Annotated in this window: 91 protein-coding genes and 1 pseudogene; 49 read left to right on the top strand and 43 right to left on the bottom strand. The window is 63.1% G+C overall.

Annotated features, from left to right (window positions below; translation table 11 throughout):
• From NKH35_RS17380 to NKH35_RS17365, 4 genes are all read right to left on the bottom strand, one after another.
• Window positions 1–581: ABC transporter permease (locus NKH35_RS17380; protein WP_502906985.1), on the bottom strand; the 581-nt coding region annotated here is incomplete at its 3' end.
• Window positions 582–741: 160 nt separating this feature from the next.
• Window positions 742–1,782 (bottom strand): sugar ABC transporter substrate-binding protein, encoded by a 1,041-nt coding sequence (locus NKH35_RS17375; RefSeq protein ID WP_023684845.1) that lies wholly within the window; start codon window positions 1,780–1,782, stop codon window positions 742–744.
• A gap of 41 nt (window positions 1,783–1,823) precedes the next feature.
• Entirely contained in the window at window positions 1,824–2,588 is a 765-nt protein-coding gene (locus tag NKH35_RS17370) for an ATP-binding cassette domain-containing protein (protein ID WP_352518852.1), read from the bottom strand.
• Window positions 2,585–3,751 (bottom strand): ROK family transcriptional regulator, encoded by a 1,167-nt coding sequence (locus NKH35_RS17365; RefSeq protein ID WP_023754365.1) that lies wholly within the window; start codon window positions 3,749–3,751, stop codon window positions 2,585–2,587. The genes NKH35_RS17370 and NKH35_RS17365 overlap by 4 nt, the downstream gene beginning before the upstream one ends.
• Before the next feature lie 209 nt (window positions 3,752–3,960).
• Here NKH35_RS17365 and NKH35_RS17360 point away from each other — a divergent pair, with 209 nt between their 5' ends.
• Window positions 3,961–5,142 carry a M24 family metallopeptidase gene (locus NKH35_RS17360; RefSeq protein ID WP_352915511.1) on the top strand — a complete coding sequence of 394 codons (1,182 nt, stop codon included), beginning with the start codon at window positions 3,961–3,963 and terminating at the stop codon, window positions 5,140–5,142.
• Between the two features lie 47 nt (window positions 5,143–5,189).
• Here NKH35_RS17360 and NKH35_RS17355 read toward each other — a convergent pair.
• From NKH35_RS17355 to NKH35_RS17345, 3 genes and pseudogenes are all read right to left on the bottom strand, one after another.
• A pseudogene (locus tag NKH35_RS17355) lies at window positions 5,190–5,447 on the bottom strand (ABC transporter permease); the annotation flags it as partial.
• Between the two features lie 93 nt (window positions 5,448–5,540).
• Entirely contained in the window at window positions 5,541–6,824 is a 1,284-nt protein-coding gene (locus tag NKH35_RS17350) for a M23 family metallopeptidase (protein ID WP_023734514.1), read from the bottom strand.
• A 164-nt stretch (window positions 6,825–6,988) separates the two neighbouring features.
• Entirely contained in the window at window positions 6,989–7,456 is a 468-nt protein-coding gene (locus NKH35_RS17345) for a peroxiredoxin (protein ID WP_023697549.1), read from the bottom strand.
• Between the two features lie 184 nt (window positions 7,457–7,640).
• Between NKH35_RS17345 and NKH35_RS17340 the strand changes: the two genes are divergently transcribed.
• Window positions 7,641–11,027: a YhdP family protein gene (locus tag NKH35_RS17340; RefSeq protein WP_023734515.1), complete on the top strand. Its 3,387-nt coding sequence runs from the start codon at window positions 7,641–7,643 to the stop codon at window positions 11,025–11,027.
• A 17-nt stretch (window positions 11,028–11,044) separates the two neighbouring features.
• On the opposite strand, the gene tyrS is transcribed toward NKH35_RS17340, so the two are convergent.
• Window positions 11,045–12,298 carry a tyrosine--tRNA ligase gene (tyrS, locus tag NKH35_RS17335; RefSeq protein WP_352915507.1) on the bottom strand — a complete coding sequence of 418 codons (1,254 nt, stop codon included), beginning with the start codon at window positions 12,296–12,298 and terminating at the stop codon, window positions 11,045–11,047.
• A 254-nt stretch (window positions 12,299–12,552) separates the two neighbouring features.
• Between tyrS and NKH35_RS17330 the strand changes: the two genes are divergently transcribed.
• The 4 genes from NKH35_RS17330 (at window position 12,553) to NKH35_RS17315 (ending at window position 16,241) form a co-directional block, all read left to right on the top strand.
• Window positions 12,553–13,287 (top strand): glycosyltransferase family 2 protein, encoded by a 735-nt coding sequence (locus tag NKH35_RS17330; protein WP_023734516.1) that lies wholly within the window; start codon window positions 12,553–12,555, stop codon window positions 13,285–13,287.
• A complete protein-coding gene (locus NKH35_RS17325; protein ID WP_023669132.1) occupies window positions 13,280–13,612 on the top strand; it encodes a lipid-A-disaccharide synthase N-terminal domain-containing protein in 333 nt (110 codons plus the stop codon). Before NKH35_RS17330 ends, NKH35_RS17325 begins: the two co-directional genes overlap by 8 nt.
• Window positions 13,613–13,670: 58 nt before the next feature.
• On the top strand, window positions 13,671–15,314 hold the full coding sequence (locus NKH35_RS17320) for an ArnT family glycosyltransferase (RefSeq protein ID WP_352915504.1): 1,644 nt from the start codon (window positions 13,671–13,673) through the stop codon (window positions 15,312–15,314).
• A 66-nt stretch (window positions 15,315–15,380) separates the two neighbouring features.
• Window positions 15,381–16,241 carry a phosphatase PAP2 family protein gene (locus NKH35_RS17315; protein WP_245263520.1) on the top strand — a complete coding sequence of 287 codons (861 nt, stop codon included), beginning with the start codon at window positions 15,381–15,383 and terminating at the stop codon, window positions 16,239–16,241.
• 38 nt (window positions 16,242–16,279) lie between these two features.
• On the opposite strand, the gene NKH35_RS17310 is transcribed toward NKH35_RS17315, so the two are convergent.
• Window positions 16,280–16,927 carry an FMN-binding negative transcriptional regulator gene (locus tag NKH35_RS17310; RefSeq protein WP_023690215.1) on the bottom strand — a complete coding sequence of 216 codons (648 nt, stop codon included), beginning with the start codon at window positions 16,925–16,927 and terminating at the stop codon, window positions 16,280–16,282.
• A gap of 212 nt (window positions 16,928–17,139) precedes the next feature.
• The gene (locus NKH35_RS17305; RefSeq protein ID WP_023669128.1) at window positions 17,140–17,814 is read right to left on the bottom strand and encodes an alpha/beta hydrolase; all 675 of its coding nucleotides are present in this window, start codon (window positions 17,812–17,814) and stop codon (window positions 17,140–17,142) included.
• Between the two features lie 255 nt (window positions 17,815–18,069).
• Between NKH35_RS17305 and NKH35_RS17300 the strand changes: the two genes are divergently transcribed.
• The 9 genes from NKH35_RS17300 to sufA all read left to right on the top strand — a co-directional run bounded on the left by NKH35_RS17300 (window position 18,070) and on the right by sufA (window position 26,029).
• Window positions 18,070–19,233, top strand: coding sequence for a cysteine desulfurase family protein (locus NKH35_RS17300; protein WP_023754370.1), 1,164 nt, complete (start codon window positions 18,070–18,072; stop codon window positions 19,231–19,233).
• 187 nt (window positions 19,234–19,420) lie between these two features.
• Window positions 19,421–20,938 carry a Fe-S cluster assembly protein SufB gene (gene sufB, locus NKH35_RS17295; protein ID WP_023706434.1) on the top strand — a complete coding sequence of 506 codons (1,518 nt, stop codon included), beginning with the start codon at window positions 19,421–19,423 and terminating at the stop codon, window positions 20,936–20,938.
• A gap of 306 nt (window positions 20,939–21,244) precedes the next feature.
• Window positions 21,245–21,409: a hypothetical protein gene (locus NKH35_RS17290; protein WP_156033695.1), complete on the top strand. Its 165-nt coding sequence runs from the start codon at window positions 21,245–21,247 to the stop codon at window positions 21,407–21,409.
• A gap of 4 nt (window positions 21,410–21,413) precedes the next feature.
• Window positions 21,414–21,701: a hypothetical protein gene (locus NKH35_RS17285; protein WP_155929798.1), complete on the top strand. Its 288-nt coding sequence runs from the start codon at window positions 21,414–21,416 to the stop codon at window positions 21,699–21,701.
• Entirely contained in the window at window positions 21,694–22,449 is a 756-nt protein-coding gene (gene sufC, locus NKH35_RS17280) for a Fe-S cluster assembly ATPase SufC (protein WP_023684862.1), read from the top strand. Before NKH35_RS17285 ends, sufC begins: the two co-directional genes overlap by 8 nt.
• Window positions 22,450–22,492: 43 nt before the next feature.
• Entirely contained in the window at window positions 22,493–23,761 is a 1,269-nt protein-coding gene (sufD, locus tag NKH35_RS17275) for a Fe-S cluster assembly protein SufD (protein WP_023684863.1), read from the top strand.
• 132 nt (window positions 23,762–23,893) lie between these two features.
• Window positions 23,894–25,135, top strand: a complete 1,242-nt coding sequence (locus tag NKH35_RS17270) for a cysteine desulfurase (protein ID WP_023684864.1) — start codon at window positions 23,894–23,896, stop codon at window positions 25,133–25,135.
• A gap of 21 nt (window positions 25,136–25,156) precedes the next feature.
• Window positions 25,157–25,543, top strand: coding sequence for an SUF system Fe-S cluster assembly protein (locus NKH35_RS17265; RefSeq protein WP_023684865.1), 387 nt, complete (start codon window positions 25,157–25,159; stop codon window positions 25,541–25,543).
• Window positions 25,544–25,648: 105 nt separating this feature from the next.
• A complete protein-coding gene (gene sufA / locus NKH35_RS17260) occupies window positions 25,649–26,029 on the top strand; it encodes a Fe-S cluster assembly scaffold SufA (protein ID WP_013532156.1) in 381 nt (126 codons plus the stop codon).
• A gap of 144 nt (window positions 26,030–26,173) precedes the next feature.
• Here the strand turns inward: sufA and NKH35_RS17255 are convergent, their stop codons facing one another.
• The gene (locus tag NKH35_RS17255) at window positions 26,174–26,671 is read right to left on the bottom strand and encodes a GFA family protein (protein ID WP_023669121.1); all 498 of its coding nucleotides are present in this window, start codon (window positions 26,669–26,671) and stop codon (window positions 26,174–26,176) included.
• Between the two features lie 83 nt (window positions 26,672–26,754).
• Between NKH35_RS17255 and NKH35_RS17250 the strand changes: the two genes are divergently transcribed.
• Complete coding sequence (locus tag NKH35_RS17250; protein WP_023669120.1) at window positions 26,755–27,078, top strand: TfoX/Sxy family protein; 324 nt, start codon at window positions 26,755–26,757, stop codon at window positions 27,076–27,078.
• 203 nt (window positions 27,079–27,281) lie between these two features.
• On the opposite strand, the gene NKH35_RS17245 is transcribed toward NKH35_RS17250, so the two are convergent.
• Both NKH35_RS17245 and NKH35_RS17240 read right to left on the bottom strand, forming a co-directional pair.
• Complete coding sequence (locus NKH35_RS17245; RefSeq protein ID WP_023684866.1) at window positions 27,282–28,199, bottom strand: pseudouridine-5'-phosphate glycosidase; 918 nt, start codon at window positions 28,197–28,199, stop codon at window positions 27,282–27,284.
• Between the two features lie 70 nt (window positions 28,200–28,269).
• Entirely contained in the window at window positions 28,270–29,214 is a 945-nt protein-coding gene (locus NKH35_RS17240; protein WP_023684867.1) for a carbohydrate kinase family protein, read from the bottom strand.
• A 283-nt stretch (window positions 29,215–29,497) separates the two neighbouring features.
• Between NKH35_RS17240 and recA the strand changes: the two genes are divergently transcribed.
• Together recA and alaS are read left to right on the top strand one after the other, a co-directional pair.
• Window positions 29,498–30,601: a recombinase RecA gene (gene recA, locus NKH35_RS17235; protein ID WP_023684868.1), complete on the top strand. Its 1,104-nt coding sequence runs from the start codon at window positions 29,498–29,500 to the stop codon at window positions 30,599–30,601.
• A 271-nt stretch (window positions 30,602–30,872) separates the two neighbouring features.
• Window positions 30,873–33,539, top strand: a complete 2,667-nt coding sequence (gene alaS, locus NKH35_RS17230) for an alanine--tRNA ligase (protein ID WP_286461055.1) — start codon at window positions 30,873–30,875, stop codon at window positions 33,537–33,539.
• Window positions 33,540–33,651: 112 nt separating this feature from the next.
• On the opposite strand, the gene NKH35_RS17225 is transcribed toward alaS, so the two are convergent.
• From NKH35_RS17225 to NKH35_RS17215, 3 genes are read right to left on the bottom strand one after another with little or no spacing between them, the layout of a single operon-like run.
• Window positions 33,652–34,236, bottom strand: a complete 585-nt coding sequence (locus NKH35_RS17225) for a demethoxyubiquinone hydroxylase family protein (protein ID WP_023726930.1) — start codon at window positions 34,234–34,236, stop codon at window positions 33,652–33,654.
• Window positions 34,237–34,250: 14 nt separating this feature from the next.
• Window positions 34,251–34,865 (bottom strand): glutathione S-transferase family protein, encoded by a 615-nt coding sequence (locus NKH35_RS17220; protein WP_023726929.1) that lies wholly within the window; start codon window positions 34,863–34,865, stop codon window positions 34,251–34,253.
• Window positions 34,866–34,875: 10 nt separating this feature from the next.
• A complete protein-coding gene (locus NKH35_RS17215; protein ID WP_023669114.1) occupies window positions 34,876–36,087 on the bottom strand; it encodes an NADP-dependent isocitrate dehydrogenase in 1,212 nt (403 codons plus the stop codon).
• Between the two features lie 217 nt (window positions 36,088–36,304).
• Between NKH35_RS17215 and NKH35_RS17210 the strand changes: the two genes are divergently transcribed.
• The 3 genes from NKH35_RS17210 to murI all read left to right on the top strand — a co-directional run bounded on the left by NKH35_RS17210 (window position 36,305) and on the right by murI (window position 38,778).
• On the top strand, window positions 36,305–37,153 hold the full coding sequence (locus NKH35_RS17210) for an RNA methyltransferase (protein WP_352915498.1): 849 nt from the start codon (window positions 36,305–36,307) through the stop codon (window positions 37,151–37,153).
• An 81-nt stretch (window positions 37,154–37,234) separates the two neighbouring features.
• The gene (locus NKH35_RS17205) at window positions 37,235–37,843 is read left to right on the top strand and encodes a DUF805 domain-containing protein (RefSeq protein ID WP_023731156.1); all 609 of its coding nucleotides are present in this window, start codon (window positions 37,235–37,237) and stop codon (window positions 37,841–37,843) included.
• 146 nt (window positions 37,844–37,989) lie between these two features.
• Window positions 37,990–38,778: a glutamate racemase gene (gene murI, locus NKH35_RS17200; protein ID WP_023684874.1), complete on the top strand. Its 789-nt coding sequence runs from the start codon at window positions 37,990–37,992 to the stop codon at window positions 38,776–38,778.
• A gap of 83 nt (window positions 38,779–38,861) precedes the next feature.
• Here the strand turns inward: murI and NKH35_RS17195 are convergent, their stop codons facing one another.
• Window positions 38,862–40,244, bottom strand: coding sequence for an RNB domain-containing ribonuclease (locus tag NKH35_RS17195; RefSeq protein WP_352915495.1), 1,383 nt, complete (start codon window positions 40,242–40,244; stop codon window positions 38,862–38,864).
• A gap of 162 nt (window positions 40,245–40,406) precedes the next feature.
• Between NKH35_RS17195 and NKH35_RS17190 the strand changes: the two genes are divergently transcribed.
• The gene (locus NKH35_RS17190) at window positions 40,407–40,595 is read left to right on the top strand and encodes a DUF3008 family protein (RefSeq protein ID WP_023684876.1); all 189 of its coding nucleotides are present in this window, start codon (window positions 40,407–40,409) and stop codon (window positions 40,593–40,595) included.
• Window positions 40,596–40,678: 83 nt separating this feature from the next.
• Here NKH35_RS17190 and NKH35_RS17185 read toward each other — a convergent pair whose 3' ends face one another.
• Window positions 40,679–40,879, bottom strand: a complete 201-nt coding sequence (locus tag NKH35_RS17185; RefSeq protein WP_023690200.1) for a hypothetical protein — start codon at window positions 40,877–40,879, stop codon at window positions 40,679–40,681.
• 386 nt (window positions 40,880–41,265) lie between these two features.
• On the opposite strand from NKH35_RS17185, the gene rpsD reads away from it, so the two are divergent.
• From rpsD to NKH35_RS32025, 4 genes are all read left to right on the top strand, one after another.
• A complete protein-coding gene (gene rpsD / locus NKH35_RS17180; RefSeq protein ID WP_023669107.1) occupies window positions 41,266–41,883 on the top strand; it encodes a 30S ribosomal protein S4 in 618 nt (205 codons plus the stop codon).
• A 107-nt stretch (window positions 41,884–41,990) separates the two neighbouring features.
• Window positions 41,991–42,878 (top strand): tRNA 2-thiocytidine(32) synthetase TtcA, encoded by an 888-nt coding sequence (ttcA, locus tag NKH35_RS17175; protein WP_023734529.1) that lies wholly within the window; start codon window positions 41,991–41,993, stop codon window positions 42,876–42,878.
• Entirely contained in the window at window positions 42,868–43,695 is an 828-nt protein-coding gene (locus NKH35_RS17170; RefSeq protein WP_023684879.1) for an inositol monophosphatase family protein, read from the top strand. Before ttcA ends, NKH35_RS17170 begins: the two co-directional genes overlap by 11 nt.
• An 85-nt stretch (window positions 43,696–43,780) precedes the next feature.
• Window positions 43,781–44,191, top strand: coding sequence for a UCP034077 family protein (locus NKH35_RS32025; RefSeq protein WP_023669104.1), 411 nt, complete (start codon window positions 43,781–43,783; stop codon window positions 44,189–44,191).
• A 63-nt stretch (window positions 44,192–44,254) separates the two neighbouring features.
• Here NKH35_RS32025 and NKH35_RS17160 read toward each other — a convergent pair whose 3' ends face one another.
• Together NKH35_RS17160 and grxD are read right to left on the bottom strand one after the other, a co-directional pair.
• Complete coding sequence (locus NKH35_RS17160) at window positions 44,255–45,523, bottom strand: multidrug effflux MFS transporter (RefSeq protein ID WP_023684881.1); 1,269 nt, start codon at window positions 45,521–45,523, stop codon at window positions 44,255–44,257.
• Window positions 45,524–45,642: 119 nt separating this feature from the next.
• Complete coding sequence (gene grxD, locus NKH35_RS17155) at window positions 45,643–45,978, bottom strand: Grx4 family monothiol glutaredoxin (protein ID WP_023669102.1); 336 nt, start codon at window positions 45,976–45,978, stop codon at window positions 45,643–45,645.
• Window positions 45,979–46,138: 160 nt separating this feature from the next.
• Here grxD and NKH35_RS17150 point away from each other — a divergent pair, with 160 nt between their 5' ends.
• Window positions 46,139–46,972 carry a phosphodiester glycosidase family protein gene (locus tag NKH35_RS17150; protein ID WP_352915491.1) on the top strand — a complete coding sequence of 278 codons (834 nt, stop codon included), beginning with the start codon at window positions 46,139–46,141 and terminating at the stop codon, window positions 46,970–46,972.
• Window positions 46,973–46,984: 12 nt separating this feature from the next.
• Here NKH35_RS17150 and NKH35_RS17145 read toward each other — a convergent pair whose 3' ends face one another.
• The 3 genes from NKH35_RS17145 to purL form a co-directional block, all read right to left on the bottom strand.
• Window positions 46,985–47,218 carry a BolA/IbaG family iron-sulfur metabolism protein gene (locus NKH35_RS17145; protein WP_010909092.1) on the bottom strand — a complete coding sequence of 78 codons (234 nt, stop codon included), beginning with the start codon at window positions 47,216–47,218 and terminating at the stop codon, window positions 46,985–46,987.
• A 99-nt stretch (window positions 47,219–47,317) separates the two neighbouring features.
• Window positions 47,318–47,842, bottom strand: coding sequence for a hypothetical protein (locus NKH35_RS17140; RefSeq protein ID WP_023734531.1), 525 nt, complete (start codon window positions 47,840–47,842; stop codon window positions 47,318–47,320).
• A complete protein-coding gene (gene purL / locus NKH35_RS17135) occupies window positions 47,839–50,070 on the bottom strand; it encodes a phosphoribosylformylglycinamidine synthase subunit PurL (protein WP_023734532.1) in 2,232 nt (743 codons plus the stop codon). The genes NKH35_RS17140 and purL overlap by 4 nt, the downstream gene beginning before the upstream one ends.
• A 188-nt stretch (window positions 50,071–50,258) precedes the next feature.
• Here purL and NKH35_RS17130 point away from each other — a divergent pair, with 188 nt between their 5' ends.
• The gene (locus NKH35_RS17130) at window positions 50,259–50,423 is read left to right on the top strand and encodes a hypothetical protein (RefSeq protein WP_023669098.1); all 165 of its coding nucleotides are present in this window, start codon (window positions 50,259–50,261) and stop codon (window positions 50,421–50,423) included.
• 42 nt (window positions 50,424–50,465) lie between these two features.
• Here the strand turns inward: NKH35_RS17130 and NKH35_RS17125 are convergent, their stop codons facing one another.
• Window positions 50,466–51,878, bottom strand: a complete 1,413-nt coding sequence (locus NKH35_RS17125; RefSeq protein WP_023734533.1) for an aminotransferase-like domain-containing protein — start codon at window positions 51,876–51,878, stop codon at window positions 50,466–50,468.
• A gap of 93 nt (window positions 51,879–51,971) precedes the next feature.
• On the opposite strand from NKH35_RS17125, the gene NKH35_RS17120 reads away from it, so the two are divergent.
• Window positions 51,972–52,211 (top strand): DUF1127 domain-containing protein, encoded by a 240-nt coding sequence (locus NKH35_RS17120; RefSeq protein ID WP_023706460.1) that lies wholly within the window; start codon window positions 51,972–51,974, stop codon window positions 52,209–52,211.
• 15 nt (window positions 52,212–52,226) lie between these two features.
• On the opposite strand, the gene NKH35_RS17115 is transcribed toward NKH35_RS17120, so the two are convergent.
• From NKH35_RS17115 to purC, 5 genes are all read right to left on the bottom strand, one after another.
• Window positions 52,227–52,871: a Pr6Pr family membrane protein gene (locus tag NKH35_RS17115; RefSeq protein ID WP_352915525.1), complete on the bottom strand. Its 645-nt coding sequence runs from the start codon at window positions 52,869–52,871 to the stop codon at window positions 52,227–52,229.
• Window positions 52,872–52,875: 4 nt separating this feature from the next.
• Window positions 52,876–53,286: a hypothetical protein gene (locus NKH35_RS17110; protein ID WP_023669094.1), complete on the bottom strand. Its 411-nt coding sequence runs from the start codon at window positions 53,284–53,286 to the stop codon at window positions 52,876–52,878.
• A 41-nt stretch (window positions 53,287–53,327) separates the two neighbouring features.
• Complete coding sequence (gene purQ, locus NKH35_RS17105; RefSeq protein ID WP_023684888.1) at window positions 53,328–53,996, bottom strand: phosphoribosylformylglycinamidine synthase subunit PurQ; 669 nt, start codon at window positions 53,994–53,996, stop codon at window positions 53,328–53,330.
• Window position 53,997: 1 nt separating this feature from the next.
• The gene (purS, locus tag NKH35_RS17100) at window positions 53,998–54,240 is read right to left on the bottom strand and encodes a phosphoribosylformylglycinamidine synthase subunit PurS (RefSeq protein ID WP_023669092.1); all 243 of its coding nucleotides are present in this window, start codon (window positions 54,238–54,240) and stop codon (window positions 53,998–54,000) included.
• A gap of 88 nt (window positions 54,241–54,328) precedes the next feature.
• The gene (gene purC, locus NKH35_RS17095; RefSeq protein ID WP_013532127.1) at window positions 54,329–55,123 is read right to left on the bottom strand and encodes a phosphoribosylaminoimidazolesuccinocarboxamide synthase; all 795 of its coding nucleotides are present in this window, start codon (window positions 55,121–55,123) and stop codon (window positions 54,329–54,331) included.
• A 275-nt stretch (window positions 55,124–55,398) separates the two neighbouring features.
• Here purC and NKH35_RS17090 point away from each other — a divergent pair, with 275 nt between their 5' ends.
• Together NKH35_RS17090 and NKH35_RS17085 are read left to right on the top strand one after the other, a co-directional pair.
• Window positions 55,399–55,719 carry a DUF1476 domain-containing protein gene (locus NKH35_RS17090; protein WP_023669091.1) on the top strand — a complete coding sequence of 107 codons (321 nt, stop codon included), beginning with the start codon at window positions 55,399–55,401 and terminating at the stop codon, window positions 55,717–55,719.
• A gap of 127 nt (window positions 55,720–55,846) precedes the next feature.
• Entirely contained in the window at window positions 55,847–56,620 is a 774-nt protein-coding gene (locus NKH35_RS17085; RefSeq protein ID WP_023669090.1) for an HpcH/HpaI aldolase family protein, read from the top strand.
• Window positions 56,621–56,639: 19 nt separating this feature from the next.
• On the opposite strand, the gene NKH35_RS17080 is transcribed toward NKH35_RS17085, so the two are convergent.
• A complete protein-coding gene (locus NKH35_RS17080; RefSeq protein ID WP_023694132.1) occupies window positions 56,640–57,194 on the bottom strand; it encodes an RBBP9/YdeN family alpha/beta hydrolase in 555 nt (184 codons plus the stop codon).
• A 194-nt stretch (window positions 57,195–57,388) separates the two neighbouring features.
• On the opposite strand from NKH35_RS17080, the gene NKH35_RS17075 reads away from it, so the two are divergent.
• Window positions 57,389–58,204, top strand: a complete 816-nt coding sequence (locus tag NKH35_RS17075) for a VOC family protein (RefSeq protein WP_023694133.1) — start codon at window positions 57,389–57,391, stop codon at window positions 58,202–58,204.
• A gap of 15 nt (window positions 58,205–58,219) precedes the next feature.
• Here NKH35_RS17075 and NKH35_RS17070 read toward each other — a convergent pair whose 3' ends face one another.
• From NKH35_RS17070 to NKH35_RS17055, 4 genes are all read right to left on the bottom strand, one after another.
• Window positions 58,220–58,948, bottom strand: coding sequence for a metallophosphoesterase family protein (locus NKH35_RS17070; RefSeq protein WP_023694134.1), 729 nt, complete (start codon window positions 58,946–58,948; stop codon window positions 58,220–58,222).
• An 8-nt stretch (window positions 58,949–58,956) separates the two neighbouring features.
• Window positions 58,957–60,258 (bottom strand): adenylosuccinate lyase, encoded by a 1,302-nt coding sequence (gene purB / locus NKH35_RS17065; protein ID WP_352498183.1) that lies wholly within the window; start codon window positions 60,256–60,258, stop codon window positions 58,957–58,959.
• Between the two features lie 59 nt (window positions 60,259–60,317).
• A complete protein-coding gene (locus NKH35_RS17060) occupies window positions 60,318–60,737 on the bottom strand; it encodes a hypothetical protein (RefSeq protein ID WP_352915523.1) in 420 nt (139 codons plus the stop codon).
• A 101-nt stretch (window positions 60,738–60,838) separates the two neighbouring features.
• Entirely contained in the window at window positions 60,839–61,564 is a 726-nt protein-coding gene (locus tag NKH35_RS17055; RefSeq protein WP_023690183.1) for a DUF2259 domain-containing protein, read from the bottom strand.
• Window positions 61,565–61,701: 137 nt separating this feature from the next.
• Here NKH35_RS17055 and NKH35_RS17050 point away from each other — a divergent pair, with 137 nt between their 5' ends.
• Window positions 61,702–61,956, top strand: coding sequence for a DUF2171 domain-containing protein (locus tag NKH35_RS17050; RefSeq protein WP_023690182.1), 255 nt, complete (start codon window positions 61,702–61,704; stop codon window positions 61,954–61,956).
• A gap of 7 nt (window positions 61,957–61,963) precedes the next feature.
• Here the strand turns inward: NKH35_RS17050 and NKH35_RS17045 are convergent, their stop codons facing one another.
• Together NKH35_RS17045 and NKH35_RS17040 are read right to left on the bottom strand one after the other, a co-directional pair.
• Window positions 61,964–62,983 carry a P1 family peptidase gene (locus NKH35_RS17045; RefSeq protein ID WP_352915484.1) on the bottom strand — a complete coding sequence of 340 codons (1,020 nt, stop codon included), beginning with the start codon at window positions 62,981–62,983 and terminating at the stop codon, window positions 61,964–61,966.
• Window positions 62,983–64,053 carry a branched-chain amino acid ABC transporter substrate-binding protein gene (locus tag NKH35_RS17040; protein WP_352915481.1) on the bottom strand — a complete coding sequence of 357 codons (1,071 nt, stop codon included), beginning with the start codon at window positions 64,051–64,053 and terminating at the stop codon, window positions 62,983–62,985. The genes NKH35_RS17045 and NKH35_RS17040 overlap by 1 nt, the downstream gene beginning before the upstream one ends.
• Before the next feature lie 180 nt (window positions 64,054–64,233).
• Here NKH35_RS17040 and NKH35_RS17035 point away from each other — a divergent pair, with 180 nt between their 5' ends.
• From NKH35_RS17035 to NKH35_RS17000, 8 genes are all read left to right on the top strand, one after another.
• On the top strand, window positions 64,234–64,761 hold the full coding sequence (locus NKH35_RS17035) for a flavin reductase (protein WP_031239320.1): 528 nt from the start codon (window positions 64,234–64,236) through the stop codon (window positions 64,759–64,761).
• Entirely contained in the window at window positions 64,758–65,687 is a 930-nt protein-coding gene (locus tag NKH35_RS17030; RefSeq protein WP_023700847.1) for an AAA family ATPase, read from the top strand. The genes NKH35_RS17035 and NKH35_RS17030 overlap by 4 nt, the downstream gene beginning before the upstream one ends.
• A gap of 4 nt (window positions 65,688–65,691) precedes the next feature.
• Window positions 65,692–66,957, top strand: a complete 1,266-nt coding sequence (locus NKH35_RS17025; protein ID WP_352915477.1) for a vWA domain-containing protein — start codon at window positions 65,692–65,694, stop codon at window positions 66,955–66,957.
• 57 nt (window positions 66,958–67,014) lie between these two features.
• On the top strand, window positions 67,015–67,353 hold the full coding sequence (locus NKH35_RS17020; protein ID WP_023734542.1) for an XdhC family protein: 339 nt from the start codon (window positions 67,015–67,017) through the stop codon (window positions 67,351–67,353).
• Between the two features lie 2 nt (window positions 67,354–67,355).
• Window positions 67,356–68,060, top strand: coding sequence for an XdhC family protein (locus NKH35_RS17015; protein WP_023745984.1), 705 nt, complete (start codon window positions 67,356–67,358; stop codon window positions 68,058–68,060).
• Window positions 68,057–69,667, top strand: a complete 1,611-nt coding sequence (locus NKH35_RS17010) for an NTP transferase domain-containing protein (RefSeq protein WP_352915473.1) — start codon at window positions 68,057–68,059, stop codon at window positions 69,665–69,667. The genes NKH35_RS17015 and NKH35_RS17010 overlap by 4 nt, the downstream gene beginning before the upstream one ends.
• A 240-nt stretch (window positions 69,668–69,907) precedes the next feature.
• Window positions 69,908–70,771: an alpha/beta hydrolase gene (locus NKH35_RS17005; protein ID WP_352915520.1), complete on the top strand. Its 864-nt coding sequence runs from the start codon at window positions 69,908–69,910 to the stop codon at window positions 70,769–70,771.
• Window positions 70,772–70,847: 76 nt separating this feature from the next.
• A complete protein-coding gene (locus NKH35_RS17000; RefSeq protein WP_352915470.1) occupies window positions 70,848–72,053 on the top strand; it encodes an epoxide hydrolase family protein in 1,206 nt (401 codons plus the stop codon).
• Window positions 72,054–72,089: 36 nt separating this feature from the next.
• Here the strand turns inward: NKH35_RS17000 and NKH35_RS16995 are convergent, their stop codons facing one another.
• The gene (locus tag NKH35_RS16995; RefSeq protein ID WP_352915467.1) at window positions 72,090–73,148 is read right to left on the bottom strand and encodes a DUF1176 domain-containing protein; all 1,059 of its coding nucleotides are present in this window, start codon (window positions 73,146–73,148) and stop codon (window positions 72,090–72,092) included.
• A 124-nt stretch (window positions 73,149–73,272) separates the two neighbouring features.
• Between NKH35_RS16995 and NKH35_RS16990 the strand changes: the two genes are divergently transcribed.
• Window positions 73,273–73,779 (top strand): DUF1993 domain-containing protein, encoded by a 507-nt coding sequence (locus NKH35_RS16990; protein ID WP_023669071.1) that lies wholly within the window; start codon window positions 73,273–73,275, stop codon window positions 73,777–73,779.
• A 76-nt stretch (window positions 73,780–73,855) separates the two neighbouring features.
• Here the strand turns inward: NKH35_RS16990 and NKH35_RS16985 are convergent, their stop codons facing one another.
• On the bottom strand, window positions 73,856–74,020 hold the full coding sequence (locus NKH35_RS16985; protein WP_352596312.1) for a hypothetical protein: 165 nt from the start codon (window positions 74,018–74,020) through the stop codon (window positions 73,856–73,858).
• Window positions 74,021–74,350: 330 nt separating this feature from the next.
• On the opposite strand from NKH35_RS16985, the gene NKH35_RS16980 reads away from it, so the two are divergent.
• The 3 genes from NKH35_RS16980 to NKH35_RS16970 all read left to right on the top strand — a co-directional run bounded on the left by NKH35_RS16980 (window position 74,351) and on the right by NKH35_RS16970 (window position 77,394).
• Entirely contained in the window at window positions 74,351–74,893 is a 543-nt protein-coding gene (locus NKH35_RS16980) for a hypothetical protein (protein WP_352915464.1), read from the top strand.
• A gap of 118 nt (window positions 74,894–75,011) precedes the next feature.
• A complete protein-coding gene (locus NKH35_RS16975) occupies window positions 75,012–76,079 on the top strand; it encodes an aldo/keto reductase (protein ID WP_352915461.1) in 1,068 nt (355 codons plus the stop codon).
• 52 nt (window positions 76,080–76,131) lie between these two features.
• Window positions 76,132–77,394 (top strand): cysteine desulfurase-like protein, encoded by a 1,263-nt coding sequence (locus NKH35_RS16970; RefSeq protein WP_352915458.1) that lies wholly within the window; start codon window positions 76,132–76,134, stop codon window positions 77,392–77,394.
• 4 nt (window positions 77,395–77,398) lie between these two features.
• Here NKH35_RS16970 and NKH35_RS16965 read toward each other — a convergent pair whose 3' ends face one another.
• The 5 genes from NKH35_RS16965 to NKH35_RS16945 all read right to left on the bottom strand — a co-directional run bounded on the left by NKH35_RS16965 (window position 77,399) and on the right by NKH35_RS16945 (window position 83,089).
• Window positions 77,399–78,427, bottom strand: a complete 1,029-nt coding sequence (locus NKH35_RS16965) for a histone deacetylase family protein (protein ID WP_023734553.1) — start codon at window positions 78,425–78,427, stop codon at window positions 77,399–77,401.
• A complete protein-coding gene (locus NKH35_RS16960; RefSeq protein WP_031262449.1) occupies window positions 78,424–78,927 on the bottom strand; it encodes a GNAT family N-acetyltransferase in 504 nt (167 codons plus the stop codon). Before NKH35_RS16960 ends, NKH35_RS16965 begins: the two co-directional genes overlap by 4 nt.
• A 209-nt stretch (window positions 78,928–79,136) precedes the next feature.
• Window positions 79,137–80,066: a 3,5-dioxohexanoate:acetyl-CoA acetone transferase gene (gene kce, locus NKH35_RS16955; RefSeq protein ID WP_023734555.1), complete on the bottom strand. Its 930-nt coding sequence runs from the start codon at window positions 80,064–80,066 to the stop codon at window positions 79,137–79,139.
• Between the two features lie 10 nt (window positions 80,067–80,076).
• A complete protein-coding gene (locus NKH35_RS16950; RefSeq protein WP_352915453.1) occupies window positions 80,077–81,450 on the bottom strand; it encodes an aminotransferase family protein in 1,374 nt (457 codons plus the stop codon).
• 1 nt (window position 81,451) lies between these two features.
• Window positions 81,452–83,089: a N,N-dimethylformamidase beta subunit family domain-containing protein gene (locus NKH35_RS16945; RefSeq protein ID WP_352915451.1), complete on the bottom strand. Its 1,638-nt coding sequence runs from the start codon at window positions 83,087–83,089 to the stop codon at window positions 81,452–81,454.
• A gap of 169 nt (window positions 83,090–83,258) precedes the next feature.
• On the opposite strand from NKH35_RS16945, the gene NKH35_RS16940 reads away from it, so the two are divergent.
• The 4 genes from NKH35_RS16940 (at window position 83,259) to NKH35_RS16925 (ending at window position 85,473) form a co-directional block, all read left to right on the top strand.
• On the top strand, window positions 83,259–83,507 hold the full coding sequence (locus NKH35_RS16940; protein ID WP_352915517.1) for a ParB N-terminal domain-containing protein: 249 nt from the start codon (window positions 83,259–83,261) through the stop codon (window positions 83,505–83,507).
• Window positions 83,508–83,622: 115 nt separating this feature from the next.
• Window positions 83,623–84,579 (top strand): alpha/beta fold hydrolase, encoded by a 957-nt coding sequence (locus NKH35_RS16935; protein WP_352915448.1) that lies wholly within the window; start codon window positions 83,623–83,625, stop codon window positions 84,577–84,579.
• Between the two features lie 187 nt (window positions 84,580–84,766).
• Complete coding sequence (locus NKH35_RS16930; RefSeq protein WP_352915514.1) at window positions 84,767–85,165, top strand: GFA family protein; 399 nt, start codon at window positions 84,767–84,769, stop codon at window positions 85,163–85,165.
• 116 nt (window positions 85,166–85,281) lie between these two features.
• Window positions 85,282–85,473, top strand: a complete 192-nt coding sequence (locus NKH35_RS16925; RefSeq protein ID WP_023669058.1) for a hypothetical protein — start codon at window positions 85,282–85,284, stop codon at window positions 85,471–85,473.
• Window positions 85,474–85,618 lie beyond the last annotated feature (145 nt).

The following is an 85,618-nucleotide window of genomic DNA, read 5'->3' as shown; positions in this document are numbered from 1 at the left end:
CCCAGGACGAGCCACACCCGCCCGAACCCCCCGCGGGCCAGCCGGCGGGACAGCGGCGGGCCGGCCAGGGGGGGGAGGCCGACCCGGGGGAGGCCCGGCGCCAGATCCTGTGCCGAGCGGCCGCCGGAAATCACCAGCACCAGGCCGCGCACCCAGATGTAGGACGCCAGCGTAATGATAAAGGCGCTCATCTTCACCTTGACCACGAGATAGCCGTTGAAGGCGCCGATGAGGCCGCCGACGGCCAGCGCAACCAGCAGCGAAACCGGAACCATCAGCCATTGCGGATTGAGCTGTATGCCCATGCCGATGCCCGATGAGCAGAACAGGATGCCGACCGCCATGGCGCTGAGTGCGGCCACCGATTCCACCGACAGGTCCATATGGCCGGCAATGATGACCAGCGACAGGCCGATCGACATCACGCCGAGAACGCTCGAGGCCTCGATGATGTTGGCGAAGATGCCGAGCTGGAAGTAGTTGGGGACGAAGACGGAAAAGACAACCAGCACAAAGATCAGCATGAACCAGACGAGGTTGTCGAGGACGAACTCCAGGGCTTTGCGGCTGCGCGGGTTCATGGGCTGATCCGGTTGGCGCCCCCGAGAAAATCAGGCTGAGAAATCAACTCGATTTCGTCGGGTTCAGGCGCGGGTTTAGGTTCGCCACGGTGTCCTGGGACGCGGCGTCGTGAATGGGCAGGCTCCGGGCCGCAATGGCCCGGAGCGCTTCGCTAGGCGACTATTCGACAGACTTGATCGTGTCCGTCGGCGGCTTCTGGTTGCCCCAGAAGGCCGGATTGTCGACGTTTTCCTTGGTGATGGCGGCGCCCGGGATCTTGATGTTGGGGCCCCAGCTCTCCTTGGTCACGGTCGACTTCAAGCCGAGCACGTCATACTCGCCAGGCTTGATTTCCTGCTTGCCGGCGATCTTGTCCATGAACATCGCTACGGCCGCGGCCTGCGCGTAGAGCGGCTGCTCGACTTCGACATTGAGCCAGCCCTTGCGGATCAGGTCGAGACCGACCGGAGCGCCGTTCGAGCTCATCAGCATGACGTCGCCCGGCTTCTTGCCGGCGGCCTCGAGCGAGGCGACGGCTGCGACCGACAGGTGCGCGGCATGGCTGAAGATCAGGTCGATGTCGGGGTTGGCGAGCATCTGGTCGGCAACGATCGTGCCGGCGTTGCTGGCTTCCCATTGCATGGCCGGCAGCGAGATGATCTTGACGTCAGGAAACGCCTTCAACTTCTCCTCGAAACCCTTCTGGATGTCGAGCGTGTAGGGATCGCCGGGATCGCCGAGCACCTGCAGGATCTTGCCCTTCACAGAACCGTTCTTGGCGGTCAGAAGCTTTTGCGCCTGCTCGGCGGCGACGTAGCCGATCTCGACCGTGCCCGCCACCGAGGTGAAATCGGACGGGGTCGAGGTGATCTGGCGGTCGAACTCGACCACCGGGATGCCGGCCGCACGCGCCGCTTCGATGGACGGCTTCAGCGCGTTGAAATCGACGGCGGCCAGGATGATCGCCGCCGGCTTCAGCGCAATGACGTCGTTCATCTGCGATTGCTGCGCGTCGGTCTTGTTGTCGGCGTTGAGTGTTTTCACCTCATAGCCGACCTGCTTGAGGAACAGCTCCAGCGCGCTCACCGAGCCGGTCTGGAATTCATCGAGCAGGGTCGGGACCATATAATAGACGGTGCCCTTGGTCTGGGACATTGCCGGCGTGAGCGAGGCAAGAGCCAGTGCCAGGATACCGAAGACAAGAACCAGTATTCGCTTCATGTCGTTCGCTCCTCTTTTATACCGGACCCCTCTTTTGTCCCTCAACCTGCCGGTCCGGCACCGGCAAGCGTCTCACCGGTGATCATGTTGATCACCGCATCGGGACTTGTTTTGCTGCGTGCGACATCGCCGGCCACGACGCCTTGCCGGATCACCACGATCCGGTCGGCGACCTGGAAAGCCTGTTGCATGATGTGGGTGATGATGACGACGCCGATGCCCTGGTTGGCCACCTGGCGGATCATCTCGAGACCGCGCCTGGTCTGCTCGACGCCGAGTGCCGCGAACGGCTCGTCAAGCAGCACCAGCTTGCCGCCCCAGTGCACGAAGCGGTTGAGCTCGATGGCCTGGCGTTGGCCGCCCGAGAGATGCTCGACATTGGTGCGCAGCGACGGGATGCGAGTGCCGGCACTTGCCAGCGCCTTGCCGACCACGGCCTCCATGGCGCGCTCGTCGAGGATGGGGACACCGAGAACCTTGCGGGTGATTTCGCGGCCCATGAAGAAATTGGCGACGACGTCGACATTGGTGCAGAGCGACAGGTCCTGGTAGACGGTCTCGATGCCGGCAGCCTTGGCCTCGGCCGGCGTCTTCGCCAGAAACTCCTTGCCCTCGAACAGCATGCGGCCGGAACTCGGCTCGAGGCCGCCGGCAATGATCTTGACCAGCGTCGACTTGCCGGCGCCGTTGTCACCGAGCAGCGCCACGACTTCGCCCTTGCCGATCGAGAAGCTGATGCCCCTCAGCGCATGGATGGCGCCGTAATTCTTGGTGACGTTTTCGAGTACCAGCAGCGGTTCGGTCATGCCGCCACTCCCTTGCTGTGCATGAGGTCTGGCCGGCGCTCGCGCTCGGCAATGAACATCTGGCCGAAGCGCGGCGACAGCACGCCCGAAACGGCCAATGCGGCAGCGCCGCGCAGCACCGAATGCTTGCCGCCGGTCGCCACCGTCACGCGCGGTGTCTTGCGGTCGCGCCGCGCCGAGACCGAATTGGGAAGCTGTCCCGCCGCGCCGACCAGCTTTTCGAGCAGGTCGGTGGGGGCAAGCCCGCCGAGGATGACGGTTTCGGGGTCGAACACATTCTCGATGGTGACGATGGCGTTGCGGAAGATCGGTACGATCTCGGCCACCCAGGCGGCGTCGCTGATGTTGCGGCGGCGACGTGCTTCGAGCGAGAGATACCGTTCGAGGCAGCCGCTGTTGCCGCATGGGCAAGGCTCGCCGCCCGGAACGGCAGGGATGTGTCCGATTTCGCCGGCATTGCCCCAGGCGCCGCGCATCACCGCGCCGTCATGCACGATGACGCCGCCGAGGCCGACGCCGAAATAGAGGTAGTAGTATTCGGAATAACCGGAGCCGAGACCGTAAAGCCGTTCGCCCATGGCCGCCGCGGCCATGTCGGTTTCGAAGAAGGCCGGCAGCCCGGTCGACGCGGCCAGCCGTTCCGGCAGCGCGACATCCTTCCAGCCGGCCATGGTCGTCGGGCCGACGAAGCTCATCGACTCCACGCCGAACGGTCCAGGCAGCGCCATGCCGATGCCGAGCACGCGTCCGCCGGGCCGCAGCGCGGTCAGCTCGGGCACCATCGCGCCGATCAGCTCGAAGGCATGGTCGGGCGTTGCATGCGGCGCCTCGCGATGCATGCTCTCGATCACATCGCCGCTGAGATTGATGAGCGCCGCGTCGATCCCCAGCGGGGTGAGGTGGACGCCCACGGCATAGCCGCCCTCGGGGTTGATCCTGAGCGTCGCCGGCGGCAACCCGCGTCCGCGCGGCTCCTCGCGCAGCGACAGCACATAGCCATGCTCTTCGAGTTCGCGAACGATGGTCGATACGGTCTGGACGGTGAGGCCGACCCGGCTGGCAATGTCGCCGCGAGCGATGGGACCGTGAAGGCGGATGGACTCCAGCACGATGCGCCGATTGTAAGGCCGCCCGAACTCCTGATTGGTCCCCCGCAGTGCCATGTCCGCGCCCCTTAGGAAGGCCAAGACTTGCACAGGCAATTTATTCAGTCAAATGGAATTCAAAAATAATTCGTGACGGTTCCGAACGCGGTGCAGGACCTGTCCCATTCGTCGCGCTGGCCGATTGCAGCCGGGCTGAAACCACCGCAATGGTGAATGACGTCAGGCGGGCGCGGGGCTCGCCGGCCAACAATCCAGCAGGAAAACCGATGATCGAATTGCCTTTTGCGCGCGATGAGTACCAGCGGCGGCTCCAGAAGATCCGCGCCGAGATGGCGGCGCGTGGGCTCGAACTGCTGGTCGTCAACGATGTCGCCAACCAGCATTACATCACCGGCTATGACGGCTGGTCGTTCTACACGCCGCAGGTCGTGCTGGTCCCGATCGAAGACGAGGCCGAGCCGGTCTGGATCGGCCGCGCCATGGATGCGGCAGGCGGCTTGCTGACGGCCTGGATGAAGCCGGAGAATGTGGTTGGTTTTCCCGAGGACCATGTCCAGCGCGCCGATCGCCATCCGATGGACTGGATAGCGGCCTGGATCGTCGCCAAGGGCTGGGGCGCGAGACATATCGGCGTCGAGCTCGAAGCCTATTATTTCTCGCCGAAGGCGCATGCCCGGCTGGTCGCCGGCCTGCCCAATGCGAAATGGCACGACGCCGATCTCCTGGTGAACTGGATCCGCGCCGTGAAATCCGCGCCGGAAATCGCCTACCTGCGCAAGGCGTCGACCTTGGCTGAAGCAGCTGTCGCGCGGGCCTTCGAAGTCATCGCGCCAGGCGTGCGCGAATGCGATGCGATTGCCGCGATCCAGGCGGCGCAGATTGCCGGCAGTCCGGACTTCGCCGGCGACATCACGGCGCTTCCGCCGACAATCCTCGGTGGCGAGAATGCATCGGCTCCGCACATCATGTGGAGCGATCGGCGCTTCGGCAAGGACGAGACGATCGCGCTCGAACTTGCCGGTGTCTGCCGCCGCTATGCCGCAGGCCTCGCCCGAACGATGCAGCTCGGCAACACGCCGGCCCGTGTCGCCGACACCGCAAAGGCGGTGATCGAAGGCATGGATGCGGTGCTCGACGCGGTCAGGCCGGGGACCACAGCCGAAGCGGTCGAGGCCGCTTGGCGCAAGGTTATCCAACGCTACGGGCTGAAGAAGGAATCGCGCATCGGCTATTCCATCGGCGTCGCCTATCCCCCGGATTGGGGCGAGCACACGATCAGCCTGCGGCCCGGCGACAAGACCGCGCTGCAACCCGGCAATGTCGTGCACTCCATTCTTGGCATGTGGATGGATGGCTGGGGCATCGAGATCAGCGAGACCATTCTGGTGACCGAGACCGGCCATGGGACGCTGACCAAATTCCCGCGAGACATCCATGTCAAATCCTGACCGGTCAGCCACGACGGACGCCACCGCGACCCGCCTGACGCATCTGCTCAATATTGGATCGTCCGGCGCTCGATCAGCACCACAAGACAAAACAGGACGATCGACAGGCCCGATGACAGCACGATCGCCGCGTAGAGGCGGTCCGACTGGTAGTTGAAGGACGCCTGGACGATCAGCGCGCCAAGTCCTTGGTCGGAGCCGATCCATTCGCCGACAATGGCGCCGATCACGGCGGTGGCCGAGGCAATCCTCAGCGATGAGAACAGCATCGGCAAAGCGCGCGGCAGCCGCAGGCTCCAGAACGTGACGCCGGAGCACGCGATGTCGGATTGCCAAACAACAGGATGGTACAACGGGTGAAGGAGGCGGGGGCGTGCAACCAGCCGCCTGGCTTGACCCTACAGATACTGCTCGACCTTCTTGCCGACGGTCAGGAAGCGCAGCGGGTCGATGGCCTCGCCATTGTGGCGGACTTCGTAGTGCAGGTGCGGGCCGGTCGAACGGCCGCTGCTGCCGGTTTTGCCAATGATGTCGCCGGCTGCGAGTTTTTGGCCGACGGCAACGTCGATCTCGCTCAGATGGCCGTAGCGCGTGGCAAAGCCGTTGCCGTGATCGACCTCGACCATGCGGCCATAGCCGCCGTTCCAGCCGGCCTTGGTAACGATTCCGGCCGCCGTGACCTTGGCTGCCATGCCGACCGGCGCGCGGAAATCCATGCCTGAATGCAGGGCAGCGGTGCCGAGGATGGGGTCGGTGCGCACGCCGAACGGGCTGGTGACGGAGTGGCCCGGCGCCGGGTTGGCGAGCGGCAGCCGCCGCGCCTCCTTCTTCAACTGGTCGAGCGTATCCAGCGCCTCGTCCAGTTCCTTGACCTTGCTGTCGAACATCATCGAGCTGTCAAGCGGGATCAGCGGCCCGCCGACATCGCTTTCGTTCTTGCCGAAATCGCTGTCGACCGGCAGGCCGGCCGCCTGGAGCGCCTGGGTGATGGCGTCGGCGTTCTTGTAGGCATTGTCGGCCAGGGTCTCGATGCGGGTGAGTTGCTGGCTTTCGATAGCCTTCAGTGAATCATTGATCGAGACGAACAATTTGTCGGCGCGGTCCGCAGCCGTTTCGCTGGGCAGCGGGTCGGAGCGTGTCGACCACAGCGAGAATGGCCTGGTGTCGCCCGAACCGAGGCTGGCGACCGAATAGGCGAGTGGCTCGCCGCCAGTCAGTTCGGCATGTTCGTCGGGTTTTGTTGTCGCTGCGGCATCAGCGGTTGGCAGCGTCCCGACTTCGTTTTCGGCCCGCTCGAGAATCGGGCCGAGGCGGCCATGGCGCTGGCTGAGCTGGCTCTGCCGCTCGATCAATTCGCTGACCTTGGTTTCCATCAGTTTTTGGTCGAGAAGCTGGCGGCTGGTGATGCGGTCGACCTGCGCGCGCAATGCGGAAATGCGATCTTCATAGGCCTGCTGCATGCGCGCCTGCCGGGCCGTGGTGGCGCCGATCAGATCGTCGCGCAGTACGAGATAGGAGGTCGCCAAGAGATAGCCGATGGCGATCGCCGCCAGTGCCGAGCCGAGAAAGGCGACGAGCCACGGCCGGATGGTGAAATGCCGTATTTCATTGCCCCGCGCAATGATAACCGTATGCGGCTCCTTGCGCCTGCCGAAGACCGCTGACTGACCGGTTAGGTTCACGGGACCAAGCTTTCGTTACGACACCAACGAAGCCCGATTACACATTATTAGGGTTAACAAAGTTTTGCCGTCGCGGGCGCGCTAGTGACCAACGGTGTCAGCCAACCGCATATATGTCTTATGCCCCTAATGCACTGCGCGGCGTTGGCCAGATCGGTGGCGCCTCAGAGCGCGCGGACCGCCTCCAGCACTGCTTCGGCATGGCCTTTCACCCGGACCTTGCGCCAGATCCCGGCGATCCGCCCGTCCTTGCCGATCAGGAACGTCGCCCGCTCGACGCCCATATAGTTGCGGCCATACATCGTCTTCTCGACCCACAGATTGTAGGCCTCGATCACCTTGCGCTCCTCGTCGGCAACCAGGTCGACGGTGAGGTCGTATTTGGTTTTGAACTTGTCGTGCTTCTTCACGCTGTCCGGCGACAGGCCGATCACCACGGCGCCGGCCTTTTCGAACTCCGGCTTCAGCTGCGAAAAGCTGATGGCCTCATTGGTACAACTTGTGGTGTCGTCCTGCGGATAGAAATAAAGTACAACGGGCTTCCCCCGCATCGAGGCAAGGCTGAGTGAGCCGCCGCCGTCGCGCGGAAGATCGAATTGCGGCGCAACGTCGCCAACGTCGAGATCAGCCATATCGATGCCCTTGTTTGAGGTTACGCGGCCCTAAATCAAAGAGATAGAGCATGATGTCTGGACAAACGGAAACCGTTTGTCCGAGAAAACCGCCTCACACTTTTCGGCATCATGCTCTAGCCTGCGTCGTTATAGTGTCGGGCGGGGATTCGTCCACGATCGAATTCGCACAACGGAAAATTGCGTGGATCAGGAAGAACCGCAGCACGAGAAAATCCGGTTCAGGCGTGACGAGATCACCGACCTGGGGGCTTTCCCGTCCGCTTGCCGCGTGCCGCCGCTCGGCAAGGCACGGATCGGCCGCGGCTTTCGCATCCTTGCCCGGCTGTTTGCCGGCATTGGAGCCCTTGTGCTGCTGGCAGCGGCCGCCGTCTACGTCATCGGCGCCACCGGCATCGGCAACGAACGGCTGCGGTTGGAAGCCGAAACGGCGATCGAGAAACTGGCCGGTTTCGACGTCAAAGTCGCCGTCGGTCCTGCCAGCCTGACACTTGACGGATCGAGCTTCATTGCGCTGCAGGTCAAGGATGTCAGCGTCGAGACGGCCGACGGCAAGCCGATGGCCGATGCCGGGCGCGTCCGCTTCGGCATCCGGCTGATCCCGCTGCTTTCGGGCGAGGTTCGGCTGACCAGCGCCAGGATTTCCGACGCCCATATCGTCACCGCGGCAATGCCGTCGGGTGGTGACTGGACAGCGCGCCTGCGCAATCAAGACGGTCTCATCGATCCGGAAAAACTGGCCGCCGCCGTCTTCAGTGACGTCAATCGTGCACTCGATGCCGTGCGCGAGGATTCGATGCGCCGCATCGATCTCAAAAATGTCGCATTCGAGCTGCCCGAGGCCGGATCGGTCAAGCTGGTCATGATCGCCAACGCGACGGTGCTGCAGTCGGGCCCCGGCAGCGTGGAGTTCTCGTCCGAGGCGGATGTCGATGGCCGCGCGCTCACCGTCACGGCCACCGCCACCCGCGATACGAGCTCGATGCGCGTCACCGCCTTGAACGCCGCCATCGACATGGCGGATGTCGCGGAGACAACGCCGGCGGCCGGCGGGCGAACCGGCGCGATTGCTTTGAAGCTCACCGGATCCGAAGGCTCGGGCGAGACCGATTCGCGGCTGACGGGCTCGCTGTCGCTAACCGGCTCGGTGCTCGACCTCGGCACACGCGGGCTGTTGCCGGCCGATGTCGATGTCGACGCCGCCCTTGTCTCCGGCTCCAACAAGATCGATGTCGGCAGGCTGGTTCTAAAGACCGGGCGCTCGGCGTTCAATTTCGCCGGCTCGATCGGGCCAAAGCCGTCGACCGGCGCGGCCGGCGAGGAGCCTTCCTATCGTTACGACCTGACCAGCGACGGCTCGACGCTGGCGCCTTCGGAATCGCCCGAGCCGGCGCTGAATTTCTTCGCCCGCATCGCCGGCGTCTATCAGATCAAGAGCCGCAAGCTTGTCGCCGACCAGATCGGCATCAGGTCGGGATCGGGGAGCGAAGTGCTGGGAACCGCTGCGGTTTCCTTCATCGACAACGGACCGCCGGGTATCTCGGTGTCGCTCAACGTCCACGACATGGCGGTCTCGCACGTCAAGCAATTGTGGCCCTGGTTCTCCGCCAAGAACGCGCGGCTGTGGGTGCTGCAGAACCTGTTTGGCGGCCGCGTCGTCGATGCCAGCCTGCAGTTCCAGGTCGTGCCAGGACGTCTCGGCAACGGCGTGCCGCTTTCGGCCGACGAGGTGTTCGGCCGCTTCCAGGTCGAGGGCTCGCGTTTCGACACCGCCGGCCGCATCCCGCCGATACGCGATGCCGTCGGCGTCGTTTCCTTCCACGGCAACGATGTCGACGTCGCGCTGTCCTCGGGCAGCGTCTATATGCCGAGCGGCCGCACCGTGGCGGCAAGCAATGGCACACTGTCGGTAAAGGCGGCAAACCACCCGCCGGTGATCGGCGCGCTCGACATCGACGTCGCCGGTGAGGCGCCGGCCATCGCCGAACTTGCCTCCTACGAACCGATCAACGCCATGCGCCATGTCGGCATCTTGCCGGACGACCTGTCGGGCACGGTGACCGGCCACGTCAAGGCCGACATTCCGTTGCAATCCGGCGTCGACACGTCGAAGCTCGATTGGCTGGTATCGCTCGACTACAAGGACCTGTCGCTCGCCAAGCCATTCGAAGGCCAGATGGTGACCGATGCCGACGGTTCGATCGAAGTCGGGCCTGACAAGGCGGTGATCTCTGCCAAGGCGCGGCTGAACGGCATTCCAGCCGAGCTCGATCTGGTCGAGCCGCTCAGGGATGGCGGCCCGCCGCGCAGCCGCAAGGTGGCGCTTGTGCTCGACGACAAGACGCGCGCCATCGCCATGCCTGGCCTGTCGCCGCTGATTTCCGGCACCATCAAGGTGGCAATCGACAAGAGCGGCGAAGGCGGCAGCCAGAACGTCGACGTCGACCTGACGAGCGCCAGGCTGGACATTCCCTGGGCAGGCTGGAGCAAGGGGCCGGGCATTCCCGCCAATGCCACTTTTACCATGAGCAAGTCCGGCGATACCACGACGCTGTCCGACTTCGACCTCGACGGAAAGAGCTTTTCGGTCGAAGGCGATGTCGTCCTGGTCAAGGGCGCGCTGTCTTCGGCCCGCTTCAGCAAGGTCGCCTTGAACCGTGGCGACGATGTCGCCGTGACGGTGAAGCGGTCGGGCAAGGGCTTTGCCGTCGATGTCAGCGGCAACGCGCTCGATGCCCGCTCGCTGATCAAGCAGTTCACCTCCGATGTCGATACCGCCACCAAAACCACCGGCACGGACGCGGTTTCGGTCAGCGCCGACGTCAATTCGCTAACCGGGTTCCATGACGAGGTCCTGTCCAATTTGAAGCTCGACTACAGTGCCGCCGGCTCCAGGGTGAACAGGCTCAAGGTCAGCGCCGCGGCAAGTTCCGGCGCCGCCATCACCATCAGCAATACGGCAGGCAATGGTGCTCGCGCGCTCACCATGAAGTCGGCCGACGCAGGCGCCATATTGCGCTTCCTCAACATCTACGAGCATATGGAAGGCGGATCGATCACGCTGGCGCTCAGCGGCGCAGCCGACGGCCCGATGCGGGGCCAGGTCGATTCGAGCAACTTCTTCATCGTCAATGAACCGAAGCTTGCGTCGATCGTATCGACCACGCCAACCGGCGACAGCCGCAGCCTGAACGAAGCGGTCAAGGGCAAGATCGACACCTCGCGGGTAAAATTCGAGCGCGGCTTTACCGAGATCGACAAGGGGTCGGGCTATTTGAAATTGGCGAATGGCGTGCTGCGCGGCCCGCGCATCGGCACCACCTTCCAAGGCACGCTCTACGACCAGAACAACAATATGGACATGACCGGAACCTTCATGCCGGCCTATGGCCTCAACCGCATCTTCGGCGAGTTGCCGTTGGTCGGCGTTCTGCTCGGCAACGGCCGCGACCGAGGCCTGATCGGCGTCACCTACCGGCTTAAGGGCAACGCCAACAAGCCGGTGCTGGACATCAACCCGCTATCGGTAATCGCGCCGGGCATTTTCCGGTCGATCTTCGAGTATCGCTGAGGATCCCAGAAGACGGCTCAGGCAGGCCGCACAAGCACGTGCTTTTTCTTGCCCACTGAAAGCTTTGCGACGTTTTCCGGACTCAAATCCTGAGGCGTCACCATCCGCCGGTCGTCCGCCACCGGCTGGTCGTTGAGGCGCACGGCGCCACCCTGTATGTGACGCCTTGCCTCGCCGTTGGACCCGGCAAGGCCCCCGCTGACCAGCAGCGACAGGATGCCGATGCCGGCTTCCAGCGCGGCGCCGTCCACTTCCCCGGTCGGCAGCGTTTCGGCTGTCACGCCTTCCTCGAAGGTCTTGCGCGCGGTCTCCTCGGCTTGTTGCGCCGCCTCGCGGCCGTGCACGATGGCCGTGGTTTCGGTGGCCAGCACCTTCTTGGCCTCGTTGATCTCCGAGCCGCCAAGGGCGGCCAACCGCGCGATCTCCGAAAGCGGCAGCCGGGTGAAGATCTTCAGGAAGCGCTCGACGTCGGCATCCTCGGTGTTGCGCCAGTATTGCCAGAAATCATAGGGCGAGAAGAGGTCGCCGTTCAGCCACACCGCGCCCTTGGCCGATTTGCCCATCTTGGCGCCCGACGATGTCGTTAGCAGCGGCGTGGTCAGCGCATAAAGCTGCGGCGTGCCCATGCGGTGGCCGAGATCGACGCCGTTGATGATGTTGCCCCACTGGTCCGAACCGCCCATCTGCAGCCGGCAGTCGTGGCGGCGGCTGAGCTCGACGAAATCATAGCCTTGCAGGATCATGTAGTTGAATTCGAGGAAGGACAGCGACTGTTCGCGCTCGAGCCGCAGCCTGACGCTGTCGAAGGTCAGCATCCGGTTGACCGAAAAGTGGCGGCCGACATCGCGCAGGAACTCGACATAGTTGAGCTTCATCAGCCAGTCGGCATTGTTGACCATGATGGCGTCGTTGCCAGTGTCGCCGAAGCGCAGGATGCGGCCAAAAATTCGCTTGATGCCCTCGATGTTGGTGGCGATCGCCTCGGGCGTCAAAAGGCTGCGCTGGTCGTCACGGAAGGACGGGTCGCCGATCATCGAGGTGCCGCCGCCCATCAGTGCGATCGGCCGGTGGCCGGTCTCCTGCATCCAGTAGAGCATGGTCGCCGATATCAGATTGCCGATGTGCAGGCTGGTCGCCGTGGCGTCGTAGCCGACATAGGCGGTCACGGTTTCCTTCGCGAAAAGTTGATCCAGCCCGGTCTCATCCGAAATCTGGTGGATGAAGCCGCGCTCGCTCATGACGCGCAGGAAATCGGACTTGAAGGCGGGCATTGTTTCTTCCTGAAAGCGCCGGGTCCGAACGGCCCGGCATGGCCTGAACGCGGGCGTTTAGCATCCAAGCGCGTCAAGCAAAAGTGGTTTCCGATTTTGCGCCGGCATGGACAGCCTATTCTGCACTGCCGCGCATGCTTGCTTCATCCTGTCGGCTGGCGTAATGAGGCGCCGCGCCAACGGGTTCGATCCGCTGGAACGGCACCGCACGGCATCCACCGAATGCCATATCTTGTGACAGAGCCCGACGCGATATGCCGGACGCATTAATATCCATCGTCATTCCCTGCCGCAACGAGGCGGCGAACCTGCCGCTGCTGATCGACGAGATCGAGGCGGCGATGACCGGGCGCGACTTCGAAATCATCGTTGTCAATGACGGTTCGACTGACGACACCGCTTCGGTGCTTGCCGCTGAAGCCGCCAAACGTCCGTTTCCGCTTCGGCAGCTTCGGCACGAAAAATCCGCCGGCCAGTCGCTTTCGGTGCGCTCGGGCGCCTGGGCGGCGCGCGGCTCGATAATCGCCACCATCGACGGCGACGGCCAGAACGACCCGCAATATATCCCCGTGCTGGTCGATGCGCTGCGTCAGGCAGGGCCCGATTTCGGCGCCGCGCAGGGGCAGCGGTTGAAGCGCCGCGACAGCAAGATCAAGCAATTGGCATCGCGTTTCGCCAACTGGCTGCGCGGCGCGATCCTGCATGACGACACCCGCGACACCGGCTGCGGCCTGAAGGCGATCCACACCGATATCCTGCGCAAACTGCCCTTCTTCGACGGCACGCATCGTTTCGTTCCGGCCCTGGTCATCCAGGAAGGCTACCGCGTCGTCCATTGCGACGTCGTCGACCGCTCGCGCCGCCACGGCAAGTCGAATTACGGCATCTTCGATCGCGGCCTGCAGGGCGCGCTCGATCTCGCCGGCGTCTGGTGGCTTCGGCGCCGGCGCCGCAGAATGCCAAAGGTAGAGGAAATCACGCATGGCTAACGTGTTTCAGGAATTGGCGACCTGGCTGCACCAGGTTTTCGTCAAGCAGTTCGACGCCTGGGTTCTGCTCGGCTTCGTTGCCCAGTTCTTCTTCACCATGCGCTTCCTGGTGCAGTGGATCGCTTCGGAAAAGGCCAAGCGCAGCGTCGTGCCGATCGCTTTCTGGTTCTTCTCGCTGTTCGGCGGCGGGCTGCTGCTCGTCTACGCCATCCAGCGTGAGGATCCGGTGTTCATCGCCGGCCAGGCCATGGGCATGGTGATCTATGTCAGAAATTTATGGCTCATCGCCAATGAGCGCAAGGCGGCGATGACCAAGGTCGACTGAGCCACCAGTCCCGCCAAATCCAGTCTGTCCGGTGTTGACCAGTCTGTCCGGTGTCGAAATGAGCAGGAACTACATCTTTCTCTTCCTGTTCAGCCTGGTGATGACGGCGTCGGGACTGGCCTCTTTGCCGCCGCTCGACCGCGACGAGCCGCGCTTCGTCCAGGCGACCAAGCAGATGACGGAGACCGGCGACTATGTCGACATCCGCTTCCAGGATGCGTCGCGCTACCAAAAGCCGATCGGCATCTACTGGCTGCAATCGGCGGCGGTGACGCTGAGCGGCGAGGGGGCACAGGCGCCGATCTGGATTTACCGGCTGATCTCGGCGCTGGGCATCGCCATCGCCGTCGTCGCAATCGCCTGGACCGGGGCCAATCTGTTCGGCGCCAATGCCGGTCTTGCCGCCGGCCTGGTCATGGCGGCGATTTTCGCCACCGCCTTCGAAGGCCGCGACGCCAAGACCGACGCGATGCTGCTTGCCTGCTGCGTTCTGGCGCAAGGCGCGCTGGCGCAGATTTATCTGGCATCGCGCCGCAACGAGCCGGTCGCCGGCCATCTGCCGTGGATTTTCTGGGCTGCGCAGGGCGCGGCGATCCTCATCAAGGGGCCGATTGCACCGCTGCTGTCGGCGCTGACGGTGCTCACGCTGGTTGCCTTCGAGCGCGACTGGCGCTGGCTGGCGAGGCTGAAAGCCGGGCGTGGGCTGATTCTGGTGCTGTTGATCGTGCTGCCCTGGCTCGCCCTCATCACCTGGAAGAGCAACGGCGCCTTCCTGCAGCAGGCCGTCGGCAAGGATATGCTCGGCAAGGTCGCGCAAGGCGAGGAGTCGCACGGCGTTCCGCCGGGCTTCTACGTGCTGACCTATTGCCTGTTCATGTGGCCGTTCGGCCTTATGGCGCTCGGCGCCGGACTGCAGGCGCTCAACCGATTGCGCGACGATCCGCGCCTGCGTTTCTGCATCGCCTGGTACGTTCCGTTCTGGCTCGTCTTCGAATTGATCCCGACGAAACTGCCGCATTATGTGCTGCCGGCCTATCCCGGCATGGCCCTGCTCATCGGCTGGCTCTTGACGCTGACACCGCAAGAGGCAAATGCGCCGCTCAGGCGCTGGCAGACATGGCTGTGGTGGGCGACCGCATTCGGCACCGTTCTGGTGACAGTCGGTCTCGCCGTGCTTTGCGTCGGTGCGCCGATCTATCTCATGAAGACATTTTCATGGTGGAGCGTTCCGGCCGCCGCGGCAGCATTGGGCGCCGGCTACCTCGCTGTTTCGCGCCAGATGCTGGTGCCGCTGGTCCGCATCGGCGGGGCTGCGGTTTGCGCCGGTATAACCTACGCCCTGCTGTTCGGTGTCATCGTGCCGTCACTGAAACCGATTTGGATGAGCCGGGAAATCGAGGCTGCGGTTCGCGCCGATCGTCCCTGTGAGATGAGCGTGCTCGCCTCCGCGCAATATCACGAACCGAGCCTGGTATTTCTGGTGGGCACAAAGACGGTACTGACCGATGTCGACGGGGTTGCGCAACATCTGCTTGACGATCCGGCCTGCGCGCTGGGCCTGGCGCCGGTCGGCGATCAAAAACGGCTGGATGACCTTCTGGCAGGGCAAGGCAAGAAGGCCAGCCGCGTCGCCGAGATCGACGGCATCAACTATTCGTCAGGTGATAAATTGTCGCTCGGCCTGTACCGTGTGGCGAACTGATACCTCTTCGATGATCGCTTCGAGCTCCGCATGTTGACGAAGTCGCCATCACCGGCGCGTGCCGCTATGCCTGCCATGCTCCGGCAGTCTGTCGATAATTTCCGCGATACTTTCGGGATTGTACGGCATCGCCTGGCGACGCGCCCGGCGCGCCACCCGAAAATCCTGTGGTCGGTCTGGGTTGTGGCCTGGCTTTTGCTGACGATCGCGGTGTCGCTCCGTTTCGACCATCTTGCAGGGACCATGGCGAGGGAGTGGGCTTCAGGCTCGACCAATATCTTCCGCATCGCCGAGTTTTTTACCTTCTTCGGCCTAGGCGGCTGGTATCTTGTCCCGTCGGTACTGGTGCTGATTGCCGCGAATCTGACGGATTGGCGCAGCCTTTCCCGGCGCGCGCGGATGACCTTCTACAACTGGACCTGCTTTGCCTTCATGGTGCTGGGTTCGATCGCACTCTCGGCCATGGTCGTCAACGTGCTGAAATATGGCGTGGGCAGAGCCAGGCCGATGAATTTCGACAAGCTCGGCGATCTGTCGCTGCATCCTTTTTCCTTGGAGGCGCGCTTTGCCAGCTTCCCGTCCGGCCATGCCACGACCATGGGCGTCATTTTCGGCATTGCACTGCTGTTGTTGCCCCAGCGCAGATGGGTGCTGCTGGCTGCAACCTTGTCGGTCGCATCGACCCGGATCTTTATCGGCGCGCACTATCCGAGCGACACTGTCGCCGGCTTCGGCCTTGGCTGTGCTGTTGCCATCGTCTGCGCGATGGTGCTTGGCCGGCTGGGATGTATCTTCCGCTACACGGCGTCGGGGTTGCCGGTGGCAAAAACTACGTTCCGCCTATTCCGTCGGGCTCGCAAACCAAACCAAAACGATGCGCCGAGACAGACGAATTTCGGCATTGGAGCAGCGCCGGCAAGCAACTGAATTGCTGACGCCTTTGGAACCATCTAAGACCACCCCAGCTAGCTGTCGATGCCACCCCAGCTCCGCACCAGCCGAGCCATGTCAGGCGCGCTGGCGGCTTCCTTCTCCAGCCCTTCGGCGACACCGACGCGGTCGGCGACAGGCCGGTTCTGGCTGACTTTCCACTTGCCGCTGATTTCGGCGATCTCGATCTCAAGCCCGACAATGCCCTTGATTTGCGACTGGATGAAGGTCGGCGGCGCATCGGTCACCGCCCAGGGTGCCTCGCGGGCGCCTTCCTGCGACAGCGTCAGCTCGGTGATCTGCTGTGCGATCCAGGCGGAATCCTCGATCACTCTGACGGTTCCTCGCACCTGGACAATGGCGTAGTTCCAGGTCGGCACGACCTTGCCGGTCTCGCGCTTGGTCTCGTACCAGGACGGCGTCACGTAGGCGTCGGCGCCCTGGAAGACGACCAGCACCGGCGATGTCGGATTGTCGGCCAGCTGACGCCATTGCGGGTTGGCCCTGGCCAGATGGGCGCGCAGCCGGCCATTCGGCCCAACCTCTGCATCAAGCAGGAAGGGAATGGCATTGGCGACCGGGCCATCGGTGCCGTTGGAGATCAGCAACCCCAGCGGATGCGTCCGGATCAGCCCGTGCAGGACGTCCGGCCGCGTTTCCTGGAAATGGGGAGGCTGGTACATGATCGGTCATGCCTTCTTGCACTGGCTGAACCGGCATTGTGCACCGTTCAGCCGAGCCGCGCCACATGTCAGGCTGGCTTCACCGTTTGGATCAGCCGAAATGGCATTTTCGCGCCCATGATGGGCACGACTGTGACGGCATCGGACCGGGAGTTTTTGTTTTGACGCAATTCCGGACGGAAAACCCGTTTACACTTTTCCTGGAATTGCTCTTAGCGCAGCCGCTTCGGCCGCGGATCGGACAATTCGCCGGCCAGCCGTCGGTCGAGATAGTCGGCGCATTCCTCGAGCAGCAGATCGGCGTCGTTGGCGAAGAAGTGGTTGGCGCCTGGCAAGGTCTTCTGCGTGATGGTGATGCCCTTTTGCGTGTGCAGCTTGTCGACCAGGCCCTGCACATCCTTGGGCGGCGCCACCTTGTCGGCATCGCCATGGATGATCAGACCCGATGACGGGCAGGGCGCCAGGAACGAGAAATCATAGGTGTTGGGCTGCGGCGCGATCGAGATGAAGCCCTCGATCTCGGGCCGGCGCATCAGAAGCTGCATGCCGATCCAGGAGCCGAAGGAATAACCGGCCACCCAGCAGCTCTTGGAATCCGGATGCAGCGACTGCACCCAGTCGAGCGCTGCGGCGGCATCCGACAATTCGCCGGTGCCGTGGTCGAATTCGCCCTGGCTGCGGCCGATGCCGCGGAAGTTGAAGCGAAGCGTGGTGAAATCGCGCTTCTGGAACATGTAGAAGAGGTCATAGACGATCTTGTTGTTCATCGTGCCGCCGAATTGCGGATGCGGATGCAACACGATGGCAATCGGCGCGCTCTTCTCCTTGGAAGGCTGGTAGCGGCCCTCCAGGCGGCCGGCCGGACCGGTGAAAATGACCTCAGGCATGAAATACTCCAAATGGCATACGAATGCGCGGCGCCCGGAACAATTCTTACTCCAGCCCCAGCCCTTCCGGGCCTTGACGCAGGGCAAGCGTCTTCTTAGAAGCTAGTTTAGAATTGTTCAAAACTGGATAGCCAGCCGTGACGGCCCGGCCATCCTCGCCGCAAGCCGCGTAAATAGGACGTCTTGCCTTGCAATTTCAAGGAAATAACGCGCTATCCTTGCGGAAAGGGTCTTGATGGGATCGATTGGGTGAAAATGGCCGCAGCACGCGCCTATCTCGACTACAATGCCAGCGCGCCGCTCATTGCCGAGGCGCGCGAGGCGATGATTGCCGCGCTCGATCTCGTCGCCAATCCGTCGTCGGTGCATGCCGAGGGGCGCGCGGCGCGGCGCCTGATCGACACTGCCCGGCGCGATGTGGCAGCACTTGTCGGCGCCAAGGCCGAGCATGTCGTCTTCACCTCGGGCGCGACGGAAGCCGCATCGACGCTGCTGACGCCGGATTGGCGGATGGGCCGTGGCACGGTGCGCATGAGCCGGCTCTATGTGTGCGAGGCCGACCACCCTTGCCTGTTGAACGGCGGCCGCTTCCCGGCAACACAGGTTTCGCGGATCGGCGTCGACGCCGATGGCATTGCCGACCTCGCTCAGCTGACAGCCGCTCTGGCCGCGCATGACAAGGCCGAAGGCCTGCCGTTGGTCGCGATCCATGCCGCCAACAACGAGACCGGCGTCATCCAGCCGATCGAGGCAATCGCTGCAATCGTCAAGGCGGCGGGCGGCATTCTGGTGGTCGACGCGGTGCAGGCTGCGGGCCGTGGTCCCATCGATATGTCAGCGGCTTACGCCGACTATTTGATTCTGTCTTCGCACAAGATCGGCGGCCCCAAGGGTGTCGGCGCCGTCGTTGCGGCAGCCGATCTGATGATGCCGAAGCCGCTGATCAATGGCGGCGGCCAGGAAAAGGGCCATCGCGGCGGCACCGAAAACCTGGCGGCCATCGCCGGCTTTGGCGCCGCGGCGCGGCAGGCTTTGGCTGGACTGAAAGACGTCGAAGCGATCGCGCAACGCCGCGGCGAGGTCGAGAAAACACTCAAAACGCTGGTGCCGGACGCAGAAATCTTCGGAACCGGCGCGCCAAGGCTTGCCAATACGACATTCTTCGCTATTCCCGGCATCAAGGCCGAGACGGCGCAGATCGCGTTCGATCTGGCTGGCGTGGCGCTGTCGGCGGGATCGGCCTGTTCGTCGGGCAAGGTCGGGCCGAGCCATGTGCTGAAAGCCATGGGTTACGGCGACAGCCTGGGCGCTTTGCGCGTGTCCATCGGCCACGCAACGAGTGCCGGGGATATCGAACTGTTCCGTGCTGCGCTGGCCGGTATTGCCCAGCGCCGGGCGGGCAGGGAACAAGCCGCCTGAGGCGGCGACAAAGAATTCAGGCCTCGCGGCCTGGTAGAGCCGTGCGTTTGCAAGTGGCCGGGTGAATTCCCGGCCGAGACGCACTATATGAAACTTACGCCGCCTTCGGCGCCTCATGGGCAGCCCTCGGCGATGCCATAGTTTGAAAACTGTCGGGCCTTGACCCCGGCGTGGATGGAGAACGCTTATGCCTGCTGTGCAGGACACGATCGATCGGGTCCGAAAGATCGACGTCGACCAGTACAAATACGGATTCCAGACAGAGATCGCGATGGACAAGGCCCCCAAGGGCCTGAGCGAAGACATTATTCGCTTCATCTCGGCCAAGAAGGATGAACCGTCCTGGATGCTGGAATGGCGTCTGGAAGCCTATCGGCGCTGGCTGACGCTGGAAGAGCCGACCTGGGCGCGCGTCCATTATCCGAAGATCGATTTTCAGGACCTCTATTACTACGCGGCGCCCAAGAGCACGCCCGGCCCGACCTCGCTGAGCGACGTCGATCCCGAGCTGTTGAAGGTCTACGAGAAGCTCGGCATTCCGCTGCGGGAACAAGAAATCCTCGCCGGCGTGCAGAAAACCGACGTCTCCGATCTCGAGGAGCCCAGCGACAACGTCTACAAATCGGGCCGTGTCGCCGTCGACGCGGTGTTTGATTCCGTTTCCGTCGTCACCACGTTCAAGAAGGAACTGGCGCAGGCCGGCGTCATCTTCTGCTCGATCTCGGAGGCCATCCGCGAGCATCCGGAGCTGGTGCAGAAATATCTCGGCTCGGTCGTGCCGACATCCGACAATTTCTACGCCACGCTGAATTCGGCTGTCTTCACCGACGGCTCGTTCGTCTTCGTGCCCAAGGGCGTGCGCTGCCCGATGGAGCTGTCGACCTATTTCCGCATGAACGAGAAGAACACCGGCCAGTTCGAGCGCACGCTGATCATCGCCGAGGAGGGGGCTTACGTCTCCTATCTCGAAGGCTGCACGGCGCCGCAGCGCGACGAGAACCAGCTGCATGCCGCCGTCGTCGAACTGGTGGCGCTCGACGATGCCGAGATCAAATATTCGACGGTGCAGAACTGGTACCCCGGCGATGCCGAGGGCAAGGGCGGCATCTACAATTTCGTCACCAAGCGCGGCGACTGCCGCGGCCACCGTTCGAAGATCTCGTGGACGCAGGTCGAGACCGGTTCGGCGATCACCTGGAAATATCCGAGCTGCATCCTGCGCGGCGACGATTCCTCCGGCGAGTTCTATTCGATCGCTGTGTCGAACGGCTACCAGCAGGTCGATAGCGGCACCAAGATGATCCATCTCGGCAAGAACACGTCGAGCCGCATCATCTCCAAGGGCATCGCCGCCGGCTTCTCGCAGAACACCTATCGCGGCCAGGTCTCGGCGCACCGCAAGGCGACCAACGCCCGCAATTTCACCAATTGCGATAGTCTCCTGATCGGCGACCAGTGCGGCGCCCACACCGTGCCCTACATGGAAGCCAAGAATTCGACGGCGCAGTTCGAGCACGAAGCGACGACGTCGAAGATTTCCGAGGACCAGAAATTCTACGTCATGCAGCGCGGCATTCCCGAGGAAGAGGCGATCGCGCTGATCGTCAACGGCTTCGTCAAGGATGTTATCCAGCAGCTGCCGATGGAGTTCGCGGTCGAAGCGCAGAAGCTTATCGGCATCAGCCTTGAGGGTAGCGTGGGGTGACAAGGGCGCGCAAACGCGAATCCGTGGAAAAACATGTCTATCTGCGGGATCGAGTGGATAACTGGGAAGCGGGCCTGGGCCTTGCGTTCTGGTTTTGCGCGATAGGGATAGTGCTGCTCGGCGCGGCCTACTCGCCGGATGGCTTTTGGCGAGGACTTTGGCAAGCCCTGACGCAGATGTAGAATAACCGGGCGTAGGCGCTCGGATAGGCAATGCGATGGACACTGGAAGGATAGCGACCCGCCAAGCGTTCAGGACCGTGCACAAGGCATGGGATTGAAACTGAACGTTTGAAAGGAAGTTGAAATGATGGATACGGTTCCGATCGTTTTTTACGCTTTGGTGTGCGGCGCGCTCTGCGCTGTCGCGCCCTCTATCCAGTCGACGCCGCGCCGGATGGCGGCGGGCGCCGTGACCGGGCTGGTCTCGGCAATTATACTGCCGTTTCTGCGCCACTTGGTTGATGGCTGAAGAGATGACCATGACGCTGTCTCGCGACGAGATCTGGTTTGCGGTTCGCTGGCGGCGGCTGTGGGCGGTTCGTCGCGAGGGCAACATCGCCACGATGAAATACGCCGCGGCCGCAGTAGCCTCGGCCCTGGTAGGCGCCGTTTTGGCGGCGTTCGTCCATCCGATGGTCGGCCTTGCGGTTTTCGCGGTGGGGTTCGGCCTGTCCTTCTGGCGGTTCAAAACCCTGCAGCGCCGGCACACCGATTACACAGTCACCTACGACGATTATTTCAGAGAAAAGAACAATGCTTGAGATCAAGAACCTGCATGCCCGCATCGTCGATGACGGCACCGAGATCATCCGCGGCCTGAACCTGACGGTGAAAAACGGCGAGGTCGCCGCCATCATGGGCCCGAACGGCTCGGGCAAATCGACGCTGTCCTATATCCTCGCCGGCCGCGAGGACTATGAGGTCACCGAAGGCGATATCCTCTATAATGGCCAGTCGATCCTCGAAATGGATCCGGCCGAGCGCGCCACCGCGGGCATCTTCCTCGCCTTCCAGTATCCGATGGAGATACCTGGTGTCGCGACCATGGAGTTCCTGAAGGTGGCGATGAACGAGCAGCGCAAGGCGCGCGGCGAGGAGCCGCTAAAAATTCCGGAATTTTTGAAGCGGGTGAAAGAGGCGGCAGCCTCGCTCTCGATGGACATGGCGATGCTGAAGCGGCCGCTCAATGTCGGCTTTTCCGGCGGCGAGAAGAAGCGGGCCGAGATCCTGCAGATGAAGCTGCTGGAGCCAAAGCTCTGCGTGCTCGACGAGACCGATTCAGGCCTAGACATCGATGCGCTGAAGATCGTCTCGGACGGCGTCAACGCGCTGCGTTCGCCCGACCGTGCCATCATCGTCATCACCCACTACCAGCGCCTGCTCGAGCACATCGTGCCCGATAGCGTGCACGTCCTATACAAGGGCCAGGTGATCAAGTCCGGCGACAAGTCGCTGGCGCTCGATCTCGAAGCCAATGGCTATGCCGGCGTGATCGGCGAAGCCGCGTGAGACGCCAGAAGGCCATTTTATGCTGAAAGGCGGGGCAAAACTGATGAATATGCATACACAACCCCAGCGCACGCAGGCCGAAACGGCGCTGATCGACGCCTTTGGCGAGCGTCTGTCGTTGCTGCCGGGTGACGGCGCGGTGATGCTGAAGCGCGACGACGCCATTGAGGCAATCAAGCACGGGCTGCCGACGCGGCGCATCGAATCCTGGCATTACACTGACCTGCGCCGGCTGTTGACTGCGGTGCCGGCGTTCGATCCGACGGCCGCCGCTAAGGGGCTGGCGCCCATCGTCGAAGGTTCCGCCGTGCTGGCAGTTCTAAACGGCGTCTCGAGTGCGAAATTCCCTGCCATCGAAGGCGTGACCGTCCAGCGCCTGTCGGAAAAGCTGACCGACGGCTCGATTGCGCCCGGCCTCGACCCCTATGGCAGCGATGACGCCATCGGCGCGCTGAACACTGCTTTCGTCGCCGACGGCTATTTCGTCGACATCGCCGATGGCGCAGCACTGGAGAAGCCGATCGAATTGCAGAACCTGCAAGCCGGCGGACAGACCCATGTGCGCTTTCCCGTGCGTGTCGGCGCCGGCGCCAAGGCTGCGATCGTCGAGCGTCAGGCGGGCGAGGGCGCGGCTCTGGCCAGCTCCGTCAGCCAGCTGGTGTTGGGCGAGGGCGCCGAGGTGACCTGGCTGATCATCCAGGAACAGCCGGAAACGGCCACCCATCTGGCGCAGTTCAAGGCGCATCTCGGCAAGAATTCGAAGCTGACGCTGTTCTTCATGAATGCCGGCGGCAAGCTTGTGCGCCAGGAGATCGTGGTGAAGACCACGGGCGAAGGCGCCGACTTCAAACTGCGCGGCATCAACCTGCTCGCCGGCGACACCCACACCGACGTGACCATGGTGCTCGACCATGCCGTGCCGCATACGACATCGACGGAAGTGATCCGCAATGTCGTGACCGGCAAGGCGCGCGGCGTCTTCCAGGGCCGCATCAACGTCCACCAATACGCGCAGAAGACCAACGCCAAGATGGCCTGCAACACGCTGCTTTTGTCGGATGATGGCGAGTTCTCGACCAAGCCGGAGCTGGAAATCTTCGCCGACGACGTCATCTGCGGCCACGGCGCGACCGTTACCGAGATCGACCACAACCATCTGTTCTACCTGATGGCTCGCGGCATCGACGAGAAGAGCGCCCGTGGCCTGCTGGTCAAGGCGTTCGTCGCCGAAGTGATCGAGGAACTGGACGACGAAACCATCGTCGAGGCCCTGGAAACAAGGCTGGACGACTGGTTCGTGGCGCATGGGTAGCGCCTCCCCTTCTCCCCTTGTGGGTCCGAAGGACGGGCGAGGCAAGTGACACGCCCCGGGCGGTGGCCGAGCGAAGCTCGGTCGGGTGAGGGGTGCGTGACGAAGTGAGGCGGTGCCTCAAGAGAGCTTGTAATGGACCAGAAGATCGAAACAACCCCATACGACGTCGAGGCGATCCGCCGCGACTTCCCGATCCTGTCGCGCGAAGTCTACGGCAAACCGCTGGTCTATCTCGACAATGGCGCCTCGGCGCAGAAGCCGCAGGTGGTGCTGGATACGATCCAGCACGCCTATTCCCAGGAATACGCCAACGTGCATCGCGGCCTGCATTTCCTGTCGAATGCCGCAACCGACGCTTATGAGAAGGCACGCGAGACGGTGCGCCGTTTCCTCAATGCGCCAAGCACCGACAACATCGTCTTCACCTCGAACACGACCGCGGCGATCAACACCGTGGCTTACGGCTATGGCATGCCCAATATCGGCGCGGGCGACGAGATCGTGCTGTCGATCATGGAGCACCACTCCAACATCGTGCCGTGGCATTTCATCCGGGAGCGGCAGGGCGCCAAGCTGGTCTGGGTGCCGGTCGACGATCTCGGCATCTTCCACATCGAGGAATTCGAAAAGCGGCTGACCGACAAGACCAAGCTCGTCGCCATCACGCATATGTCGAACGCGCTGGGCACGGTAACCCCGATCAAGGAGATCGTGCGCATCGCGCATTCGCGTGGAATTCCCGTACTTGTCGACGGCAGCCAGAGCGCCGTGCACATGCCGATCGACGTCCAGGACCTCGATTGCGATTTCTTCGTCTTCACCGGCCACAAGGTCTACGGGCCCTCCGGCATCGGCGTGCTCTACGGCAAGAAGGACATTCTGCAGGGCATGCGCCCCTTCATGGGCGGCGGCGAAATGATCGAGGAGGTGACTGAAGACATCGTCACCTACAACGAGCCGCCGCACCGCTTCGAGGCCGGCACGCCGCCGATCGTGCAGGCGATTGGCCTGGGTGCAGCATTGGAATACATGGAAAAGGTTGGCCGCGAGCGCATTGCCGCCCATGAGGCCGATCTCAAGACCTATGCGCATGAACGGCTGCGCGCCATCAACTCGCTGCGCATCTTCGGCGACGCGCCGGACAAGGGCGCCATCATTTCCTTCGAATTGCAGGGCATTCATGCCCATGACGTGTCGATGGTGATAGACAGGCAAGGTGTTGCCGTCCGCGCGGGCACCCATTGCGCCCAGCCGCTGTTGAAACGCTTTGGCGTAACCTCCACATGCAGGGCATCGTTCGGCATGTATAATACCAGGGCCGAAGTCGACGCTTTGGCCGATGCGCTGGAAAAAGCGCGCAAGTTCTTCGGGTGACAGGTTCTTTGGATGACGACCATGGATGATGCGAGCCACACCACCGCGCCGGAAGCGGCCGTCAATCCGGTGGTTTCCGCCTCGGCAATTCCCGCCGACGAGCTGGCGCGGCTGACCGACGACATCGTCTCGGCGCTGAAGACGGTCTATGACCCGGAAATACCGGCCGACATCTATGAGCTCGGCCTCATCTACAAGATCGACATCGAGGACAACCGCGCGGTCAAGATCGACATGACGCTGACCGCGCCCGGCTGTCCGGTGGCCGGCGAAATGCCAGGCTGGGTGGAAAACGCCGTCGGCGCCGTCGAAGGCGTCTCCGGTGTCGAGGTCAACATGACCTTCGACCCGCCCTGGTCGCCCGACCGCATGTCGGAAGAGGCGCAGGTGGCGGTGGGCTGGTACTAGGTTGACTGAGGTTGGTGCACTTGCACCAGTGGTAAAACTTCACCATTTTAGGTGAGGAATCATTCGGCAGGCCTTGAACCTGCATGGAATGGAAGAGGAAAAAGAATGGGACGCTTCGCCGTCATCACGATGACCGAAAAGGCCGCCGACCGGGTGCGCGAGATCGTCGCCACGCGCGACAATGCGCATGGCATTCGCCTCGGCATCAAGAAGGGCGGCTGCGCCGGCATGGAATACACGGTCGACCTGGTGACCGAGCCCAATACCAAGGACGACCATATCGAACGCGACGGCGCGCATGTCTATGTCGCGCCCGAGGCTGCCCTTTTCCTGTTCGGCACCGAGATGGATTTCGAGCAGACCACGCTGCGCACCGGCTTCACCTTCCACAACCCGAACCAGAGTTCGGCCTGCGGCTGCGGCGAATCCGTCGAACTGAAGCCCGCCGACCTGAAGGCGCTGGCTGAAGCGCGCGCTTCCGCCTGATCTTTCCTTCGCCCCGTTCACGGGGAGGTGAGGAATGGTCCGCGCAGCGGGCGAAAAGCCAATTGCTTGGCTTTTCGAATGACGAACGGCCCGAAGGGCCGGATGAGGGGCAGCGCTAACCATCGGAAGTCGCGCTCCGAGTCCTCACTTCACCCACATCTTCGTCCGCTTGTGCCAGTCGGCGATCGATTCCTCGGGATAGACGTCGAACGCATTGTCCTTCTTGCCGATCACCGGCTCGACCCAACTCGCCTTGTATTTCAACATCAGATGCACCTTCTCCGGCGGCTTCGGCAACTCGCTGTCGATTGCCGAGGCGAAGGGGTGGACCAGGTCCGGCCATGTCGGATCGTAGAGCCAGAGCGCCGAACCGCACTTCTTGCAGAAATTGCGCTCGCCCGTCGAAATCTCACACTTTGGATGCTCGTCGTCCGCGATCTCGGCCTGGTAGACGCCGAGATTGCGCTTGCCCTTGATTTTCAGCGTCTTGTAATCGGCGCCGAGATTGATGGCGAAGCCGCCGCCGCCCTGCTGCTTGCGGCAGATCGAGCAGTAGCACAGCATGAACGGCACCGGCGTGTTGCTCTCCACCTCGAAATGGACGGCATCGCAGCGGCAGGATCCCTTGAGCAGCAGCGGCATGACAAAACTCCGACGGATGGCTCTCAACTTGCCAGCATGGTTTTTGGTTGCAGCCATGGCAAGCCCGGTGACATGATTGCGGCATGGACAATGAACGCATCGAAGAGCTGTTCGAAGGCCTCGGCCCGGTCAGTATCCGAAAACTGTTCGGCGGCAAGGGTATCTATTTCGACGGCGTCATCGTCGCTATCGTGCTGCGCGGCGAATTGCTGCTCAAGGCTGACGAGCAAAGCGCGCCCGACTTCGAAGCCGCCGGCTGCAAGCAATGGACCTATACCGGCACCCGCCACGGCAAGCTGGTCGCGATGCCGTACTGGAGCATTCCCGACGACGCGTTTGATGATCCTGACGAGATGAGGGTGTGGGCGCGCCGGGCGTATGAGGCGGGGCGGCGGGCGGGGAAGTGAACCGGGACCGTCGCGTTTCTTCCCACCCCCCTCTGTCCTGCCGGACATCTCCCCCGCAAGGGGGGAGATCAGTTGTCACATTGGTCTTCGCCAATCACCATCGTTGAAAATGGGAGCCTGCGGCTAAGCTGTTAATCTCCCTCCTTGCGGGGGAGATGGCCGGCAGGCCAGAGGGGGGTGCTGTCCCGCCGACGTAGGCGATCCTACAGCGCCTTGGCAATCCTCGCCGCCAGCCGCGCATTGTTCTCGACCAGCGCGATGTTGGTCTTCAAGCTCCGGCCGCCGGTCAGTTCGAGGATTTTGCCCAACAGGAACGGCGTCACCGCCTTTCCGGTCACATTCTGCACTTCCGCCGCCTTCTGCGCGGCCTCGATATAGCCGGCCATCTCGTCGGCCGGGATTTCATCGTCCTGCGGCACCGGGTTGGCGATCAGCGTGCCGCCGACCAGGCCAAGTGCCGCCCTGGTCTTGTAGAAATGCGCGATCTCTTCCGGTCTGTGCAGGGTCAGCGGCGCGCGGAACGGCGAATGCCGCGACCAGAAGGCCGGCATCGTCTCGCAGCCATGGCCAATCACCGGCACGCCGCGCGTCTCCAGCACTTCCAGGGTCTTTTCGATGTCGAGGATCGCCTTGGCGCCGGCCGAGACGACGATGACCGGGGTGCGCGCCAACTCGTCGAGATCGGCCGAGATGTCGAAGCTTTTTTCCGCGCCCTTGTGGACGCCGCCAATGCCGCCGGTGGCGAACACCTTTATCCCGACCATGTCGGCCGCGATCATGGTGGCGGCGACCGTGGTGCCGCCGGTGCGGCCTTGCGCCACCGCAAAGCCGAGATCGGCGCGCGACAGCTTCATGGCGTCGCCGGTCATCGCCAGCGACTCGCGCTCGCCGTCGGAAAGCCCGATCTTGATGCGGCCGGCGACCACGGCGATCGTCGCCGGCACCGCGCCATTGTCCAGGATTATCTTTTCGACATTGGCGGCCATGGCGCCATTGTCGGGGTAAGGCATGCCATGGGTGATGATGGTGCTTTCCAGCGCCACGACGGGGCGGCCAGCGGCGAGCGCCTCGGCCACGGGCGCGTGGAGGTCGATGAAGGGGCGGGCGCTTTGCGGTGTCATGATGGTCTCCGATCCGGAGATCCGCGCGTCCGCTTGGACGTCGCGCTCCGGCAATGGCAATTGGCCGCCCTCATGCCATTTCCTGCGCGTCGGGCACAAGAGCCAGTGCCTCGGTGAAGGTCGCAATCGTGAAGGCCGGAACCGCGTCGGCGCTTTCAATGGCCAGCGTGGCGGCGGCAACGCCCTCGCGCAATGCCTGGCGCAGGGGCAGGCCGCGCAGCAGGGCAGCGATGGTGGCGCCGGCCAGCGCGTCGCCGGCGCCGGTGACGTCGGCGACTTTTCTCGGCGCCGGCGGCAGGATAGAGAAGGCGCCGGCTTCGTCGAATCCCAGCACCGGGCCGTCGCCCGCCGTCACCACGCCACTGGTGAGGCCGCTGCAGCGCAGTCCGTCGACGGTCTCGCGCTCGGTGGCATTGGCATCGACGCCGGCCAGCACCATGGCCTCGCGCCGGTTCATGAAGACCTGCGCGAGTTCCTTCAGCACCGGTATCAGCCGCACCACCTTGGCCGGCGAAATGGCGATGGCGAACACCGGCTTGCCGGCGGCGAGCCCCACCAGCCGCTCCAGCGCCGTTGATGGCAGATTGGCGTCGCAGAGCACCGCATCGGCCTCGGCGACCACCTCGCGCACCTTGGAGCGGCGGATCTGCTTGGGGAACGCCAAATCGTAGAGCGCCATATCGGCAAAGCCGGTGATCAGCTCGCCGTCGCGATCGATCAGCGCCGTGTAGCTCGGCGTGGTGCGGTCGAGGAACACCGCCGACAGATCGGCAATGCCGGCCTCAGTGATGGCGCGCGCAACCGTCTCGGCCGAGGCATCGCCGCCGCGCACCGACAAAAGCGAGGCCGAGACGCCGCGCCGCACGAGGCTGCGCAGCGCGTTGAAGACGCCGCCGCCGACATCCTCGCGCATCGTGCCGGGGTTGGACGCCGCCGGCACGTAAGCACCGGACACCTGACCGCGCCGGTCGATATGGGCGCCGCCCACCGCCAGTATTTTTGCTGATTTCACCATGTAGGCGATATGACCTTTGTTATTCGAACCAGACAAGCGCTAGGCTGTGCGACGGAGCTTCGCAAGCAAGCCAGCGATTCGGGCGGAGCCAAACCGCCGGAGCGCCTGGCCCAATGGTGGATACATCCGGAAACGAAACCATGAGACCGAAAAAGAACAAATCCGGATAAAGATCGCTTTTCAGATATTTGACCCCTCTTGCCAAACGAGAACAAAAAAGGTACAAATAGGGCAGGGATTACGGATTGTCCGGCCTTCATTGACGACCAAGGGGTGATGTATCATGGCTCAGAATACTTTGCGGCTTGTAGAGGACAAAGCGGTGGACAAATCAAAGGCTCTGGACGCGGCGCTGTCGCAAATCGAGCGCGCCTTCGGCAAGGGCTCGATCATGCGGCTGGGCGCCAACGAGCAGGTCGTCGAGATTGAAACCGTGCCGACCGGATCGCTTGGCCTCGACATCGCGCTTGGCGTCGGTGGCCTGCCGCGCGGCCGCATTGTCGAGATCTACGGGCCGGAAAGCTCGGGCAAGACGACACTGGCGCTGCACACAGTTGCCGAAGCCCAGAAGAAGGGCGGTATCTGCGCCTTCGTCGATGCCGAGCATGCGCTCGACCCGGTCTATGCCCGCAAGCTCGGCGTCGATCTGGAAAACCTCTTGATCTCGCAGCCGGACACCGGCGAGCAGGCACTGGAAATCTGCGACACGCTGGTGCGTTCCGGCGCCATCGACGTTCTGGTGGTCGATTCGGTGGCCGCCCTGACGCCGCGCGCTGAAATCGAGGGCGAGATGGGCGATTCGCTGCCCGGTCTCCAGGCTCGTCTGATGAGCCAGGCGCTGCGCAAGCTGACCGCCTCGATCTCGCGCTCCAACACCATGGTCATCTTCATCAACCAGATCCGCATGAAGATCGGCGTCATGTTCGGTTCGCCGGAAACCACGACCGGCGGCAACGCGCTGAAATTCTACGCTTCGGTGCGCCTCGACATCCGCCGCATCGGCTCGGTCAAGGACCGCGACGAGGTCGTCGGCAACCAGACCCGGGTCAAGGTGGTCAAGAACAAGCTGGCGCCGCCCTTCAAGGTGGTCGAGTTCGACATCATGTATGGCGAGGGCGTCTCCAAGACCGGCGAACTGGTCGATCTCGGCGTCAAGGCCGGCGTGGTCGAGAAGTCCGGCGCCTGGTTCTCCTACAATTCGCAGCGTCTCGGCCAAGGTCGCGAAAACGCCAAACTGTTCCTGCGCGACAATCCCGACACGGCGCGTGAGATCGAACTTGCGCTGCGGCAGAATGCCGGGCTGATCGCCGAGAAATTTCTTGAAAATGGTGGCCCCGAGCGCGGCGAAAGCGACGACGGCTTCGAGGAAGAATCCGGCGCCATGTAGGGCACGGCCAGAGTTCGGCCATAAATCCAGTCTATTATCCGATGCTTAAGTAACCGAGTTCTTTAGTATTGCGTTTCAAACCGCCGGCCTTCGCGCCGGCGGTTTTCGTTTTTGGGCAGCGTGAAGCCGGCTTGGCAGTTGCCGGATTGGCCCAATTCCGTGTTTCTGGACAGGGTGGGGCGTGCCCGCTAAAAGGCCAAGTCAATCTTCTAAAAAGCAGAGACCAGTGTCCGCCGGCCGTGCCGGCGGTTTTCGCGAAAAGGCAGCACTCATGAGTGGCGTGAACGAGATCCGGTCGACATTCCTCGACTATTTCCGCAAGGAGGGCCACGAGGTCGTGGCCTCGAGCCCGCTGGTGCCGCGCAACGACCCGACGCTGATGTTCACCAATGCCGGCATGGTGCAGTTCAAGAACGTCTTCACCGGCCTGGAGAAGCGGTCCTATTCGCGCGCCACCACTGCGCAGAAAAGCGTGCGCGCCGGCGGCAAGCACAACGACCTCGACAATGTCGGCTACACCGCGCGCCATCTGACCTTCTTCGAAATGCTCGGCAATTTCTCCTTCGGCGACTATTTCAAGGAGCGCGCCATCGAACTGGCCTGGAACCTGATCACCAAGGAGTTCGGGCTGAACAAGGACAAGCTGCTGGTCACCGTCTATCACACCGATGACGAGGCGGCCGGCTTCTGGAAGAAGATCGCCGGTTTCTCCGATGACCGCATCATCCGCATCCCGACCTCCGACAATTTCTGGGCTATGGGCGACACCGGACCGTGCGGGCCGTGCTCGGAAATCTTCATCGACCGTGGCGAGCACATCTGGGGCGGCCCTCCCGGCAGCCCGGAGGAGGATGGCGACCGCTTCCTTGAATTCTGGAACCTGGTGTTCATGCAATATGAGCAGGTCACCAAGGATGAGCGCATCGACCTGCCGCGGCCGTCGATCGACACCGGCATGGGCCTGGAGCGCATGGCCTCCATCCTGCAAGGGGTGGAGAGCGTCTTCGAGACCGACCTGTTCCGTCATCTGATCGATGCGGCCTCGTCAGCGCTCGGGCAGGGCCCGGACAAGGAGACGGTCGCCTCCTTCCGCGTCATTGCCGATCATCTGCGCTCGTCCTCCTTCCTGGTTGCCGACGGCGTGCTGCCGTCGAACGAAGGCCGCGGCTATGTGCTGCGCCGCATCATGCGCCGCGCCATGCGCCATGCGCAGTTGCTCGGCGCCAAGGAGCCGTTGATGTGGAAGCTGGTGCCGGCGCTAGTGCGTGAGATGGGCCAGGCCTATCCCGAACTGCTGCGCGGCGAACAGCTGATTACCGAGACGCTGAAGCTCGAGGAGACCAGGTTCCGCAAGACGCTGGTGCGCGGCCTCGGCCTGCTCTCGGAGGCGACAGATACGCTGCACGCCGGCGATATGCTGGATGGCGAGACGGCGTTCAAGCTCTATGACACGTACGGCTTCCCGCTCGATCTGACGCAGGACGCACTGCGCCAGCGCAACATCTCGGTCGACCTTGCCGGCTTCACCCATGCGATGGAGCAGCAGAAGGCCGAAGCGCGCAAGCATTGGGCTGGCTCCGGCGACGCGGCCACCGAGACCATCTGGTTTTCTGTACGCGAGAAGGCCGGCGCCACCGAATTCCTCGGCTACGAGACCGAACAGGCGGAAGGCCTCATCCAGGCCCTGGTCAAGGACGGCAAGACAGTCGATAGCGCCGGCAAGGGCGACGCGGTGGCGGTGGTCGTCAACCAGACGCCGTTCTATGGCGAGTCGGGCGGCCAGATGGGCGACACCGGCATCATCTCCGGCGAAGGTTTCTCGATCGAGGTTTCCGACACGCAGAAAAAGGCCGACGGCCTGTTCGTGCATCTGGGCAAGGTGACGAACGGCACGGTCAAGCCAGGTGCAGCCGTCGAGCTGAAGGTTGACCATGCGCGCCGCACCCGGCTGCGTGCCAACCATTCGGCAACGCATCTGATCCATGAGGCGCTGCGCGAGGTGCTGGGCACCCATGTCGCGCAGAAAGGTTCGCTGGTCGCGCCCGAGCGCCTGCGCTTCGACATCTCGCACAACAAGCCGATCTCGGCCGAAGATCTCGAAGAGGTCGAGCGCATGGCCAACGAAATCGTCGTCCAGAACAGCCCGGTGACGACGCGCCTGATGTCGGTCGATGACGCCATTGCCGAGGGCGCCATGGCGCTGTTCGGCGAGAAATATGGTGACGAGGTGCGTGTCGTCTCGATGGGCACCGGCGTGCATGGCGCCAAGGCCAATAGACCCTATTCCGTCGAACTTTGTGGCGGCACCCATGTCCGGGCGACCGGCGATATCGGCCTGGTCCGTGTCGTCTCCGACAGCGCGGTCGCCGCCGGCGTGCGCCGCATCGAGGCGCTGACCGGCGAAGCCGCGCGCAAACATCTCGATGAGCAGGACAGGCGCCTGAAGGCAACTGCGGCCGTGCTGAAGATCTCGCCGGCCGACGTGCCGGCGCGTGTCGAGACGCTGCTCGAGGAGCGCAAGAAGCTCGAGAAGGAGCTGAGCGAAGCGCGCAAGAAACTCGCGCTGGGCGGTGGTGCCGCGGCCGATGCTCCGGCCACCACCGAAACCGTCGCCGGTATCGGCTTCCTCGGCAAAGCGGTTTCCGGCGTGTCGCCGAAGGATTTGAAGCCGCTGGCCGATGCCGGCAAGACATCGCTCGGCTCCGGCGTCGTCGTCTTCGTCGGTGCGGGCGAAGACAACAAGGCAAGCGTCGTGGTCGCCGTGACGGACGATCTCGTCGGCCGCTTCAGCGCTGTCGATCTGGTGCGCGTTGCCTCGGCCGCATTGGGCGGGCAGGGCGGCGGCGGACGGCCCGACATGGCGCAAGCCGGCGGTCCGGACGCCTCGAAGGCCAATGATGCGATCGCCGCGGTGAGGGCGGCGCTGGAGGCAGCCTGAAAGCCACCCTATGTCGTATCTGGTTCGTGTGCGGCTTTCCGGCCTTCGCCGCCGTGCTTGCCATTCTGTGGCTGATAGTGGCAAGCCGGCAATCAGCTCTTAGACGGTCCGTCTAGCTAGTTCTTTTCGCCGCCTTCAGGGCGCGCGTCATTCTGCTGGAATCGCCCCAGGTGGACAGCCAGATCAGCACGTCCGCGGCCATCGAAATCAGCGACCGTAAAAAGTTCAGCGCCGGGCCGGGCGATTTCAGTTGCTCTTCGGCGTGATGAAGATGGGCGAGCTCTTCCTCGCGGATCGCCAGGATGATGCCGTGCAAGTCGTGGTCGCGGTTGGCGAGAAAAAACAGCTGATCATCCAGATGGCGGTGCACCGCCGCTTCAACAGCCGCCGTGCAGGCCCAGATGCCTTGCGGACCAATCAGGGCGGTCACAAAACCCAGCAGCCAGCCACCCCAGCTCCAGAATTGCATCACCCGGCACGGTCGCGCCTTCCGCGCCGGCATGGCGGCACGGAAGGCGGCGCAATGCGTGCGCTCGTGCCCGAGCATCTCCGACAAGGATGGCACGCAATCCGGCCAGAAGCGCCTGGCGACAAGAATCTGCGCCGAATAGATCCTGATCGCACCGAACTCACCGGCGTGGTTGACCCTGACAATTCTGGCGATGGTGAGCGCGTCCTGGCGAGATGGGTCAGCCATGGCCCGAACCCATATCAGCCCGCCGCCAGGCTCGGACGTTTTGCGATGCCGTCCCACCAGGCCTGGATGTCGGCGAACGCCGCAAGCAGCTTTTGCCCGTCGGCGACCTTGACGAAATAGGCGATGATGGATGCCGCATGCAGGTCGACCAGCGTCAGCTGGTCGCCGAGCAGCCACGGCCCGGGAGGCTTGAGTGCGGTGAGCACCCGCAGCACCGTTTCCGCCTGGCGCAGCCCGTTGGCGACCAGTGCCTCGTCTGGCGCTTCCTTCTCAAGCCGCTCGACGGCGACGTCCCAGACCATCGATCTGTAGGCATAGGCGTCGAGCATGCCGATGATCTGGTTCATCGTTGCGCGGGTGCGGGCGTCTTTTGGCTGCAGTGCCGGGCCGTCGAACGCCTCGTCGACATAGCGGGCGATTGCGCTGGTTTCGAACAGGCGAAACCCGCCGTGCTCGAAGGCCGGAATGCGGCCGAAAGGGTGATGCTCGAAGTACCAGGCGGGAGTGCCCTCGGCGGCAAAGACATCGACCGGCACAAGGTCGTAGTCGATGCCTTTTTCCGCCAGCACGAGGCGGACGATGCGCACATAGACGCTGTAGTCCGCCCCGTAGACGACCGGCTTGGCCATGGCTGCCGGCTTACGCCATCGCCTTCTGCAAATTCTCGTCGATCTTGTCGAGGAAGCCGGTGGTCGACAGCCATGGTTGGTCGGGACCGATCAAGAGCGACAGGTCCTTGGTCATGAAGCCGCTCTCAACCGTCTGGATGCAGACCTTCTCCAGCGTGTCGGCAAATCGCTTCAACTCGGCATTATCGTCGAGCTTGGCGCGGTGGGCGAGGCCGCGCGTCCAGGCGAAGATCGAGGCGATCGAATTGGTCGAGGTTTCCTCGCCCTTCTGGTGCTGGCGATAGTGGCGCGTCACGGTGCCGTGCGCGGCCTCCGCTTCCACCGTCTTGCCGTCCGGCGTCATCAGCACGGAGGTCATCAGGCCAAGCGAGCCAAAACCTTGCGCCACCGTGTCGGACTGGACGTCGCCGTCATAATTCTTGCAGGCCCAGACGTAGCCGCCAGACCATTTCAGGGCGGAGGCCACCATGTCGTCGATCAGCCGGTGCTCGTACCACAGCTTCTTCGCCTTGAACTCGGCCTCGAATTCAGCCTCGTAGACCTCCTGGAAAATGTCCTTGAAGCGGCCGTCATAGGCTTTGAGGATGGTGTTCTTGGTCGAGAGATAAACCGGATAATTGCGCAGCAGGCCGTAATTCAGCGAGGCGCGGGCGAATTCGCGGATGGAGTCGTCGAGATTGTACATCGCCATGGCAACGCCGGCGCCGGGTGCGTCGTACACGTCGTGCTCGATCACCTTGCCGTCCTCGCCGACGAACTTGATGGTCAGCTTGCCCTTGCCGGGGAAGCGGAAGTCGGTGGCGCGATACTGGTCACCGAAAGCATGACGGCCGACGATGATGGGCTTGGTCCAGCCGGGCACCAGGCGCGGCACGTTCTTCATGATGATCGGTTCGCGGAAAATGGTGCCGCCGAGAATGTTACGGATGGTGCCGTTCGGCGACTTCCACATCTTCTTCAGCTTGAATTCCTCGACGCGCTGCTCGTCGGGCGTGATCGTCGCGCATTTCACGCCGACGCCCCATTTCTTGATGGCATTGGCCGAATCGATGGTCACCTGGTCGTTGGTGGCGTCGCGGTGCTCGACGCCGAGGTCGTAATATTCGAGCTTCAGGTCGAGATAAGGGTGGATCAGCTTGTCCTTGATGAACTGCCAGATGATGCGGGTCATCTCGTCGCCGTCGAGCTCGACGACCGGGTTCGCCACCTTGATCTTCGCCATGAAAAGAATGCCTCGCTTTTGGGGAACAAAACGGCCTCGCCCGCATGGCTTCGGCCGGGAATGCGGAGCGTATATCAAAGCCTATTTGGCCGCGCAAACGACGATCCGTGCAGAATGGGTCGTCTGTGCCGCGACCGGTGTTTTGCAAAAGCTTCATTTTGCCAAGCGGATGTGGCAGGGAACGCTGAAATGCCGCAAACAGCAGTTCATTGAGATCATGTCCGCCGTCGATCATCCTGAAAACGCATCCGCCGCCGGGCCGGCGATCATCCTGGTCGAGCCGCAGCTCGGCGAGAATATCGGTATGGTCGCGCGCGCCATGGCCAATTTCGGCCTTGCCGAACTGAGACTGGTCAACCCGCGTGACGGCTGGCCGAGCGAGAAGGCGCGCGCCGCCGCCAGCCGCGCCGACCATGTCATCGATGCCGTAACAGTGTTCGGCGACCTGGCGTCCGCCGTCGCCGACCTCAACTTCGTCTTCGCCACCACGGCGCGGGAGCGCGACGGCTTCAAACCCGTGCGTGGTCCGGTCGAGGCGGGCAGGGCGCTCAGGGCGCGTCAGATAGCCGGCCTGCGCACCGGCATCTTGTTCGGCCGCGAGCGTTTTGGGCTCTACAATGACGAGGTCGGGCTGGCCGACGAGATCGTCACCTTCCCGGTCGATCCCGGCTTTTCGTCGCTCAACATCGCCCAGGCCGTGCTGTTGATGTCCTATGAATGGATGAAATCCGGCCTGAAGGACGAGACGGCGACCAATTTCTCCAGCCCTGAAATGAAGCCGGCAAGCAAGGAAGAGTTGCACGGGCTGTTTGCCTATCTCGAAGGCGCGCTCGAAGCGCGCGGTTATTTCCGCCCGGCGCCCAAGAAACCCAAGATGGTCGACAATCTGCGCGCCGTCTTGACGCGCGCCGGTTTCGCCGAGCCGGAACTGAAAGTGCTGCGTGGCATCATCTCGTCGCTCGACCGGTTTTCGCCGGCCATGCCGCGCGGTGACGGCTCGCCGGGAGACGATCCAAGGCGTTTGCCGGCCGCTGCGCGAAAACGCCAGGCAGACAAAGAAGATTAGAAATCGCTAAGCTTCGAACGGCTGAAGTAACCGAATTTTATTTGCCTCTCGTCCATTGTTGTCAAAACGGTGGGGTGGCAAATGTTCACGTCCAAAATCGGCCGTATGCGCTTCTTCTTCTATTCGCTCGGCGTAGCCCTGCTCGAGGCCGTTCTTGCCGTGCTGTGCATCGTTGGCACGATCGGCTTTGAGGGGCTGGTCAACTCGGCGCCCGGTCCATCGCGGCAAGGGATGGCAGGCGCGGTTCTGATCGTTTCCCTCCTGGCTGTGGTCATGCGTGCCAACATCGCCTGGCGACGCAGCCGCGACGCCAACGGCAAAGCCTGGATCCTGTGGTCCTACATCGTGTTCTGCGCCATCTACGCCTTTCTGCAGGCAGGCACGCTGCTGGTCATCGATTTCAACAATCCGGAAAGCACGTCCAGCGGTTTGAACCTGCTTGCGCTGTCGATCTTTGGCCTTTGGTGCACGATTCTGGTGGCTAAGCCGGTGGCGGGCATCAATATCGACGAACTGACATCGGTTTTCGATTTCGATGGCGATACGCCCATGCCTGCGGCATCCAGCCGGATGGCCAGCAGCGCGGCACAGTCTTCTATGCGCAACGCCACACCGGCCACGCGCTCGGTGCCGTCCGCCCAGCCTCTGGGCCGTCCGCGGCCCGCCGGCTTCGGCAAGCGCGGGCTCTAGAGCAGCCGAGGCAAGGTCGTCTTCGCCGGCTTTGCGTGGAAGTTGCTAACATTCGCCACTTCAAGGCCATGATGGTTGCAGATAGAACGGCATTGGCCAATGACCGCCAAGCCTTCTGATCCAGCCTCTTTCATGGTCCGATATCAATGAGCCACCGTCCGATACTGATGTTCGATTCCGGCGTTGGCGGATTGACCGTGCTGCGCGAAGCGCGCGTGCTGATGCCCGACCGGCGCTTCGTCTACGTCGCCGATGACAAGGCCTTTCCCTACGGCGCCTGGGAAGAGCCGGCGCTGCAGGCCCATATAGTCGAGCTCTTCGCCAAGCTGCTCGACCGTTTTGATCCGGAAATTTCGGTCGTCGCCTGCAATACCGCTTCGACGCTGGTGATCGATGCGTTGCGGGAAAAATTCCCTGGCCATCCCTTTGTCGGCACGGTGCCGGCAATCAAGCCGGCTGCCGAGCGCACCCGGTCCGGGCTGGTCTCGGTGCTGGCGACGCCGGGCACGGTGAAGCGCCAGTACACGCGCGACCTGATCGGCAAATGGGCGCAGAAATGCCATGTCCGGCTGGTCGGCAGCAACAATCTGGCCGGACTGGCCGAGGCCTACATGCGCGAGGGCTTTGTCGACGAGGAGGCCGTGCGTGCCGAGATCGCACCGTGTTTCGTCCAGCATGACGATTTGCGCACGGACATCGTCGTGCTCGCCTGCACGCACTATCCGTTCCTGGCCAATCGCATGCGCAAGACCGCGCCCTGGCCGGTCGACTGGATCGACCCGGCCGAGGCGATTGCGCGGCGTGCTCTGTCGCTGCTTCCGGCTGTCGACGGGCCATTGCCGCAAAGCGAGCCCGACATCGCCGTCTTTACCTCGGGAAAGGCGGATTTCGCCATCAGCCGGCTGATGCAGGGTTTTGGATTGAGCGCGCGCTAATGCATGTCGCCCAAAAGTGCGCAGCGGTTTTGGGACAACGACATGCAAAAAACAAAAAAACCAAAGCGCGTCGCCGACGCGCTTTAGACAGGTTCGAAGACAATGACGCGCCGCTCCGGATCGGCCGAAACAAGCCTTAGCGTCAGGCCATCGCCCTGCCTGAACCCTGAGGCCTTCACATTCGCAACGACAGGCATGTCCGAGAGCTGAACGCGCGCACGCTGATCACCGACGTCGGTGACGACGGCCTTGAATGTTTCACCCACGCGCCCCCTCAGCATCACCGCCTCGGCAAGGTCGATGGCCGCGTGGTTGATCTGCGAGGCGCGGGCGCCTGCGCGGCCCATCACCTTTGGCAGTCTGGAAAACGCCTCGGTAACGGCTTGCGGCACCGGCTGGCCGTTGACGATGGCCAGCACGCAGCGCACGACATAGCGATCGGCCAGCCGCCTCAGGGGTGCGGTGGCGTGGGCATAGGTCGCGGCCATCGCCTCGTGCCAGGGGACAACGCCTTCTTCATAGGGTTGGTAGGACGCACCGGAGCCGGCGCGGCGGATTTCCAGCATCAGCGCTGCCTGTTGCATGTTGGTCGGATCGAGGGTTCGCTGATAGTCGGACAGGCTGGTCGAAGGAGGCCAGGACAGGCCTAAGGCCCGTGCCGCGCTGCGCAGTCTTTGTACTTTGGAAGCATCGGGCGGCGCCATCACCCGGAACAACCCGGTCCGGTGTGCCAGCATGGCGTCGGCAATCGCCATGTTGGCGGCCAGCGAAAGTGCTGCGTTGTCTTGCTCGGATTGCAGCAGCGGTCTGAACGCAAGCTGGAATGTGCCATCGGCAAGCTGTTCCACCTCCTGCTCGGGCGGGTCGACGCGCGAAGCGCCGCGACGATCTTCGGCCGCCGCCATGCGCCGCGCGATTTCGGCGAAGCCGACTGGGACGTCGGCGGCCTGCACGCTGTCATAGGCGAGCTTGGCGCGGCTTTGAATGATTGCCCGCTCCGCGCCATCCAGCCTTACCGCTCCGTCGTCGGCGATCCGGACCGTGAAGATGACAGCCGGACGCGGACCGCCGGGCAGCAAGCTCGCGGCGCCCTCGGCAATGACCCGGGGATAGAGCCCGGCCTTCCCGTCCGGCAAATACAGGGTTTCGCCCCGCGCCCAGGCTTCGCGATCCACCGCGTCGCCGTCTGCGACGAACCAGGCTACGTCGGCAATGGCATAGTGCAACAGAAGGTCGCTACCGCTCGCTTCGATCGAAAACGCTTGGTCAAGATCGGTGGAAGCCGCGGGGTCGAGCGTCACGAAGGGCATCGCCGTGCGGTCGGCATGCTGGTCGGGCACGCGCCTGGCCGCCGTCTGTGCCATGGCCATTACATCAGGGGGAAATCCCTCCGGCACATGGAACTCGGTGCGGATTTTCGCGAGGCCGGTAGCGAGTGCCTGCGAGGGATCGTTCAACGATTTCATGGCGCCGTCCTACACCGGCGTTGCGGGCACGGGAAGGTGGTTTTGCCGGCAGTGCCGGCCGACCATGGGCAGGCATAAGCGCGGAACGGAAGTTGACCGCCAGCGCTGGAACCGTCGCCGGAGCGCAACGTTTCTTCCTCTGGCAGCAAAGGAGGAGCCGATATGCCTGCAACCTCAAAAGCACAGCAAAAGGCCGCTGGAGCAGCCCTGTCGGCCAAGCGCGGCGAGACCAGGAAGAGCGAGCTTCAAGGCGCGTCGAAGTCGATGTACAATTCGATGAGCGAAAAACAGCTCGAGGAATTCGCCGAGACCAAGCGCAAAGGCCTGCCGGAGAAGAAATCGGCAGACTGAAACCTTGAACCGAGTTGATAAACAAAGCCCGTGGCCGAAACCACGGGCTTCTTCGATTCAGGCCAAGCCCGAAACTCCTGACGTCACCAGCAGCGCTTCACCTTGTAGCGGATGACCTTCTTGTGGCCATGCCGCCAGATGACCTTCTTCTTCACCACGACATGGCAGGTCTGACGATGCTTGTGGCCCTGCCAATGCTTGGCCATCGCTGGCTCGGGCACGGCGATCGACATCGTCCCGGCCAGGACGGCTGCACCGACCAACGAGAGGAAAAACTTCTTCATGCGACTTCGGGCTCCTTTGGCTCCAGTCCCTTCCTAAATGCAGTCGGCGCAACAACCTCCCGCCGCATCCGGCACGGCACTCAACGCCAAAGACGTGATATGGTTGCCGGGCCCAGCGCCAGCGACGCGCTTGACTCTGCTCAAATCTCCGTTTAACGAGCCCACCAACACCGGGCCGCAATGCCCGGTTGTTTCTTTTGCATGGCAAGCCCGGGAAAGCAGGTTTATCGTTTCCTGGGTTTTGTCTAGACTGACGTGTCCCGTGGGTTTTCCGCCGCGTTGCGTGGGAAAACCCTGTCAGGCCTCGAAAACGGAGGCCAGAGGAGGGCGCGTTTCCTTCACCCGGACCATGAGGCTCCGGGTGGTTTGTTTTGAAAGGGAATGCGATGAGCAAGCGCGAATCCGCGAAGTACAAGATCGACCGCCGTCTCGGCGAAAACATCTGGGGCCGCCCGAAGTCCCCGGTCAACAAGCGTGAATACGGCCCCGGCCAGCACGGCCAGCGCCGCAAGGGCAAGCTTTCCGATTTCGGCCTGCAGCTGCGCGCCAAGCAGAAGCTGAAGGGTCACTATGGTGATGTCTCCGAAAAGCAGTTCCGCAAGGTCTATGAAGAGGCTGATCGCCGCAAGGGCGACACCTCCGAGAACCTGATCGGCCTGCTCGAGTCGCGTCTCGACGCGGTCGTCTACCGCTCCAAGTTCGTGCCGACCATTTTCGCGGCTCGCCAGTTCGTCAACCACGGCCACGTCAACGTCAACGGCAAGCGCGTCAACATCGGCTCGTACCGTTGCAAGCCGGGCGACGTCGTCGAAGTGCGCGAAAAGTCGAAGCAGCTGGTCATCGTGCTGGAAGCGGTCGGCCTCGCCGAGCGCGACGTGCCGGACTATATCGAAGTCGATCACAACAAGATGGTCGCGACCTTCTCGCGCATCCCCGGCCTGGCCGATGTTCCCTTCGCCGTGCAGATGGAGCCGAACCTGGTCGTCGAATTCTATTCGCGCTAAGCGATCGCTTTTCTGCGATACCGGAAAGGGCCGCCCGTCGAGGCGGCCTTTTCTTTGTCGGCCATGTCCGCTAATCCGGCACTCTCGGCTATGGAAAGCGACAAGCCATGAACATGCTGGCAGACATCGAAACAGTTGAACCGATTGCTGAAGGCGGCTTCCATCCGCTGTTTGCCGACGTGCCGTCTTCCGTCGAGTTCAACAAACTGCGTAAGCGGCTGTTGCGGTTGACCCGCCAGGCGGTCGAGGATTTCGCCATGACGAGGCCCGGCGACCGTTGGCTTGTCGCTTTGTCCGGCGGCAAGGATTCCTACGGCCTGCTGGCCGTGCTGCTCGATCTCAAATGGCGCGGGCTACTGCCGGTCGAGCTGCTGGCCTGCAATCTCGACCAGGGCCAGCCGAATTTCCCGAAGCACATTTTGCCCGATTACCTCGATGCGCATCGCATTCCCCATCGCATCGAGTATCAGGACACCTATTCGGTGGTCACCGACAAGCTGCCTCAGGGCAGCACCTATTGCTCGCTGTGCTCGCGGCTGCGGCGCGGCCATCTCTATCGCATCGCGCGCGAGGAGGGCTGTTCGGCGCTGGTGCTCGGCCACCACCGCGAGGACATTCTCGAAACCTTCTTCATGAATCTATTCCATGGCGGCCGCCTTGCCGCCATGCCGCCAAAGCTGCTCAATGACGACGGTGACATCATGGTGCTGCGGCCGCTGAGCTACTGCGCCGAGGTCGATCTGGAAAAATTCGCGGCCGCTATGAAATTCCCGATCATTCCCTGCGATCTCTGCGGCAGCCAGGAAGGCCTGCAGCGCAACGCCATGAAGGCGATGCTGGACGACATGGAAAAGCGCATGCCGGGCCGCAAGGACACGATGCTGCGCGCGCTGTCCAACACCAGGCCGTCGCATCTGCTCGACAGAAAGCTGTTCGACTTTGCCGCCCTCAATGGCAGCCTCAGCACAGGACAAGACATTTCCGATGATATTTGACGACCAAGCGATCGACTGGCTGGCCGAGCTTCTCGCCGATGCAGCCAGGGCCGAAATCATGCCGCGCTTCCGCCGGCTGGGTGAGGGCGACATCAGACAGAAGACCTCGGCTGCCGACCTGGTGACCGAGGCCGACATCAACGCCGAGCGGCTGATCACGGCCAGGCTGCGCGAGCGCTATCCCACGGCGATGATCGTCGGCGAGGAAGCCTGTTCCGACAATCCGGCGCTGCTTCAGGGGCTCGGCGATGCCGACCTCGCCTTCGTCGTCGACCCGGTCGACGGCACCTTCAACTTCGCCTCCGGCGTGCCGCTCTTCGGCGTCATGCTGAGCGTCGTCGTCAAGGGCGAAACCGTCGCCGGTATCATCCATGACCCCGTAGGCCGGGACTGGCTAATCGGCGCCAAGGGCGCCGGCAGCCATATCCGCCATGCGCATGGCGCGCTGGAGACGGTGCATGTCGCCGATGCCGTGCCGATCTCGCAGATGACCGGCTCCGTCTCCTGGCAATATCTGGCGGAACCGCAACGCTCGCTCCTGGCGCGCAACCAGACCAAGACCCTGTCGCAGTTCGGCTATCGCTGCGCGGCACATGAATACCGTCTTCTGGCCAGCGGCCATGCCCATTTCGTCGTCTACAACAAACTGATGCCGTGGGACCATCTGGTCGGTGTGCTGATCCACGCCGAGGCCGGCGGCTACACCGCGCGGATCGACGGCAGCGCCTATCTGCCCTCGCATATCGACGGCGGCATTCTTGTCGCCCCGGACAAGGAAAGCTGGCAGGAGTTGCGCAGGGAACTCTGGGCGCAATAATCGGTCCAACTGCTGGTAGAGGCTTTCGTCAAGTATATTGGCTCTGTTATAGTGTCCAATCTCTCGCGAAGTCGGAAGCTGCGAAATGAAACATCGGTCCGCAATTGTTGCAACGGCGCTTGCACTTGCCTTGGCCGCCGCTGGCGCCACTGAGGCAAGATCGCAGGAACGCGCGTGCGGCAGTCGCGATCCCGTCGATACCATAGACGAGATGTTTTCCGCGATCTTTGCCTGTTGGCAGCCGCCGCCTGGAAGTGCTGGCATGACCCTGACGCTGAGTTTCTCAATTCGCAAAAACGGCACGCTGATGGGCAAACCGCGCGCCACTTTCTCCCATATGGGAGATGATGCCTCGCTCAACCGGGTCTTTGTGTCATCCGTGCTCGAAGCTCTCGACAAGGCTCTGCCGATGCCTCTTTCGGACAGCATGGGTGGCGCCATCGCAGGGCGCCCGCTGTTCCCTCGTTTCACGGCAGTGATTGGCGGCGCATCCTGAAACGCGTCGCTTGAAGGTGGCTGCGGTCTGAGACAAATAAAACTCGTAGCGCAGAACAGTTGCTCAATGCAGGTCGGTGACGTGCCCTGAAATGGGTGGGTTGTGCGGCTGGAACATCTTGCCGCGCTCGGCGATCAGGATCATCAGGAGGGCCGCGACCGAGACGCTGCAGAAGCCGGCGGCAAGCGGCGTCACCGTGCCGTTGAAGGCCTGGCCGATCAGCGTGCCGAGGATGCCGCCGAGAAAAGTCTGCATGAAGCCCAGGATGGACGAGGCGGTGCCCGCCAGTTGGCCGAGCGGCTCCATCGCGAGCGCGTTGAAATTGGCGCCGAGCGCGCCGAACGGGAGCATCGCACTGGCGAAGAAGGTGATGAACAGCCAGAGTGGCATCTTCATTTGAAGCGAAACGGTGAGCCAGGCAAGGCTGATCACCAGGAACAACAGCAGTGCGCTCTGCGACAGGCGGCGCATGCCGATGCGGCCGACCAGGCGCGAGTTGAGGTAGTTCGAAAAAGCGAGAACGCCGGCGACACCCGCGAAGATGACAGGAAACAATTCGCCGACATGAAAAATGTCGACATAGATCTGCTGTGCGGAGGCGATGAAGCCGAACATGGCGGCGAAAATGAAGGTGCTGGCAAAGGCGTAGCAAAGCGCCATTCGGTTGGTGAGCACGATGCGGAAACCACCGACGACGGATGAGACTGTCAGCGGCCGGCGGTACTCCGGATGCAGCGTCTCCGGCAGCCGCAGCAGCGACCACGCCGACACGATCAGCGCTCCGACGGCCATGGTGACGAAGATCCAGTGCCATGTTGCGAACAGCATGATGAACTGGCCGATCCCAGGCGCGATCACCGGGATGGCCATGAACACCATGAAGATCAGAGACATCACCTCGGCCATGCGCCGACCGTCGAACGTGTCGCGCACGATCGAGACGGCGATGACGCGGGTCGCCGCCGCACCGATGCCTTGCACCAGCCGGCACAGCAGCAGGACGGCGAATGACGGGGCGATGGCGGCAGCTGCCGCCGCCACGACATAAATCGCCAGCCCGGCAACGAGCGGCGCGCGGCGCCCGAACCGGTCCGAGATCGGTCCGAAGAAAAGCTGTCCGCCACCGAAGCCCAATATATAGGCGGTGATCACATACTGGCGGTGGTTTTCATTCTCAACGCCAAGCGTGGCGCCGATTTGCTGCAGTGCCGGCAGCATGATGTCGATGGCCAGCGAGTTCAACGCCATCAGTGCCGCGCACAGCGCGATGAATTCCCAGCGCGGAATAGGCAATTTGCGTGCCTGTTGCGGCGCTTTTGCTGGCTGGTCCACGGCGGGTCCGATCTTCAAAACGAATATGCGCCGGCATGCCGGCGCATAAGTTCGTCCTCACTCCGATAGGGGGAGGTAACATTTTGCCGGGGCGGGGCTTGCCCCGTCTCAACTCAGAATCAGGCTGTCGCTTTGACGCTGACGCCCTTGTCGACGAGCAACGTCTGCAACTCGCCCGCCTGGAACATTTCGCGGATGATGTCGCAGCCGCCAACGAATTCGCCCTTGACGTAGAGCTGGGGGATCGTCGGCCAGTTCGAATATTCCTTGATGCCCTGGCGCAGTTCGGCCGAGGTCAGCACGTCGACGCCCTTATAGTCGGCGCCGATGTAATCGAGGATCTGGACGACCTGGCCGGAAAAGCCGCACTGCGGAAAACCGGGCGTGCCCTTCATGAAAAGGACGACGTCGTTGCCCTTCACTTCGCTGTCGATGTAGTCGTTGATGCCGCTCATGAGATATCCTTTCACGCCTGTGGGAGTCAGGCTCGAAGCATAGCCATCAAATAAACCCATAGATGGGCCGAAACAAGATGTTTGCGCCGCCGTCGCGGAAATGGCGCAAAGGATCGCCTGTCTTGGGCCAAGCATCCGAGCCGATTGCAACCTTCGGAACATGATGAAAAGACGATATGGCGCCGCCCTTCCGATCGCCATCCTGCTGGCGGCGATTGCCGTTGTCTGGTGGCCGAGACGCCCGGAGCCGCCGCCGCTGGTCATTGGCGGTGACCTGCCCGCGCCTTGCCGGAATGTCGCCTTCGAGGCGGTGACCTATGTCGTTTGCGAGATCGATCTTCGCGCCGACAGCATCGGTGTTTTCCACGCCGGCGCCGATGGCAAGCCTTTTGGTTCGCTCGAAGCCTTCGACAAGGCTGTTGCGGGCGAGGGGAGGCCGGTGCTGCTCGCCATGAATGGCGGCATGTATCACGAGGATTTGTCGCCGGTCGGGCTCCTGGTCGAGGACGGCAGCGAAAAGTCACGGCTCAATCTTGCCGACGGCGAAGCCAATTTCTTCCTGAAACCGAACGGCGTTTTTCTGGTGGGCAAGGACGGCAAGGCGGCTGTCATGGAAAGCAACGCCTATGCGGTCACCAAACGCGATGTTGCCTTCGCCACGCAGTCCGGCCCGATGCTGGTGATCAATGGCAAGATTCACCCACGCTTCGAGCCGAACGGAACCTCGCGCTACATCCGCAACGGCGTCGGCGTGCGCGATGAAAACACCGTTTTTCTGGCGATCTCGCGGTCTGAGGTCAGTTTCGGCAGCTTTGCGCGGCTGTTTCGCGACGCGCTACAATGCCGCAACGCGCTGTTCCTCGACGGCGCGGTCTCCGCGCTGTCGGATGGGAAAAGAATGATCGTCGGCGGAAAATACCCGGCGGGCCCGATCATCTCAGTGTCGGCGAAGCCGATCACGTCAGTGTCGGCGAAGCAGCCGCAGAAACAGTAGGCCAGTCTGGCTTCAGTCCGGCACGCTGGTCTGCAGGGCCAGCGCGTGCAGCACGCCGCCCATATTGCCCTTCAGCGCATCATAGACCATTTGGTGCTGCTGGACGCGGCTCTTTCCGCGGAAGCTTTCGGCCACCACTTCGGCTGCATAGTGATCGCCGTCACCGGCGAGGTCGCGGATCGTCACCTTGGCGTCCGGAATGCCGTCCTTGATCAGTTTTTCGATGTCGTGGGCATCCATTGCCATGGCAAAATCCTGTTCTGGGCGGCTAGGCACGAGTGACTCGCACGGCAGCCTAAAGCCTTTCTGGTCCGGGTTGAAGCCGTTCTGTCGGCGACGCAGTGTCTAAGTGCCATCCTGCCGCGGGTGAACCACACCATCTTCGGTAATGTCGTCGCGGGTCGAGAACCCCCGGCCAAGGCTGAACACCAGGACATAGAGCGGGATGTTGAGCGCCAGGTTGATGATCGGGAGATAGCTGGTCATCTGCCACAGGGGCGAAAAGAATGGTTGGCCATTGCCGTCGCAGATCAGCGATGAGCCGTATTCCCACAGCGCGCCCGTAATGACCGCAACGGCAAAGAGGTTGATGCAGGTGGCGACATGCCTTGCGCGCGCCGGGTTCGGCAAAAGGCGGCTCCACAGCACCAGGCAGACGATGGGGATCGCGTAGATCAGGCTTTGCAAGGCCAGCATCGGCAGTGTGCCATTGGCCGCCTCAAGGAACTGTTCACGCCTTTCCAGCAGCGGACAGACCTCGCTCGAGGTCGTCGACAGCAGGAAAAAGACGAACGGCCCGAGGAACCAGAAGAAGAACAGCGACGGCCAGAAGACGACTGCGATCAGCGTCCGGGCTGCCAGGCTGGTCAAATGGACTTGTCCATGAAGTTCGGGAACCAGCCTTCGTGGGCGGCAGTCAATTCGCTGACCGGGATCGCCCTGGCATCGCCGAGCTTCAGTTCGTTTCCACCGGTCGAGCCGATCCATGGCGCAAAGATGCCGAGCTTGCTCTGTTCCTCGCGGATGGCGTCCCATTCCTTGCTCTGCGGATCGACGGACAGCGTCAGCAGGTAGCGGCCCTGGTCTTCGCCGAACCAGACCGGGATCGGGTCGGTGCCGGCGAGCCCCGGAATTGTGGCGCCTATGCCGGACGCCATCGCCATCTCGGCCAGGGCTATCGCCAAGCCGCCATCGGAAAGGTCATGCGCCGCGGTCACGACGCCCGACGCGATCAGCGCGCGCACGTGGTCGCCGACGCGCTTTTCATGGGCGAGGTCGACGGGTGGCGGCGGCCCGTCGGTCCGACCGTGAATGTCTCTGAAATAGGCGGACTGGCCGAGATGGCTGCCCCAGCTTGGGGGCGCGCCGACCAGCAGGATCATCTGGCCCTCGGCGGCAAAGCCGATACGGGTCATCTTCGACCAGTCGGCAATCAGCCCGACGCCGCCGATGGTCGGCGTCGGCAGGATGCCCTGGCCGTTGGTTTCATTGTAGAGCGAGACATTGCCCGACACGATCGGGAAGCCGAGCGCGCGGCAGGCATCGCCAATGCCTTTCACCGCGCCGACCAGTTGGCCCATGATCTCAGGCCGTTCCGGATTGCCGAAATTGAGGTTGTCCGTCGCCGCCAGCGGCAGCGCGCCGGTGGCGGTAAGGTTGCGCCAGCATTCGGCCACAGCCTGCTTGCCGCCTTCATACGGGTCGGCCTCGCAATAGCGCGGCGTCACGTCGGAGGAGAAGGCGAGCGCCTTGGTCGGATGGCCTTCGACGCGCACAACGCCGGCGTCGCCGCCCGGAAGCTGCAGCGAATTGCCCTGGATCAGCGTGTCGTACTGCTCCCACACCCACCGGCGCGACGACAGGTCCGGCCCGCCGAGCAGTTTCAACAGCGCATCGGCGACATCGGCCTTCGGCGCATCGCCGGCGGCAAGCGCCGCAGGCTTCTTCGGCTCGACCCAGGGGCGGTCATATTCCGGCGCCTTGTCGCCAAGGTCCTTGATCGGCAGATTGGCGACCTCGTCACCCTGGTGAATGACGCGGAAGCGCAGATCGTCGGTGGTCTTGCCGACAATGGCGAAGTCGAGGCCCCATTTGTGGAAGATCGCCTCGGCTTCCTTTTCCTTCTCGGGGCGCAGCACCATCAGCATGCGCTCCTGGCTCTCCGACAGCATCATCTCATAGGCGCTCATGCGCTCTTCGCGCACCGGCACCTGGTCGAGGTGAAGCTCGATGCCGAGGTCGCCCTTGGCGCCCATCTCGACCGCCGAACAGGTGAGGCCGGCCGCACCCATGTCCTGGATGGCGATGACGGCGCCGGACGCCATCAGCTCAAGGCAGGCTTCGAGCAGGCATTTTTCGGTGAAGGGATCGCCGACCTGCACGGTCGGGCGCTTCTCGTCGATCTTGTCGTCGAACTCGGCCGAGGCCATCGTGGCGCCGCCGACGCCGTCGCGGCCGGTCTTGGCGCCGAGATAGACGACCGGCAGGCCGACGCCCTTGGCTTCCGACAGGAAGATCGCATCTGTCTTGGCGAGGCCGGCGGCAAAGGCGTTGACCAGGATGTTGCCGTTGTAGCGGGCGTCGAAATTGACCTCGCCGCCGACGGTCGGCACGCCAAAGGCGTTGCCGTATCCTCCGACGCCGGAAACCACGCCGCTGACCAGGTGCCTGGTCTTGGGATGGTCCGGTGCGCCGAAGCGCAAAGCGTTCATCGCCGCAATCGGCCGCGCGCCCATGGTGAAGACGTCGCGCAATATGCCGCCGACGCCGGTCGCCGCACCCTGGTAGGGCTCGATGTAGGAGGGATGGTTGTGGCTCTCCATCTTGAAGACGACGCAGTCGCCATCGCCGATATCGACCACGCCGGCATTCTCGCCCGGACCCTGGATGACCTGCGGCCCGGTGGTCGGCAGCGTGCGCAGCCATTTCTTCGAGGATTTGTAGGAGCAGTGCTCATTCCACATCGCCGAGAAGATGCCGAGTTCGGTAAAGCTCGGTTCGCGCCCGACCAGATCGAGGATGCGCTGGTATTCGTCGGGCTTGAGCCCATGCGCGGCTATGAGTTCCGGGGTGATCGGCACGGAATTAGAAATGGTCATGGGCGGCGATTGGTGTCCATGGGAGAGAGGGAATTTGAGTCCCCTCATATCGCAAGCTTTGGCGTGATACACCCCATCGGATGACGAAAAACGCCGGAAAACACAAGGCGACGATGGTAGCGGGGCGCCGTTGGGGAACGCTATGGCATCCCGGCCGTTAGGCCTCAAACCAATCAGGAGATTTCGACATGGCCACCAAGCAAGGCAAGAAAGACAATCGCCTCTCCGACAAGGAGGCCATGCATATTGCCGAGACCACCGACGTTTCGCCCAAGCAGGCCAAGGACCTGGCCGAGAAGCACGGCAAGGACAAGGGCGCGAAGGAAGCCAAAAACTTCAAGGCAGAGGGCTGAACCTGAGATCGGTACGCAGGGGCACGGTTTGGCGCCAACGATTCAGGACGACCTGTCGTAGCCGGCGCGGCCTTCCTCCAGCAGCCGCCGGATCACCGCGACGCCGCCGGTGATGTCCTCGCGCCGCCTTGGCTGCGAGACGCCGAAACGCACGCCGTGAAAAACCTGCTCGGAACGCCCCGCCTTGAACTCGTCCTCGTCGTCGAGGAGCACGCCATTTTCGAGGCATGCGCTCCTGAACGTGCCGGACAGCCAGGGATCGGGCAGCGTCAGCCAGACGAAGGGCACGCTGCCGTGTGACTTGAAGGCGAAACCCGCCAGTGTCTCGCGCACGATGGCGATGCGGGCGGCAATTTCGGCAATGCTGCGTTTGCGGATATCGCCAGCCTGCCCAGACAGCACCAGCCGCGCATTCACCTCCGCCAGCAGGAACGGCATCCCGCCGGTCATCATCTTGTGGGCGACGCGGATGCGATGGCGATAGGCGGGCGGGCAGGAGAGCCAGCCGCCGCGAACACCTGCCGCGACCGATTTCGACAGACCGCCGGCGACAATGGTGCGCTCGGGTGCATATTCGGCGATGAGCGGCGTCGGATCTTCGGTCAGGCCGCCATAGAGATCGTCCTCGATGACGATGACATTGTACGCGCGCGCGACACGAGCGATCGCCTCGCGGCGCGAAACCGACAGGATCGCCAACGTCGGGTTCTGCACCGTCGGCATCAGGAAGATCATCTTCGGGTGCTTTTGCGCGCAGACGCGTTCGAAATCCTCGGGATCGAGGCCTTCTTCGTCCGATGCCACCAGTGCTATGCGCCGCCCGATCAGCCCGGCGCTGCGGGCGATCTGCGAATAGGTGAGGTGCTCGAAGGCGACATAGTCGCCCGGTGTGGTCAGTGCCGCAATCGCCGCCATCACCGCGGCATGTGTGCCAAGCGTGGGAACGATGGTGTCGGCCGCCGGACGGAACGAATTGCGCGACAGCCAGCGGGCGCCGGCCTCGAACCAGCGCTCCGGAAAATCCCTGGTGTAGCTCGAAATCTCGTGCGGGTGATCCTGCACCGTGCGCGAGAGCATGTCAGCGACAATGGCGCCCTGGCCGATGTCGGGCGCGGCAGTGCTGTCGAAACGCAGCTTGCCGGGCGGTGCATCGACATAGCGCGTGCCTTGCACGGCCGGCTCGGCGAATTCGGGTGACGCCGCTTCCGATTGCTGCGCCAGCACATAGGTCCCGCGTCCGACTTCGCCGCTCACCAGCCCGCGTTCGCGCAGCAGCTGATAGGCCCGGCCGATCGTGCCGACCGTCGTGCCGATGTCATAGGCGAGATCGCGCTGCGGCGGCAATTTTGCCCCGGCATCGATAACGCCCTTGTCGATGTCCGATTCGATGCTGTCGGCAAGGCGCTGGTAAAGCGGGCCGGAACCGATGGTGAGGTCAGGGAGCCAATTTGTCATGGTGACAGTTCTGTATATTGCACCAGATCGGGTGTCAATGCATATCAGAACCGTACCAAGATGGGTACAATTTGCAAGGTTGGCAGAAAAACAATGGATACAATCGAGACAATCCGCTGCGCCGGCATTGAATTGGTCGGGCCGTCCAGCCGGCGAGGCTTTGTCGGCCGGATCGTGCATGTGGTCAGATCGCTGGCGCGATGGATCGAAGCGTTGATCGAGCGCCGTCGCGGCCGCCTGGCCTTGCTGGAAATGACCGACGAGCAGCTCAGGGATATCGGTGTTTCGCGTGGCGACGCCTACCGTGAAGGGATCCGACGGCTCTGGGACTGACCCGGAGCCGGTTCGTCAACGACGGGTGCGCGGAGCCCTGAGGCGTGAGACGCCCCTATCGGCAAGCACGGCGAGGATGCACAGCACCAGGAAAACACCGGTGACGGCCCGCGCCGCACGGGCGACGCTGGCCGCGCCGTTTTTCGCAACGTCGAGGAACGGGTAGGGCACTTCGCCTGCGATCGGTGCGCGCGCCAGCGCATAGGCGAGATAGGCGATCGGAAAGGCCATCCACCACGAAATGTCGCTCCAGCGTGTCCTGCCGTCAGCGCCTGCAACAAGCCACCACAGCACGAACAGCACCGGCGTCACATAGTGCAGCAGCACGTCACAGAGCAGGAACAGCCCCTGCGGCTGCCAGAGCTGCGCCAGAACTGTCGCGTAGACGATGAAGACCAGGGCGATGGAAGCCGCCACGCCCGCCCGCATCCGCGGCCCGGCAAAGGCCGGCAGCCAGGCGTAGCCCGAAGGCGACAGCAGCGAGACGTGGACCAGCACTGCACCGATGTTGGTCAGGATGGTGAAGAAGCTGAACAGAAAGACGATGGAGCCGAGAAAACTGCGGCCGGCTTCCATCGATGCCGGGATGGTGATGCACGCTTGCAGGACAAGCCCGGCCAGACCGATGATCAATCCCGCAAACTGCAGGAAGCGGCCCATGGCGTCAGGCGGCCGCGTTGCAGGAGGGGTTGCCCGTTTGCCAGCGCGCAATGTCGGATCCGATGCGCGCGCCGAGCGGATCGTCCATCAGCGGACCGAACACGTCGACGCGGCTGGAATTGCCTTGCGCCTGGACGACCAGCAGCGGCTTGCCGCCATAATGCTTGGCCGGCACCAGCAGGAAGCGGGGCGTGCCGCTGAACGAATTCAGCTCATTGGCCATCTGATAGGATTTGAAGGCGGGATCCTTGCTGGCGATCCAGCATTTGTGGGCCGATATCGCTACCTGTTCCATGGCCAGCAGCGAAGCGCTCTTGCCCGTGGGGACCGGCGCGCTCTTCGGGCTGGACTGGCAGGACGCCAACGCCAAGCCGGCAGCAGCCAGGGGACCTAGGCGAACAATCGTCAGTCTCATGGTCAACCGCCCCCGTGTTTTGAAAGGAATTCGAAGAGATATCAGGCGGCGATGCCGAGTGCGCCTTCGAACAGCGCCCGGCCGTCACTGCCGCCATGCGCGGCCTCGATCAGGTTTTCCGGATGCGGCATCAGGCCGAGCACATTGCCCTTCTCGCTGATGATGCCGGCAATGTCGTTGATCGAGCCATTGGGATTGGTGCCTTCGGCATAGCGGAACACAACCTGTCCTTCGCCCTCGAGGCGCGCAAGCGTGTCGGCATCGGCGAAATAATTGCCGTCATGATGCGCAACCGGCGTGCGGATGATTTGGCCCGGCTGATAGCGGCGGGTGAACATGGTGTTGGCGTTGGCGATCTGCAGCTTCACCTCACGGCAAACGAATTTCAGCGAAGCATTGCGCATCAGCGCGCCGGGCAGCAGGCCGGCCTCGACCAGAATCTGGAACCCGTTGCAGACGCCAATGACCATGACGCCCTTGGCGGCCTTTTCAGCGACTGCCCGCATCACCGGCATCCGCGCGGCAATCGCGCCGCAGCGCAGATAATCGCCGAAGGAGAAGCCGCCGGGAATGGCGATCAGGTCGACATCGGGGATTTCGGTGTCGGTCTGCCAGACGGTCGCCGGCGCCTGCCCGGAGATCTTGGTCAGCGCCGCAATCATGTCGCGGTCGCGGTTGAGGCCGGGGAGAAGAACGACAGCTGATTTCATATCAAGCGATCTCCACCGCGTAATTCTCGATCACCGTGTTCGCCAGCAGCTTGTCGCACATGGCTTTCAGATCGGCTTCAGCCTTGGCCTTGTCGGTCTCCGAGAGCTCGAGGTCGAAGACCTTGCCCTGCCGCACCTGGCCGACGCCGCCGAACCCCAGTCCGGACAGAGCGTGCTCTATGGCTTTTCCCTGCGGGTCGAGCACGCCGTTCTTGAGGGTGACGGTGATGCGGGCCTTGATCATGCTGGACAGGTTCCTGTTCGAAGACTTAGCAATTCCAGGAAAAGTCTGAAGCGGTTTTCCGTCCGGAATTGCGTCAAGAAATGAAGACTTAGTGCGGCTTGCCTTTGAGGCCGTCGGTCGAGGCGACGAGCACCGGGCCGGTCGGGCGCGGCGGCTCGTTCTCGTTCATGATGCCAAGGCGGCGGGCAACTTCCTGATAGGCTTCGACGAGGCCGCCCATATCGCGGCGGAAACGGTCCTTGTCGAGCTTGTCCTGCGTTGCCACGTCCCACAGCCGGCACGAATCCGGCGAGATCTCGTCGGCAACGACGATGCGCATCATGTCGCCCTCGAACAGGCGGCCGCATTCGATCTTGAAATCCACGAGTTGGATGCCGACACCCATGAACAGGCCGGAGAGGAAGTCGTTGACGCGGATGGCCAGCGCCATGACGTCGTCGATCTCCTGCGGGCTTGCCCAGCCGAAAGCGGTGATGTGCTCTTCCGACACCATCGGATCGTCGAGCGCATCGGCCTTATAATAGAATTCGATGATCGAGCGCGGCAGAACGGTGCCTTCCTCGATGCCGAGGCGCTTGGACAGCGAGCCGGCGGCGACATTGCGCACCACCACTTCGAGCGGAATGATCTCGACTTCCTTGATCAACTGCTCGCGCATGTTGAGCCGGCGGATGAAGTGGGTCGGAATGCCCATGCGGTTCAGATGGTTGAAAATATATTCGGAGATGCGGTTGTTGAGCACCCCCTTGCCGTCGATGACCTCGTGCTTCTTCTTGTTGAATGCGGTCGCATCATCCTTGAAGAACTGGATAAGTGTGCCCGGTTCCGGTCCCTCATAGAGGATCTTGGCCTTGCCTTCATAAATGCGGCGGCGATTTTTCATCTGATTTTTCTCTGGATTTGCGGGCAGGCGGCAAGCGACCAGTTCCTGTCCGTCTGCCTAAATTGGTGCGGCGACGGGTGGGGTTCAATGCCGGGTCTATCCCAATCACAGCGTTTGCTCAATCGGCAAATCCTTTCCATCGACCGCTTTCAGGAATGAAATGCCGCAGCGCAGCAAGCGATGTAGCATATTGACCGGCCCGCGCCCTTTTGGTTTGTGCTGCGGCAGCACACATATCCATCACCAACGCGAATCGATTTCATCGGAGGGAAGCCATGAGCAGCATGAAAGACCGCGAAGAGGGTTTTGAGCGCAAATTCGCCTTCGACGAAGAACTTCGCTTCAAGGCTTCGGCACGCCGCAACAAGGCGCTTGGCCTGTGGGCAGCCGAAAAGCTGGGCAAGTCCGGCACTGACGCCGACGCCTATGCCAAGGAAGTTGTGGTTTCCGACATCGAGGAAGCTGGCGATCACGACGTATTCCGCAAGATCCGCAAGGATTTCGACGCCGCCGGCGTCGACCAGTCGGATCACCAGATCCGCCGCACCATGGACGAACTGATGGCGCAGGCGATCGAGCAGATCAAGAACACCTAGAGCGACTAGCGCTGGACCAATCGACCGCCCGGTCCAGCCGGGCGGTTTTTCTTTGCCTTTTCAGCCTTTTCCGGCTGAAACTGTGCGTAGGCCTGTTACAAGGCTCTACCCAACGAGGAAAGCACCCATGTCCCTGAAGTCACGCCTGGCGGCGGATGAAACGCTGTTCACCGCCTGGTCCGGCGTTCCGGACGCTTTGACGGTCGAAATCATCGCCAAGCAGGGTTTTGACGCCGTCACCCTCGATATGCAGCATGGCGGACACCACGAAGACTCGGTCTTGCGCGGCCTGGTGCCGGTGCTGGCCGCCAACAAGCCGGCGCTGGTGCGCATTCCGGTCGGCCGCTTCGACATGGCCAGCCGCGCCCTCGATTTCGGTGCCGAGGCGGTGATTGCACCGATGGTGAATTCGGTGGCCGATGCAAAACTCTTTGCCGCGGCGATGAAATATCCGCCGATGGGCGAGCGCTCCTGGGGCCCGACCTATGCTTTTCCGCGCCATGGCAAAGGCGACCACGCCGAATGGCTGCGCGACACCAATCAACGCACCATGGCCTTTGCCATGGTCGAAACGCGCGCCGCACTCGATGCGCTGGACGGCATCCTCGACACGCCGGGCATTGACGGCATCTTCCTCGGCCCATCGGATTTCTCCATCGCCTGGTCGAATGGCGCCACCGTCAATTCGACGCTGGAAAGCATGATGGAAACCGTCGCCTCCATCGCCGAGCGGACGCGCAAGGCGGGCAAGCATGCGGCAATCTACGTCGTTGAGCCGGCGATTGCCGGCCGCGTCGTGGCGATGGGCTACCGGCTGCTGGCGATGGGCTCGGACCATGCGCTGATTTCGCTCGGCGCAAAGATACTCATCAAAAGCATGAACGATTCGATCAAGGGCTGAGGCGTGGTGCCTTGCCCGGTCAGGCCTTGAGGTCGGTCAGGAACTTGGCGAAGGTCATCGACCCTTCCGGCCACGGGCCGAAGCCGGCATCCTCATTGAGGTGACCGGTTTCGCCGGCATCGATGAACAGCGAACCCCAGGCGCCGGCAATGTCCTCGGCAACCTCGAAGGCGCAGAACGGATCGTTGCGGCTGGCGATGACGATGGACGGGAAGGGCAGCGGTTCGCGTGCATAGGGGCCAAAGGTCATCAGGTGACGCGGCCTTATCTCCGGGTTGGCGACGTCGGGCGGCGCGACAAAGAACGCACCGGCGACCGGCTTCCTGAACTGCGGAATGGCCTGCACCGCGGCCGCCACGCCCAGGGAATGGGCAACGATCACCACCGGCCGCTCGGCCTCGTTGACAGCGTTCGCCACGCTCGCCGTCCAGTCCTCGCGCACCGGCTTCGACCACTCCGCCTGCTCGACCCGGCGCGCCGTCGACAGTTTCGACTGCCAGCGTGTCTGCCAGTGTTGGGGGCCGGAATTGGTGTAGCCCGGCACGATCAGAATATCTGCGTCTTTGACTTTCATGGCGCTGAGATAGCGAGCGGCCGTGTCTCGTGCAACCCGCGCTGACGCATGCGGTGCATCACAATCGTGAACAACCTGTTCGATTCTTTCCATCTTGTGTGAACGATCAGGATCGACGATTTGAGGCAGGAAGAGATGGACAACAGAATAGACTGGTGGCGCGGCCTGGGATAACGCGCTGAACGGAGAGTTTTATGAGCGAACTGCCTTTTGCCGCGACGACCCCCGTCAGCGTGTCACGCGTGGGCCTGAAGGCGCGCGACGCCGAAGGACTTGCCGATTACTACCGGGCTGTTGTCGGCCTGCAGGAATTGAGCCGCGCCGATGGCGCCATCACGCTGGGCGCTGCCGAGCGCCCGCTGCTGGTCATCGAGCCTGACGCAGCGGCCAAGCCCGACGATCCGCGCAGCGCCGGCCTTTTCCACACCGCTTTCCTTCTGCCCAGCCGCGCCGATCTCGGCCGTTGGATAAACCATGCCGCCGCCAACAAGATCCGCATCGAGGGCGCCTCCGACCATCTGGTCAGCGAGGCTTTGTACCTGACCGACCCCGAAGGCAACGGCATTGAAGTCTATAGGGACCGTCTGCCGCAGGAGTGGAAGTGGAACGGCGACAAGATCGCCATGGCGACCGAGCGGCTGAATCTGGCCGCCGTGGTTGGCAGCGTGCCGGCCGGTGACGCCGGCTGGCAGGGCGCGCCGCAAAACAGCATTATCGGCCATGTCCATCTGCGCGTCGGCCGGCCGGAAGATGCCGAGGCCTGGTGGCACGACGAATTTGGCTTCGACACGGTCGCTAAGTATGGAGGGCAGGCGGTGTTCCTGTCGTCGGGAGGCTACCACCATCATATCGGTGGCAATTCGTGGCACAGCGCCGGCGCCGGCCGCCGCGATCCGTCCCGCTCGGGTCTGGCCTGGGTCGAGATGCGGTCGGACAAGACAACCGCTGAAACCACGCGGGAAGATCCGTGGGGCACGGTTATCCGCACCGTGCCGGGCGCCGCCGGCTGAGCGCCCGCTCGGTTCTTACAAGGAAGTGGCGGCGTAGCCCGTCAGCAGCCCATGCGCCCAGCTGTCGAAGCCGGTGGCTGTCGCGCGGGTGGACGCCTCGGTCCAGTCATAGCTGACCGTATGATGGCTGAACGACCATTGTCTGTCCTTGCGCGTGGCAAGGGCATAGCGGGCATCCGGACTGCCGGTCACAGTCAAACCTGGGAATGCCTGGACGCCGACACTGCCGGGATTGAGGATTGTCCGGTTGTCCGACAAGCGCACAACGCGCGGCGTATGTGTATGGCCGCACAAGGTCAGCCCGGCGCCGGCGCTGCCCAGCTTGTGCCTGATCTGCTTTTCATTGGACGGGTGGAAGTGGCTGCCTCCGTCTTCCTCGAGCAGGAACACGTCGTCGTCACTGGGGCTGCCATGGCAAAGCAGGATGTCCTGGGCAGGCGACAGGGTGACCGGCAATGCGGAGAGCCAGGTCAATGACGCCTGGGACAGGCATTGGTGGGTGAAAGCATCGACGTCTTCCAACCCGGAAGCAGGCGGCTCGACCAGCACACGGTCGTGATTGCCGCGCACGGTCGGCCAATTCTGTGCCATCAGATATTGCGCGGTTTCTTCAGGCCATAGCGGCCCGGAGAGACAATCGCCCAGATTGACGATGATGTCGGGAGAAGCGTCTTTGATCTGCGCATGAACCGCCTCAAGCGCGCGCAGATTCCCATGGATGTCGGAAAGGACAGCCAGCCGCATGGAAGATCCTATCCGAAAACCCGCTTGAAGATCGTGTCGACATGCTTGGTGTGATAGCCCAGGTCGAATTTCTCGCGGATCTCGGCTTCGGGCAGCGCTGCGGTGACTTCCTTGTCGGCCAACAATTCCTCAAGGAAATCAGCGCCATGTTCCCATACCTTCATGGCGTTGCGCTGCACCAGGCGGTAGGCATCCTCGCGGCTGACGCCGGCTTGCGTCAGCGCCAAAAGCACGCGCTGCGAATGCACAAGGCCACGGAACTTGTTCATGTTCTTCAGCATGTTGTCGGGATAGACCAGCAATTTGTCGACGACGCCGGTGAGCCGCGACAGCGCGAAATCCAGCGTTACCGTGGCGTCCGGCCCTATCATGCGCTCGACCGAGGAATGCGAGATGTCGCGCTCGTGCCAGAGCGCCACATTCTCCATCGCCGGCAGCGCCATGGAGCGCACCATGCGGGCAAGGCCGGTGAGGTTTTCGGTCAGCACCGGGTTGCGCTTGTGCGGCATTGCCGACGAGCCCTTCTGGCCCGGCGAAAAATACTCTTCCGCTTCCAGCACCTCGGTGCGCTGCAGATGGCGGATCTCGGTCGCCAGCCGCTCGACCGACGAGGCGATGACGCCGAGCGTGGCAAAGAACATGGCATGGCGGTCGCGAGGGATGACCTGCGTCGACACCGGCTCCGGCTTCAGCCCAAGCTTTTTCGCCACATGCTCTTCGACATAGGGATCGATGTTGGCGAAGGTGCCGATCGCGCCCGATATGGCGCAGGTGGCAATATCCTCCCGTGCGTGCACCAGCCGCTCGCGGCAGCGTGAGAACTCGGCATAGGCCTGCGCCAGCTTGACGCCGAACGTGGTCGGCTCGGCATGAATGCCGTGGCTGCGGCCGATGGTGACGGTGTCCTTGTGCTCGAAGGCCCGGCGCTTCAGCGCGGCGAGCAGGCCGTCGAGGTCGGCCAGCAGGATATCGCTGGCGCGGCCGAGCTGCACCGCAAGGCAGGTGTCGAGAACATCCGATGAGGTCATGCCCTGGTGGATGAAACGCGCATCCGGCCCGACGAATTCGGTGAGATGGGTGAGGAAGGCGATGACGTCGTGCTTGGTGACGGCCTCGATCTCGTCGATCTTGCCGACGTCGAATTGGGCGGCGCCGCCTTTTTCCCAGATGGTTTTGGCGGCTTCTCTGGGGATGACGCCGAGCTCGGCTAGCGCATCGCAGGCATGGGCCTCGATCTCGAACCAGATGCGGAAGCGGGTTTCCGGCGACCAGATGGCGACCATTTCCGGCCGGGAATAGCGAGGGATCATCCGTCAGTCCTGATATGTCGGTGGTTAAGTGCGCCTCCTATCAGAGGCGGACCGAATGCTCAACGCTGCTGGCGTGCAAACCACACGCTGGCGGCGGCAAGCGCGATGAATCCGAGCGGAAAATAGAGCCTGATACCCGGCACCACGAACTGGTAGAGCGCCGTCAGCGAGGTGAAGACCAGTTCGAACGCCCACCGGGCGGTGAAGGCCTCCGCGTGCCATTCGGCATAATAGGAGCGGTATTGCAGCGCAAACAACCCGCCGGTGAAGGCGAGCGTCGTGGCAAGCAGGCAGACGAAGGCGGCGGCGAACGCCACCTCCCAATGCCGGTCGAGCGAGACCAGCCGCGCCGCGAACAACCCGACGGGAAAGGCCAATGCCGCGCCGGTCGCAAACAGCAGGACGACGAAGCGGATCTTTTCCGGGGTCTCCCAATTGTCGAGCCAAAGACCGGTCAGCGCGCTGGCGCCCATGGCCATCGCCCACAGCAAGGCGCCGACAAGCGCCGTGCCCGTCGATGGTACGGCGCGGCTGACGCGATTTCCGGCGCGCTTGCGCCAACTGGATTGATCGAGCGATGTCACAGGCGTCCGGTCACGGCGATCCAGCGAAAATCCGGCCCTTCGAAGCCGTATTGGCGCACCGCGATCAGCACCGCATAGGCGCTGATGCTGTCCATCGAGAACGTCTGCACCGCGCCGATCCTGTAGCCGTTGGGGCAGCCACGGCTTTTCGGGATCGATTTATCCTCATGCAGCAGATGGGTCCGGCCGCCATCCCTGGCCTCGATCCGCAGCAGGCGAAAACCGTTGACCTCGCCCTGGCTCTGGCAGCTTTCGGTGTCATTCATGCCGATCTCGTCCAGCCGGAATTCCAGCGGCGGGTCGACCGGCGAAAAGATCGGCCGTGGGTTGACCACCATGCGGAACGGGTCGGCCGACAATTCGGTCACCGGGTTGAAGCCGGCGGTGATGCCGCGGTTGGCGGTAAGCTCGGCCTGGGCAATGATTGCTTCGCCTTTTTGCCTGGCTTGCTGACGGGCCGTCTCGAGCGAGGCGGTCTCATCCTCCAGCCGGACCCGGATTGGCGTGCCCTTCAGGAACGTGTCGTCGGCGGTGTTGATGTAGTAGCGATTGGCATAGGGAAAGCCCGAACCGTCTGCCACACCATATTCCTCGAAGGTGAAGACGCTGCCATCCTTGCTGAAGCCGAGGATTTCAAGCTCGGCGACATCGCCCGCTCGGGCGGCCATGGCGGATGCGAGATGGACCAGCAGGCAAACGCCAATCAGGACGAGATTTCGCATCGGGGTTCCGCTCCGCCTGCCGTGGTTCGATCGTTCCCTATCACGAGACAGTCAAAACATCGTGCTATTCGAAAGGCGATGCATCCAATTTCGCCTCTGTTTGTTATCGTCGATCGTTTTCAAAAGGAGAACACCCCATGACTGAGGCCAGCAAGATTCGCGAGCATATGGAAGTGGTCGGCGCCGACGGCGTTCACATCGGCACCGTCGACAGGGTCGATGGCGAGCGGATCAAGTTGACCAAGGCCGACAGCGGCGAGGGCACCCATCAGGGGCATCACCACTACATTCCCTTGAGCCTGCTTGCCGAGGTCGAGGGCCAGAAAGTCTGGCTGTCGGCGAATTCGGATGTCGCGGTCAGCTTCGAGGAAGAGGAGTCCGACCCGACCTGACTGAAAGTCAGCGCGACGACCACACCGGAAACAGATCGCCATCGGCCGGCGTCGCGGCATGGATGCCGCGGCGGATGGCGCGCGCCATGGTGGCGCCGGCGGCGGCAAAGAAATCGACGGCATCGTCGGCGCTGAGTTCTATGCCGCTCTTCCCCGTCGCCAGCGCGAACACCAGATCGCCGTCAGCCGGCGTGTGCACGGGCCAGATGGCGCGCACGAAGCCGTCATGCGCTGAAATGGCCAGCCGCTTGGCTGCCGCCTTGGTCAGCACGGCGTCGGTGGCGATGACGGCGATGGTGGTGTTGCCACCGGCCTCGGCTTGTCCACCGACACGCTTGTCGCGGTATTTCAACAGGATCCGCCTGGCATCGTCCGGCATTGGCGAGGGATAGCCAAGCCCGCCGAACTCATCGCCGATCTCGAAGGGCGCCGCCCAGAAATAGCGGGTCCGCGCGATCGTTACCGAGCCGGTCGGGTTGGCGGCGGCCAGTGCGCCGATGGTGATGCCGCTGTCGAGCACGGTCGAGGCCGAGCCGAGGCCGCCCTTCACCCCGGAGCTTAGCGCGCCGGTGCCGGCGCCGATTGTGCCGAGCGGAAAGTCGACTGTTGCCGCCTGAGCTGCTTCGTAACCGAGGTCGCGGTAGGGAGGATAACGGCCCCAATCCTTGTCGCCGCCATTGCGCAGGTCAAACAGGATCGCCGCCGGCACGATCGGCACCCGAAAGCCGCCGACATCGACGCCAATGCCTTTTTCACGCAACGCCGCCTGCACGCCCGACGCGGCGTCGAGGCCGAAGGCCGAACCGCCCGAAAGCACGACGGCATGAACCGCCTCGATGGAATTGTGCGGTTCGAGCAAATCGGTCTCGCGCGTGCCCGGCGCGCCGCCGAGGATCTGCACGCCACCGACCGCCGGTTCGTCGCACAATACGGTGGTGACGCCCGATTTCAGCCTGGCATCCGACGCGTTGCCGACGCGCAAGCCGGCGACATCGGTGATCAGATTGCGCGGCCCGGTGCGAAACATCAATTCGTCTCCGCCGGCACGAAACGCGTCCCGTCGAAGCGGAAGGCGCGATAGAGGTTTTGGCTCAGATCGCCTTTGTCGTCGAACCGCAGCGGGCCGATCGCGGTGGTGAAATCATGCCCGGTTAGCGCGTCGGCCAGCCCCTTGCCCGAGGTCTCGGGCGCGGCCGAGGCCGCCTTGGCAATCTCCACCGCCGCATAGGCCGGCAAGGCATAGCCATCCGGCGCGATGTTTTTGGCCGTAAACGCCGCCAGCACCTTGGGATCGGCGACATCGGCCCATTCCGGCGGCGCGATCATCAGCGTGCCGACGGCGTAAGGCACATCGCCGGGTGGCGTGCGCAAATTCTCGCCGCCGGCAAAGACAATGCCGGCCTCGAGCTGGCCGGCGTCGCGGCCCATAATGGCGATGTCGTCGCCGTCGCCACCGGCAAAGACATGCGTGGCGCCCGCCTTCTTCAGCCGCCCGATCAGCCCGATCTGGTTGTCGAGCTGCGGCCGGAACGTGTCTGTGAAGACCGGCTTCAGCGCTGCCTGCTCCGCTGCGGCGCGCAGCGTCTCGGCGATTTCGCGGCCATAGATGGTGCCGTCATCGACGATGGCGAACAATTCGCTCTGCCACAGCCGGGTCAGGATGGCGGCAACCGCATTGCGCTCGTCGTCGCCGCGTGGCCCCAGCCGGTAGACCGGCCAGCCGGTTTTGGCGCGGCGGTCGGTCAGGCTTTCGGTGCGCACGCCAACGGTGATGACCGGTATGTTGGCGTCCTTGAGGATCGGCAGCGCCGCCTGGATCGCCTCGGTGCAGAGGAAGCCGACGACGATATCGACCTTCGCATCGGCGAATTCCCTGGCGGCGGCAGCCCCGCCATCGGCGGTGCAGGCATCGTCGACCGTCTTGATCTCGGCGCCGTTGGCTTCTGCTGCCAGGGCAGCACCCGCCTCGATCTGCTTGCCCAGGATCGCCGACGGACCGGACAGGGGTGCGGCGACGCCGACAAGCAAAGTCTGCGCGCCGGCGCTTGCCGGCAGCAGCCAGAGCAGTGCCGCTATTACAGCTGTTAGGGGTCGCATTCTGACGACGAATTCCTCCGTGCCGGTCGCATGCTTCCAGCGTCTCTTCCGCCAAGACCTAAAGGCTGCCCGCCCCAGGCGCAACACGGGAATTTGCGGATTGGCGTCAAGCACTTCGCTTGTGGCCTATTGTGTGCCGCCATATATAACGCTTGGATTCCCGCTTATGGAAAATCATCGGTGTTGAAGTTGAACGACATAGGGCCCCAGGCCTACCGCGACGCGATGGCGCATTTTGCCGGCCATGTCCATGTGGTGACCACCGAAGGGGCCGCCGGCAAACGCGGCACGACGGTGATTGCCGCCTGTTCGGTGTCGGACACGCCGCCGACGGTTCTCGTCTGTCTCAACCGCGAGAATGCCAAGAACGAGCTGTTCATGCAAAACGGCCGGTTTGCGCTGAACACGCTGGCTTCGCACCAGCAGCCCCTATCGGTGGCGTTTTCAGGCCTGACCGGGCTGTCGGCCGATGAGCGTTTCGCGCTTGGCGAGTGGGATGTCATATCGACGGGCGCGCCTACCCTGAAGGGCGCTCTTGCGGTTTTCGACTGCGAATTGATCGACACCAAGGATCTCGCCACCCATCGTGTGCTTTTTGGCAAGGTGACAGGCCTGCGCATGGGCGATAATTTGCGGCCGCTGATCTACCACGCCCGCGACTACCACGTGCTGCAGAGCGGAGCAGAGGCGGCAACGGAGAAAGAATGACCGAGCTGAAACCGCGCCCCGCGCCGCGGACGATCGACGAAACGCTCGATCTCCTGACCGGCGCGGACTACGTCGCGGACCGCTCGCTGGCAACGGTGCTGTTCCTGTCCCTGCGCATGCAGCGGCCGCTGTTCCTTGAAGGGGAGGCCGGCGTCGGCAAGACCGAGATCGCCAAGGTGCTGGCGCAGGCACTCGGCCGCCGGCTGATCCGCCTGCAATGCTATGAAGGGCTCGACGTCTCGTCCGCTGTCTATGAGTGGAATTACGCCGCGCAGATGATAGAGATCCGCATGGAGGAGGCGGCAGGCTCGGTCGACCGCTCCGACATGGAGCGCAATGTCTTTTCCGAAAAATACCTGATCCGCCGGCCGGTGCTCGATGCGCTGACCGGCAAGGCGGGTGCGGCCCCGGTGTTCCTGATCGACGAGCTCGACCGCACCGACGAAGCCTTCGAGGCGTTCCTGCTCGAAATCCTGTCCGATTTCCAGGTGACGGTGCCCGAGCTTGGCACGATCAAGGCGGAGGAGCCGCCGATCGTCATCATCACCACCAACCGCACCCGCGAAATCCACGACGCGCTGAAGCGGCGCTGCCTCTATCACTGGGTCGACTATCCCAATGCCGAGCGCGAGCTGGAGATCGTGCGCCGCAAGGTGCCGCAGGCCAACAGCCGACTTTCCGCGGAAGTGGTGTCGTTCATCCAGAAGCTGCGCCGGGTCGAGCTGTTCAAGGCGCCGGGTGTCGCCGAAACCATCGACTGGGCCGGCGCGCTGACCGAACTCGACAAGGTGGCGCTCGATCCCGAAACCGTCTCCGACACGATCGGCGTTTTGTTGAAATACCAGGACGACATTGCCCGCATCGGCGCGGGCGAGGGCCGGCGCATCCTCGATGAGGTCAAGGCCGAACTGGCGGCGGCGGAGTAGGGCAGTGAAGGCGCCGGGTGCTTACCCCAAAGAGACCGACCCCAGAGAGGCGACGGAAGACGGGCGCATCGCCGACAACATCGTCTATTTCGCCCGCACCTTGCGCAAATCCGGCATGCGGGTCGGGCCGGCTTCGGTCAAGGATGGGATCGAGGCGGTGCTGGCAGCCGGCATCGGTTCGCGCGACGATTTCTACTGGACGCTGCATGCCGTGCTGGTGTCGCGGCACGAGGATCACCCTGTTTTCGACGAAGCCTTCCAGCTGTTCTGGAAATCGCGCGAGCTGATCGAGAAACTTCTGGCGATGTTCTCGCCGGTGGCGCCCGACACCAGGGAGAAGCAAAAGCCGCGCGCGGCAGAAAACCGCGTCAGCCAGGCCATGTTCGAAGGCCACGAGAAGAATCGGCCGGTCAGGGAAATCCCGGAGATTGAAGTCGACGCCCGGCTAACCTTCTCTGGGAATGAAGTGCTGCGCGGCAAGGACTTTGCCCAGATGAATGCCGACGAGATGGCAGACGCCAAGAAGGCGATTGCCCGGCTGCGGCTGCCGTTCGACATGGTCCGTACCCGACGCTTCAAGGCAGACCTGCATGGCCGCCGTATCGATCCACGCGCCATGATGCGCTCGGCCGCGCGCACCGGCGGCGAACTGATCCTGCCGAAATTCCGCTCAGCCCGCGAAGTGCATCCGCCGCTGGTGGTTCTCGCCGATATCTCCGGTTCGATGAGCCAGTACACGCGCATCTTCCTGCACTTTCTGCATGCGCTGACCGAAAAACGGCGGCGCGTGCACACCTTCGTCTTCGGCACGCGGCTGACCAATCTCACGCGGCAGATGCGCCATCGCGACCCCGATGCCGCCCTTGCCGACTGCTCGGCGGCGGTGAAGGACTGGTCGGGCGGCACCCGCATCGGCGATACGCTGGCGGAGTTCAACAAGCACTGGTCACGCCGCGTGCTCGGGCAGGGTGCGGTGGTGCTGCTGATCACCGACGGGCTGGAGCGCGACGATGTCGCCGGCCTGTCGGAGGAGATGGATCGCCTGCACAAATCCTGCCGGCGGCTGATCTGGCTGAATCCCCTATTGCGCTTCGACGGTTTCGAGGCCCGCGCCCGCGGCGTCAGAGCGATGCTGCCTCATGTCGACGAGTTCCGCTCGGTACACAATCTCGATGCGCTGGCCGACCTCTGCGCCTCGCTGGACAAGAAATCCGCCGCTTCGGTCGATCCGCGTCGCTGGCTGGACGCTGGTGTCAGGCGCGCCGCATAGCCATATTGGATTCCGAAAACAGGCTCCCAGAGAAAACAGACTTTGAGGCAAGCGATCATGGACAACAGCATCTATCTCGATGAGGCCCGCGACCCCTTGATCATCGCGGAAGGTTGGATGAAGGACGGCAAGGATGTTGCCATCGCCACTGTGGTCGAGACCTGGGGTTCGGCGCCGAGGCCGGTCGGCAGTCATCTGGTCATCGACGCCGAAGGCAATTTCCACGGCTCGGTCTCGGGCGGCTGCGTCGAGGGCGCCGTGGTAAGCGAGGCGATCGACGTCATCGATAGCGGCAAGGCCAAAATGCTGGAGTTCGGCGTTGCCGACGAAACCGCCTGGCAGGTCGGCCTGTCCTGCGGCGGCCGCATCAAGGTCTATGTGGAGCGGCTTGGTTAGGCATGGATCCCTACGCTCTCAAAACGCTCAATGCCGAACGCCGGGCCCGCCGCGCCGCGATCCTGGTCACCGATCTCGGCGACGGCCGCGACCGCATCGTGCGCGAAGGCGACCAGGTTGCCGGCGATCTCGGGCAAGCGATCGCCAAGGCATTTCGCACCGGCAATTCCGGTTCGGTCGAGGCTGAAGGGCGCACCTTCTTCCTCAACGCGCATTTGCCGCAGCCGCGCCTGGTGGTAGTCGGCGCCGTCCATATCAGTCAGGCGCTGGCGCCGATGGCCAGGATCGCCGGCTATCCCCTGGAGATCGTCGATCCGCGCACCGCCTTCGCCACCCCGGACCGTTTTCCCGATGTAGCACTCCATGCCGAATGGCCGGAGGATGTGCTGAAACGCCAGCCGCTCGACAGCTATACGGCGCTCGCCGCCGTAACCCATGATCCGAAGATCGACGATTTCGCACTGAAGGCCGCGCTCGACGCCAACTGTTTCTATGTCGGCGCACTCGGCAGCCGCAAAACACACGCCAGGCGCGTCGAGCGCCTGCTGGCGCTCGGCGCCAGCGCCGACCAGATCGCCCGCATCCACGCACCGATCGGTATCGACATTGGCGCGGCGAGCCCGGCCGAGATCGCCGTCGCCATCCTCGCGCAGACGATCCACGCCTTTCGCTCGCGCGGGCTGGAATCGAAAGGCGCTGCGGCGTGAGATTCGGTCCGGTTCCAATCGACAAGGCGCAAGGCGCGGTGCTGGCGCATGCCACGACGGCGGGCGAGCGGCGTTTCCGCAAGGCGCACAGGCTGAGCACGCAGGACGTGGCGGTGCTGAAGGCGGCCGGCATTACCGAGATCGTCGTGGCGGTGCTTGCCGCCGATGACCTCAGCGAGGATGCGGCGGCCGAAAAGATTGCTGCCAGCATGGCCCACCGCAACATCGAGGCAAAACCGGCCGCGACCGGCCGCGTCAACCTCCATGCCAAGGCCGCCGGCGTCTTCACCGTCGATGCCGCCATGATCGACGCCATCAATGCGGTCGACCCGACCATCACCATCGCCACGCTGGCGCAGCACGCGCCTGTCGAGACGGGGCAAATGGTGGCGACGGTCAAGATCATCCCGTTCGCTGTTGCCACGGCCCTTGTCGATGCGGTGACAAAGATCTGCGCCGGCGGCGAGATCTTCGCCGTCAACGCCTACCATCCGGTGCGCATCGGCGTCATCCAGACGGTGCTGCCCGGCATCAAGGCGAGCGTGCTCGACAAGACGCTACGCGTCACCGAAGCGCGGCTGGCACGCTCCGGCGGCCGGCTGACGACGGAGCGCCGCACGCCGCACGAGATCGCGCCTGTAGCCGAGGCAGCGGCCGCGCTGGCGCGCGACAACGACATGGTGGTGATCTTCGGCGCCTCGGCGATGAGCGATTTCAACGATGTCGTTCCGGCGGCGATCGAGGCAGCAGGTGGCACGGTGATCCGCGCGGGCATGCCCGTCGATCCCGGCAATCTGCTGGTGCTGGGCACGCTCGATGGCAAGCGCGTCATCGGCGCGCCCGGTTGCGCCCGCAGCCCCAAGGAGAACGGTTTCGATTGGGTGCTCGACAGGCTGATCGCCGGTCTCGACGTCACCGCCAAGGACATTGCCGGCATGGGCGTTGGCGGCCTCTTGATGGAAATCCCGACCAGGCCGCAGCCGCGCGAGCCGCTGCCGGCGAGAGCCGGGCTGAAGGTCGAGATCGTGCTTCTGGCCGCCGGTCGCTCCAGCCGCATGGGCGGGCCGAACAAGCTTCTGGCGCTGTTCGACGGCAAGCCGCTGGTGCGCCGGACAGTCGAGCGCGCACTGGCCTCGAAGGCAACCAGCACCGTTGTCGTCACCGGCCATCAGCGCGAGCGGGTGCACGCCGCGCTCTCGGGCCTCGACGTGATCTTTGCCGACAACCCGGATTTTGCCGACGGCCTGTCCTCGTCTCTAAAAGCCGGCATTGCCCGCGTTGGAGCCGAGGCGGCCGGCGCCATGATCGTCCTCGGCGACATGCCGGGCATTTCCTCGACCGATCTCGACAGGCTGATCGAGGCCTTCCGTAGGGACGGCGGCCGCTCAGTGGTGCGTGCCGCCCATGACGGCCGCCGCGGCAATCCGGTGCTGCTGCCACGCGCGCTGTTTGGAGGCATCGCCCACCTCGAGGGCGACACCGGCGCCCGCCATCTGGTCGAGGCCGAGGGACTGGATGTCATCGACGTCGAGATCGGCGACAGCGCGTCGATCGATGTCGACACCCGCGAGGCGCTGGAAGACGCCGGCGGCGTGCTGCAGGATTGACAAAGCGAAGCCGAAAAACGCATGCCATGCAGTATGGCTAATCGTACCGCCGCACCCCCCTCTGGCCTGCCGGCCATCTCCCCCTCAAGGGGGGAGATCAGCAGTTTCGATGGCGGCGCTCATCTCGCAGTTTTTCCTACAGCTTTGAAGATTGGCGGAAGGCGGCGTGATATCCAATCTCCCCCCTTGAGGGGGAGATGGCCGGCAGGCCAGAGGGGGGCGGCCGCGCTCCATAGCCTTCTGATTTCGCTCTTTTTCCTGTTCTCCACCGCCCACGCCGACGCCCTCGAACTAAAGCCCTACAAGGATGACCTCTTCGCCTATCCGGCGACGCTCTCTTCGTCTGACAAAGGCGCCTACACCGTCATCGACTATCGCGAGATGCGCGACATCAACGACCGCGACGAGGTGCCGGAAAAGCGCGTGCAGGCTAAGTATACCGACACCGGCGTGCGCAAGGTGCAGCGGGATTTGCTGCTGAAAACCGATGCCGGCGATGTCAGGCATGTCGCTGTCGGCAAGACCGAGGGCGCCGGCATCATCGTGCTTTACCTGCACGGGCAGGGCGGCAGCCGCAAGCAGGGCGTCGACGACTTCACCTTCGGCGGCAACTTCAACCGAATCAAGAACCTGATGGCCGGCAATGGCGGCCTCTATCTCTCACCCGATTTCACCGATTTCGGCGACAAGGGCGCGGCCCAGGTCGCGGCGCTGATCGGCCATTATGCCGAGGCCTCGCCGGACGCGAAAATCTTCGTCGCCTGTGGCTCGATGGGCGGCGCGCTGTGCTGGAAGCTGGCCGGCCGCAACGATACGGGACGGCGCATCAACGGGCTGCTGCTGCTCGGCTCGCTATGGGATGACAGTTTCCTGTCGAGCCCGGCTTACAGGCGTCACGTGCCGGTGTTCTTCGGCCAGGGCAGCAAGGACCCGGTCTTTCCCGTGGAGAAGCAGGAAGCCTTCTTCCGTTCCATCATTGCGAGTTCCAAAGCCTATCCCTATCCGACCCGGTTCGTCCGGTTCGAGACCGGCACCCACGGCACGCCGATCCGCATGGTGGACTGGCGCCAAACGCTGAACTGGATGCTGTCGAAGGCGCCTTGAGGCATATCGCCCAGAGGTGCCCGTTGGTTTTGGTGATCGTGGTTCGGCCGATATCCTCTTACTGGTGTAGGCTGATATGATCCAACAGATCGGAAGCACAGCGATGGACGCTCACCCCTTCAAGATCCAAATTCCGAACGAACAACTTGAAGATCTCCAGCGCCGGCTTAGCGCAACACGATGGCCAATTCCGCTAAGCGAAGCGGGCTGGAGCGATGGGGCCGAGCTGCCGTTCATCAAACGCCTTGCGGATTACTGGCGAGACCGCTTCGACTGGAGAGTGCAAGAGGAGCGGCTGAACCGGCTGCCGCAATATCTGACGAGGCTGAACAACCTAGATGTCCACTTTGTCCACCAGCCAGGCAACGGACCGGCGCCGCTGCCGCTGATCATTACGCATGGCTGGCCCGGCTCCTTCATCGAAATGGAACACGTCATTCCATTGCTGGCAGACCCAGCTGCCCATGGTGGTGACCCGGCCGACGCTTTCCACGTGGTAGTTCCCTCCTTGCCCGGATACGGCTTTTCCCAGGCGCCGACGGAACAAGGCTTCCATTCCGGCCGTATCGCGGAGTTATGGGTACAGTTGATGCGCGGGCTCGGCTACGACCGCTTCGCTTCCCAAGGAGGCGACATCGGCGCGGGCGTTTCCGCCTGGATGGCACGGCTCCATTCCGAAAGCGTGCTTGGCGTCCACGTCAATTACATTCCCGGGAGCTATCGGCCACCCTTGGGTGCAGGTCTGCCACCAGTCACCGTTGAGGAGCAGGCCTTTCTGGACAAGGCCGCGGCCTGGACGGCAACGGAGGGCGCCTATGCCCATCTGCAGGGCACGAAGCCTCAGACGCTTGCTTATGCACTGACAGACTCGCCGATCGGTCTCGCAGCCTGGATGATCGAGAAGTTCCGTAGCTGGAGCGATTGCGACGGTGACGTGGAGCGCACCTTCGGCATGGACACGCTCCTTACGGATGTTTCTCTCTATTGGTTCAGCAACGCGCTCACCTCGTCCTTGCGACTCTACAAGGAGAATCGACTGTTCCCTCTTGCGTTCGAGACGCTGGAACGCGTTTTGCCGCCATTTGGGGTAGCGCTTTTCCCTCGCGAGTTGCCGATGCCGCCTCGATCCTGGGTGGCGCGGGTCTTTGACGTTCAGCGATGGACATCGATGCCGCGAGGCGGCCATTTCGCTGCGCTGGAGGAACCGAGTCTTCTGGTCGAGGACATTCGCGCCTTCTTCCGGCCGATGCGTTCCCGGCCTGAAACGAGAAGGCGAATGTGAAGGACTGCTTGAGCGCGGCGGTTCCTGCTAAGACCCCTACGGCGCGGTGTTGTAGTCGACCACCGTCTGCGGGTTCTCCTCGCCATCGTAAGACGCGTCCACATCATATTGGACGAGGGAGAAATCGCCGTTACGGAACAGGTATATCCCCTTGTCCGAGGCGTCGCCGATGCCGCGCCATTTGTTGAACGTGGTCAGCGTCTTGGCTTCTTCGTCATATTCGGAATTGGCCGCCCAGCCGGTTGTGCGGAAGCCGATGATATCCATGCCCAGCAGTTTGCCGTCGCTGTCATTGTTCTCGTAACGGATATCCATTTCGGGCTCGGTGAACTGCAACTGCCGCACGCCCGATACTTCGTCGGTCATGTAGTAGACCGAACTTGCGTTATAGGCTGCCGCTTGGCAGTAGAACTCGAAAAGCCGCGTTTCCTTGTCGGGATCGCTGGCAGCCGCGTCCTTTGCCTTGTATTTGATCGAAAAGATGTTCGGCTCCTCGCCGAGAAATTGCTTGTCACACTGATCGCCATAATCAGCGGCGAACAGTTTCTTCACGTGCTCGAGTGCGGTGTCCTTCTTCGGCGGCGGCGGCCCGTCACCACAGCTTGGCGGCAGCGCCCCCTCGAAATCGGCCTTGGATGGCTTCAGCGCGCCCTTGTCGATAAAGATCGGTCGGAACGGCGGGGCCTGGATCTGAGCGCTGACCTGGCGCAGCGTGTAGCAGCCGGCGAAGACTGCTTCCTTGCCGTCCTTGTCGGTGGCGCGGATGGCCACCGGGACGCTGTAATAGATGCTGCCGGCGGCACCTTCATCGGAAATGGCGCCGGTTTCAACGTCGACCTTGTCGGTGCCGTCATAGCCCTTGACGAAAGTGTCGAAATCCTTTGCCGGCTTGGTATCGCCGTAGTAAGCCCAGGCGCGGGCGAATTCGTGCCGGTTGATGGCACTGTAGAGCGAACGGACCACCGCTGCGGCATCCGACCTGTCGTCGACATAAGGTGCCTGGTCATCGGTCGCCGGGTCATCATCGGCCAACAAAGCTTGGCTGGATACAGCAAGGGAGAAAAAAGCGGTCGCTGCCAGAAAGACAAGTCTCATCGGGGATCTCCACCACGACAGGATTGTATCACATCGATTGCGGCGACGTGGTGACGCTTGAAAAATCCTCCGGGAAGGCGCTACGTCCCGCCGTCGGCGCTTCAGCCGCAATGGAGATTTGAACGTGACACTATCGATGTATGAAGCCTCGGTGCCGGTGTTTTCGGCCAGGCTGAAGGCGCTGTCCGGCGTGCTGTCGGCGGCCGAACAGAATGCAACCGAGCGCAAGATCGACCCGCAGGTGTTTTTGACCGCGAGGTTGGCGCCCGACATGTACGCGCTGGTCAGGCAGGTGCAGGTCGCCACCGACCACGCCAAGGGCGCGCCATCACGGCTGGCCCGTCGCGAGGTGCCGAAATACGAAGACAATGAAGCGACCTTCGCCGAGCTTCAGGCGCGCCTGACCAAGACGCTCGATCTGCTGGCGTCATTCTCGGCCGCCGAATTCGATGGTTCGGATGAAAGGGTGGTCGAACTGAAGTTTGGCCAGCGCGAAGCCTCGATGCCCGGCATGCAGTATCTGCTGCATGTCGCCATGCCCAACTTCTATTTCCACGTGACCACTGCCTACGACATCCTGCGCCACAACGGCGTGCCGCTGACCAAGGGCGCCTATCTCGGTAATCGTTGACGAATTGCGCTTTGCGAGGTTTCCCGGCCGCTGCCGGGAAACTTCGTTTGACGCTGGTTCAGCGCCAAGGCCTTGATCAACGCGGTGACATTTCGCGCGCGATGCGCGGGAAATCGGCCGGCTTGACGCCGATGTCGGCGCGGTCGGCATTGCTCATCGAGTGCAGCAGCGCCAGGGCGGAACGATAGCGCTGATGCTCCTGCGGACGCGGACGGGCAAACATTTCAGTGAAGAACCCCATGATTCGGCCCCTTGTTGATCCTCCACGGCGCCGAATATAGGAAATTTGTGAAGATTGTGCAGTGCAGCATTTGCATGGCAGCCATGCCCGGCGAATTTTTTTCGGCACAATTGCCGCGTGCGCTGAAACTTGTGGCGCATCCCCACCGTATGCATAGACGCTGGCACATGGCCGGCTTTTCCTCGCCACTCCTGGCGAATTTCCGGACTGCATGCAAATGCAGTCCGGCTTTTTGTTGGGTCTTGCGCATCGCCAACTGGGCCCGCCCAAACCTCGCAAACGCCTAAACTGGTTAAGATCAGCAGCATTCATTTTTAACGAGCCGGTTCTATGCTGCGACCGGCTCTGTTCGCACGCTTAAACGAGGGGGAGGCTGACATCGGCGCCAAGCGGGATTTCGCTTCCTTGCTCGACGATCTGTTCGTTGCCTCCGACAAGGATGAGGCGGCGGAAGAGACGAGCGCGCGGCCGTCGATCCCGTTCGACTATCTCTCCGTGGCCGACGAGCTTCATTCCGGGCGCATCAAGGTCTCGGGCGAAACGTTCGCAGCCGAATACCGCGAGGCGGGAGCCGATCTCGCCGCCGAATTCGCAGCCCTTCTCGATCATGCCAAGCTGGCGCTGGCCGGCGAGGAGGCAAAGCCCGAGGAAAAACTGCCGCCGATCGATCCCGACGCAATCGCCGTCGAACTCGGCCTCGATCATCCCGTCAAGAGCGCTGACCTTGGCCGCATGCGCCGCACCTTCGCCTTCGCCAACCACCCCGACCGCGTCGCGCCGCATCTGCGCCAGCGCGCCATGATCCGCATGCAGGTGGCCAACATGCTGATCGACGAGGCCAAGCGGCGCGCGCTGGCCGGCGTAAGGCGCTAACTTTTCCTCCTTCACGCAAAAGTCGGTCCGCTGAGGGTTGGAGAGCGGCGCCGCTTTCCCTATAGATGGGACTTCCTTCCCGCGCTGTCGCGCCCAGCATTCCCGCCGGAGAAATTCCATGCATAAACGCCGTCTCGGTCGGACCGATCTTCTTGTTACCCAGATCTGCCTGGGGTCGATGACCTGGGGCGAGCAGAACACCGAGGCCGATGGCCACGCGCAGATGGATCTGGCTTTTGAGCGCGGCGTGAATTTCATCGACACCGCCGAGCTCTACCCGATCCCGCCCAAAGAGGAAACGCAGGGGCGGACGGAGAAGTTCATCGGCAGCTGGATGAAGGCCAAGGGCAACCGCGACAAGGTCATCCTGGCCTCGAAAGTGGTCGGCCGCACCGCCAACAGCTGGTTTCGTGGCGGCCGCCCGTCGAAGCTGGTGCGCGCCGACATCTTTGACGCCATCGACAAATCGCTGGCCAAGCTCGGCACCGACTATCTCGATCTCTATCAGATCCATTGGCCGGAGCGCGACATCCCCTGGGGCGCCAACCCGACCCGCGTGGGTGCTGTGCCGCGCCGTGCCGATGCCGTTGGCGCGCCGCCCGGCGAGACGCCGATCGCCGAGACACTCGCAGTCTTCGAGGAACTGGTGAAGGCGGGAAAGATCCGCCATCTCGGCCTGTCGAACGAAAGCTCCTGGGGCGTCATGCGCTTCATCGCCGAGGCCGACAAGGGCGTCGGCCCGCGCATCGTTTCGCTGCAGAACGCCTACAATCTGGTCAACCGTACCTTTGAGGTGAACCTGGCCGAAGTCTGCGGGCGCGAGGATGTCGGCTTCCTCGCCTATTCGCCGCTGGCGCAGGGCTATCTCACCGGCAAATACGACCATGGCGCACGGCCGCAGGGTTCGCGCTCGCAGTTGTTCAACCGCGGCCAGCGCTACGAGACGCCGAATGCGGCGGAGGCACAGCTCGAATACAATGAGCTGGCGCGCTCCTTCGGCCTCGAGCCGGCGCTGTTTGCCAACGCCTATGTTGCGAGCCGGCCTTTTGTTACCTCCAGCATCATCGGCGCGACCACGATTGCCCAGCTTGAAATGGCGCTGTCTTCAGCCGACGTGACCTGGACCGACGAGATGCAGAAGGGGGTGGATGCGATCCACCAGCGCGTCGGCAATCCCTGCCCATAAGCAGGCCCTTTGGACGGAATTGCTGAGCAAAGACAAAGGGAAGGGGACAGCAATGGATTTTCCGATCGAGACCGTCAGGGGAAAATTTCCGGCGCTGGACCTGACCGATAAAGGCCGCCGGCGCATCTATCTCGACAATCCGGCCGGTACGCAGGTGCCGCAAGCGGTCGCCGATGCCGTGGCGCGCTGCCTCTTGACCACCAATGCCAATCTCGGCGGTTATTTCGAAACCACGCTTGCCGCGCAACAGGTGGTCGACGACGCTCATGCGGCGATGGCCGATTTTCTCGGTGCGGCAAGCCATGAGGAAATCATCATCGGCGCCAACATGACGACGCTGACCTATCACATGTCGCGCACGCTCGGCCGCGGTTTCAAGCCAGGCGACGAGATCATCGTCACCCGCATGGACCATGAGGGCAACGTTTCGCCCTGGCTGCAGCTAGCCGAAGACCTTGGCCTGGTCGTGCGTTTTCTGCCTTTCGACGAGAAGAGCTGGCAGGTCGAGGAGGCGGCGCTGAGCGCTCTGCTCACCGACAAGACGCGGCTTGTTGCGCTGAACTATGCCTCGAACCTCACCGGCTCGATCAACCGGGTGAAAGCGCTGACGGCCATCGCCAAACAGGGCGGCGCGCTGGTCTATGTCGATGCCGTGCAGTTCGCGCCGCATGGCTTGGTCGACGTGCAGGAGCTCGGTTGCGATTTCCTGGTCTGCTCAGCCTACAAATTCTTCGGCCCGCACATGGGCATTCTTTGGGGCCGCCGCGACATCATCGATGCGCTGCAACCCTACAAATGCCGTTGCTCGTCCAATGGCCTGCCGGAGCGCTTCGAACTCGGCACGCCGCAGATCGAACTGATGGCCGGACTTACCGCAGCGGTCGATTACTTCGCCGAACTCGGTGCTGCGGCCGGCGAGGGCGGTTCGCGAAGGCAAAAGATCGCAAAGGCATACGAAGTGTCGATCGCCTACGAAAACCCGCTGGCGCTGAGGCTGATCGATGGGCTGTCCGCCATTGAGGGCCTGACCATCCGCGGCATCACAGATCAGAAGCGTGTCATTGAGCGCGTGCCGACCGTGTCCTTCACCGTCGACGGCATCGTGCCAGAGACGATCGTGCGGCAGATGAATGCCGAGAACATTTTTCTATGGTCGGGTCACAACTACGCCTGGGAGATCGTCCACCATCTCGGCATTCCGGCCGAGCAGGGCGTCGTGCGCATCGGTATTGCGCACTACAACACGGCGGCAGAGATCGACGAGACGTTGGAAAGCGTGCACCGGGTGATCGCCATGCTGAGGCAGCAGCGCTAGTCAGCTATCGCTGTTTGCCGCCGAAACCGGTGAGGAACGCCGTGAGATTGTCGCCGAGCGCGTCGCAGAGATAGCCGCCTTCCTGGACGATAACCGTCGGCAGGCCGAGCTTGGCAATTGCCTCGCCGATCCGCGAGAAACCGGGCGTGGTCACCGAAAGCCCGCCGAACGGATCGCCTTCGAACGCATCGAGACCCAGCGCCACGACCAGCGCATCCGGCGAGAAGGCGCGGATACGCTGGAACGCCACTTCGATTGCTTCGAGAAACGCCGCGTCGGCGGATTTGCGCGGCAGCGGCAGGTTGAAATTATAGCCGAGGCCCGGCCCTTCGCCGCGCTCATCGGCATGGCCCCAGAAGAACGGGTAGAAGCGCACCGGATCGGCATGCAGCGACACCGTCAGCACGTCCGAGCGCGTATAAAAGATGCCTTGCGTGCCGTTGCCATGATGCAGGTCGACATCGAGGATCGCCACGCGCGCCGCCTGCTTGCGCAACACTTGCGCTGCGACCGCCGAATTGTTGATGAAACAGAAGCCGCCGGCGACATCGGCAAAGGCATGATGGCCGGGCGGCCGGCAGAGCGCATAAGCGGCAGGCGCGCCCGATATCACCGCTTCGGCTGCCTCGACTGCACTCCAGGCGCTCCACAGCGCGCTGTGCCAGGTTTCGGCCGAGATCGGGCAAGCGGTGTCGGCCATGTGGTAGCCGGCCTGGCCGACCGCCGAGGCCGGATAGGACCCTGTGCGGGCCAGTGGATGGATGTTGGGGGTGACTTCCGCGGATGCGCCCTCGATGCGCTGCCAGCGCGCAAAAATGTGTTCGAGGAAGGCGAGATACTCCGGCGTATGCACGGCCGCCACCGGGCCTAGGCCATGTTCCCTGGGCCGCTCGATCATCAATCCGGCGGATTTTGCGCCGGCTAACAATCGCTCTGCCCGCTCCGGCTGTTCGGGATTGGGCTGCGGCGCACCGCTGGACAGAAAGGCCTTCGGGTCGTGGCGTTTCTGCTCCTCGGCAAAGAAGGCTTTCATTCCGCGTCCCCATCCTGCGCTGCATCGGCAAAGGCGAAAAAGGCATCGCCAACAATCTTCCGCGTCTGCTCGTAGCTCGACCAGGCGATGCCCAGTCTCTCATAAAAAGCCTTGGCGCCGTCATTGTCGGTGTCGACGGACAGCCTGAGATAGGCGCCGCCGTCCTTGCGGCAGTCGCGCGCGACCCGGCGCAGCAGTTTTTCGCCGATCTTGCGGCCGCGAAACCGGTCCTCGACATAGAGATCCTGGATATAGACGCCGGGCCGTCCCATCCAGGTCGAGAAGATCGGGAAATGCAGGCACAGGCCTGCGAACTCGCCGCCTGCCTCGGCGATCACGGTGGAGAAGGCGGGTTTGTCGCCAAAGCCGTAGCGGCGGAGATCGTCGGCAGTGGACGTGATCTCCTGATGCGCGCCGATATGGGTGCCGAGCTTGAGCAGCGCGGCATGGATGGTGTCGATGTCGTCGATGGTGCCGGGGCGGAGGGTGACTGTACTCACGATAGGCAAGGCGCCCAGGCACCCCCCTCTGTCCTGCCGGACATCTCCCCCTCAAGGGGGGAGATTGGCAGCCTTGGCGCTGCCATCCATTTTGCAACGATTGAGATTGGCGAAGGCCGCAGTGACATCCGATCTCCCCCCTTGAGGGGGAGATGGCCGGCAGGCCAGAGGGGGGTGTGCCAGAACGCCATCATCGCAGATCAATCATCTCAAAACGCCACCCTATCACCGCCCTTCAGCGCCAGCATCTCGCGCGCCTCGGTCGGCGTTGCGACCTCCAGCGACAGGCCATCGAGAATAGCGCGTATCCTGCGCACCTGGTCGGCATTGGCTTTCGCCAATTGCCTTCCATCGTAGAGACTGTCCTCCAGCCCGACGCGGACATTGCCGCCCATCGCCGCCGCGATCGAGATCAGCGGCATCTGGTGGCGGCCGGCGGCGAGCACCGAGAACTGGTAGCTGTCGCCGAACAGCTTGTCGGCGATGCGCTTCATATGGATGAGATTGTCGGGATCGGCGCCGATGCCGCCGAGAATGCCGAGCACGAACTGGATGAACAGCGGCCCCGACACCAGCCCGCGGTCGCGAAAATGCGCCAGCGAATAGAGATGGCCGACATCGTAGCATTCGAACTCAAAGCGCGTGCCGCAGCCCTTGCCGAGCTTTTCGAGCACGCCTTCCATATCGGCAAAAGTGTTCTTGAAGATGGTGTCGCGCGTGGCTTCGAGCAGCTTTGGTTCCCACTCGTGCTGCCACTCCCTTGGCTTGTCGAGCATCGGGAACAGCGCGAAATTCATCGAGCCCATGTTCAGCGAGCACATTTCCGGCTCGGCCCGCAGCGGCGCGGCCAGCCGCTGGTCGAGCGTCATCAGCGACGAACCGCCGGTGGTGATGTTGATCACCGCATCGGTCGCTTGCTTGATGCGCGGCAGGAACTGCATGAACACCTCAGGATCGGCGGTCGGCCGGCCGTCTTTGGGATCGCGGGCGTGGAGATGCAGGATTGAGGCGCCAGCCTCGGCCGCCGCGATGGCGTCGGTCGCGATCTGGTCCGGCGTCACCGGCAGATAGGGCGACATGGACGGGGTGTGCACCGAACCGGTGACCGCGCAGGTGATGATGACTTTCCTCGGCGCCATTCTTTAGCCCTCAGCCTTCGACCGGCAGGTCGAGTTCGGCGGCCAGAACTTCCAGCGAATCGCCGGTGATGGAAATGATCTCGCCGACCTGCTCAGCCGTGACGATCATCGGCGGCGCGACCATGAAATTGTCGCCGTCGACGCCGCCCTTGACCCTGCGGCCATAGATGATCAGCCCGCGTTCATAGGCGAGGTCGAGCAGCCGCTGCGTGGCTTTCTTGCCCTGCTCGATCGGCCGCAGCGTCTCGGGATCGGCGACCATTTCTGCGCCGGTGAGCAGGCCTTTGCCACGCACATCCGCAATGAACGGGAAGCGCTTGGCCAGCCCTTTCAACCCGTCCATCAACACGTCGCCCATGGCGGCGGCGTTGGCGATCAGGTCGAGCCGATCCATTTCGCCCAGCACGGCGAGCCCGGCGGCGCAGGCGAGCGGATTGCCGGCATAGGTGTGGCCGTGCTGGAAGCCGCCCGACGCCAGCAGCGGCTCGACCAGCCGCCTCGGCGCGGCCAGCGCGCCGAGCGGCGCATAGCCGGAGCCCAGCCCCTTCGACAGCGCGACGATGTCGGGCTTGCAGTTCCAGTGATCGCCGCCAAGGAATTTTCCGGTGCGGCCGGCGCCGCTCATGACTTCGTCATGGATGAGCAGGATGCCGTAGCGGTCGCAGATCTCGCGGATGCGCGGATAATAGCTGTCCGGCGCCACCAGGGCGGACGTCGCGGCACCGCCGATGGGCTCCATGATGAAGGCGAGCACGCTGTCCGGGCCCTCGGCCTGGATCTTCTCCTCCAGCATGTCGGCATAGCGGATGCCGCGCTGTTCCATCGACAGGTTGTCGCGGTCGCGCCAGGCGGTCGGCGCCGGCACGGTCGGCATCACCCGCATCATCGGTGTAAAGGTCTCGGCCAGCGCTTCGTCGCCGGTGATGGAAAGCGAACCCAGCGTGCCGCCATGATAGGAGGGAAAGCGGGTGATCACCTTCCAGCGCTTGGGCTGGCCGGTCGCGACCGCCCATTGCCGCGCCAGCTTGATGCAGGATTCGGTCGCTTCCGAACCGCCGGAGACGAAGAAAATCCGGTCCATACCTTCAGGCAGTTTGCCGGCCAATTCCCGCGCCAGCTCTTCCGCCGGTTCGTTCTCGAAATGCAGCCGGTAGGCGAAGGTGGCGCGGTCCATCTGCCGCTTCATGGCGTCGAGCACGTTGCGGTTGGAATGGCCGATATTGGCAACCATCGGCCCACTCGACCCGTCGATGAAGCGGCGGCCATCCTGCGTCCACATGTAGATGCCTTCGGCGCGGTCGATCAGCGGCCGGCGCAGGCTGGAGAGGTAGAACAGATGCGAGGGCGCGCGCGCTTCTGAACCGGTGGATGAGGGCTTCTGCATGTCAGGACTTTCCGAGATAGCGATCGATTACATTCCTGGTCACGCGCTCGACCATCGGATCCTGCCTTAGCAGGCCGGCGACCCATTCGCAGCTTCCGGCATGAAAGACTTCGCCCTTGCCGCGAGGGAAGTTGACGATCATGCCATTGCCGCGTTTGACTTTTTCCAGATTGGCGTCGGTCGCCTCGCCAAACAGCGTCTCGGCGGTAAAGCGGCCATCCTCGTCGGTCAGGAACTGGTCCTCGATCGGGATGTCGGCGCTTTCCTCAACCTGGCTCGCCATGCCGACCGCCAGCACCTGCAACCCATCAGGCGCGCCGCTGTCCGATGTCGGATAGGGCAGGCCGCCGCGGATCTCGAAATCGAGCCCGTCGACCTCATAGCCATAGACGTGGCTGTCGGCGCCAAGCAGGTCGCCATAATAGATGCCGGTGCCGGCAAAGGCCCAGTGCTCGGGCCGGTAGACCGGGAAGCCGCGCACGCCGCGCGGCGCGCAGCCACCCCAGCCGGCATAGACGCCGCGTGTGGCGTTGAGGCCGAACGTCATCGCCCCCGGCCGGCCGATCTCCGGCGCTTCCCAGGAATTGGTGGCGCGGGTGACGTCGCCGCTATAGGCGGGGTCTTCGGCGCGCGCGCGGTATTTGTAACAGACCTGCCGGCGGCCTTCGTCCTCCAGCCTGGTCTGCCACATGAAATTGCCGGCAAAGCGCGCCGCATGGCCTCCGCGTGTCACATAGGCATCGACCGCATCGCGCATTTCCCAGGTCCAGTATTCGTCATGGCCGACGAAGACGACGCAGTCATAGCCATCGAGGATGTCGGGCGAGAAGTGCAAATCGTGCTGGCTGGCGAGATCGACGCTGTAACCGGCGCGCTCGGCAAAGCGGAAGAAGTGGCTGTCATAGCTCGCCCAGCCGGAGGAGGTGTATTTCTTCGAATGCCCGGTGGCATATGCCCATTCCATATGCGGGTAGCGCGGCACGGTTTTCGGCGGCACCGCGACCTCCAGCGGCACGCGCGGCGCGTCCTTGGGCAGTACCACGAAGCCGCGGCACCAGGGCCGCTGGGTCGACACCATGCGCGCATATTGGTCGCGGCCCGGGCCGGTGATGCCCTGATAGGCGTTGGAGCCGCCCCAGGTGTTGTAGGACAGCCAGGTGCCCGTCGCCGCCACCTGCAGCACGCGACCGGGCTTTTTGCCGGGCAGGGGCGCGACGATGATGAGGTGGTGGCAGTGGATCGGCTTGCCATCGCCGCCGTCCGCCGTCAGCGTCAGCCGGTAGGCGCCGGACGGCCAATCCTTGCCGATGCTGAATTGAAACGACGCCTCCCAGCCGCAGCCCTCGACCGAGCACTGGTCCGGCGTATCCTGCCAGCGCGCCGAAAGCCCCGTTTGCTCGAAGACTTTTGTCTCGCTGCCGCCGTCGCGGACAATGACAATGCTGAAGCGCGGCACTGTCGAACTGACATGCAGCGTCACGGTATCGCCGGCGCGGTAGGAAAAGCGGTTGGAATAACACCAGATCTCGCCGCGCTCACCGTCCATTCCTGGCCATTCATAGTAATGGCCGCGCACTGCCTCGCGGCGCTGCTCGGGCGTCAGTCCGAAATCGGGAAATTCGGTCGGCAGTTGGGTCATGAACACCGGAAAAGTGACAGGCCGCCATTTCGGCCATCTGCCGGCCAAGCGTCAAATGGAAACGATCGGGCCAGCAATTGCATACGACACAATTGCTTGGCCGCTCTTGGCCGCACCCGGCAAACCGACTATCTCAGGCGAGGCGGCATTTTCCGCCTCGGGAGCCGGCATGCTGAGAGTGCAGAAGGTCAAGGTCGACGACATCTACGTGCCGACGGCGCGCAAGAAGACGCTGCATCCCGAAACGGTCCGGCACCTGGCCGAAGACATACTGGAAAAAGGCATGAAGACGCCGATCCAGGTTCGCCATGACGGCAAGCGCCACATCCTGGTCGAGGGCCTGCACCGGCTGGAAGCCGCCAAATGGCTCGGCGAGACCGAGATCGACGCCTATCTGGTCCAGGCCAAGCGCCACTGAGGCGCGCGACCCGATCGAAAACAGCCAAACCGGTCATTCTTCCGCGGATTTTTTCGCAGGGCATGTCGGCACGCGGCGTGCTCGCTCGTCCTTGGGCGAACCCGAGGAGACCGACATGTCCAGACGAATCTATTTCGCCATTCTTGCCTCGGTCGCTGCCTTGTTTGCAGCGCCCGGCCCAGCCAATGCAGAGGAGACCAAGCCCGCCATGACCACCGAAGCAACAGCCATGCCGAAGCCGGAAAAGTCCGGCTTGCTGCCGATCGACGGCCTGAATTACTACTATGCCGTCTATGGCAAGGGAGAACCGCTGCTTCTGCTGCATGGCGGCCTTGGCACGTCGGACATGTTCGCGCCGCTGCTGCCGAAGCTGGCGGAAAACCGCACCATCATTGCCGTCGACCTGCAGGGCCATGGCCGCACCGCGCTCGGCGAGCGACCCTTCAGCCTGGAGGGGATGGGCGACGACATGGCTGGTATCGTCAAGGCGCTCGGCTATGACAAGGTCGACGTGCTTGGCTATTCGCTGGGCGGCGGCGTCGCCTTCCGTATGGCCGTTCAGCATCCCGAGACGGTGCGCCGGCTGGTCCTGGTCTCGACCGGCTTCGCCGCCAATGGCTTCTATGACGAGATGCGCGGCCAGCAGGCGCAGGTGAGCGCGGCCGCCGCCGATTTCATGAAGGACACGCCGATGTACAAATCCTACGTCGCCGTCGCCCCACGTCCCGACGATTTCCCTAAACTGCTCGATGCGCTGGGCAATTTCATGCGCAAGGATTACGACTATTCCGCCGATGTGGCGAAGCTGAAGATGCCAGTTATGCTGGCCTATGGCGACAGCGACATGTACAAGCCCGAGCACGAGATCAGGTTCTACCATATGATCGGCGGCGGGCTGAAGGATGCCGGCTGGATGCGTGAGAACCTGTCGCAGAACCGGCTGGCCATCATTCCCAATCGCACCCACTACGACGTCTTCTTCGCACCGGAGCTGACGGCCGCGGCACTGCCCTTCCTCAATGGCGAAACCAAGGTGAAGACCTGGGACGAAGTCCTCAGCGAAACGAAATAGCTTGCCTGAAAATACATGCCGGCCGTCTCGAAGAGGTGGCCGGCTTTTTTGTGCCTGCGAAACCACGAAGCCCTGGCGCAGCCATTAGTCCTATCGGCGCAATCGATGGCGCCATCAGGGCTTTTCAATTGACCGAAAGGTACCTGTCGATATCATCAAGAGACCTTCAGTGTGATGGGTTCGAATGATGACGAAATACCAGGGCGGATGCCATTGCGGGGCAGTGCGCTACGGCACCGAGGCGGCGCCGCTCAACCAGCGCGTCTGCCACTGCCGGCGCTGCCAGAAGGTCATAGGCGCGGCCTTCAACGCCCGCCTTTTGTTTCGCATCGACGATGTCACGGTCGAGGGAGAGGTGGCGACGGTCAACACCTCTCCGGACCTCAAGCGCGGCTTTTGCGCCGCTTGCGGCACCACGCTGTTTTCCCGACGCGACTCCGCCGGCATCGTCGGCATCACCACCGGCTCGCTCGACGATCCCTCGCTGTTCAAGCCGGAAATGCATATGTGGACCGACTCGAAGCAGCCCTGGCTGCAGCTAGATGACGGCCTGCCGCACCATGAAGGCGCGCCGCCTCCGAACTGACGCCGGCCTTACCGGAAATTAATCCCGAAACCACGACATAGCCGGCAAATCGTCATTGGCGGGCCATGATTGCCTGCCTATCTATCGTCTGCGGGCCGGTATCGAGGAGACGACCGATGAGCGACAGAATCAGCACCCTGGACGAGCTTTTGAGCGATCCGATGGTCCTCCTCGTGATGGAGCGTGACCGCGTGCGCCCCGAACAGGTTCGCCTGCTGCTCGAACGTGCCCGCCGCCCGGCCGCCGACGCCGTGCCACCGGCGCATGTGGTGGCGAAAAGCTGCATGCAGCAATGGCTGGGAAGGTAAGGGCTTCCCCTTCTCCCCTTGTGGGAGAAGGTGGCCGAGCGAAGCTCGGTCGGATGGGGGGTGTTCCAGGGGACGCCAACGCCTCACTCCGCTGGAACACCCCTCATCCGTCTCGGCGCTTCGCGCCGATCCACCTTCTCCCACA

The sequence above is a fragment of the Mesorhizobium sp. M1143 genome (genome assembly GCF_040318435.1).
Taxonomy (GTDB): Bacteria; Pseudomonadota; Alphaproteobacteria; order Rhizobiales; family Rhizobiaceae; genus Mesorhizobium.
Note: the sequence above shows the minus strand (reverse complement) of the source record. Positions and strands in the feature narration are given on the sequence as shown.

Coding starts and splice junctions, on each gene's coding strand:
- NKH35_RS17375 (WP_023684845.1), bottom strand. CDS start 1,782: ATGAAGCGAATACTGGTTCTTGTCTTCGGTATCCTGGCACTGGCTCTT.
- NKH35_RS17370 (WP_352518852.1), bottom strand. CDS start 2,588: ATGACCGAACCGCTGCTGGTACTCGAAAACGTCACCAAGAATTACGGC.
- NKH35_RS17365 (WP_023754365.1), bottom strand. CDS start 3,751: ATGGCACTGCGGGGGACCAATCAGGAGTTCGGGCGGCCTTACAATCGG.
- NKH35_RS17360 (WP_352915511.1), top strand. CDS start 3,961: ATGATCGAATTGCCTTTTGCGCGCGATGAGTACCAGCGGCGGCTCCAG.
- NKH35_RS17345 (WP_023697549.1), bottom strand. CDS start 7,456: ATGGCTGATCTCGACGTTGGCGACGTTGCGCCGCAATTCGATCTTCCG.
- tyrS (WP_352915507.1), bottom strand. CDS start 12,298: ATGCCCGCCTTCAAGTCCGATTTCCTGCGCGTCATGAGCGAGCGCGGC.
- NKH35_RS17330 (WP_023734516.1), top strand. CDS start 12,553: ATGCCGGACGCATTAATATCCATCGTCATTCCCTGCCGCAACGAGGCG.
- NKH35_RS17325 (WP_023669132.1), top strand. CDS start 13,280: ATGGCTAACGTGTTTCAGGAATTGGCGACCTGGCTGCACCAGGTTTTC.
- NKH35_RS17320 (WP_352915504.1), top strand. CDS start 13,671: ATGAGCAGGAACTACATCTTTCTCTTCCTGTTCAGCCTGGTGATGACG.
- NKH35_RS17315 (WP_245263520.1), top strand. CDS start 15,381: ATGCCTGCCATGCTCCGGCAGTCTGTCGATAATTTCCGCGATACTTTC.
- NKH35_RS17310 (WP_023690215.1), bottom strand. CDS start 16,927: ATGTACCAGCCTCCCCATTTCCAGGAAACGCGGCCGGACGTCCTGCAC.
- NKH35_RS17305 (WP_023669128.1), bottom strand. CDS start 17,814: ATGCCTGAGGTCATTTTCACCGGTCCGGCCGGCCGCCTGGAGGGCCGC.
- NKH35_RS17300 (WP_023754370.1), top strand. CDS start 18,070: ATGGCCGCAGCACGCGCCTATCTCGACTACAATGCCAGCGCGCCGCTC.
- sufB (WP_023706434.1), top strand. CDS start 19,421: ATGCCTGCTGTGCAGGACACGATCGATCGGGTCCGAAAGATCGACGTC.
- NKH35_RS17290 (WP_156033695.1), top strand. CDS start 21,245: ATGATGGATACGGTTCCGATCGTTTTTTACGCTTTGGTGTGCGGCGCG.
- NKH35_RS17285 (WP_155929798.1), top strand. CDS start 21,414: ATGACCATGACGCTGTCTCGCGACGAGATCTGGTTTGCGGTTCGCTGG.
- sufC (WP_023684862.1), top strand. CDS start 21,694: ATGCTTGAGATCAAGAACCTGCATGCCCGCATCGTCGATGACGGCACC.
- sufD (WP_023684863.1), top strand. CDS start 22,493: ATGAATATGCATACACAACCCCAGCGCACGCAGGCCGAAACGGCGCTG.
- NKH35_RS17270 (WP_023684864.1), top strand. CDS start 23,894: ATGGACCAGAAGATCGAAACAACCCCATACGACGTCGAGGCGATCCGC.
- NKH35_RS17265 (WP_023684865.1), top strand. CDS start 25,157: ATGGATGATGCGAGCCACACCACCGCGCCGGAAGCGGCCGTCAATCCG.
- sufA (WP_013532156.1), top strand. CDS start 25,649: ATGGGACGCTTCGCCGTCATCACGATGACCGAAAAGGCCGCCGACCGG.
- NKH35_RS17255 (WP_023669121.1), bottom strand. CDS start 26,671: ATGCCGCTGCTGCTCAAGGGATCCTGCCGCTGCGATGCCGTCCATTTC.
- NKH35_RS17250 (WP_023669120.1), top strand. CDS start 26,755: ATGGACAATGAACGCATCGAAGAGCTGTTCGAAGGCCTCGGCCCGGTC.
- NKH35_RS17245 (WP_023684866.1), bottom strand. CDS start 28,199: ATGACACCGCAAAGCGCCCGCCCCTTCATCGACCTCCACGCGCCCGTG.
- NKH35_RS17240 (WP_023684867.1), bottom strand. CDS start 29,214: ATGGTGAAATCAGCAAAAATACTGGCGGTGGGCGGCGCCCATATCGAC.
- recA (WP_023684868.1), top strand. CDS start 29,498: ATGGCTCAGAATACTTTGCGGCTTGTAGAGGACAAAGCGGTGGACAAA.
- alaS (WP_286461055.1), top strand. CDS start 30,873: ATGAGTGGCGTGAACGAGATCCGGTCGACATTCCTCGACTATTTCCGC.
- NKH35_RS17225 (WP_023726930.1), bottom strand. CDS start 34,236: ATGGCTGACCCATCTCGCCAGGACGCGCTCACCATCGCCAGAATTGTC.
- NKH35_RS17220 (WP_023726929.1), bottom strand. CDS start 34,865: ATGGCCAAGCCGGTCGTCTACGGGGCGGACTACAGCGTCTATGTGCGC.
- NKH35_RS17215 (WP_023669114.1), bottom strand. CDS start 36,087: ATGGCGAAGATCAAGGTGGCGAACCCGGTCGTCGAGCTCGACGGCGAC.
- NKH35_RS17210 (WP_352915498.1), top strand. CDS start 36,305: ATGTCCGCCGTCGATCATCCTGAAAACGCATCCGCCGCCGGGCCGGCG.
- NKH35_RS17205 (WP_023731156.1), top strand. CDS start 37,235: ATGTTCACGTCCAAAATCGGCCGTATGCGCTTCTTCTTCTATTCGCTC.
- murI (WP_023684874.1), top strand. CDS start 37,990: ATGAGCCACCGTCCGATACTGATGTTCGATTCCGGCGTTGGCGGATTG.
- NKH35_RS17195 (WP_352915495.1), bottom strand. CDS start 40,244: ATGAAATCGTTGAACGATCCCTCGCAGGCACTCGCTACCGGCCTCGCG.
- NKH35_RS17190 (WP_023684876.1), top strand. CDS start 40,407: ATGCCTGCAACCTCAAAAGCACAGCAAAAGGCCGCTGGAGCAGCCCTG.
- NKH35_RS17185 (WP_023690200.1), bottom strand. CDS start 40,879: ATGAAGAAGTTTTTCCTCTCGTTGGTCGGTGCAGCCGTCCTGGCCGGG.
- rpsD (WP_023669107.1), top strand. CDS start 41,266: ATGAGCAAGCGCGAATCCGCGAAGTACAAGATCGACCGCCGTCTCGGC.
- ttcA (WP_023734529.1), top strand. CDS start 41,991: ATGAACATGCTGGCAGACATCGAAACAGTTGAACCGATTGCTGAAGGC.
- NKH35_RS17170 (WP_023684879.1), top strand. CDS start 42,868: ATGATATTTGACGACCAAGCGATCGACTGGCTGGCCGAGCTTCTCGCC.
- NKH35_RS32025 (WP_023669104.1), top strand. CDS start 43,781: ATGAAACATCGGTCCGCAATTGTTGCAACGGCGCTTGCACTTGCCTTG.
- grxD (WP_023669102.1), bottom strand. CDS start 45,978: ATGAGCGGCATCAACGACTACATCGACAGCGAAGTGAAGGGCAACGAC.
- NKH35_RS17150 (WP_352915491.1), top strand. CDS start 46,139: ATGATGAAAAGACGATATGGCGCCGCCCTTCCGATCGCCATCCTGCTG.
- NKH35_RS17145 (WP_010909092.1), bottom strand. CDS start 47,218: ATGGCAATGGATGCCCACGACATCGAAAAACTGATCAAGGACGGCATT.
- purL (WP_023734532.1), bottom strand. CDS start 50,070: ATGACCATTTCTAATTCCGTGCCGATCACCCCGGAACTCATAGCCGCG.
- NKH35_RS17130 (WP_023669098.1), top strand. CDS start 50,259: ATGGCCACCAAGCAAGGCAAGAAAGACAATCGCCTCTCCGACAAGGAG.
- NKH35_RS17125 (WP_023734533.1), bottom strand. CDS start 51,878: ATGACAAATTGGCTCCCTGACCTCACCATCGGTTCCGGCCCGCTTTAC.
- NKH35_RS17120 (WP_023706460.1), top strand. CDS start 51,972: ATGGATACAATCGAGACAATCCGCTGCGCCGGCATTGAATTGGTCGGG.
- NKH35_RS17115 (WP_352915525.1), bottom strand. CDS start 52,871: ATGGGCCGCTTCCTGCAGTTTGCGGGATTGATCATCGGTCTGGCCGGG.
- NKH35_RS17110 (WP_023669094.1), bottom strand. CDS start 53,286: ATGAGACTGACGATTGTTCGCCTAGGTCCCCTGGCTGCTGCCGGCTTG.
- purQ (WP_023684888.1), bottom strand. CDS start 53,996: ATGAAATCAGCTGTCGTTCTTCTCCCCGGCCTCAACCGCGACCGCGAC.
- purS (WP_023669092.1), bottom strand. CDS start 54,240: ATGATCAAGGCCCGCATCACCGTCACCCTCAAGAACGGCGTGCTCGAC.
- purC (WP_013532127.1), bottom strand. CDS start 55,123: ATGAAAAATCGCCGCCGCATTTATGAAGGCAAGGCCAAGATCCTCTAT.
- NKH35_RS17090 (WP_023669091.1), top strand. CDS start 55,399: ATGAGCAGCATGAAAGACCGCGAAGAGGGTTTTGAGCGCAAATTCGCC.
- NKH35_RS17085 (WP_023669090.1), top strand. CDS start 55,847: ATGTCCCTGAAGTCACGCCTGGCGGCGGATGAAACGCTGTTCACCGCC.
- NKH35_RS17080 (WP_023694132.1), bottom strand. CDS start 57,194: ATGAAAGTCAAAGACGCAGATATTCTGATCGTGCCGGGCTACACCAAT.
- NKH35_RS17075 (WP_023694133.1), top strand. CDS start 57,389: ATGAGCGAACTGCCTTTTGCCGCGACGACCCCCGTCAGCGTGTCACGC.
- NKH35_RS17070 (WP_023694134.1), bottom strand. CDS start 58,948: ATGCGGCTGGCTGTCCTTTCCGACATCCATGGGAATCTGCGCGCGCTT.
- purB (WP_352498183.1), bottom strand. CDS start 60,258: ATGATCCCTCGCTATTCCCGGCCGGAAATGGTCGCCATCTGGTCGCCG.
- NKH35_RS17060 (WP_352915523.1), bottom strand. CDS start 60,737: ATGGCCATGGGCGCCAGCGCGCTGACCGGTCTTTGGCTCGACAATTGG.
- NKH35_RS17055 (WP_023690183.1), bottom strand. CDS start 61,564: ATGCGAAATCTCGTCCTGATTGGCGTTTGCCTGCTGGTCCATCTCGCA.
- NKH35_RS17050 (WP_023690182.1), top strand. CDS start 61,702: ATGACTGAGGCCAGCAAGATTCGCGAGCATATGGAAGTGGTCGGCGCC.
- NKH35_RS17045 (WP_352915484.1), bottom strand. CDS start 62,983: ATGTTTCGCACCGGGCCGCGCAATCTGATCACCGATGTCGCCGGCTTG.
- NKH35_RS17040 (WP_352915481.1), bottom strand. CDS start 64,053: ATGCGACCCCTAACAGCTGTAATAGCGGCACTGCTCTGGCTGCTGCCG.
- NKH35_RS17030 (WP_023700847.1), top strand. CDS start 64,758: ATGACCGAGCTGAAACCGCGCCCCGCGCCGCGGACGATCGACGAAACG.
- NKH35_RS17020 (WP_023734542.1), top strand. CDS start 67,015: ATGGACAACAGCATCTATCTCGATGAGGCCCGCGACCCCTTGATCATC.
- NKH35_RS17015 (WP_023745984.1), top strand. CDS start 67,356: ATGGATCCCTACGCTCTCAAAACGCTCAATGCCGAACGCCGGGCCCGC.
- NKH35_RS17000 (WP_352915470.1), top strand. CDS start 70,848: ATGATCCAACAGATCGGAAGCACAGCGATGGACGCTCACCCCTTCAAG.
- NKH35_RS16995 (WP_352915467.1), bottom strand. CDS start 73,148: ATGAGACTTGTCTTTCTGGCAGCGACCGCTTTTTTCTCCCTTGCTGTA.
- NKH35_RS16985 (WP_352596312.1), bottom strand. CDS start 74,020: ATGGGGTTCTTCACTGAAATGTTTGCCCGTCCGCGTCCGCAGGAGCAT.
- NKH35_RS16980 (WP_352915464.1), top strand. CDS start 74,351: ATGCTGCGACCGGCTCTGTTCGCACGCTTAAACGAGGGGGAGGCTGAC.
- NKH35_RS16975 (WP_352915461.1), top strand. CDS start 75,012: ATGCATAAACGCCGTCTCGGTCGGACCGATCTTCTTGTTACCCAGATC.
- NKH35_RS16970 (WP_352915458.1), top strand. CDS start 76,132: ATGGATTTTCCGATCGAGACCGTCAGGGGAAAATTTCCGGCGCTGGAC.
- NKH35_RS16965 (WP_023734553.1), bottom strand. CDS start 78,427: ATGAAAGCCTTCTTTGCCGAGGAGCAGAAACGCCACGACCCGAAGGCC.
- kce (WP_023734555.1), bottom strand. CDS start 80,066: ATGGCGCCGAGGAAAGTCATCATCACCTGCGCGGTCACCGGTTCGGTG.
- NKH35_RS16950 (WP_352915453.1), bottom strand. CDS start 81,450: ATGCAGAAGCCCTCATCCACCGGTTCAGAAGCGCGCGCGCCCTCGCAT.
- NKH35_RS16945 (WP_352915451.1), bottom strand. CDS start 83,089: ATGACCCAACTGCCGACCGAATTTCCCGATTTCGGACTGACGCCCGAG.
- NKH35_RS16940 (WP_352915517.1), top strand. CDS start 83,259: ATGCTGAGAGTGCAGAAGGTCAAGGTCGACGACATCTACGTGCCGACG.
- NKH35_RS16935 (WP_352915448.1), top strand. CDS start 83,623: ATGTCCAGACGAATCTATTTCGCCATTCTTGCCTCGGTCGCTGCCTTG.
- NKH35_RS16930 (WP_352915514.1), top strand. CDS start 84,767: ATGACGAAATACCAGGGCGGATGCCATTGCGGGGCAGTGCGCTACGGC.
- NKH35_RS16925 (WP_023669058.1), top strand. CDS start 85,282: ATGAGCGACAGAATCAGCACCCTGGACGAGCTTTTGAGCGATCCGATG.